Origin of the sequence: Paenibacillus sp. TCA20, assembly GCF_000732325.1 — a bacterium.
GTDB lineage: Bacteria > Bacillota > Bacilli > Paenibacillales > Paenibacillaceae > Paenibacillus > Paenibacillus urinalis.
This window is the reverse complement of the sequence record NZ_BBIW01000005.1, coordinates 115,344-230,686: the sequence shown is the minus strand read 5'-3', so window position 1 is coordinate 230,686 and position 115,343 is coordinate 115,344. Positions and strand designations below refer to the sequence as shown.

Below are 115,343 nucleotides of genomic sequence, written 5' to 3'. Positions count from 1 at the left end.
TAGCAAATGGTCTTATGGTCGGACCCACCTTAAACTCAGCTGTGATTGAAGGAGCCACAGGCAACCTTTATTTGGATGGAACGGTCATCTCTCCGGCAGCTGCCGATTATGCTGAAATGTTTGAAACATTTGACGGAAATACAATTGATGTTGGGTACTTTGTTACCTTAATGGATGATAAAGTTCGAACAGCTCATGCTGAAGATGACTATATTCTTGGTGTAGTGAGTGCGACACCAGCAATTATCGCCGATGCAAGTGATCTAAGATGGCATGATCTATACGTTAAAGATGAGTGGGGAAGAATCCAATATCATGATGTTGTTGTACCTGAAGTGAAAGATAAGGAAGGTCGAATAATTATAACTTCCTTTACCAAAAGAGAAGGTCAACTAAATCCTGAGCATGACTCATCGAAGGAATATATACCGCGATTGCAAAGAATAGAATGGATACCGGTTGGTGTTGTCGGTAAATTGCTTGTTCGTGATGACGGTACTAATCAGGCTGGGGGATATTGCTGGGCAAATAACGAGGGAATCGCAACGTCATCCACAACAGGCTACCGGGTTATGAAAAGGACTGGACCTAATCAAATTTTGATATTTGTGAAATAAGACTTATCTCATGATTGAGATTGTAAATGAATCATTAGCAGGAGCGCTTGAATAAGGTTCCTGCTTCTTATGTTTTGTGTAAACAGAAGATATACGTTAATGATCGATACATATGAGAGATATTCAGAATGAATTGGTTCATATATCGGACTGTAGACGGAGCCATGAATCAGACTCAGGGTTGTTTTGGGACATGCCATTCTCCAAGTAACATAAAGATACAATAAAATGAAAGGGAGTGGTTATTATGACTCGTATAAGGGAGAGCACCGTGAACAATCGTCTATTTTATATGGATCGTCTGCGGACATTTCTCACAATTTTGGTTGTGTTTCATCATGCAGCGACGACATATGCTGTGCCGGGTTCGTGGTATTTTTATGATACGCTGCAAAAGCCTGATGCAAGTTTTGTACTGATGCTGTTGTTTGTCTTTATCAACCAAGCGTTCTTTATGGGATTATTCTTCTTTATCGCGGGGTACTTTGTGCCCTCATCTTCTGATCGCAAAGGACCGAAGTCTTTTCTCAAAGATCGGCTTATTCGCTTGGGGATTTCTTTGATCGTTTATATCTTCCTCATCAGTCCAGTGATTTTATATACCACCACGCTCCATTATAGTGCAAGCGATAGCAATGAAGTGTCATTTTGGGAGTTTTATCGGACGCAGATCCTCAGCTTTGCAATCACAGAACCGGGTCCGCTCTGGTTTTTGCTTGCACTGCTTGTTTTTAATTCAGTTTATGCGCTGGTACGTATGGTTAGGAAAGATAGTGCTCCGAAGAAGAGTATCCCATTCCCATCGGTGAAATTGCTTCTGCTTACTGCCACGCTCATCGGACTTGTAACCTTCGGAATCCGTCAAATATTCCCGATCGGCAAGCTCATATTTGGATTGAATTTCGGCTATTTTCCTGCATATATCGTACTCTTTATTGCAGGGATCATCGCGTACCGTAATCAGTGGTTAACGAATATCCCACGTCGTACCGTGAAAATCATGGGCATCATCGCACTCATTTTCCTGCCGATACTTCCGATCGCCGCTCTCATCCTCAACCCGACATTGAGTACCGGAGGGGGGTTAAACTCAAATGCCTTCATTTATGCCATATGGGAGCCCTTTGTCGGATTTGGCATCTCTCTACTATTGTTGGCAGTGTACCGCAAATATCGCAATCAAACGAACAAATTTCAACGTAGTGTTGATTCTGCCTCGTATACGGTTTATATCATTCATTCACTCGTATTGATTGCTTATAGCATTTGGTTGCACAACGCACAAATGCCTCCGTTTATTGAGTTTCTGATATTAGGTGGGTTAGGGACAATCACGAGTTATTTGCTCGCTATACTGATTCGGAAAATTCCTTACGCCAAGAAAGTACTATAACCATTTTTATAATTGGGACCCTTCAGTGAAACGGCGGCTTCGCAGTGGATCGAAATCAAGTTTTTCAGCTTAGGTAAACACGTTGACAATAAATAAACGATCATTTATTATTGATCCATGAGATATAGAGATGATAACAAAGTCGAGGCAATATTTGACGCAACCATACAGCTAATTAATGAGATCGGGTTCTCTGATACGTCGATATCAAAAATCGCCAAGAGAGCGAGTGTATCTGCAGCGACGATTTATATTTACCATGAGAACAAAGACGATCTGCTTTACAAGACCTACTTGAAGATTAAAGGCAAGATGAGCGAGAGAATGTTTCAGGAAGTGGATCATACCCGAACAGTTTACGAACGATTTGAGGTTATCATCCGCAACTATGTTGATTTTATTCAATCTTTCAAAGAGTATTTTTTGTTCCTGGAGCAAATAATGAATTCTCCTCTGCCTCAGAAATGGTGCCTAGAAGATACGGCAAGTCAGTTTCAACCGATCTTCGATCTGTTTGAAGCTGGCATCCGGCAGGAGATCCTGAAGAAGGAAGATATTAACATGCTAGTTGTTTACTCCATCTTGCCGATTGCCGAATTGGTGAAAGCACATTTGAAGAACGGGACCCTATTGAATGGTGAACAATTAGATTCTGCCATCAAGATGAGTTGGGACGCTATTAAAGCATAGTAAAAAAGTTTAAGCGATGATTAGCATCGCTTTTCTTTTCACCAATAGTAAATGAACATTCACTTATTATAGAAAATCGAGAGGGAATGAACAATGAAGTTTACCATCTTTGGAGCTAGCGGGGGTACGGGGTTACAGCTAATAGACCAAGCGATCAACAAGGGACATACCGTAAAAGCCTTTGTTCGTAACGCAGATCGAATCTTGCTTACTCGGGAGGGATTAACCGTTATAGAAGGCAATGTATTTAGTGAAGAGGATGTGGGATCAGCTATTGAGGGGCAAGACGCGGTGTTTGTCGCTTTAGGAGTCACAGCAGGAAGTCCTTCAGATCTATGCTTTCGTGGGACGCGTTCAATTGTGAACGCGATGAGAAGGCATAAAGTACAAAGACTGGTCGTTCTTACGGGCTTTGGCACCAGCAGAGAAAGTAGGAATCAGCTTGGAATTGGGATGAGGATGATTGTTAAACTGGTTTATTTAATAACGTTCCGAGAGTTTTACGATAAGGAAAGGCAGGATGGTATTGTGCGGAAAAGTGGTTTGGACTGGACTATCGTTCAGCCTTCAAGGCTCACCAATGAGCCGGGCAAAGGGCGATATAAGCACGGTGCTTTTAAACCTTCCATACTAGCTAAAATTTCTCGTGACGACGTGGCTAGATTCATGATCGATTCAGTCGAACATGCTCGTTATATCAAACAATCCTCGTTTATTCACGACTGAATGAACAGCATTGCGGTTTGTAATAACCCAATTAGATGTAAAATATAAGCTAACGGAGGAATAAACCATGAGACCAAACTGGACGCCTGACGATCTCCCAAATCTAAAAGGAAAAACCGCTATCGTGACAGGAGGCAATGGCGGGGTAGGCTATTATACGACATTAGAGCTAGCGAAGCACGGTGCCACAGTGATTATTGGAAGCCGGGATCCTATGCGGGGAGAAGAAGCCATCATCAAGATGAAACAAACGGCACCGAATATAGCTGTAACAGTAGAGCCATTAAACTTGGCAGATCTGAAGTCAGTTCGAAGCTTTGCCGACAAAATCCATGGGAAAGTGAAAGGTATAGACGTCCATATAAATAACGCTGGAGTAATGGCAGTTCCGACTCGTGAACTGACGGCAGATGGTTTTGAAATGCACTTTGGAACCAATCATCTTGGACACTTCGCGTTGACAGGTCTGTTATTACCGTTAATTGAAAAGAACCGCGGTCGAATCGTTACAGTTAGCGCAAAGTCAGCTCAAATGGGTGATATAGATTTTTCTGATTTAAGAATGGACAACAAATACAGACCAATGGCAGCATACAATCGCTCGAAACTTTCAAACATACTGTTTGCCCGTGAATTGAATCGACGTGCGAAGAAGAAAGGTATCACTTCTATAGCAGTACATCCGGGTACAAGTCCTACAGGAATCGGGAGAAACACACCGCGGGGAACCAGAGCATTCGGACTGCTATTAATGAAAATATTCGGAACTCCTCCTGATCAATCCGCTTGGCCATCTCTTATTGCGGCGACGGATTCGACAATCACCGGAGACATTTACCTAGGGCTAGGAATGAATCCGCTAAAGGCGAAGAGACCGAAGCTTGTAGATTTCCCCAAAAAGGCTTTGGATGCGCAGCTTGCGGATAGACTTTGGTTACTATCCGAGAAGTTAACCGATGTACATTATAACTTGTAAAAACGATCAAAAGAATGGTTCCTTTTTTCACATATATACACGCTAAGACCGTATTACATAGACTAGAACATTACGCAAGAGGGAGACATTAATTCAAAACCGCATGGAGCAGTTCGCCGGTTGGCAGCTGCTTTTTTGTTTAATCTAATGGGCAGTTTTGTTTAAGATTAGTCACAGAGAGTCGTATCATTTGATTCGCTGCATCGGGAATATGCATAGAGCATCGCCAGCGTTCATCCTGCGGAGCCTCCGGATATGGCCATGGAATCTAAAATCAACCCGATCATCATGATGGCAGTGAGAATAATGATTCGTTTCATCGCAAAAAATGTTGTCATTTGTGTCTATAATCATAAGATATTACGCATTCGGATGATTCTATCGTAAAATTTAATAATAAGAAAGTGCAGGAGTGTGTACCCGTGGCAAATATTATTGATATCGCAAAGCTAGCAGGCGTATCCGTATCCACTGTATCAAGGGTAATAAATAATCATCCTTATGTCTCGGAGTCGAAGAGGGAAATGGTACAGCGAGTCATTGATGAGCTTGACTTCACTCCAAACCGGTTAGCTGTTGATTTAATCCGTAAGGAAACAAAATGCATCGGTGTGATCATACCATACAACAACAATCAAGCCTTTGATCAACTGCTCCATGGCGTACTCAATCGATCGATTGAGCATGATTATTCTGTAATGGTGCTTCCTACGAAATACGATCCTGCTAAAGAGCTTCGCTGCTTAAACATGTTGAAAAATAAACAATTGGACGGAGTCATTATCACTTCTCGTTCTAATGATTGGAATTCAATCCTTCCGTATAGTAAATATGGAACCATCGTTGCATGCGAGTTCACTGATCATCCCCAAATTGGGTGTGCCTATATTGATCGGTATGCATCTTTCGTGGACGCATTCCAGTTGTTGAAGGACAAAGGTCATTCACGCGTCGCGTTTACAACAGCAAGAGGCGAAGAGAGTAGCAGCACACAGTTGACGATAAAAGCATACAAGCAAGTATTCAGTGATTTGTCACCAGTGTATCATTTGAATGATTGTCAAACGATGGATGACGGGTTTATAGCAGCACAGCGACTGCTTAATATGGAAGACAGACCCACAGCTATATATGCTAACGGTGATGAGGTCGCGGCAGGAATGTATCAGTGTGCAAAAGACATGAATTTAAGTGTACCGGAGGATCTGGCGATTATTGGCCAAGAAAATCAACCGGTTGGGATTGGACTGAGCCTATCTACCGTTGATCATCAGTTAGTAAAAGTTGGTGAACAAGCCTTTGATCTTACAATGGATAGAACCAACAATAAAGTAAAGATTCCCTACCAAATCATTATACGTCAGTCTACTTAGCTATTGACCTGAAAAGGATTTCATACTTTAGCATACGAATAGGGTTCATTACTTATCATGCTAAGGAGGATGAAATGATGATGTACAAAACCGTTATTTTTGATATTGACGGAACATTAATCAACACAGAACAAGCGGTGTTAGGCTCATTACAGAAGCTGCTGGAGAAGAACTATAATCGGAAAATGAAACAGGAAGATCTCGCATTTGCGCTTGGGATACCGGGAGCCGTATCTTTGGGGCAACTCGGTATCGAAGATATTGAATATGCGAATAAATGCTGGAATGATCTGATGAATGATTTCCGGCATACCATTCACGTATTTGAGGGTTTTCAACAACTGCTTGCTAATCTGAAGATACAATCCGTTGCAACTGGAGTCGTGACGTCCAAGACTAAACGAGAGTATCAAGATGACTTCGTCCCTTTTGGTCTCGCATCTTACTTGCCGTATGTGGTATGTGCAGATGATACAGATCGGCACAAGCCTCATCCTGACCCACTAGTTAAATTTCTAGATATATCTGATGCAAAGGCGGAAACCTCCATTTACATCGGTGATACGATCTATGATTACGAATGTGCCAGAGACGCCGGAGTAGACTTTGGATTAGCATTATGGGGATGCAAACAACCTGAGGCGATTCCAGCAAAATTTAAGTTCGCGAATCCAGAAGATATTCTTGTTCTTTGGGATGACATGAAGTAAGTAATGATAAGTAAAAAAAGGGGAGATGAAATGATGAGTTTTAAAGTGACAGAGTACGTTAACGAGAGATTAGAAGAGATTGAAAAATTAAAAAGCGAAACATTCGATTGGTTAAAAAACGTAACTAAGACTGTTGATGAGCTTACAAAAGAAGAAGAAATAGAAATCTTAGAGAAAAAAATGATTTATTATTCTGCTTCTGGTGCATTAGAGGAGCTAGGCAGATTAAAAGAGAAATTAGATGAATAGTTTATTGTTGAAACGATGGCAAGGCGTAACCAGAAGACTGTGACATAGAATGGGTTACCGGGGGACAATAATATGTTCTGATTACCGATTAGATGTATATCTAATCGGTTTCCACAATTAAATTCAAGCTAGCAAGCAGGTTATCAATATTACAAGAAAGAATAGCAAAGCTTATTACTCTCCCCAAGATTTAATTCACATGAGCTTAAACTATGAACTTTCTTCAGTAGAAAACGAAGAGGTTTGTTTCCGATAAGCTGAAGGAGAATGACCTGTCATTTTCTTAAATAATTTTGAAAATAAAAGTGGATCCTCGTAGCCCACCGAGCGTGCAATATCACCAATCGACAAATGAACGTGATGTAAAAGTTCGCATGCTCTGTTCATTCGATACTTGATGAGAAAAGCTTGTATGCTATGACCCGTGTACTCTTTAAATACAGTGCCTAAGTAATTGCGCTGCAAACCGATGCTCCTTGCGATGCCTTCAACCGTAATTCTACTGTCATAATTTAATTTAATAAAATCGATGACTTGGTTTGTGTATTTTTCTTTTGGGCTATGAGAAACTACATTTTTAACTTCAGTGCTTCTTTGTGCCAGTTCACCAAAGTACATATACAAAAGTCCATTTAAATAGATGCTGCGTCCCTGAGCATTCGTATTTGTCCTCAACATCGTTTCAACATACTGAGTTAAGGAGCTGTTATTCATATGAAAAATAGGCACTTCGTTTGAAAGTCCTGCTTCAAGAAGCAAATTTTCAGCAGAAGTTCCATTAAATCCAATCCAGCAATAATGCCACGGACGTTCATGATCTGCTTTATAAAAAGCGACTTTTTCAGGACAGAGAAGGAATCCGTCACCTTTTTTTAGATTGTACCTTTTTCCTTCATATTGAAACACACCTTCACCATCTAGTATATAATGTATTTTGTAGTATTCACGTATGGACGGGCCGAAGGAGTGTCCAGGCTTACAGGCTTCCATACCGAATTGGATTAAATAGAGATCATGCAAATGAGGGTTCGGTGAAATAAATTCGGTCATGCAGATATCTCCTTTGCCGTAGCTTAAACGTTTTGATATATAAATTTAACAGTACCACATTACGTGCATGATCGAATAGATCTCGCATCTTATCCCTAAGAGATAACATACATAAAACCATAAGAGAAACACATTGTGACATTATAAACACTTTTCTTTTCTTGTAAGATCTAACTAGTAATACGAACCTAGTATTTGTTAGTTAATTTGTACACAGAGGAGAAATAGTCATGATATATCTGGCGAATGATCAGCGGTACAATATGATGGAATATGAGCGGTCCGGAAAAAGCGGCATAAAATTTCCTGTTATTTCACTTGGATTATGGCAGAACTTTGGAGGCAATAAACCCTTTGAAGAATCAAGGGCGATGATACGGCGTGCATTTGACCTGGGTATCACACATTTTGATCTAGCCAATAACTATGGTCCCCCTGCAGGATCAGCTGAGGAAACATTTGGGGGAGTACTCAAGAAAGACATGATGCCATATCGCGATGAAATGCTAATATCAACAAAAGCGGGGTATTATATGTGGCCAGGGCCATATGGAGAATGGGGCTCTCGTAAAAATTTGCTGGCGAGTTTGGATCAAAGCTTGAGACGAATGGGAATCGATTACGTTGATATTTTCTATCACCATAGACCTGATACAGATACTCCATTGGAAGAGTCGATGAGCGCTCTTGCACAAGCCGTGAAACAAGGGAAAGCACTATATGTCGGTTTGTCCAACTATGGTCCGGAAGAAACAAGACGAGCTGCTGAAATTCTTAAGGAGCTTGGAACACCGCTCCTTGTTCATCAGCCTAACTATTCTATGCTGAATCTGTGGATTGAGGAGGGTCTAACTGAAGTGCTGCAGCAACAAGGCATAGGATCCATCGCATTTTGTCCGCTTGGTCGTGGCCAATTAACAGGCAAATATGTAGACAAGTTGGAGCATGAATTGAATTCCGGCGAACTCACGTTGAAGCCTCAGGCGGTAACTGCAGAAAGACTCGCTAAATTTCGTGAACTAGAATCCATTGCAGTTCACCGCGGACAAAGCTTGGCACAAATGTCACTTACGTGGGCTTTGCGAAAAGGTGGAGTTACCTCCGTGTTAATCGGAGCAAGCAAGGTAAGCCAGATTGAGGAAAATGCAGCATCCGTATCTTTCCCAGCATTAACCGAAGACGAACTTAAAAAGATCGATAGCGTGCTAGAACAAATAGGGAATTTCCCTTGGTAATGAATGGAACATGTGCTTTAATAGACGTGTGTGAAACAAAATAAAACACTTTCAAGGGAATACCTCTTATCGTAAAGATATGGAGAACAACCTTGGAGGTGTTTTTCATTTGAATTACAGGGAGAGGTGCTACGGATGGTTAACCGATTAATAGAGCGTGATTTTTGTTGCAGAAGAGAAGGGCTGATGATTCGAGGAAAAGAATTCCTGCCACAAGGAGATCATTTACCAGCGATCATTATTAGTCATGGATTTGGTGGAAATTCAATGAATCTGGAATCATACTGCCGAACGTTCGCAGCATGGGGATATGCGACATACTGTTTTGACTTCTGTGGCGGTAGCCCTGATGAAGAGGGAAGAAGTACAGGAAAATCAACGGATATGACTGTACTGACCGAACGTGATGATTTGATAGCCGTTATGGACTATGTTAAAGAGTTAACTTATGTTGATGACAGCAAATTGAAATTAATGGGGTTTAGTCAGGGCGGATTTGTATCGGCGCTTGCCGCTGCCAAACGCGCAAATGAAGTGCACTCAATAATACTTATTTACCCGGCATTTTGTATTCCGGACGATGCCCGAAGAGGTGCATTAGCGAACTCATCCTATGATATCAATTGTGTTCCTGAAATTATAGATTGCGGGAGAATGACTATTGGCAAGATGTTTCATGAGACTGTCGCAGATATGGATCCTTATGAAGAGATCATTCCTTACAAAGGATCTGTACTTCTGATCCATGGCACCTCAGATGAGATTGTACATTACAGTTATTCTGTTCAAGCCCAAAATTCTTATGAAACAGGTCAATGTCAGCTGCAACTCATCAAGGAGGCTGGACATCATTTTACGGAGGAACAAACGGAAAGTATGATTGTTTCCATACATCAATTTTTAAAAGGAAAAAAGGAAGTATTAACGATTGATGTTCTAATTACTGGCAGCGAGGTGAGGAAAGATACGGGAACAGATAAGCAGATTGCTGTCTTTTTTACAGGAAGCAGTGAAAGCCCTTACTTCAAAGGTGATATTGTCCAAGGGGCTGAGGACGTGCAGGATTATCATGAAGGTAACCTGACAAACATTCGAGCAGATTATGCGCTGGAAGGCGTTGACTATGTGGGGGATCACTGCCGAATTCATATTGTGAACCAGCGTGTGAATGGAGAGCTGAAGCCTGTTATACATACAGATAGCAGAGCACTTGATTTTCTTAATCATGCAGATCTGACGGCCTGTATTGAAGGTTTTACAGGTGGACTTACAGTTCGTATTTTCTCATAAGCAGAGTGTGTTGAGGCTAGGGTGCCTAAAGGTGCTCTAGTTCTTCGTGATCATAACGAAACAAATTCGAAACTGGCGAGCAGTTAGGTGCTAAAATATCTTGGAATCAAAAAACAAAGACTGCTGTTATCCAGAAAGACGGGAATCAACTAGTCGCTAAAGTTGGTCCATATGTCAAAATACTAGACGGACGTGTTTATGTTCAGCTCCGTGAAGTGAATGATACGTTTTTTTGATCATGATCCCATTGGATGGTCTTCAAGTCATCTTATGGCAAGTAATAATCATTTTTATGTCTCAGTTGCTCCATTAGAAACGAGTACCGCATTAAAACTGGCTTCGGCATCCATTTCCAACAAAAAAGAACGCGCTGAGCTAGTTGAGAAAGCGAACGGTGCAGAACTTACTGGAGAGCTAACTTGGGAAGGGTTCAATAAATTTAAGGTTAATTATTCTGTTGAATGGAAGACCGGAGACTACTCTTACAGAACTGGAAATATTGAGATTAAATTGAAAAGGTCCGGAGAAAAATGGATTCCATATTCATATCAATACGATGAGTCTTGGGGAGTTGTAGTTCCCTGAATTCCGAAAGCCTGAGGTTCCAGGGCAGGTCGTCAAGATCAATTTACGTACTACAAGCATCCTATCTAAGTTTTCACTTGGAACGGCTGCAAAAGATGAAGAATCAGTGCACTAATGGGAGCAAGATCGATTTCATAAAAAACTAAACGGCCGCTCCCCGGTAAAGTACCGGGGAGCGGCCGCAGCTTAATTCTTGGCTTTTTTGTAATGTCTACTTGACAGGGTTAAGACCAAAGTACGACGCCACCGCCGTATAAAGATCAAGGTGATACTAAACTATTTTCCTTTGGGGAATCCTTTTACTAATTTCCTGTAGGCAAGAGGACTGAGTCTCGTCTTTTTTTTGAATGATTCAATAAAATAACTTTGGCTGCTGAATCCTATTGATTCAGAGATTTCAGAGATAGGAATATCTGTGGACTCCAGAAGTTCAACTGCTCTTGAAACTCGAAATTCCATAAAGTATGTTACGACAAATAATACTTGGATAAAGTACCAGTTTACTTTTTAAAGCTAATTTTGATGAATACAAAGTGATTAATGGGAAGTTTAACGCAACATTCCATTTTTTATAACGTATTAATTTATGGAATTATTGGGCGGTTTGAAAAACTATTTTATAAGGATGAAAGAATGAAAGGACGAAATCCATAATTATGCGTTTATTAACTTTACTTTTTTCATTTATCCTGATAACTGGCGTTATAGGATGTGCACAATCTGACAAAGATACTGTTCAAACTTATATGAATCAAATGAAACAATTAAATCAAGAAAATTCAGTCATCGATACAATCGTTTCAAAAACTGATATGGAAGGGAAGAGTGGAGATATTATAGGATCTCATCGAGATCCTGGTGATGATATCGGAAATATATATAGGATCGTTGATGAACTTGACTCTCTTAATGAAGTCGTTGATAAGCCCCAAATACCTGAATATTATTATGAAATGTTAATAAGTGCACAGGATAAGAACAGCCTAAAAACATTTGATATTAGAATTTTAGTAGACCCTGATATCACTTACATCAAATGGATTGATATTAATTCGAGTGATAAAAAATTGGAAGGTATTCAGATAAATAAAGATTATGAATTATCCGAAAATCTGAAAACTGACATTAAACAAATACTTAACTCGGTTAGTGATTAATGAAGTGTTTGTCTTAAAACAATATTGAGGTGTTGAATGAATTGGCAGTAACCTTTTTTGTCGCAGATTCTTTAGCTGAGTGTGTAAATAATTATGAGATAGTACAATTTGATGAAGATATTCATAGTATCATTTGGAATGACAAAGCAAACTTACCGGAGATTGCAAAAATATTGTATAGTCTAGACCCCTTCGATGTTAAATGTTTTATGGCTTCCGAAGTGGAAGATCTTAAGATCGTTTGTTCCGAGTTGCAGTTGGTGTATAGAGATAATGAGCAGATGATAAACTTTTTTATATCACTTATGAAATTATGCAATATTGCCTGTCAACAAAAGAAGCATATCATTGCAGTAGGGGATTAGTTATCCTAGAGGAATCACATAGGAGTCTAATTACTGTGAACTGCACCCCAATAGTTAGAAATCATCTAACTATTGGGGTGCAGTCTTTTTTACGGGGTTATAATCAAGAACAGTGATGCAGGAGAGTTTATTGACTTAGCGAATACTCTACACATGAAGTTATTTACGAAGCTCGTAGATAAGACGTTAGCCGGAAGAAGTTCTTAGTGTAGGAGGAGTCTATCTGATATTAGAAAAAGTTATAAATAGAATTGTAATACAAAGTGAATATAAGGATTTTGTTGATAAGTATATAGATCATATACTTGCCGAATTTAAAGGTAAGATTCATAGCATTTATATGTGTGGCTCGATTCCAAAAGGAACTGCTAAACCTTTTAAGTCAGATGCAGACTTTACTATTGTATGTGAAAATCCCAAAGATATTGATTACGAAAGATTGACAGCTATTAAAGACAGGCTTTTGGAAGGATATCCAGTTATAACTAAGATTGATACGATCATTTGCTCGATCGACGATGTATTAAGTAAACCAAATGAGTGGGGTTTTTGGGTTAAGATCATTTGTGTTTGCCTATATGGTGATGACGTTGGCGAGAAAGTACCACCGATCATTATTTCTCCAGAGTTCATTTTAGACTTAAATACAGAGACTAAGGAGGAAGTAGTTCGTATACATCGTTCACTTTCTAATGCTAGTGATAACACAATGAAATCTAGATATATTAAAGGTTACTCTAAGAGATTAATTCGTGCATTATATTCTTTGGTTTTAGAAAGATACAGGTGTATGGCAAGATGACATTATTAAGATGAAGAATGCCATATTAAACTATTGTGAGATTGACTCCGCTTTAGTTGAATATCTGTATGCATGTTACATGGATAGTAATGTACCTGTTGAAGAGTTTCTGGGAATTGCAGAAGAAGTATATAGCTATTTTGAGAACGCCTTAAATGCAATGGCTGATTCCAGAACTTCCTTCAGCTAACAGAATTTTTACAATTCTGGTCACTCTGAGCAGCCAGCGACCAGACTCAAAATGTCCAACGCCGCCCGAACAGGTTAGCTCAGATAAAAACTCATAAGTAAACTACCTACCAATGTTAAAATCGGTTGTGCCACTACATTAGCCAGTTAAATGAAATGCATCTCTGTCACCTATGATATTATGAAAATAAAGTAAGAAAAAATAGTTAAAGGATGTTGAGTTAGGATGACTAATCGTGCAATGAACATTGTCGTAAAAGAATATGATGCCAATTGGGTTCATCAATTTCAAAAGGAAGCAAGATTGATCCGGAAAGTTCTTGAAGGCGAAATCCTAGAAATTTATCATATTGGCAGCACAGCGGTGCCAGGTCTCAAGGCTAAACCAATCATTGATATCATGCCAGTGGTTAACAAGATTGAGAACGTGGATGGATTTAATTCAAAGATGATTGATATCGGTTATGAACCCCTTGGAGAGTTTGGGATGGCTGGAAGGAGATATTTTCGTAAAGGAGGAGAAAACAGGACTCATCAGGTGCACTTTTTTCAAGTTGATCATGTATATGAGATCGAACGCCATATCGCTGTTCGGGATTATTTAAAATCGCATCTAAAGGACGTGCAAGAATACGGAGAGTTGAAAGTACATTTAGCCAAGCGATTTCCCAAAGACATCGAAGGATATAGTGTTGGTAAAGATGCATTTGTAAAAGATTTGGAAAGGAGAGCATTATTGTGGTGGCAGGAAAGAATTCAGTAAGAGTAAAAAATATTAAAGACTGCTTATTCGGAAAGTTACATTCATCTTAGATGGTAAAGCAGTCATTACAATAGGTATCCACTTTCGTTTCTTCGAAGCAATTACTGCATGTGCAGCTCCTTTTTTCGGTTATACGTTCTTCCGAGGCTCAAATCCAACCCTTGTTTAGAGCAATTGCAACGGCATCGATCCGATTCTTCGCCTCGAGTTTCTGAAGGATCTCTGAGATGTAATTACGGATGGTAGCGGGAGACAAATATAATAGCTTGCTAATTTCGCTCACCGAATATCCGGCTCTCAAATAGGATAGAAGCTCTGACTCCCGATTCGTTAAAGGATTCAGTTCTTCGCTCATGGAGAAGGTGAGGAGTGGACTGAATACGCGACTACCCTTATAAATTTTGCGTAAAGATACGGCAAGTTCCGATACGGGGGCGTCCTTTAGGAAATACCCCATCACTCCAGCTTGAATTGCTCGCTGATAATATCCGCTTTTGGCAAAAGTCGTCACGATGGCGATCCGGCATTTACTGCCCTCTGCCATAAGCTGTTCAGCTACGTCCAGTCCGCTTAATAGCGGCATTTCAATATCTAGTACGGCAATATCCGGCGACAGCTTTCGGATCAGCTGCAAGGCTAGCTCGCCATTGTCGGATTCTCCGACGATTTCGATGTCCGGTTCCATACCGAGGAGCCGGCTTATGGCGCTTCTTAACATTCCTTGGTCCTCTGCAATGACAATCTTCACCCTGTTTCCTCCTTGGCCCGCGTTCGGTGATGAGGGATGGCAATCGTCACTTTCGTGCGATTCTCAGCATCAGAATCCAGTTCCAGTGTTCCTCCTATTAAAGATAACCGTTCCTTCATGCCCAGCAGACCGGCACCCCATTTCTCCGTTTGATTCTGACCCTTCGCGATGCCGATCCCATTGTCACAAGTGAGTAACAAATAGCGTTCCTTATCTTCCAGGAGCTGAATGGAACATTTTCCTGCCCCGCTATGTTTGACGACATTGGTTATACATTCCCGCAAGCACATGCCAAGAACATTCTGTACGATAGGCATCATTCTTTCCGCGTCCATCCGTACGTGCGTTTCGGCCTCAATGCCGGCAGTTTGAAGAATATGCACAGCACGATGAAGTTCATCTCGGATATCGATGGATTGCATATCATTAACCATTTCCCGGACCTGCAGCAAGGCCGCCCTAGATATCCGCTGAATATCACCGACTTCAATTAGAGCCTCATTGGGACTAGATCGAATGAGTCTCTCCACCAGCTCGCCCTTTACAGTAATCATGGAGAACGTCTGGCCCAGCGTATCGTGCAAATCTCTTGCAATGCGTGCTCTCTCCGCATATTTCACATTTTCTGCGCTGGCATGAGTAAGCTTCATCTGCATCTCGTAAGAGACTTGGTACAGTTTGGACACATAGGGAAGGACGATCAATGCGATAGAGATGGGCAGCCACTCGAACCGAAGAGGTTCGTCAGACAGGTAAGCGGACAGGCAGACCGCGATTGTAAAACAGCCTGCCATGAAACCGACCAGACAGGAAATTCTGCGATACGAGACAAGCATCGACATGGCTAAGGAAGGGTAAAAGCCGAAGCTCATATGCCATGGAGTATGAACAAGGATGAAGTAGGAAACGACAATAAGCTGAATGCAGATATTTATCTCACGGTGCTTCGTATATAGCAGGCTCCTCCAATAACAGAAGGCAAGCAGCAAAAATAGGAATTTATCCAGCCATGCTTCTTGAAGCGGTGTGAAACCATATAAATAGACTGCCGGTATAATCAGAGGTACGAAGGCAAGCCATTTTCTTGAAATCGTATTCATAACACGTTCCTATCGTTTTAATTTGGAGAGCGCGCTTAGTAAGCCAGGTTGGAATCCACGCAATCGACAGGGAGGCTGTTAGCGCATGAAGCGTGTTTGCAATCCCTGCAATATTGGGTTCAGATGGATAAGCCCAGTCATACAGCGATAGAAGTAGTGCCCCCAGAACGGTGACTAGCCCATAGTAGAACCTTGGTTTAGAAGTCCTATCCTGGATCTTGTTATAAATAAAGGCGCCTATTACATTGACGACGATTGACGCAATCATGATTGAGAAGGGATTCAGCTGTTCAAACCGAAGATCCAGCAGCGCACACAAGACATAATATAGAATAATACACATGATCCCGGAAAGGAATCCTACACTTATACCAACCTTAAAGATTCTGTTCATTTCGTCACCCACTTCATAAGGTTTTGATTACAACCTTAGTGTATCAGCGTCAAAAATCGGAATGTAGTTATAAATATCATTTTTTTGACTCAGCCCTAGACAGGCAGCGAATTATACCCGAATATAATAACGTATATAACTAGACACGAAGGAGAGATCGTTTTGGAAAAGAGATCTATCGACCGACTTGAAGGGTTCGTCCAAGCAATTCCCGCAAAAATCGAACAATTGGGCTGCGAGCATATGAGGGTTCCACGGTCCGAAGGGAAATGGTCCAGACTGCAAATCCTGGGTCATCTGTGCGATTCGGCCATTCATAATTTGATTCGGTTCATTGACGCCCAGCATACATCGGGAAGATATACGGTAACTTCATATAACCAAGATGCTTGGGTTGTGGCGCAACGCTATGAAACGGCTTCGGTGGAGGAGGTCCTGGCGCTCTGGGAGAGTGTAAATCTCTCTATTCTTAGAGTCATTTCCTCTATCCCTGAAGAATCGTTATCTTCAAGTCAGGTGCTGCTGCCGGATGGGGAGATCCGAACCTTGTTGTGGCTAGTGGATGATTATGTCGAGCATCTGAATCATCATCTCCGGCAAATTCTCGATGTCGACTGATTCTGAGTTGAAAAGGGCCCAATGAAATGTTACGTAAAATTAACGGCATTCCTTTCAAGACGTTAAGTATGATGCTAAAAGAGCTCGAAGCGGACGGCTTGATTCTCCGCAAAGATTATGCCCAAATTCCCCCGAAGGTTGAATATTCCTTATCGGAACTAGGGCAATCGATCATTCCAATTTTACATATGATGTGTGAGTGGGGAGAGAAAAACAGGAGGCTTGATTAAACCTCCTGAAGAGTGTATGCCTTACAGAGTGTCTATAAAGCGAAGATATTCATGTGCTCTCACTTCCAATAGGTTGGTCGTCGGTCTATTGTCTTCGACTGTTGACGCTTCGTCGCCCTCCTTACCATAAACAGCAAAGAACGAGCGGTAGTCTGAATTGCAGTAATGGAACGTTGTTTCAAATGGTGCTAGCAGTTGCTCTAACGAATATTTGTATTTCCCGTCAGAACTATATTCCTCTCGTCTTATCCCGGTTGACACGGCTAGAGCGACTTTTCGATGTTTCATTTGGTTACCGCTGCTTGAACCATAGCCCCAGCCGTAAGTCAATACATCATCAAGCCATTTTTTCAACAGTGGCGGGCAATTGAACCAGAAGATCGGGAACTGAAATACTAGATTTGCATGCGATTCTACCAATCTCTGTTCGCTCTTTACATCAATGTTCCCGTCGGGGTATGTCTTGTACAAATCATGGACGGTATACTTCTCCGGAAACTTATTTAATTCTTCTACCAGCCGTTTATTAATCGTTGACGTTTCTAAGTTTGGGTGCGTTACAATCACCAGGGTTTTCATGTGACCCCTCCTTTATTCATGAGTATAATGGCGATTGCCTCAAATTATAAGTACGCACATTTTTTTCAGGTACTTACCAAAAGGTAACCGGCGGCTTTACAAGAACTGATAAAAATAGGAGGACTCAGGCCAGAGTTCAGCTTATTATGCTCAACAGCGTTAAGGCGAAGAAGAACTTGGTGCAGCAAATAAGTCGCGGAAATGAAGTGACCCCCAAAAGTTAGACACGGTTATTTCTTCAGGCAGCTTTCTCAAAATGAGTTCGGTACTGTACCGGACTCATTTTGATTTTTGCCTTCAACCGTTTGGTATTGTAGTATTTAATGTATTTTTCCAGTTCCTTCTTGAAATGCTCTACACTTTCAAACTTTTTGTAGTATAAAAACTCCGACTTGAGAATGCCAAAGAAATTCTCAATGACGGCGTTGTCATAACAATTCCCTCTTCGTGACATGCTTTGAAGAATGCCTCTCGACTTCAGCACATGGCAATACGTCTTCATTTGGTAATGCCATCCTTGATCTGAATGAAGGAGAAGACGGTGCTTCTCCGGCAGACGCTTCAGTCCTGTATCAAGCATCTCAGATACCAGAGAATAGGTTGATCGTGAACCGATGGTATAGGTGATAATCTCTCCGTTGAATAAGTCCAAAATGGGGGAAAGATACAGCTTTTCTCCAAATAACTTAAACTCCGTGATGTCCGTCACCCACTTCTCATTTTTGGCGCCTCAGCCGTGAACTGGCGATCCAGATGATTCGGTGCAGTCTTGCCGACTGTCCCTTTATATGACTTATACTTTTTCATGCGCACCAGGCATTTAAGGCCCATCTTCTTCATAAGCTGCTGAATCTTTTTGTGGCTTACTTTCCTTCCGCGAATTTCCAGTTCATCACGAATACGGCGATATCCGTAACGACCCTCATGCTCCATGTAAATGGACTGGATTTCAGATTCTAAATCAGCATTCGAATCGGGTTGACTCATTCTTTTTATAAGGTTGTAATAGGTGCTGCGCGGAATACCAGCCAGCTGTATGAGTGCCACCACCGGATATTTATGCCTTAGCTCCCAGACAACTTGTGCTTTGTCCTGTTTGGTGACTTTTCCTTGTTTCGAACTAAGGCATTCAACTTTTTTAGATACTCATTTTCCATTTCAAGCTGCTTGATACGCTCTTCGAGTGCTTCCACAGACCTTTCAACTACGGATCGTTTGGTAGACGAATTAGGATTTTTTTCATGGATAGACGCCCCTTCTTTTTTGGCTCAAGGGCTTCTAGACCGCCTGTCTCCATCTTTCTCTGCCAGGAATACAACATGGAGAAGTCCGGGAGCTTAAACAGAGCAGCGGTATCCATGAGAGAGGCGTTGGATTGAGCCATATAATTGAGTACGTCCAGTTTAAAGCTTGTCGAATAATTTGTATAGCCGTTAGTAAAGACAGACACACCATGCATCTCATAGAGCTTCAACCAATATTGAAATTGAGACTTGGTAACTCCCATTTGATTTGAGTATTCTGTTTGCGATAAATGTTCAGCGTTATACCCTTGAACTATCGCCAATTTTTTATCGCCAGTAAACTTAGTCATAAAAAAATGCACCTCCAACTGTTAGAGTGTGTCTAACAATTGGGGTGCAGTTCATTTTAGCGGCTTTTTTATTTTATCGACACAAGTTCTTGTCCCAGCATCAAAGTTGACAGGAGTTGCATCATTAAATATACTTAATATAGTAACTAACAAAAATACATTAACAAAGATTTATTAATAGAACATAGATTTCACAAGAGCGGAGAAAAGAGGATGAACATATGGAACAATACCGGATTGATACAAACAACGGTTTAGAGTTTGGACTATATACATTGGGGGATCATTTAGCTAATCCTGAAACGGGTAAGCGGATATCTGCCAAACAGCGTATACAGGAAATCATTGAATTGGCGAAGCTTGCAGAACAAGCAGGCATTGAATTTTTTAGTGTTGGAGAGAGCCATCAGGAATATTTTGCAACTCAGGCCCACAGTGTTGTCCTGGCAGCCATAGCACAGGCTACAACTACAATGAAAATAGGCAGCTCATCTACAATAATAAGCACCTCTGATCCAGTCAGGGTGTACGAAGATTTTGCAACGATTGATCTTATATCGAATGGCCGATCTGAGATCATTGCAGGTCGTGCTTCTCGAGTAGGGTTATATCAGTTATTAGGATATGATCTCAACGATTATGAGGAGTTATTCGAAGAAAAGTTTGATTTGTTATTGAAGATAAACGAGAATGAAGTGCTGAATTGGAAAGGCGAATATCGTGCTCCTCTTAACCAAGCAAGAATTCTCCCGCGACCTGAAGAAGGCTATCTACCTATATGGAGAGCCGTAGGGGGAACCCCTGCCAGTGCAATTAAAGCAGGTGTTGCAGGAGTACCTATGTTTTTGGCTCATCTCGGAGGACCTGCAGTGTTATTTAAAAGATCAATCGATGCTTATCGAGAAGCTGCACGTCAAAATGGACATGATCCGTCGAAATTACCTGTAGCAACCGCCGGTTTCTTTTATGTAGATGAAACGACGCAAAAGGCCCAAAGAGCCTATTATCCTTATATTAATGAGGGAATGAAATTAACCAATGGACGTGGGTTTCCAAAACAGGCATTTGCACAAGGAGCTGACTCCCGTGATGTTATGAATATTGGCAGCCCACAAGAAATCATTGAGAAGATCCTATACCAGCACGAACTCTTTGGGCATCAGAGATATATTGCGCAAATGGATTTTGGTGGAGTTCCTTTTAAGAACTTAATGAAGAACATCGATATCATTGGCAATGAAATTTTACCAGCGATAAAGAAGCATACAGTTAAAAAATAAGACATTGGAGGTCAGTAGTATGAAAGTTGTCGTATTGTCCGGTTCGAAGATCGGCTCCAAAACCAGAATCGCTATGAATTACACCGTAAACTCGATTCACAATAAGTATCCGGATGCTGATGTTACATTATTAGATCTGGCTCTCTTTGATGTTCAATTCAGTGATGGACGGAATTATATGGAGTATGAAGGAGACACGAAATTCGTCATTCAAACCGTTATGGAGGCAGATGTGATTGTGATTGGAACTCCTATTTTCCAAGCCTCCATTCCAGCGACACTGAAAAATATATTTGATTTGGCACCTGAAAAAGCCTTCCAAGGGAAGGTAATAAGCATGATCATTACGGCAGGCTCTCAGCGACACTTTCTCGTTGCAGAACAACAATTAAAGCCCATTTTGACTTTCATGAAAGCTCAAATGGTATCAACCTATGTTTTTATTGAAGAAAAGGATTTCCTTCGCAAAGAGATTGTGAATGATGATGTCTTATTTCGTATAGACCGCTTAGTGGAAGATACCTTCGTATTAGCGGAGACTTACACTAAGATCCTAGAGGCTGAAGAAGCGAAATATGGATTTTAAAGGAGCCAATGATGATGACTAATAAGGAGATTACGGCTGAGTCCCTGACTCCTGACAACAGATTCGTTAGTGAGTTAGTAATACAGGGAGATATGGAGAGAATTACACAACTGTATGGACACCCATATACTATTAAGGGGACCGTGGTACATGGTCAAGCACTGGGAAGAACGCTAGGCTATCCAACCATAAATCTTGGAGGGGAAGCTGACCTCTATGTATCTCCAAAACCCGGAATCTATTTCGGGACTTCAGTAATATTAGAAGGAGATCGGGAGACTGAGCAATATAACGCCATAATAAGCGCTGGCAACCGTCCTACTGTGGGTGGAGAATCTTATTTTATTGAAGCCTTTTTATTAGACTATTCAGGCGATTTGTATGGGCGAAAGGTATTACTTGAATTCTTAAAATATGTGAGGAAAGAAATAACATTTGAAAATCTTGATCAGTTAATGAAGCAAATGAAGCTAGATGAAAATCACGCGAGACATTACTTTAGCCATAGAAACACTGAATAAATCAATGAAATTATGAAGAATCTGCTAATACGATTGCGAAGTGGAAGACGGGTTTTCATTCACGAAATCGACTGGATTATATCATACTCTTCAATCTCAGTAGTCAGGGCATTAGCAGAGTCGGAAAGTAATCTTAAAAAGTCCATTTCTCAAAGCAAAGAAACAGATAGAAAAATGTACTTTTTTCGTATTGAAGATAAATTTTTGAGCACTCACATTGGGGAAATAGGATATACAGTAAACGAAATTACTCCACTCGGAAAAATCTTAGAGGTGGGCTATTTTATCAAACCACTGTTTTGGGGAAAAGGGTACACTTCAGAGGCATTAGAAGAAGTTATACGTTTTGCATTCGAAGAAAATAATGTTTTAGAATCTCATGCGGATGCTTGAAAGAAAACATTGCCTCTGAAAAAGTGATGATTAAGGAGGCCGAATTCAAATCGCTTGTTTGGCACAATGGTCAAATAAAAGATAGAGTTGTTTACCGATTGCTGCGCAACGAGTAGAGTAATTAATCAATAGCATAATCAATAGATATTCCAATTCACTCCTTAAAAAATGGAATTTGGGTACTGGAAAAGGTATGGAGGGACAAAAACATGTTCCGATCAGCGATTAGGTATATAACTAATCGGTTTCTGTATGTTATATTCATTTTAATGAGGGACAGATTTGAGGAGGAATACGGATGAAAGAGGAAGAAGATATGGCCCCAGGATGGGATGCCATTGAAGATGCGATGACCAAGCTATACGGAAGTCAGATGCCTATGCACTACGGCTCGTCGCTGCCTGCTATGTTCGGAGGTGATCCGCTGGACGGCATCAGTGTATATAAAGCGGACCATCCTGCGCCGCATTGGCATATGGTGACTTTTGGATTCACGGAGCTGTACGGCAAGGAGAAGGAGGATAAGGAGCATAGCGGTTTCGGCTTTGAGCTGACCTTCAGGCTGAAGCGCAGCGAGACGGAGGAGCAGCCTCCGGCATGGGCTATTGACCTACTGCAAAACATGGGAAGGTATATATACAAAAGCGGAAACCGATTCCAGTCGGGCGATTACTTGGATACCAATGGTCCAATCTGCTTGGGTTCGGATACAAAGCTTACAGCGCTATGCTATACGGAGGATCCGGAGCTGCCTTCGATAGAAACGCCAAATGGGCGTATGGAGTTTATTCAAATGATTGGCATTACAGGGGATGAACGAGATGCGATGCAGACGTGGAATTCGCATGCCATGCTGAAAATCTGCGAGCCATATATGCCTTACTATATAACGGATCTAGAGCGCTCATCTTTGCTGATGCTGCCTGCGGTTGCCACAGCGGTGGAGGAAGGCTTGAAGCGTGACGGGTCGAATACGGGCTTCCTGTATGTCAGCCAATTAGGCTGGGAGCCGCCCGTGAAACGACTGTTAAGAAAATCGCCGGCGGTGCTTACGCTTGGCGCCAAGCAGGCAGAGATTATCGGCAAGATGCTTTCGGGCCGCATTTTGAAGCAAAACCCTCTGTATCTCTCAGGTCCGAACGTTCGGGTAGCATTAGAGCCGGGAGATAATCCGGTGATTGAAGAAGGTCCGGAGCACATTCGTATCGTACTGGATGCGACAACCGTTGCCGAGCTGTCAAGCAAGCTGCGGCCGAAGGAGGAGCTTATTAAGCTATCCGCCTTTAAGGGTCTAACCGTTCAGGTAGCCAAAACGTATATTAAAGACCAGCAAGACAATGTGGTAGAGACGATTGGTTAAAAGTTAACTTATATTAAGGCTAAGAATAGGGCTTCTTAAAGGTCAGCAGAATGACTGTTAAGAGGCTTTATTGCTTGTTAAGGGCTTGTCTGCATCGGTATTATGGACTTAAATGAGCCTCTGTTTAATCTTTCCCATTCACTGTCGGACGGCATTCTGCAGTAAAACTGAATAACTTAAAAACACTTAAACAAGCCTGTCTTTATACATAGACAGGCTTGTTTATACTTTTAATATATCAAGTTAAACGAAGAGTAACTTATCATCGTTCGACCGTTAGCCCACGTACACTTTTAAGTTCAATAGCCCTGTAAGTCCTGATATAATCGCTTCAAAGCTTTTGTCAACCTAGAATTTAAGCTGCCTCTTGATAACGAAGATTTTCTGAGTACTACTGATGGTTGTCGACTTTTTGAGCATCCTCAATTTGGCTCTGAAAATGATATATATGTCTTAGATGAAGTGTTAACACAGAAAGAAATTATTAACTCAAACTATGGGAAACCTGAACTTCTAAATGTCGCTTATATTTTACAAGATTACATTTTCATGAATCTACAAGAAGCAGAAGAGGGCAAACCAACCTACATGTATGTGAAATATTGTTATTCGCCTGTAGAATATATGAGAAGTTTGAATTGCGACTTTCAAACATGGTTAGATCGATTTATAGTATAAATATTGGGATTGGTTATAAGAATGTACTTTGGAGCAGCTTCATCGGCCGCTTTTTTAGTGTGAAGAAGAAACCTATAGCCCCTCATTTGCTCCCGAAACGGACGATCGGAGGATCAGGATAGAGCCTGCAGAGTTTTGTCCTACGGGGAATGCAGGAACTTCACGCGCTGATCCGATCCTTTCCCGAGCGGGGTATTATAGTCGTTCATTAGAACAATAATTTAGTTTATCCATATTGAATAGATTGAGATCAGAGAAGAAGATTCTGGAGAGGTGTATAATGTCAGGCTATCCTATTGAATACCGATTTGAAAAAGAATACTTTCTTATTCATTACTCAGCGACTAAATATAGAGAAGGGGATATCGCTGTAGTTAAACTGTTGGATCGGCCTTTTAAAGATAAGGTAGAAATGATGTTAAACACAAAGAATTATGCTTGCGCAACAAAAGTAGAGTTTCTAAATTTTGATCCAGTAACGAATGAAAAACCAGAGCTACTTTCAGTTGGTCGTTCTAGTCGCAAATTTGCGGATTTTTAGTTTTATATCCCCCTCTACAATCTCATATCGAGACACAAACACAGCAAAACAATTATGCGATACGATGCCACATTACCTCATACATGAGATCGTGTGGCATTTCTTAATCTTAATACGCCTTCTTTTAATTCAGGATCAGATAAATGTGCAAAAGATAAATAAATACCATGTTTCGTGCTTAGAGCTGTGGAAGTACTGACTTCCGAGTATATAACCCCTTCTGTTCTTGCTAAAGTCCGGAAGGTATAATAACTCGAGGAATCCCCTTTCCACCAACCAAAAACGTGAAGTCCCGCTTCGTTTTCCACCCAATCAAACCAAGTGGAGAGCTCCTGTTTTAATAGTTTAAGTAACAGATGAAATTTGCGACTATACAAGCGATTCATCCTACGCAGATGCCGCTCATATTGACCACTTGTCATAAATGCTGCTAAAGCTCGCTGCTCTAATAAATTTACTGGTCTAGGTTCATATAATGCTTGAGCTTTTCTAAACGTATCAGACAATGATGGAAGAAGAACGACATAACCAAGTCGCACTTCAAATGGTAATGTTTTGGTAAAGCTGCCAATGTAGATTACGTGTCCATCTTTATCCAGTGTTTTCAGAGGTTCTACATGCATTCCGCGATATCTGAATTCACTATCGTAATCATCCTCAACAATCAAAGCATCATGACGATGTGCCCAGTCAAGCAAGGTTCGTCTGCGTTCAAGGCTAAGCATTTCACCAGTAGGAAATTGCCTGGATGGCGTGACAAATAACATACGAGCATCCCAATCTTGAGGAACAATTCCTTGACCATCAAGATTGGCTTCAATCAACTTCGCACCCGTAGCCAATACAGCCTGAGAAATTCCGACGTAACAAGGGCTTTCTGTCACCACATGATCACCAGGATCTGCAATTAATTGCGTAAGAAGTGCTATAGCTTGCATGGAGCCTGCAGTCACAGCGATCTGATTCGAATCGACTTGGATTCCCCTCATCCTTCTTAGGTAGGCAGCAATCGCTTCTCTCAATTTTGGCTCTCCCAACGAGTCCACAGTTGCGTATGTTGTATTGGAGTAATGCTCTCGATGCCGTACCTCCGCATACAGTCGATTGTTCCATTCATCGTAAGGAAATTTGGTCAAATCGGGCTGATATTTGCTAAAGTCAATTAATGCTTCACTTGTTAAGCGGGTAACTGTTGATTGTGTATGTCTTTGAGGTGTTGTTTGCACAAGCTGCTCTATACGATTTCCCCAAGCGGATAAGTGCTGCGTGCTATATTGGGTTGTATTCTCCTCCTTGTTAAACTCACTTTGATAAGCAACAAAGGTACCTCTTCCATGCTGTGAATGAAGATAACCTTGAGAAGTTAACATATCATAGACTTGATTCACGGTTCCTCGAGAAATTTGATACGTTGCAGCTAATTCTCGTGTAGATGGCATCTTCTCACCGTGCAAGAGATTCCCCTCATGAATAGCTTCACGAATGGCATGATACAGAGCCTTCATCTTGGTATAATGGCGGTTTAAATATGAGCTATAAGCTGCATGAAATTGCATATGACCTCCGTAATTAAGAAAGTGGTACAATGAAATTATAAATTATTGGATCTTTTTAATTGTCAGTTTCCCCTTTATATTAATCCATAGATTCAAGTCAATCAAGAACTGAAAAAAGCTGCGATTAGATTGTTAAACATGGTATAGGGGGAATAGAAGTTATGAGAACAGGTACAGATCGTGTCAAAAGAGGGATGGCTGAAATGCAAAAAGGCGGCGTCATCATGGACGTTATGAATGCAGAGCAAGCAAAAATCGCAGAAGCGGCAGGGGCAACTGCTGTTATGGCTCTTGAGCGCGTTCCTTCCGATATTCGCGCAGCGGGCGGTGTCGCTCGCATGGCAGATCCAACGATCATTGAAGAGGTTATGAAGGTGGTCACTATCCCGGTGATGGCTAAGGCGCGTATCGGTCATTACATAGAAGCAAAAGTACTGGAATCCCTTGGTGTAGACTATCTAGATGAAAGTGAAGTCCTTACACCTGCGGATGAAGTATTCCATATTGATAAACAGGAGTTCACTGTACCGTTCGTATGTGGGGCCAAAGATTTGGGGGAGGCTCTTCGCCGTATTGGTGAAGGGGCATCCATGATTCGTACAAAAGGTGAACCAGGAACGGGTAACATTGTGGAAGCAGTCCGCCATATGCGTTTGATCAACGGTCAGATTCGTAAAGTGCAAAATATGTCCAAGGATGAGCTCTACGCTGAAGCTAAAGTTCTGGGTGTGCCTTACGAGCTTCTGTTTGAAGTTCACGAGAATGGTAAGCTTCCCGTCGTTAACTTTGCAGCCGGCGGTGTTGCTACTCCGGCAGATGCTGCACTAATGATGCATTTGGGAGCAGACGGAGTCTTTGTTGGATCTGGTATTTTCAAATCGGACAATCCTGAGAAGTTTGCTCGTGCCATCGTTGAAGCCACAACACATTATACGGATTATAAACTGATTGCCGAAGTATCTAAGAACTTGGGTACCCCTATGAAAGGGATTGAAATTTCTAAACTGACTGCAGCAGAACGCATGTCTGATCGCGGTTGGTAAGAGGAGAATTAGAGTCACGCATAACCAAAAATCAAACTAAACCCTTGGAACTCGTTTCCGAGGGTTTTTTCTACATGCACTAAAGAATCAATGTTTGGATCTAGATCATGATCGGCAGCGATTAAAAGAAGGAAAACCACAACAACAAAGACAAGACCGATATTCAACGCCTTTTATGAAGGAGGATGGTAATCGGATACTTACAGAAAAATGGAGAAATTCGAATTATATACTTGTAAAATGCAAATATATATTATATAAACTGAAGCAAGAGGTGAGCTTAGATGGAAGAAAGTCCGAGAGAACTACTACAAGTGACTGCACGCCGATTCGGCCTTCTGAATAAGGATTGTTGTAGTGTAGGGACTAATGAAATATCAATGATCCAAAGCCATATTCTTTATGAAATTGATCGACAGCATGAACCATCTATGCAGCAGATTGCAGATTCACTCGGTATGGATATAACTACATTTAGCCGTCAGGTGCAAACGTTGATTAAAAAGAATTTAGTCAAGAAAACAACACATCCCGAGGATCGTAGAGTATATATTCTACATCTTACGACCGAAGGGAAATTCGTGGCTACAACGATTGATGAGAATATGAACAGTTACTTAAATGAGGTTTTCTCTTTTATGGATGCTGACGATTCTTCAATTCTATAATTGATTTAAATCAACGAATCCAATCTGATACGTTATTTTCATCGAACATATAATAAATTAATCTTTTTTTGAACTCATTCTTTCTAACTTTTCTTTATTAATGATAAAATATTCCCTGCCTTGTTTTTCTAATATTCCTTCTTCACGAAATTGGTTAAGTGTGTATAATAGATGTCGATAGCTTCCCCCCACGTATTCTGCTGTTTCGGTATGCTTCTCTTGAAAGTATCCATTATTTTCTATTTCTAGAATATATTTTGCCAATCGATTTTTAAATTCATAATCCTGCATAGCTGTATAATGATCAGTTCTTTTAAGTAATTTATTACCTAAATATTTTGATAAATTATGGAGGAAAAGATTGTCATTTAACAGATGCTCTTTCGATGAAGCCAATGGAACCGCTAAGCATGTGCAGTTATTTATAGCCACAACATCCTTTAAATTCTTTTCAACCTCAATCAAAGATAATTCACCAATAAAATCATCTTTCTTTAGAAACTGAATCAGCGCACGTTTTCCATTTTCGTGTACTAAATATATTTTTGCCTTCCCATCCAATAATAAAAATAGGTACTGAATATCTTCATCAAAGCGCACTATATATTCATTAGCAGAAAACTTACAAACAAAAGCCTGATGTAAAGCTGTTTTCGGAAAAGTTTCTTGAATATCATTATATATATCCACAAAATATTCAGCGTAATCCTTTAAATTAATTTTCTCCATTTTATCACCTCTATATGAGATATCTCCTATTATTATATTTTTACTTTAGATATATTACTACCTAGAGGTGGTTAGGGATGAACAAATACAAACATATTATTTTTGACTTAGATGATACGATACTTGATTTTCATAATTCAGAAGAGAAGGCTTTAAAACAAATTATTACACTGTATGAGTTACCTTATAACAAACAAACCATTGCATGTTATAAGTACATTAATGATGGATTATGGCATCAATTAGAGGAAGGCTTGATTTCTCGTGATGAAGTGCTGACAACGCGGTTTTCGCTTTTTTTGAAGGAATTTCATATAGATGAAAACGGAGCAAAAGTTGAAGCTATGTACCGAGAGCATTTAAACCAAGGTCATTTGGCCGTTACCCATGCACATGAATTATTAAATGCTCTAAGTAAGCAAGATTATAAATTATACATTGGAACAAACGGTGTAGGAAAGACTCAAAGAAAAAGATTAGAAGATGCCAAGCTACGAGGATATTTTGAACAACTTTTTATCTCAGAAGAAATTGGTTATGAAAAACCGAATCCCCATTTCTTTTACTATATTTTTGATGCCGTGCATATAAGCCGCAAAGAACAAGTTCTAATGATAGGTGATCGTTTGACATCAGATATTCAAGGAGCGATCAATGTCGGAATAGATTGTGTGTGGTTTAACCCTAAGAAAAGCATGCCTAAATCATGTTCACCAAAGAGCACATATACAATAACAAATTTAATGCAAATAATGGACTTATTAGAGGAAGAATCATGAAAAAAGTAATTCCATCAATCCTACTCTATATAGTAAGTGCTATTGGCATTAGTCTTACATTAAAAGCTGATGTTGGAGTAAGCAGTTTTAATGCGATGAATTTATCTATATCTGAGTGGACTTCCATCAAAGTTGGTACAATTACATTCATTGCAAATCTCATTTTTCTAATCGGATATATCTTCCTTTGCGAAGAAAAGGATTATAAAAAATTCACTTTGATGTTCATTTCCATCTTGTTCTTTGGAATGATTATTAATTTCTTCCTCTATACTATTTTCGGTACGATTCACGTAGAAAATTATTTAGTAAGAATCGGACTTCTTATTTTCGGTTTGATACTAGCCGGTGGATCAACAGGTATTATTCTATCATTAGATATTATTCCTTTTCCTATTGAAAGTTTATGTTTACGAATAGCTGAATTAACAAAACGCTCTTTCTCTCAGTATAGATATTGTGTCGATCTATTCTATATTGTTATATCAATAACAATATCACTACTATACAGTTTACCAATCAATATCCGTGAAGGAACGATTATCAGCTTCTTCTTATTGTCCGGCATTATTTCTTATACACGATTGAAATTTGCCAACTATCAGCAGAAACCAAAAAAAGGGGAATATAGCGCTAATTAGCCCTATAACTGCGACTTACCATGGAAGTGGGAGAGATTGACTGGGATAATCATTACACATCCGTTGAGGAGGAGAGGAACATGAATGTGGAAGTGTATACGTTAAATGCGTTTGCGAAAGGGGACCGTGGCGGTAATCCAGCCGGCGTTGTCTTGGAGAATGGCCTTTCGCTGGATGATACCGAGAAGCAGCTCATAGCGAAGGATTTGGGCTTTTCGGAAACGGCCTTTATGGAAAAATCCTTGCTTGCGGATTACAAAATCCGCTTTTTCACCCCCACCAGCGAAGTTGATCTGTGCGGACACGCCACGATTGCTGCATTTGGACTAATGCGTTCGCTGGGTTTGGCAGAGGAAGGGGCCTTCTATAGGATAGAAACCAAGGCAGGGATATTGGATGTCGATATTAGCTCGGAGGGTCTTGTTTATTTGTCACAGGCTTTACCACAATTTCTTGAAAGGATATCCTGTGAGGAAATCGCCCCATCTTTGGGGATGGATGCCGAGGATCTTGAAACCGGGTTGCCCATCCAGATTGTTTCGACGGGGCTTCGGGACATTTTGATCCCGATTCGCAGTAGGAAGCTCTTGAATGAGGTTCAGCCCAATTTTGACGCTATAACCGCCATAAGCAAAAAATATGATGTGGTTGGATATCATCTGTTCACACTGGATACTCCAGACGATGCTGCTGCGGAATGCCGAAATTTTGCGCCGCTGCACGATATTCCCGAGGAGAGTGCGACAGGAACATCCAACGGTGCCCTGCTCTGCTATTTGTACCAACATGGCCAACGATCTTTGCGGGAAGTAGAGCACGTTATTTTCAGGCAAGGGTATTCGATGGATTGTCCTTCTGAAATTAAGGCTGGATTGCGCCTGAGCGAGAGCGGTGAAATCAACCAGGTTCGGGTTGGTGGTGCGGTCGCTGGCATTGAACGAAGACAAATTATGATATAAGCGGAATCAAAAAGCCTGTTTTTAGCCTGAACTGCACCCCTTAGAATGGACATTGGAAAAACCCCTGGGTTTAACCGATGAAATTCTAGGGGTGCATTTTTGTATGGCGATCAAAGGTCAAAAGTTTAGGGCATATTCTGAGGAACTCAAGTTGGAGGCCATTCGTATGCACGTAGAAGAGAAATGGACCTATCGACAAATCAACGACCATTTCGGAATTCAAGATGAGGGGCGGATGAAGCGATGGATGCGTCATACGTCTGATGCAACAGCTTGGCCTTCAGGCCAGCATTCGCCGGAAACGTCGATTTAACTTGACATATAAGGCTGCTCGAACGTGTAGCTGAGAATCTGCTTCAAAGGAAATTTACTGCCGAAAAACCAAACCAGAAGTGGGTGACCGATGTGACTCAATACCGGTTGGCGAGCGTTGGCTCTATCTTTCAGCTGTGAAAGATCTGTTTAACAACGAGATTGTGGCCTACGAACTTAGCCAACGGAATGACAATGATTTGGTGCTTCAAACCTTTGCCAAAGCGTTCTCTAAGCAAAAAGACGTGACTGAATTGATCGTTCACAGCGACCAAGGATTTCAGTACACGTCTCATGCCTACCACGACATGCTGCCAAAGGTTGGCGCCCAAATCAGCATGTCTCGCAGGGGCAATTGTCTAGACAACGCCTCTATGGAGAGTTTCTTCTCGCATCTCAAAACGGAAGGACTCTACCCTTATGATTATACGAAATATGCTAGAGGCACAAAGGAGAATTGAAAAATATATCCGATTTTACAACAAAAGACGGCCACAGCGTAAACTAAAAAAACTGACGCCGATAGAATTTCGACGTCAGTTTGGATAGGTGTTTTTTAATGTCCACTAAACGGGGTCTTGACCAGTTTTCCCTCGGATCTTTTACATTCGTAAAATTCTTTCATTCGAGTGTTGCGAGATCGGATCAGACCACACTGTACCGCCATAACAAGTGCATACCGAAGCTGCCTGGAACCACGTTTAGTGATTCGATTCCGAGTTGCTGTAAACTTACCTGAAGCAAAAACACTGGGGTCTATGCCTGCAAAGGCAACCAGTTTCTTTGGATGGTCAAATCGGTCGACTTCCCCAATTTCGGATAAAATTGTTGCTGCAATTTTAGGGCCAATACCGGGAATTGACTTGGATTAAATCATACTCTTCAATCTCAGTAGCCAGGGCATCTATGGTCTGTTCCAACATAGCAAGATGCTCCGGGTACTGAAGAATAAGGCTGATTAAGATCTTAAGATTGATGAGGTGGCTCTCATACATGGTTTTCCGAAAAATGAGGTAGGAAACTCATGTAAGAAGCGAAGAGATACGTTAGAATACATAGCACTAAAAACACCTCTATACGCTGGGAAAACCTGATCCAAAACAGCTTGGAATTGCAGCATTGTCTGCACGGCCATCTTAGAGAAGGACTCATGTTGGCGCGTCAGATAACGCATATTGAGCAATTGGACACCTCTTTTTTTGATGGGTTCGAATTCCTCCCTATAGTACAGATCGCCGAGAAGAAGAGCGTCGGCAGCATCTGTTTTTACTTTACGAAGGTTTGTTTTTCGAAACCGCTTAGAAATGAGCGGATTGATTACGATAAATACATAGTGATGTTCCTCTAGAAATTGACAGACAGGGCTTTGGTAGTGCCCAGTGGCTTCCAGAATGATTGTAGGCCGATGACCTGATTCACGTTCGATGTCCTGAAAAACTTGAAGCAATATCTCAAGCCCATCCCACGTATGTTGGAAATAGAAAATTCCTTGGTATGGTTTTCCTCGATCTAAGAAAGCTTGTCCGTGACTTTCTTCTTTAGATATGTCTAGCCCGATAACAGGGTTCATTTTATCTCTCCTCGAAATCAATTAACCGGTAGCCCCAACGAACTCCTTGTCGCGCCACAGCATCGCATGTGATACGGGATCGATGTCCCAACCAGCCTCAAACATGGTTATGACAAGTAGGGGTGAACTTTATAGCGCTCGGGATCTGGTCCCACGGGCAGGTGCGTTCGACACGGCTACATTTAATCCTTTTAGTTAATGCAAAAAGGATCAACCAGAAAGAATTGGTTAATCTCATAATACGATGGGCAGGATTGCTGAATCATTCCTCGAATATTTTATCACTTGGATAATTTTAAAAAATTGTTAGGATAAGTTGTCTGAATGAAACGCAAATCAATAGATAAGGGTGATTCATGTGAAGTGAGGACTCATTGTGTATTTGAACGGAACGTCAAGTTCTGGAAAGACCTCCTTATCAACTGAACTGATAAATCAAAAAGAGATTCCTTTTTACCATTTATCAATTGATGAGTTTTTTAGTAATTACAATGATTTTGTTAATAACAAATTTCCAGATGAACCTCCAAGAGGAATAGATCATCAAGTTGTCTCGCAAATAGTTGATCATTCCATATTCTCAGTGTACCTTTCTACAATTAAATTGTTATCCGAATTAGGTTTTAATGTAATCGTAGATACCGTAATCCCAAATGACAAGTCGTTTAATGATTTTTATGATGTACTTATTGATCATCCTATATTGTTTATAGGGGTACGATGCTCGAAAGAAGAACTTACTAGAAGAGAGCAGGGCAGGGGAGATCGCGCGATTGGACTTGCCCACTCCCAGTTCGACTACACATATTCATATAATGAATATGATCTTGAAGTGAACACGGAAGAGCTCAGCCCAGTTGAATGTACCGATAAAATATTAAGTTTTATCAAGTCCGATCAGGATTACTCTGTGTTTAAGAATTTAAGTAAAAGAGAGATTATTGTTTCATAGAAGGTGAATCATCAGATAACGACATATTCAAGCATTGGGGCTATTGCCCTTCGGTCTGCCCGCATTTCGAAATAAACTAACGGGAAACTTTAGCTCAATACAGCAAAGGGCAGTTTGCCGGTTAGCAGCCGCTTCTTTTTTTAATATGAGATGTTGAGTAACTACAGGAATGAACAAACTATGTTATGCTGGATACAACAAAGTGCGTTCATTTCAAGAAAGGGGTTTAAAATGCCATGTGCCGAAATATCAAGACCTTATTCAATTTCGACCCGCCTGCGACGGAAGAAGAAATTCAGGCTGCAGCGCTGCAATTCGTAAGGAAGCTCTCGGGCTTTAACCGTCCTTCCAAAGCGAACGAAGCGGCGTTTAACCAAGCGGTGCAAGAGTTCACCGTCGTTGCACGACAGCTGCTAGATTCTCTGGTGACTCAAGCCGAACCTCGCAATCGAGAGGTCGAGATCGCTCGGGCCCGGGCACGGAACGCCAAGCGATTCGGAGAATCCTGAGTGGGTATAGAGTGAATCGCATTAGAGTTATGTGATTATTTATGAATTATGTAAATTAGATGTTATATGCAATTACTACAGAACATCATGCAGACAAGCTAGTAAAGGAGTAGTCCGATTGCCGAAAAGGGCAAGAACATGAGCCGATTACCAATTAGATAAATATCTAACTGGAATTTAATGATCAAAAGGAAAAGGCCGCAGATGCGATTCGGCGGCCATCCTGCGGCGAGAGAATTCAATTTCTCGTTCGATATTTATCAATCTCACTTAGCAACCGATTAATGTTAGAACGGATATGTGAATTGTCTTCGTACAGTCTACTCAACATGACTCCGCCCTCAATTACTGAGGTTATATAGATGGAAAATTCTTCCACCTCTATCTCTTCTTTAAACTCCCCTTGTTCGATCCCCAACCGAAGAAGAGAACGGATTAATTCCAAAAAACTACCCATCGCTATTTGCGCCTTTTCCTTTAATGCAGGATGAGCGTCATCACTCTCGATGGCTGTGTTTAGAACGGGACAGCCCCCTGCAAGCGGGGGATTATCATAAGCATCCTGATAGACTGAAATAACGGCAGACAGCTTTTCAAAAGCCGTCTTTTTGTTCGCCATCGCATCCACGAAAGATGCTCTCAATACCGTTGCAGCATGTTCAAACGCTTCTAGGGCAAGCTGATCCTTATTCTCGAAATGATTATAGATTCCGCCCTTTTGCATACCTGTGACACGGGTCAAATCCGAGATAGAGGAGCCAAAGTACCCTTTCTGATTGAATAAAACGGCAGCTTGTCGGATGATAAAATCCTTGGTCTTTTCTCCTTTTTTCAACGCCATCCCCCTCAAAAAAAAACAATCGTTCGTTATTTTGATTATATATCAAATGATGCCTCTGTAAAGAGTCGTAAATGTATATAGACGGTTAATGAAATTTATGGTAATTTATATAACGAACGTTCGGTTTTTTTGTGGTGTGCAAACATTTCAAATCAAAGAGGAGTGATTGATTCTTATGAAAAAACAATGGTCGGTAGGTATGCTCGTATTTGATCAGGTTGACGCTTTTGACTTCGTTGGTCCGTCTGAGATTCTATCAGTTACGCGATACAGTGCTCAAGATGTTCAGAATATGATCTTTGGCTCAGCGGATGAGCAGCCTAAGCCATTTTTAGTTCATACGGTATCAGAAACAGGGGGAATCGTTACGGCCAGCAATGGCCTCCGCATTATGGCCGACTACAGCATTGAGAATGCCCCCCAATTTGATATCGTTTTGATTCCAGGCGGTTTCCAGCCGATAATCCGCAAACTGATCGCAAATACAAGGGTGATCCAGTGGATCACCGATCAAACTGTAGAATTGATGACATCTGTCTGTACGGGTGCATTCGCTTTAGCTCAAGCGGGGCTGTTAAATGGGAAAAAAGCAACTACCAACCGAAAAGGACTGGACTCCTTCCAGAAGTATTTTCCTGAAGTCACGGTAATTCAAGATCAAAAGTTCGTAGATGAGGGGAGCATTATTACTGCACAAGGACCAGATGCGGGGCTTCACTTAGCTTTTCATCTTGTCAAAAGACTATTGGGTGAAGAAGTGGCCCTCATGACAGCAGATACAGTAGAGTATGATGGATATGAAAAAGCTTTTTAGGTCGATTTCGATTCGATTGTGGCCAGCGAATTAGCCAAAAACCCGGTTTATGTTCTTGTCATCCGAGAACAAGAACTGACCGGGGACAAGAACAAAGACCCATTGAAAGTCGCTAATTAAGTGTATGTGTGAAATTAAATATAGTGATAGATGCTACGCGATTTAGGGAAGATTATTGCAAGTTCCGTATATTGACCCTCTTCTGATTGCACAGTTAGCGAGTGGCCAAGTTTGATTGCCATCTGATTGGCCAGGTATAATCCCATGCCAGTAGAGCTAGTATTTTTTCTACCATTAGAACCAGTAAATCCTTTGTCAAAAATTCTGACCAGCTCTTCCGGAAGAATACCAATACCGGAATCCTGGATCAATAGGCGCTTCTCTCTCGTATTTTCCTCAAGAGAACAGATAACGGAACCTCCACGCTCTGTATATTTCAAAGCGTTGGTGACGATCTGGTCTATAATGAATCCAAGCCATTTAGTGTCACTGTAAACCGTTGTTTCTTCTTCCCACATGGTGAATCGGATTCGCTTGGCGACGAACATCTTAGCATACTTCCGGACACTGGCCCGCATGATTTGATTCAATGAAACCTCTGCAATCAGATAATCTCTTGAGAATGAATCGATCCGGGAATAATAGAGTGTTTGTTCTACATAATGATCAATTTTGTTTACTTCATCCTCCAGCTTGTTCACGAGCTCTTCTAAAGAACTGATTGTATTATTTCTCAACAGTAGATGACATGCTGTTATAGGTAGCTTCACTTCATGTATCCAAGATATGATGAAGTCATGAAAGTCCGTTCGCTCCTCATGGAAAGTCTGGTCTGCTTCCAATTTGGCTTTATGGAGCTTTCTGGCCAGAGACATATACAGTCTCTGTTCATGACTTAAAGACTTAGGGATTGCAGCAAAGAAATCGTTTCCGCCATTTTTGATTATTTCACTCAGTACTTTATAATGTCCGTAGCGGCGAGTGAATCCGACGGCCAGATATACTCCTATCAAAGTAAAGCAACCTAACAAGTTGTAAAGAATATCCTCAGTGTCATACCTACCACCTGGACTGATAAACATCATTAAGCTGGTAAAAAGCATCATTGAAACAGCCAGTATAATAACAGAAAGCTTATCTTCTAAGTATTGTAAAAGACTCATTTAATTATATACCCCTCACCTTTGATCGTCGTTATGAATTGATTCTGTCCCAATTCCATTAGTTTTTTTCTGATACGCGTCATATTCACGGTTAATGTATTGTCATCTACAAAACTTTCATCTTCCCACAGACGTCGCATCATTTTCTCTCGACTGACAATTCTTCCTTTGTTTTGCATCAAAAGATTTAAAATTCGAAACTCATTTTTCGTAAGTTCGGCCGTTTGTGCCCCGCATAACAGCTTTCCTTCATTCAGGTTCAATATCACACCGTTATGCTCAATTACATTTAGGACAGAATCTGTATAAGAGTATGTTCTACGCAGCAACGCTTTGATTTTAGAGATGAGGATCTCGTCATAGAAGGGCTTCGTGATGTAGTCGTCTCCACCCATATTGATCGCCATTACCATATCCATGGGAGTGTTTCGGGAAGAGAGGAAGATAATTGGGACTTTGGAGACTTCTCTGATCCTACTGCACCAATAGAATCCATCATAAACTGGCAGATTAATATCTAGAAGCACCAGATGAGGTTGTTCTTTCACATATTGTTGCTGGACCTGATCAAAATCGTTACAAAGAACAGCTTCGAATCCCCATCTCTGAACGGTAACTCCAAGCATCTCTCTTATCGTCACATCGTCTTCTATTATCATAATCTTCACACTTGTTACCTCCAAATAGGTTAAGTCCATCTCATTATAACTTTGTTATATAAAGGAAACATCTCTATTATACAAGGTGACAAAAGTGTAAGTCTGCTTACGGAAAACGTAAGTCAGAATCAAGGTTCCTTGTAAGTGAAGGTGTTATGCTACAAAGTAATTAACAAAGGAGGTGCTATGCAAGAAATGAAAGAGATCGTTAGAATTAATCAATTACAAAAGTCATTCGCCGTCAAAGGGAATGTCATGCCAGTACTGCATGGGATTGATATGAACGTTTATGAGGGGGAATTTGTAGGTATTATGGGGCCTTCCGGTTCCGGGAAAACGACACTGCTCAATATCGTTTCCACAATTGACGAGCCGACCTCAGGAGACGTTGTAATAGATGGGGAAAGTGTGCTGCAAATGAATGAAGCTCAGTTATCCGAGTTTCGCCGATCGAAGCTAGGATTTATTTTTCAAGACTATCATCTATTAGATACGCTAACTGTCAAGGAAAATATAGTGCTTCCTCTTGCTCTGGCCAAGATGGACGTGAAAGAAATAGAGCACCGAGTTGAGGCAATCGGGAATCGGTTTGGCATAGAAAAATTGATGGATAAATACCCTTATCAAATCTCTGGCGGGCAAAAGCAGCGTACCGCAGCATCACGGGCAATCGTTACCGATCCGAGACTAATCCTGGCGGATGAACCGACAGGAGCCCTAGATTCACGTGCAGCAACAGATTTGCTGGAAACCATGAATGATCTGAACAGGCAGGAGTTTGCCACGATTCTTATGGTTACACATGATGCTTACGCAGCAAGCTATTGCACCCGAGTGCTCTTTATTAAAGATGGCGGTATTTTCGCAGAGCTAGTCAAAGGCAACATGACCAGAAAAGAGTTTTTTAAAAAGATACTTGATGTGCTGAACGTGCTCGGAGGGGATGCAAATGACGCTGTTTGATCTGGCAAGGAAAAATATTCAGGGTAATTTCCGAAGTTACTTCGTTTATTTTTTTCCATGTTTGTAAGTACGGTCATTTTTTATATTTTCGTTTCTCTTCAGAATAGTACAGAAATCATCAGATCAATTGAATCATCGGAAAGTATGAAATCTATTTTTTTCATCGCCTCCATAGTCCTGATATTGTTCGTTTCAGTGTTTATCTTGTATTCGAATCAATTCTTTACCCGGAAACGGAAACAGGAGGTGGGGCTTTACGCGCTACTGGGGTTACCTAATCAAACGATTGGGAAACTACTGTTTTATGAAAACCTATTGATTGGTACGATTGTGCTGGTCTTAGCAGTTATGGTTGGAACCCTATTATCAAAGCTGTTCTCCATGATGTTGGCGAGGTTGCTCGGCGTTAATGTCGACATTAGCATTTCAATTTCATTTCCAGCAGTAGCAAGTACAGTCATTGTGTTCATGATCATTATTCTGATTACGTCACTGCAAGCTTACAGACTGATTTACCGATTCCGGTTGATCGAGTTGTTTAGGGCAGAACAGGAAGGTGAGAGTGAATCGCGAGCTTCCATCATTTCTGCGTGTGCTGCGGTCCTTATCTTGTCAATCAGTTATGAGATTGGTTTAAGGGAGTTCACAAATACTGAACAGATACTAACCAACCTAGGAATGATGACGGTTGGAATCATTTTGGGCACTGGACTTATGTTTTCATCATTTGTCATTTTTATGCTGAGATTGATGAAAGGCCGTAAGCAGCATTACTTTAAAGGTATGAATTTGGTTATTACCTCAAATCTTGTATACCGGATGAGGGGCAATGCCCGTACGTTCACCATCATTTCCATCTTGTCGGCATTGGCTTTATGTGCATTTAGTTTTGGATTGAGCACCTACCACACCTACGAACATTCGGCGCGTTTGGCTGCTCCATTCAGCTACATGTTTGTCAGTCAGGACGAAGCTTTCAATAAGCAAGTGGACGATATCATCAAAAGAGATGCCGAACATCCTGTTACTGCGCAGGTGGAGATTTCAGTCGTTCAACTTAACGGTTATTCTTCTAATAACGAAATTATATCAAACAAACAGCTAGCCAATAACGAGCAGCCCATCAAAGTGATATCGATGAGCGGATATAACCAAGCTGCAGAAGCACTAGGCATTCCCCAAGTTAATGTAACGGAAAGCGATCAAGCGATCGCAATTCGCCCGATGTTTACCGAACATGAGTGGGCAGATTATGATTATGAAACCATCTCTCTGCAGCTGTCCTCTCAGCAGTTAACCTTGGCTTATACAGATATGACGATTGAGCGAATCGTGAACTGGAGCTATCCGGATAACATGATCGTAGTAGCTGACGAATTATACAAATTCGTAGAACGGCAAAGTACGCCTGTAAATTATATTGGATATGCGGTAGAAGAACAAAAAACGACGAAAAAAACCTCCGATACGCTTGCCGACATAGCAACACCGGAATCCAAGATGTCCTCGTACTATGCCGAGTATCGTGTAGGAATTGAAAATGCGGGGTTGAATGTATTTATTCTTGGTTTTCTTGGGCTTGTGTTCCTCCTTGCATTGGGTAGTGTCCTTTATTTTAAGCAATTGACTGAAGCTACAGGTGATATTTCCCGCTATGATATTCTCAAGAAGATTGGTGTGAGTAACAAGGAAATCAGAACGTCCATCATCAAGCAAAACGCTGTAGTTTTTATGCTCCCGCTGCTTGTTGGAATAGTCCACTATGTTGTCATTTTCACCTGGATGAGAAGGTTGTTCGGAGGATTGGGAGGCATCAGCCTTTTGGAGCCGATACTGATCTGTATAAGCATCTTTTTGGTGATTTACATGTTCTATTTTATATTGACCATAGGATCGGTCAGCAAACTCCTCATCGGGGAAGCATTACATTCCAGCCGTCTCGCTTTACTTGGTATAGTAGCAGGTATCCTAATACTCGTTGGATTCCTCGTCTGGTTGGCTCCGGAACCACTGAAAGAAGCTGAAGATCGAGGTACAAGCGATGTTCACTTTGATCTACCTAAACCGAAAGGGAATTACGTGATCGGCGTTACAGAGCTTCACTTGGTGGACACGGAAAGAATAGATCCATGGGTGAACCAACTCCAGAGGGAACTCATGATCAGTATTTGGTATCCGGCTGAAAAAGAAAGCGAACAGCGGGCAGCATATATGCATGAGGGTGCGGCTATGCATTACGATGAAGAAGAAATCCCATCGATTGGTCTGGATCCTGGGACGATTGATTTATCGGGCATTGATACGCATGCATGGCTGGATGCACCTGCAGTTGCTAAAAAAGGAGGATGGCCAGTGATTTTCTTCTCACCAGGAGGCACTGTACCACGAAGTTTTGGCACTATTCTAGTTCAGGAGCTGGCTAGCCAGGGGTATGTTGTTATCACAATAGATCACACACATGAATCTTCTGTAGTCGAATTTCCCGACGGGCGGATTGTAAAGGGAACATTACCGGAGATTAATGCTGAAACGGTGCTAAAGATGATAGAGGTACGAGTTGATGATGTGCGATTTGCATTGGATCAATTGGAGGAGATGAGGACCGGGAGTAATATCGATGCAGAGCAGAAGGGATTGCCTCAAGGGTTGCCTGAAACGCTTGATTTGTCAAAGGTAGGCATTTATGGGCACTCCGCAGGAGGTGCGACAGCGGCTCAAACGATGTATGAAGATGATCGGTTCGATGCGGGAATTGATATGGACGGAACTTTAGGGCATATGCCTAACCATCCACTTCCCGTGGCTCAACATGGTCTAGATCGTCCCTTTATGCTGCTTAACTCCGGTATCAATGATGAGGGGAAAGTGGACTCGCATTTGACTGCTGAGGACCGGGGTATGTTCTGGAGCCGAACAAGCGGATGGAAATTCGATTTAAGTATACCGAACGGAGCGCATTTTACCTTCACTGATTATCAGTACCTGTTACCTCAGATTGCGATGAAGCTGAGTCTCTCCAGGCAGGTGATCCATCAAAGCATAGGACCCGTTGATCCTCAGCGAGCGCTTGATGCTCAGAGGGAATATGTATCCGCGTTTTTTGATTATCACTTAAAGTCTATCTCGCAGCCCTTGCTAGAGTCATCTAATTCATCATACGCAGAGGTTAAAATAATTAAGTAGTCTTACGTGAAAGAGAGAAACAGTACAAACAGTATCTTAAGAAATGTAATACGAATTGTGTTTCTCATCGGTATACCCGTCGTAATACTCAAAATTCGGCTTTGAACCAGCGCGACAAGACGGCTGTGATTCTAAACAATTCAAAGTGTCGAACGAGCTTATTCATCTTTGCTATTCGGCAGGATTGCAGGCGGTATTGTTTAAGTTGGGATTTACAACGATCTCATGATAATTGTCGAGCTTGTAATCAATAATTCTTTGCGTCTCTATCAATCGTTCAATCTCTTTCTGAATTCTTTCCTTGTGTTCCATTAGTATGGAGACTCTCTGAGGGATAGAGGCAGCGCCTGCTTCGTAAAGATTGCGGAAATGCTTCATCTCCTCCAGAGTCATGCCTGTTGCCTTGAGCCTCGTTAAGAAAACCATGCCCGCCAATTGGCTTTTGCTATACGTTCGGTGTCCGTTTGCTTTGCGGTCGGCATGCGGAAGCAAGCCAATCTTCTCGTAATAGCGGATCGTATCCTCGGAGAGCCCCGTTAATTCGGATGCCTGTTTAATGGAGCTTACAGATTCAGGAATTTCGATCACTTTGCTGCACCTCCTTATCTTCCCATTCTAACTCAAGCAGAGGCCGGTTGATACAATTCTAAGCGTTCTCCGTCCGGCCCTTGGAAGAATATGAATCTGGTTCCGTCCGCCAACGTTACTATTTTTTCGTTAATAAAAGCTACGCCATGCTCTGCAATCCGAGCTGCTTCCTGTTCGACATCCTCTACCGTAAAGGCAATATGGTTCACGGTTCCTTCGTTTGGAAGCTCTGAATTTGTTCTTTCTACCAGCTCGATGATGAGATTCGCTTCCCCGGGAAAACCTAAAAATCCAAGACGTACGTTAGGATTAGGCTGACGGATTTCTTTAAGCTCCATGCCGAGCACTTTCTCGTAAAATGCAGAGCTTTCGTCGATGCTTCTCACGACTACGCCTACATGCTCCAGTTTTTGAACTCCCATATTTCGCGCCTCCAAGAAGTGGAATTTACTTGCATACTGATAATGATACAACTTGGAGTACACTCCAGATCAAGAGTAAAATTGATATAATGGCGATGACTTAATGATGCAGGAGAGTATTGGGACTCCTCGACCAATCTCCAATATCGGAGGGCTCGCTGGTATGATCCGAATATAGGGCGTTTTATTAATGAGGATACGTATGAAGGGCAACTCAATGATCCTATAACTCTGAATATGTATACTTACGTGCTCAATAATCCGTTAATTCATATAGACCTCAGTGGTATGTGTGTAGCTGGTAGGGATGCTGGTTGTTACGTAGATTCATATAGTGGCTATGACGGATTAATAAACAATCCGCAACTCGAAAACAACTCCAAAATGTGGGGAGAAATTCAAAGGTATATCCAGAAATATTGTAATAATAGTACATGTGTATCGAAACAAAAGGAAATGCAACTAAGATTGGAGAAGGCAAACGATCGAATCCGTAATAATGCATGTTCTTATGTGGATTGTTATATTGGTGATGCAAGCTTTATACTTCAAAGTGGAAAAGCAATTGGTGTGAGGATAAAGGTTCAAATAGTTGAGCCTGGATCGAACGCTTGGGATAAAATATGGGATTCATTTATGCCAACAGCTTATGCTGCTGAGCTGCCGCCAAGTTATATTGGAAAAAATAGTTTTGGATATATTGAACATTATTACCATAGCAATGACCATGCCTGCAGGTCATGTACATGTAATAGACAATAAAGGGAATGTGGTAAGGGTTGGACAAAATGTGTAAACCAATTGAAGGTGAACCGGAATTAAATAGGGCTCAATCATTGCTTGTAACCCAGTATCGAGCACAAATAAGAAGTTCAATCTCGCAAATTATGAAATGGTATAGGTACAATAATCCAAATAAGTACAGGTGATGTTAATAATAATAAAGGTGGTGTATTCTTTAAGTGAAAGCAACAGAAGAAATGATTGCCCTATTGAAAGGTAATCATATTCAAGGTGATGACTTGGTACTTCAAGTAAATCAGCTACTTGGATGTATGGATTTGAATGAACAGTTGGGTCTGCACAGAGTGTTATCACCACAAGCAATTAATCGTTTGCATCCAGTTTTAGACAAAATGACTATACATCCTCATTTAAAAGAACATCTAGTATGGTCGTATTTTTATCATCGTCTATCTGGATTGGATTCTCTTTCAAATGAACTTATGCAGGCAATGTTAAATGAATACTCTCAAAATAAATTCCTTGCTGTTGAAAGTTTGTTTATCAATGCATTGAAGAGCGACATTATTTCTTTAAAGCAACTTGAAATTATAGAAAAGATTTTTTCAAGTAAAGCATTTATCAAAGAGTCAGCCGCTTTCAAATGTCGGGAAATTGTTAGGGCAGGAAATAAATTAAAGCCAGTAGAAATAACAATGTTAATCGATATTAAGGCATTTAAAACTCTTGATTATGCTTTAGATAAAAATGCTGTAACAGATGAAGGGCTGAAAATGTTTACTGAACCACTTAATTCGGAACAAGACAAAAAATCGAAGCTTTCTTTATTCCGAAAAGCCCAGAATCATTTATCTCAATAGTATTGCCTTAGAGCCACTTGCGATTTGTCGGGGAAAAAACATATTCCCATTGAAAGTTGATATGCTCCCATCATAGTAGATAGTAGAAAAAAACTTCTACCGCTACAATGATGGGAGTTTTTCTAATGTCAAAAAGAAGTCCTATTTCCTTAGAAGTAAAATTACAAGCCGTTCAGCGTTGTCTTGAACGTAGGTCAAATCCAAACTATGAATCAAAACAGCTTAGAATTAGCAAGGGTACGGTTAAGGATTGGATAAGAAAATATGAAGCAGATGGTTTGGATGGGTTAAAAGAATCGAATACGTGGAAATCATATTCAAAGGAATTGAAGCTTGCTGCTATCAAGTATACTAATGAGATAGAATTGAAATCTACACGTAAGGGAAAAGCACTATCTCATATGAACAAAGGACGTAAAACAACTTTTGAAGAACGCATTGAAATTGCACAATATACAATCGCTAATAATTTGGATTATCAAAAAGCGATGGAAAAGTACGGTGTATCTTATCAGCAGGTGTACGCTTGGGTTCGTGAACAGGAACGTTTAATGTCGGGGGACAAGAACATATTCCCATTGAAAGTCGCTATTTTAGTGACTTTTTTTATGTTATCGGTATAAGTTCGTAAAAATCTATTTACTAGTTGAAAACGTTTTCTATTTATAATATATTTATATTATTGTAAAATTGTAGAAAAGGAGGGGGGTTCTACAATACTGGTTCCAAGAAATAAATTTTGCATAATACTTTAGAAAGGGTGTTTTTATGTTAAGTACAAACAAAAAAACAATAAGAAAACTCATACTGTGTCTTGTTTCTATTCCTTTAGCGTCCTCCCTTTTTTCTGTAGAGGCAACTGCACTTTCTTTTTCAGGTGGACGACCGAGTGCAAATTTCACAGCTTATTATACAGAGTCAGTTAGCTCATATGGATATGTATCAGCTTATGATGATGCTCGTTTTAGCTGGAACGACACGGCAGATTCTGTGAATATTACTAGAGTATTGAATGCAAATGGAACGCCGGATAAATATTATGTAGGTGTAACTTCTATAGCAACTCGGCTTGGTCAGCAAGAAGGATTTAAAAGAACAAGTACAGGGGGATACATTGCAGCAACTGCGAATGAGACCTGGGCCTATAGTAATGTATCAATATATCATAATAATATAGAGAAATTCGGACTTACTCGCCAACAAATTGTCTCAAATGCTACTCATGAAATTGGACATTCTTTAGCACAAGATCATGTTCCGGATAACTCAACCATAAATTCAGTTATGAGACAGGGAGTTCAAAATATTGGCCCGACATCTTACGATATTATTTCTATTAGAAATAAATGGGGTAATTAAGTAGAAAGGATGAGGAAAAAATGATACGAAATCGACGAAATATAATCTTCTTTTCAATTTTACTAGTTATTATCTTGTCTACATTTGTGTGGACTTTAAACATGAATTCAAATACAAATTCAGTAGATACAGGAGCGAGTTTAGTAGAAGAACCTACTTATTCAAATACTGTTTCTATTAGCACAAATTCAATTCGTTTTAATACTGTCGATAATCTTGATCAAGTAGCGGAATTAATTATTGTTGGAACACCGACTGAAACTTTTGAAAACAGAAAGCATGTAATAACCAATTATGATGATGGAGCAATACAAGATTTTTATACTTTGACTGAAATAAAAATCGATAAGATCTTAAAGAAACCTGAAGAATTCTCTGAAGAACAGGAAACAATTTCAATAATTGAGCCAGTTAGTTTAGACGGTGATACTAAATTAACAAGTGATGGTTATGTAGAACTTCAGAAGGGTGACCAAAGTATAATTTTCTTAATGAAAAATACCTTTGGAGATTACAGCATTATTAATGATAATCTGGGTAAATTTAGTCTCAATCATAAAGAGAATTCAGTGAGCAGAATTCAAAGTGAATCAGAACGTCAATCTATTGGAGATCAGTCACAACAGTACGAAGAATTCTATTCTCAAATCATGGAAAAGTACAATTTGAAGTAAATCTCAAAAAAATAACAAGGTCAGTTAAACTGACCTTGTTATTTTTATTGTATTCAGATGCCTTAATTTAATGAGAAAGGTAGAGCCGCTGCAGAGGTCGAAGGCTTTTTGTCCATGTGGGCGACCAAGTGATTGAATCGACCTATAACGGGTAGAAGGCAAGGGATGGACGTATGTCAAAGACCTCAAGGTCGGAGACTTGCTTGTTCAGAGTGATGGGAATACACTCAAGATTGACAGCATCGAACTGTTGCACAAACACAAACAGGTAACGGTTTACAACATGACGGTTGATGAGTTCCATACTTACTTTGTCAGTGACCTTGGGATTTGGGTTCACAATTCTAATTGCGAGTGGACCGCTCATGGTTACAAGCATTTTGCTTCAAAGAATATGACATGGAAAGACACCGTTATATCAACCAAAAGTGGTCCTGCTAAATATGTGTTAGGAACAGACGTCGAGGCACTTGAAAGAAACGTATGGGAAAATGGTACTCAAGTAACCAATGGGAAGACTTGGAAGGTAATGAAATTCGATAAAGTCATTGGGGCTAGTGAGGGTGTCGAAACTCAATATGTTCGAGTCGAGTATAGTGGTGGGACTATACACGGTCATCCTATTACTCAAGCCGAATACAATAAACTATTAAAATAGGAGCGATGATTTTGTTCAAAAATGTTAATTTTGAGCCAGGGAAAATTGTCTATAATGATATACAAATAGACGAGCATGATTCAATAGAAAATCAGCTCGATAATTTGAAAGAAGACTTATTTCAAGTTAATTATGATAATAGATTTATTATTGATATTGGATGGTTTCCCTCTTTCTCTAAGGATGGACATTTCAGAGTTGTGATAATTGAGGATTTTGAATGGGAAAAACCAATATACCAAAAAATTTGCCGCACAGTAGTTGAACTTAAGAAATATATTGAAGAATCAGTTACTGCTGTTAAATCAAAACTATAATATTAACTTGACCTTGGGGGCGGTAATCCTCAAGGTCTTTCTTTTACCTCCACCCAGTGCCGAATGAATCGGGCGGTACACCTTCAAAGAACTTAACCCTCATCACCATCGTATGATATTCCTCTAATATGCCTGTACGCACATGCAATGCTTGAATCTTATACCCTAAATAACTATATTCCGTTACGTTGAGGTGAAAAAAGAGCATACATCAGTCTATAATTTTAGAGTAAAAGATTTCCATACGTACTATGTCTCTAATCTGCATATTTGGACTCATAACCAAGACTCTTGTCGCGATTGGTCTTATGGTCCAAAAAATAGTTATGTATACTATGGAATTAAAGATGGAGAGAGGGTGTACGTGGGTATAACCAATGATACAGTGAGAAGAGCAAAAGAGCATGGTGGAAGATTTGATACACTAGAAGTAATAACTGAAACTCCAGTACAAAGAAGACAAGCGAGAGCAATTGAGACTTATGCGAGAAATCTAAACCCTCAATTCCAAAACGCAATGAGAAGTATTGGGACATATCGAACATGGTATGGATCAGCTATGAATTGGGCAGAACAGTGGTTTAAGAAACAATGAGGTGGGTGATACTATGGAGGAGTTTACTGAACTATTATTACAAAAGAAAAGCAGAAAAAAACCACGGGTAGGCGATGTGTTCTCTTTAAGGACGAAAGAAAACTTGTTCTATTATGGAAAAAATTAAAGTAGAACTAGAAAGTACTAACGTATTTCTTCGAGGATGGAATCTAATTCATGTATACGATCATCCTACGGAAACACTTATTGAAACATCGGAGATTGTCGAGGGACAAGAACATATTCCCATTGAAGTCGCTATTTTAGCGGCTTTTTTGTTTTATCGGTACAAGTTCGTGTCCCGAGTCAAGGACAAGAACTTGTACCGATTGCCGAAATTGACAAGAACATGTTCCGATTACCGATTAGATAAATATCTAACTGAATTCTACAGCTATTTCATTAAGCTAACGGGCAGGTTAGTTTAATAAATACATACCGGGACAAATGAAAAGATCGATTCTTATTGAATCGATCTTTTCATGTTAGATTTAGTTTACTAGCAAATAGTGTTAGATGGACTCTCTGTTAGGTGAAAATTGAGCTTGACTCCTTTATAAAATCAATGATGGTTACTTAATTTCTTTGCAAATTTGGAAAAATCCATTTTGAGTAACAATATTAACTTTTTCGCCATCTTTACTAAAAACTCTCATTCCTCCCATTTGCTCTTCTTTTATCTCTTTCCAACCCTGTTTAACTATTTCATTAACATACTCTTCGGGTATACTATTCTCAAATTTTAATCCTTCAAGTTCATATCTTTCTACTAATAAATCGGCATTATAAGAACCAGATTCAGTTTTTAATGCATTGGATGGAACAGGAAATCCCTTTTGGATATTGGATTCTATATATAGTGTATTTTTATTCTCAGTAATTATTGTGTTTACAGGAGTATTATCAGCTGCATAAACTTGTGGTAATGAGACCAGTAAGATTGCAGCTAGAGAAGTCGAAGCGATTAAAATGGCGTAGTTTTTTTGTTTTTCATTAATTTCCCACCCTTATTAGTGTTGGGTTTAAATATAACCTAATTAAACACAATTTTCTAGATGTTAATATGTTTTTCTGAATAATTAATTTTTCTTTATCCTAACTCCACAAGTTGATTTTGTGGGTCTGATTCTTTGTAGTATTTTTACTGATGATTTTTATTTCGTATAGCTTGCCATTAATGCCTCTGTACTTAAAACAGGTTCGAAATGCTATATAATTTCACTTTAAAATTGACTATATTAATAATAACTAATAAAATTATAAGGACTATAATAATACTGGAATTAGAGGAAAAAATACTTAAAGGGGAACTTAATTATGAAGAAAAAAATTGTAGGTGCTGTTCTTGTGGCAGGATTGTTAGTTGGAGGAAGCACTTATACTTATCAAACTTTCGCAGCAGAGGGTAAATATAATACGAGTATAGCTGAGAAGTCTAATTTGGAAGATTCGCATGAACAAGAAAAAAACACGAATGTTACGATTAAACCTATTAATACAGTGCCAAGTGATGAAATTCATATACCGTTAGACTTAGCTAATTCAAAAATTATTCTAGGGCAACAACAAATAATCCAATTGTTAAACTATTAGGAAGTTATGTTACTGAGCTTGGAGAAGATCAACTTGAAGCTAGAGCAAACTATATTTTAAACAGTGGATCAGCTGTTGATATTATGCAAGTACCATTAAATATATCTCCGGATTCAGCAGTTGCATTCTATACTTCTGGAATTTACCCTGATGCAAAAGTAACAACTGGAGAAATTAATGGTTTTAAAGCTGTCTATATTAATGGGGAATATAGAAGAGCTATTCATTTAATTTCTGAAAAATATGCATATACGATAAATACAGTCTTTGAAGATGTAAATATTGATTATCTAAAAAATGTAGCAAAAGAAATTAAAGAATAGATTTATACTGCTGTTTTTAAGGATAATGCAAAATTGGAATGCTTGATGTTAAAACAAATAATCAGCCTAGTCAATTGGATTGGAACAAAGCTACAATCAGCTCTTAGTTGAATTTATGGATGTTATTAAAAAGGTTGCATCGCAGGTTAGAGCTTGCAGGGTGTCGACTAATTTGGGGAAGTACCAAGACTCAAAACGTCTTCTTTTTCACAATCCTCGGCGAACCATTACGCTAACCGGATTAGTCTTGCTTGCTAAACTAACGGGAAACTTTAGTTTAATCACTAGGAGAAGATAATTTTGAATCATAAAGAATTCGAAGCAGTTATAAAACTTCCCGCGAATATTCGATACGAGTATTTTATTAAGAAGGTTGTTGATTTTGAAGAAGTTTGGGGATTGTATGATGACGGATGGGCAATGACTTCAGACGACGATGGAAGCATGATGATTCCATTCTGGCCAAAGAGAGAATTTGCGGAATATTGTGCTTTTGAAGAGTGGTCTAATTATAAAGCACAGAGTATCTCTTTAGATGAGTTTATCAATGAGTGGTTACCAGGTATTGAGGAAGACCAGTATAAGCCATCAATTTTTTGGAATAGAAATGATTCAGCTGTTCTTACGGTTAACGTACTGCTAAACGATTTGGATCAAGAACTTGAAAAGTACTGAACAACGTTACGCTAACGGGAAACGATAGTTGAATGCTTAATGGCTACCGTGTGGAAGCTCTTCGCTCCACTAACGGGCAGCAGAATAAATGGTAGCCTAATTCATCACATTCCAAACTTATGCGTCTATCAATGGATGTGAAAGGAGGTGTTATTTGTGTCTGAAACATGCACAAAGTGCGGCGCCGTTCATACTGGGGAGAAGACCTGCGAATCGATTTTCAGCGAATTTTTGGCACTCGAGTTCACGGATCCCGATTACGGACGGGTTCATTTTCTCACCGTCGCATGCCACATGGTTCAACATGAGGGCTACAGCGATGAATTGTATGTCTGGGTGCAAACCGAACTGCGAAAATACCTGGAAAAAGGCCACACCACGGAGATGATTCGCCAGGATGCGGCCCAAGGACCAGGACGCAACAAGGGGATTCGAAGGCTGGCGGATGCGCAGCCTCTTCCCAAGGTGGCCTGGTCGATGACAATCGCCGATATGGCCGCGCAGATGCATGATGCGGAAAGTTATTGCAAGCTTATTGAGCAATGGGGACGTACCACTATGCAAGAGATGGGACCGCTTGTTTTGAAAAGATGATAGGATGGATTATAGTACAGCAAACAGCGGCAGTCAGGGGACTATTTCGCTCGCCAAATAAACCGGCTGGAACGCGGCACGTTTCCTTGGCCGAACGGTACTCGGCATGTTCCAAAACAGAATTCTAACAGGCTCCACAGCCGTATTTACGCCCTTTCCGAAAAGGACGTGTCGGGGGACAAGAACATATTCCCATTGAAAGTCGCTAAATAGCGGCTTTTTTATTTTATCGGTACAAGTTCGTGTCCCAAGCCAAGGACAAGAACTTGTACCGATTACCGAAAAGGACAAGAACATGGGCCGATTACCGATTAGATGTATATCTAAATAAGAAGCACATGTAGTTCAAGTCACAAAAGTACCTTCGCACTCGTAACATCTACTACAAGGAGAACAAAACAGAATAGGTTAAATGTTGATTCAGGAAAAGTTATTGTATGGAGAATTAAATAAAGTAGCTGGTTTGTTCAGTACCCAAGAGAATTAGAACTGGAATGAAGAAAGAACGAGAACCTGTACGGTTGACCAATTAGGCAGATATCAATTGATCCTTTCAATATTTTTTCGCAATAAATATTCAGTTAATAAGGGATTAACACATATTCATTTATAGTTGTTTTAATGTAATAATTTACCGTCTTCATTAATACTTACAACTTATGGTACTATGCTAAAGCACATATCTGGAGGGAGTTGAGATTAGAGTATATGTGTACCAATAAAATAGATAGGAGTGGAAGTTTTGAAGCATGGAAAGAAGAAAATTGTAATGAGTTGTCTTATCCTTTCCTTATTATCAGTGGTCTTTGTTAATTTCAGCAATAATAATGATCCAAAGACAACTAGTTCAACTGCTTTTGCAACGGAGAATACTCAGAACGAAGTACAAACCTACCAGTACGATTCTATGAATCGCCTTAAGCAGCTCACTTTTTACAAAGATGGTGTGAAGTACACTCGTAATTATATTTACGATGATAACGGGAATACGAAATCAGTTACGACCACCCCAGCTCCGTAGTAGAGTTCCACATCAGGAGGAAAGAGATGAAAATTAAAAAGCTCACCAGTATATTAATACTAATGTCTATATTTTTTGGTTTCAGTTTCATTCAAGTTGATGCCACTTCTCAAGAATCTAAAAAATCATCCTCAACTAAAGAATACATCGTATCTTTCAAGAAAAATGAAAATTCTCAACAAGTGCTGAAGGACAACAAGATTTCTAATAAAGAGAAAGATAAACTCAAAAATCATAATACTTCTGAGATCAGTTTGAGTAATGAAGAAGTAGAGCTTTTAAAAAAAGATGATAGTGTTGAGTTTGTTGAACCCAATGCTAAGGTGTCCATAGATGCCATTACCTCCTCCACTGGGGAGATAACAGAAGAAGTAATCAATGCAGAGGAAGTTCCCTGGGGCAATGTAGCTATTGGAGCTCACATGCTGGAAGAACAGCATAATAAGGGCAACGACATTAAAGTTGCCGTATTAGATACAGGCGTATCAAACCATCCTGATCTAAAAATTGCGGGTGGAATCAATATTCTCAATGGAACACCAAATTATGCCGATAATCATGGCCACGGTACGCACATAGCAGGTACAATTGCAGCGCAAGAGAATAATCAGGGTATAGTCGGTATCGCACCAAATGTGGAATTATATTCGGTTAAGGTTCTTGGTTCGGATGGTACTGGAACATATAACCAAGTTATTGAAGGTATTGAATGGGCAATCGACAATAAAATGAACATTGTATCCATGAGTTTTACAGGTACGGAAGAAAGTGAAGCGCTTCATCGAGCAATTAAAGAAGCTGAAGCTGCCGGAATCATGATGGTTGCTGCTGCCGGGAACAAAGGACTTGGCGAAGAAACGGAAATGTATCCTGCGTTATATCCTGAAGTCATTTCAGTTGGCGCAACTACCAAATCCAACGTACGAGCGAACTTATCAAGCACAGGAGAGAACTTGGATATTGTGGCTCCTGGCGTAGATATTCGAAGCACAACCAAGAATGGAAGTTATGGAAATTTGTCAGGAACTTCAATGGCCGTTCCTCATGTGGTTGGTGCAGCTGCAGTATTATGGTCCCAAAACAAAACTGCAGATTCCATGAAGATCGAGGAATTGATCATAGAAAATGCTACCGAACTGGGAAATGAACAAGAGTATGGACAAGGTCTCATTAACTTAGCGAAGTCATTAGACATTGTCGATTCTGCTCTTCCTCCATTTCAATCGGATTATGAGGATGACACTCAGCCTGAAGAAGATGGAAATGGTGAAATAAGTATCGCTGCAGTTGAACGTGGTGCAGTCGCTTATCTAGATAGAGGTGTACCTACTCCACCTACTGGATATAGCAGTTGGACTAAATTAGACATTGGGGTCGACAGTGATACTGCACGGGTCTGCTCTGGAACATATACAGGTAACTTTAAAGCTGGACAAACTGCACCGAATCCTCCATTAGCATGTGATACTTCCAACTGGAGTCTAGGCACTTATTCTGTCAAATATACGTACTATTATCCAGAAGGTATGTACAAGATGACACCAGAAATCTTTACAGTAACACCGGAATCACCTACAGGCGTCTCCGTTTCCAAAGTGACACAAAACAGCTTGTTACTGACTTGGAATCCTGTAAAAGATGTCACTACCTATAAGATCTTAGTAAATGGAGTGCTTCACAGCAGTGTGACTACGACAAACAAAAAGTTAACTAATCTGACTCCAAATACGGCTATTCTATTCGAGTTAAATCTGTTGACCCTACGGATCCTAACGCAGGCGCGACATCTCCCGTAGTGAACCTAACCACAGATGGGCCAGGAGCGCTACCTCAGTCCATTCCACTTATTATTGAAGGTCAAACATATAATGCATATCCATATTTACAGTAATGAGCGAACAACTAGAACAGTCACTTGGGGGAACATATGAAAAACAACTGGGCGAGATACTTATCTATATTCATGATTCTTGTTTTGCTTATCACATCCGTTCCTTTTTCTTTAGCAGAAGCAAAGAAAGATGACACGGATAAAAAAAGTCAGCGTGCAGAAATCGCAAAATCTTTTAATGAAGATGAGAGTGAAATCCAGTCTCTACTAGATAAGGGCCATACCGCTAGTGAAATATCAGTAGCTTATATGAACCAGGCAACGGAAGAAATTACTTTAGAACAAGCGCTAGGGAAAGCTACAAAAGTCACGCTGAATCGATCCAAAGATGAAAGTGTTGTAGACAAATTAGCGACTAAGCCTAAAGTAGAGAAAGAGAAATCGACTGTAGCAAACAAGGACTCAAATGTGACAGCAGCAGCTGCAGTTGAAAATCCGGTGGATAAGGAAACATTAAACAATCTGGATTTAGAAACGAATAATGCTCCTTATTCCATTGGCTCCACAGGTGAATCTATTTCAACCTTAGATGGGAGTTTATCGCTTTCTTCAGCCGATATAACACTGCCGGGTCGAAATGGACTTTCTTTTAATCTTACCCGATCTTATAACTCCTCAGATTCTCAGTATTATGATATCAAGAGCACCATTTATGACGATGATGACCTCATCTATTCTGTATTCTTTAAAGGCCGGGAAAGAACATACCGCTTATTGTTTGCTCCTAAATTCCAGATGCTGCATAAGCGAGAATATGCTAAGACAGACGGTACAGATAGTGAAATCCAAGTCATCGGTACCGACGAGTGGACACTCGACAGTTCCATCAAGAAAAGTGATGCAGATAAGTTGGCGAGTAAACTGCAAAATGCAAAACCATCTTACACGAGTCCATGGTCTGAAAGTGTGAATGGATACAAGAAAAGAGATATTTATACGTACGTTGATAATTCAGTTCAGAGTGTTGATGTTAGTATGGAATATACCGGTGAATCGACGACAGGTGAATTCTTACGCCATCAATATATTCAGGAAAGTGAAGCTAAAGCAGAGCTGAATCTGTTAAATAGTCTCGCTGGTTCAACGGAATATCTGTTTGATGATGCTGAGATTACGGGTACAGATGAAACAGAGTATCTCATTAAGCTATATGATATAGACTCCAAGAGTGGAGAAGTGCAACCCGCAAGAATAGATGTAGAGCCGAACACAGAAGGAAAATGGGTATCCAGCCAGACAACGATTAAAACGTATGAAGATACCTGGTTCCCTTTAGGGAAAGGTTGGTCTTGGAACATTCCTTACATTAAGGACGGTACCTATGTACATCTAGCCAGCGGAGGAACGTATGAGCGAGATGGCAGTTCTTTGAAAGGTTATCCATGGGATGATATTTCGATTGCAGATCAATCAGGTACCATTTCAGTGAATCAGCAGCAGCAAACCTATAAATATATTCTTAGCTCCATAGATGGCAGTAAGCAATACTTTAATGCAGATGGTCATTTAATTAAGATGACAGACTCCTATGGCAACTATATTGATTTTGCGTATGCTCCATCGGCCGACTATGGCAGAGCCTTGCTTAGTAAAATATCAGACCCATTAGGTAACGAAATCAATATCACCTATTCAAAATCTAAAGTTGTCGTTACGAGTGGAACGAAAACAATTACCTATTCTAAAATTTCGATTCAAAATAACGGTAATGAAATTGAGATACTAGATCGGGTGACGGATCCAGAAAACCGGGTGACTCGTTACGAGTACACACAAGCAACAGACACAAGATACAATATGCTTGATGATAATGTTTCTACCGGAATTTCGAATGGCTACGCCTTGATCAACACGGTTTACCATCCAACGGGTGCAGAAACAAAATATGAGTATAAATCTCTTCCAACGACCCGGTATGTTGGCCCTGATGCTGTGAACCAGGCGTACCAAATTTACTCACGGGAAGACCGTATTGTAACTCTTAATCCGGATACACAAAAGCCAACCTATACGGCAAGTAACCGCGTTAACTTTGATTATCCAAAAGACATCGGCAGCTCATACGGTTCCGATCTTACGTTCTCTACCGTCACAGATGATGGATTGGCCAAGACGACCTATCAATATGATAAAGATTATATTGATGCCTCCACACCAACGACGTATTATTTAGCGAACATTAAACAAGAGCAAAGCGGGCTCGAAACTTCGGTAAATTACACTTATGATCGTGCGAAGCAGCTGACGACCCCAAGCGAAACGAGTACTTCATATAAGGATATTCAAACCGGAAAAACAAGAACCGAGTCAACTAAAACAGAGTATGATGCCTATGGGAATATAACTTCTCAAACCGATGAACAAGGTGTCACGATTGTGTATACGTACCATCCTAGAACGAATTTGGTTCATACCATACTGCAGCCTGTGGATGAAGGCCGGAAGATCTATACCGAAGTTACGAAAACAAGCCATAGCGATCCAGACGTGGTAACTCAAAAAGAAAACAGTCAGAACGGCAAGCTGCTCGGTATGAGCGATTACGATTATGATTCATATGGAAATGTGACGAAAGTCAAAACGAAACTCGATGCCGAAGATTTAACGAAAGAATCCGTTCAGGCCTTTGAGTATGATCCTAAATATAAAAATGCGTTTATTACATCACAGCAAACGAGTGGTATCGATAGTGCGGGTAAACCGTTTACTCTAAAAATTGGAGCAGAGTATGACCTGGCTACTGGTAACATGCTGAAATATATCGACGGTAAGAATTTGGTAACTTCTTATGAGTTTGATAAATTGGACCGGCTTCTTAAGATAACGAATCCAGATCAGACGATCGTAAGCACCGATTATGATGATGATAAGAATACGATCACGCAAACAAGTGAAACAGGAGCTGTTACTGAGATTCAATTCGATCCGCTTGGACGTGAGACTCAACAAGGGATTTATAAGAACGGCAGTTATGTAGCTAAACAAAAGATCGAATATGATAATTATAGCCGGATTGATTATCAAGAAGATGCAGTAGGAAATGTAACAAACTATGATTATCAGTCATTATCAAACGGTCTAAAAACAATAATCACCTATCCTGACAACAGCAAATATACAACAATTGAAAATGTAATTGATCTAAAGAGCACTGAAGTGGATGGATTGGGTAACAAAATAGAAACCACAATGGATCAAATGGGACAACCGGTTTCGACCGTCGAAACCGCAATGAATTCCAATGACCCAGCTCAATCCAAAGTGACTCAGATTGAAAAATTAAGCTATGACTATATCGGAAATGTAAAAACGATTGAAGATGCAAAGAAACAAGTCACGAAATATGACTATGATTTCTTAGGTAATGTAAAGAGTGTTACCGATGCTAAATTAAACAAAACTTCATACGAATATGATCTGACGGGAAATCTAACTAAAATCATTTACCCGGATGGCTCTTTCACAGAGAAACTATATGATGAAGCGGGTCGTCTGAAAGTGAGTCAGCAGCAAGGCGGGAAACAAGAAACCTATTTGTATGATGGAAACAGTAATCTTAAAGAGCATCACACACGGACAGGTGTAGTACTGAAATACGATTACGATACTCTAAATCGCTTGGAATTCCGGCAGGATGGATCAGAAACGATACAATTCACCTATACCCTTGATGGTCTTCGCAATAGTATGAGTGATAGTTCTGGAATAACGAGTTATGCGTATGATGAAGATACACGTGAACTACAGTCTATTACCTATCCAGACCAGAAAAAATTAGTGTACCAATATGACGAGCGGGGTAATGTAAAAAATCAAACAGGACCGTTTAATGATTCTGTGACATTTGACTATGATACAATGAGTCGAATTGAGAAAGTAAATGGTGGCCAAGACGGAGCCTATACGTATAACGCGAACGGTTCAGTGAAGACAAAAACGAGAGGAAATGGAATTACAGCTGCGTATAGCTTTGAAGGTCTTAAGCTATCATCACTTGAATATGAGCATCCAAGTCTATCAGCTGCAAATTACCGTTATCAATATGATGATAACAGTAATATTACCACCCAAACTAAAGATAGTATCACGCATTCCTTCACGTATGATGAGTTAGATCGAATTAAGACGTCATCCTTATTCCAGGAAGTATATGATTATGATACTCGTGGGAATCGGCAGACGTTGCAAAGTGAACAGGTTCCTGAAGACACCAATTCAAATTACGTATATGATAATTGGGATCGACTAACCGAGGTCACAACAACAGATCAGACAAAGGTCACTTATCAATATAATGGCGATGACTTAATGATTGAGCGTACTGAAAATGGTATCACAAGTCGCTATTATTACGATCAATACGGTAATATCATAGCAGAAGGCAGCGTCCAAACGGATGGGTCTGTTAAGAAAGTAGCCAGTTATGTTCGTAACGGTAATCAGCTTAATTACCGTGTGGATGAACAAGGCGAAAAACAGTATTATGTATTAAACGGCCACGGTGATGTGGAGTATATAGTTGACTCAGATGGAGAAATTTTAAATTCTTACACATATGATTTATGGGGTAAACCAATCTCGAAAAATGAGAAAGTCTCAAATATATTTCTCTATGCAGGAGAGTATTGGGATCCGTCAACTAATTTACAATATCTTAGAGCCCGTTGGTATAATCCAAACATTGGACGGTTTATAAATGAGGATACGTATGAAGGGCAGATCAACAGTCCGCAGACTTTGAATTTGTATGCTTATGTGCAAAATAATCCGTTGATTTATACGGATCCAACTGGACATGCAAGTCAAGGTCATGTTGTGGGCACTCTTTTAGATGTTGCAAAACAAGATGGCACAAACTCAGAAAGATATTGGAGAATAAGATCCAATCTGGGAACTCAAGCTTTGAATTTCTTTCCTGATGCTAAAGAAGATGGGAACAATAAGTTTAAATATTTATTTAATATGGCAACATTGTCAGGTTATTCTTCAGGTCAAGCTTCGTGGGCTAAGGAGCAACTAATGTTTGCATTCGAGACGAAATATCAATATGATCAAGCGGCATTTGAACAGTATCTGAACGGGCTTTTAATATCCTTGCATGTAAGTATACCAAAAGTGCCAAAAGTTGCTTCTGCAGCAGCAAGTGTGACCAGAGTTGCCAGAAACTCTCAAGTAGGAGTGCTTGGTGAACTTAAACTTGCAGAACTTGTTGGAGGAAAGCCCAATCAATACTTTAAAACAACTTTAGGAGGAAGATATGTAGATCAGTTATCAAATGGTATTGCTTATGAATCAAAAATGGGTTTTGTCAACTATTCTTCAAAAGTAATGACACAAATAAGTAAAGATGCAGAGTTATTGAGCAATGGGTCAATAGATGGGGCTACGTGGGTATTTTTTAGAAGTCCCAGTACAGGTAAGATTGGGGCTGATCAAAGAGTATTAGATGCTCTTGCGAGCTACGGTATCAAATATATATTTAAATAATGGAGGACTATCGATGTATCCTAAATTTATAATCCCATTCGAGTTTATTCCATTTGAAATTATGAATAAAAGAGAAGCAGATATTTTTTTTCAATGGTTCTTGGAGAGTCAACAAAGTAGAATACAAACACTAATTGAATATTTTAGAGGTAGTGAAGGGTTTATAGTTGAAAAATTAGACTTTACTCCAGAGTCTTTAAATTACTTGTGGAATTGGTTCGTACCAAGGATTGAATTGGTAAAAAAGTCAAGGGAGGAGTTACAGGAAGAACACAATGAAATACCGGAATGGCTTAAATCAGAAGTAATAGTAAATGAGGATAAATTTGGTGGAGAAACAGAAACAATAATCATTGATATTGGAATTTACTTTGGTAATGTGTTTCTCCAACAGTTTAGTCAACTCAAATGGGGAGTAATTTATAAACCGCGAAACTTTGCTGATGTAAATAGGCCAATAATCATTGGATTTAATAAAGATGTGGCCCTAAACCCCATAAGAATTGTTAATACTTGTGCTACTAAAGTAGTAAAAGGAACAGGGAATAATAACCTTATAGATTTATATAACGTTTGGGCTAAATATTTAGAGTAGAGCCATTAACCACATGCGAGTGTAACACTCCATGTGGTTTCTTTTTTGATAGCAGCCCCACCAAGTGCAGATTTAATCGGGTGGCAGAGTCCATAAACAAAGTGAAGACCGCCTCATGGGCGGCGTTTTCATCAAAGTTGTCGAGGGACAAGAACATATTCCCATTGAAAGTCGTTATTTAGCGGCTTTTTTTGTTTTATCGGTACAAGTTCGTGTCCCGAGCCAAGGACAAGAACATGGTCGAATTACCGATTAGATAAATAATCTAACTAAAGTTTACATCTATTTCATTAAGCTTACGGGCAGCATTCCTATTATGAAGAAATACGAGGTTTGAGAAACAGAAAGACTCCTTGGTATGATGTCTATGGGTCCTAGATGCTGGCCAGCGACAGGATCCAAATACAAACCAAGGAGACTACAAGATGAATTCTACTCAAAATGAACGGATTAATCAAATCACTTCTTCTACTTTAATTGTCGGTGTCGACATCGCAAAATTCAAACATGTGGCCCGAGCGCAGGACTACCGCGGAATCGAGCTCGGGAGGTCAATTACGTTTGAAAATAATCGAGAAGGCTTTGAATTATTCGTTAGATGGTTCCAGAAGATTGCAACGGAGCAAGAGTTCAAAGACGTCATAGTTGGCATGGAACCCACCGGCCATTATTGGCTGAACCTCGCGTATTACCTGGAAGAACAACAAGTTTTATGCGGTGTAGTTAATCCGCTGCACGTGAAGAAAAGCAAAGAATTGGACAACAATTCGCCGACCAAGAACGATATGAAGCTAGTCAAAGATGGAAGTAAGGAAATCGGCAGACGTTGCAAAGTGAACAGGTTCCTGAAGACACCAATTCAAATTACGTATATGATAATTGGGATCGACTAACCGAGGTCACAACAACAGATCAGACAAAGGTCACTTATCAATATAATGGCGATGACTTAATGATTGAGCGTACTGAACATGGGAATACCAGCCGCTACTATTATGATCAGTACGGTAATATCATTGCAGAAGGCAGTGTACAAACGGACGGATCAATTAAGAAAGTAGCCAGTTATGTTCGTAACGGTAATCAGCTTAATTACCGTGTAGATGGACAAGGTGAAAAACAGTATTATGTGTTAAACGGCCACGGTGATGTGGAGTATATAGTTGATTCGACTGGAGAAATATTAAACTCATACACCTATGATTTATGGGGGAAACCTATCTCAAAAACAGAAAAAGTTACTAATCCATTCCTTTATGCAGGGGAGTATTGGGATCCGTCAACTAATTTGCAATACCTAAGAGCTCGTTGGTATGATCCTAACATCGGCCGGTTTATAAATGAGGATACGTATGAAGGGGATATCAATAGCCCGCAGACGTTGAATTTGTATGCGTATGTGCAGAATAATCCGTTGAAGTATACGGATCCTAGTGGTCACATGGCTAAAAATCTCCTAAATGGATTCTTAAAGGATTTCTTAGGTGGTAGGAATGATGGGACGCAATATACGAATCTTGAGTTATCTGATGCTGTTTTAAATGCAAACGGAGACGATAGAATCTATTTAGCCCTTCATGAAATAGCACAAATTCATGCAGCAAAAGCAATTCATTTAGAAACGGGTTTAAACACTACATTAGAATTTCATGTAGAAAAGGAAATTAAATGGTGGCCAAATAAGCACTATTGGGTGGATATAGTTACGGGGGATGGACAAATGTGGGAGGTGAAAGCTAGGAGAGATGTTCTACATGGTGATACCGACGGATACTATGAGGATGCGGAGGAGCAACTCACAAAATACCAAGATGCAAATAATGATCTCACTAGAGGTGTTCAACATAAAGCAATTATAGGCATAATAGTCGAAGGTGATTTATACATGGATATTGAATTCATAAATAAAGGTAAAATATTTTATGAATTTTATTTAGATGATGGAAAAGGAATTAGATCGATGACAACAATACAAGCAAAAAACTATGTTGAAGCTAATCATTTATACCCCCCTGATTTTGACTTCAAACCTAAGAAAAAGGGGGAAAGTAGTTTGCGTTCTATAGTAATAGTAGTTGCATTGTTACTAATATTCATGATTGAGGGGTGTTGTTCAATGGGGAGCAGTAATGAATTTAAGGAAGATGCAGAATATGTGGTGGATGTTCTTGAAGCATCAATCGAGAAAAAGGGGTTACCGAAATCTGAAATAGAAAGGCTTGATAAATTCTTTGAAAACGATTATCAAGATAAGGAAAAAGATATTCAAATGAAATTAATAAGTATCTATATGGCATTTTTAGGGAAAACAGATTTTAAAAATATAGAAACTGAGAGCAATCAACAATTGTTTAAAAAACTGAGAGCAGAATTAGATGAGATTAGGATGGAAATAACATCATTATAAACTATCTTATTGCCACATGCGAGTGTAATAACTCCATGTGGTTTCTTTTCGTCAAAAATCATAAATTTCTTTCACCAAACAAGGTTTGTTGGGGCTTATGCTGCAAAAATGAGGAATAGAAACATATGTACAAAATACGGGTTTTGTGAACATATAGTAAAGATTACAGAAATAAATAGCATTATTTTTATCGCAGTCCTTTTATGTACTAATGTGACCAACTTAAATTACTTGCCTCGGTTTTATCGCAGTCCTTTTATGTACTAATGTGACCAACTTAAATTACTTGCCTCGAGTTTTCTTTCATTTTGTATAGATAAATATGATTTTTTCTTTTCTTATTGAATATATTCATTATATTCTTTATTCTTAATGTTTAACTAAACATGGTTATTTCAAACGTTGCAGCTCATCAATGATCTGATCAAGTCGTTCCAGCATCAATTTATCGTTTTCCATTTTTCTTTTCATATTTACTTCAATGGCAACTACTTCGATGGTCAGTACTATAGCCATGAGGATTAATCTTCTAAGTTAACACTATAAATGAAGCAAAAGTTTCAACTCTTCAATGATTTTATCATCCGTAGCTCTGCTTCATATTTCTGTACAAAAAAACCGCATTTGTTATGCGGCTTCGTTGTGAAAGCGTTAACTTACGCTCTAAATCATTACAGGTATTATTAGAAAGTATATTGCCTCTCAATGTTTTTATTCTTGAGATTGATCCAGATCGTTATCCATAGATGAATCCAGATCCGTATCTGTAGATCCTGATCCTGCAGCTTCATCTTCAAGATGCGTATTATTCTGTTGAGTTCTTAAGATATCACTCAGTTGTGTCTGAAATTGATCCATAAGTTCTTTGATCTGTACAGCCTGCGCTGATTCCGGATTAAGCTTGATTTCTTTTACAACATCCGCCATAAGAAACAAAAGTTCTGGCTTCTCCTTCATCAAGCCACGTAGATGGTGTCTTCCCGCTTCTTTTTCCGGACGCAGATGACGTCTACGTTCTTCCCAATGCTCCCGAGGTTGATCTTGAGCCTTCTTTCTATCTGCCAATACAGCTAAGCCTTCCTCGGTAATATGATACAGCTTCTTTCCATCCGTATCTGTATTTCTGATCAGCTTCATGTCTTCTAATAGCTGCAGATTGGGATATACGGATCCTGCACTGGGAACATACAATCCGCCTGTCTTTTCTTCCATGGCCTTAATTAACTGATAACCATGCATTGGCTCAATGACTAATAACTCCAGCAAAGCAAACTTAAATTCACCTCTTCCGAAGAAACGATGTCTGCCTTCTCCTCGTCCGCCTCGATGATCTCCGCGTGAGCCTCCATGCCGGTACTTTACATATTCATGTCCTTCAACAGAATAATCCCGGTGCCCTGCAAAATGTCTCTGTTTCCTGTGTCCGTCTTGAAACTTCATATGACTTCCACTCCTCATTAACGATATATCGTAATAATATAGCGATATATCGTTAATGTCAAACTAAAATTTGGTTTTTTACGCTGTATTTTTGAGACCACATGCCTATTTTTCAATGTCAGCCTAACTCATTCGCAAGTCCCCTACTCCTTACGGAAATGTGTAAGCAGGATGTTACGAGAACTATTTTAGGATATATGTAAATTATTACCTGTAAATATCATCATAGTTTATGTTAGATTATCCAAGTGTTTAAAAACAACATAGAATGGGAGTTATGAATGATGAAAAAGAACAAAACTTGGTTACTCGCTCTAGCATTAAGTGCAGTATTTACCGCGAGCACGCTTCTTCCTTCTGTTTCTCTTGCAGCAACAGTAGTCGAAGGTACAACAGAGACCAGCGAATCGAGCACGCCAAACCAAACCGATGATTCTGTAATTATCGAGGGCGAAGAGGTTGAATTAACTGCTGATGAGCTGGATTTTGAGAACTATCTCGATCAATTGCTTGCGATTGCACAGTATGAGGAAAAAGCTTTCTCAGCACTACCGAGTACGTTGTACATATCCTCTTCAAACCGTAAATCTTTGTTCCTGAAATTCAACAATACAGTAGTGCCTAACTATACGAAATATGTGTCACAGCTGAAGCAGATCAAGCCGGAAAATGCGGAGCTGCAAAAAATCCATAACAAATTAACTCGAGGAAGCTACAACCAGCTCGAAGGATACCTTCTGTATAAGCGTGCACTATCGAAGTACACCATTAACCGTACACTGCTTACTCAAGGTAATGCCAAGGTGAAGACGGGCCAAGAATTGATTGAGCAGTCCAAGGAAGAATTCGATGAATATGCTGAACAGCTGGGCTATGAATAAGGATGCTCTAAGTTAATTAAATGATCTGGATATACAAAAAGAACGGTGATCTGATGAAGATCCCGTTCTTTTTGTGTAGATATCTATCGTGTTGCAGATATATTTCATCTTATGGTGTAGGTGTTCCACCGTTGGCATTAATCGTCTCACCCGTAATGTAGCTCGATTCCTGACTCGCCAGGAAGACATATGACGAAGCCATTTCAGCAGGCTGGCCCGCACGACCAAGCGGCGTGGTTGAACCAAATTCAGCGAGCTTCTCTGTCGGTTGACCGCCTACAATCTGAAGTGGAGTCCATACCGGTCCAGGCGCTACTACATTTACACGTATCCCTTTGCTCCCAACCTGCTGAGCCAAAGCTTTGCTGAATGTATTAATCGCGGTCTTCGTTGTTGCGTAATCCAACAGTATTGGCGACGGTTTGTAAGCTTGAATGGAGGAAGTGTTAATGATGGAGCTTCCCGGCTTCATATGCTTCACCGCCGCTTTGCACAGCCAGAACATGGAGTATACATTTGTCTTAAATGTCGCGTCAAATTGCTCTGTTGTGAGATCCTCGATCTGCTCCACATATTGCTGCTTACCGGCCACATTCGCCAGGATATCGATACCACCCAGCTCTTTGACGGCACTCTCAATCAGCTTCACGCAGTAGGCTTCATCCTTCAGATCACCAGGGATGGCGACGGCCTTCTGTCCCGCCTCTTCAATGAGCTTCACAACTTCTTTGGCATCGGATTCCTCTTCAGGAAGATAAGACAGCACCACATCTGCCCCTTCGCGTGCATAAGCAATGGCTGCAGCACGTCCAATTCCGCTGTCTGCTCCTGTAACGACGGCTTTACGTCCTTTGAGACGTCCTGTCCCGCGATAGCTGGTCTCTCCGCAATCCGGAACAGGCTCCATCTTCGATTGAATTCCCGGCTCAGGCTGCTTCTGCTTCCACTCTGGTGTAGCCTTCGGATACTGTGTCGTTGGATCCTGCATCATATATTGGTCTTGATTTGTCATGAATAGTACCTCCTTGAGTTACAACACTTAAGATTTAGTAAAGGTCCAGCTCTCTTCTTTGTAACCGAAAATTTTCGTTTTAAAACCAAGTACAGAACGATCCGTGGAAAAAGAGGCATGCCATAAAAAAACCATCCCACCAGAGCTAGCTCCAGTGAAGGATGGTTTCGTAACGATATTCAAGTTCAGGTAGTTATAATTGATGTACTAATAATGACCACTGAGTTATTTGCGAGTTACCGTGTAACCGCGATCCTGCAGAAGCTTCACGATGCCGTCTTCACCTGCATAATGAGCTGCCCCTACGACGATAAAGTAATCTGCTTCATCTTCTGCAGTTAAATATCCTTCAATTTTGTCCGCCATTTTCAAATTACGGTCCACGAGCATGCCCTTATAGTATTCTTCATTCGTCTTCATGCTATCGGTAATTTCGAGCAGTGCCTCTTCGTCACCCAGCTTCCACATTTCCGCCATTTGATCGACAGAATCATCGACCAGATGGAAGTTATCTAGAACAGATTTCAAATTAGTCTCTTGCAGCTCACCTGAGAATCCGCTTAACAGCTCCAGCTGGGACTGATAGGTTTCAAGCTCGATGATAGGCATTTTGCGTTCAATGGCTTTTTGCAGGAAATGCAGATCAATGCCGATCTCCCCTTGATACCCGGCTTCCATGGATTTAAGCTGTGACATCGTTATTTCCACGACCCATGGCTTATAGCCGTCTAACGCATCTTTCTCCAGTCCGTTCTCAACAAGGATTTCGCCAAGCTGCTCATAGGTTTCACTCGAAATATGATCCTTAAGTGTCGTTCCGTCCTGATACATTCCAAGATCCAGCATCATTTTCTGCATAGTTTCATCCTGTGCCTGTGTCAGGTCAATCTCTACTCCCAGATACTCTGAATCCTCAAATGCAATTTCATACGATGGGTCTAACGGATAGAAGCTGTCATCAGCAATATGCATCGAACCTACGAGGTAAACCGTATTGTCACGATTGCTTACCTCCCACAAGAAGCCCTTGCCTCCTGTCGTTAGAATGATCGTACGGGTTGCAGGATCCCATTCTACCTTGTAGCCGATCTGCTCACTAACCACTCGTACAGGAACATATGTTGTACCATTCACAATCTTGGTCTTCGCATTTACCGTGATCTGTTCATTGTCCACAAGTACGGTGATTGTACCTGACTTATCGGATTGAACGAATGTTGCATTAAGTGCTTTGAGCAGATCTCCCTGAGGTGCATATGTAATTCCTTTTTCAATCAATGGCAGTTTGCTCGTAAAATCAATCTCATGTCCATTCACTTCAATATCCGTGTCAGGTGCAGCTGCAGCTGCAGGAACGACGGGAAGCACCAGCATGCTTGCGGATAAGAATAAGGCAATAGTGGATGATCTTCTCTTTCTCTTCATTGTTAGTCTCTCCTCCGAATTCATTTCAAAATGTATGTATTGCTTCAACCTACTTGATAAAGCACTTGTTAAAAGAATTGACTGTGCATGTCAATATACACACTATATACTCTGATATTGGAATTCGTCAACCATATTCTGGATTTTTGATCTTAATAGATTCAGATTAATAAAAAAAGAAGCACAGATCTGCTTCTGTGCTCCCTTTATTTTAAGTGACTTATACATCTTCTCTTGTATTCACAATGTTCTGACGCAGAAGTGGTATTAATTCGAATAACGCTTCCTGCTGCGCTGGATGGATTCCCTCCATAATACGGTGCTCTAAGGCTGTTATTTGCTGTCTGCACTCCAGATAGATGGCTTCACCAGATTCAGTGAGCTCAATTATTTTCTCCCGTTTGTCTTTACCCGGGATCTGACGGACAATGTCGAGCTCCTGCAGTCGATTCACTCTTCTAGTGATCGTCGGTTTCTCCACCTGATAGTATGCTGAAATAGCGATGAGTGTGTCAGGTCCATTGTTTTTCAAATAATAGATTACCTGCCATAAAGAATACGACAGCTCATAAGTGCTCATCAGATCATTGAGCTTCGTAATAATAGGCCGATATAGACCAAGGTAACGCTGAAAAAATCCTTCCATAATTCTCACTCCTGCATCGTTTTTATATCCTAATCTAAAGCTTGGCTCTGTTAAATTCCTGGTCGAACTTCATCATACACAGCTGGTGCAAGAGCGTCATATGATTCTTCTCTGATCGAATCCAGCCTACCTGCATAGAAGGAGTTTCAATAGGCTTGATTTCAATTAAAACGTACTGATCTGATAACCATTTCCGCTGTCCAAAGAAAGAAAAATCATGACCAATCGTGACCGCCATATTTTCCTCAAGCGCCGTTCTAATCGCCTCCCCATTATTGGTTTGGAATAGAATAGGCAGTTCACCATAATTGGCCTGATGATCTGCGAGAAAATCGTCAACAAAAACGTCGTTGAACAGGGCAAATGGATATTTAACCAAATCTTTGGGGTGAATCGATTTATGCTTTGCGATCTCTGAATTTTTGTTTGCACAAATGACAAATTTACCTTGAACGATCGGTTCAAATACAAGTCCTGCAAGGTGTTCGATGTCCTTCTTATACATCGCGATTAGACCCAGCCCGATACGATTCAGCTTGATATCGTCCATTATGAGGTTTGAGGTATTCTCTTCAATATTAATTTGAACCAAGGGATAATCTTGTTTAATCGCCGCAAGACAGCGGACCAGTACAGGCATCACACCGGGGAAGGCAGCGACATTCAGCTCACCACGGATGCGATTACTCTCGAAGCGGGACAGCTCTTTGATTTCGTCAATGGTCTGAATCGCCTCCATCGCTTTGTTCAGTATCCTTCTGCCTTCCACTGTAATTTCAGCTCCCGCATATGAACGCTTAAATAGAGTCAGTCCAAGCTCCTCCTCTAATTTGGAGACGGACTGAGACAGTGCAGATTGAGTGATATGCAGCTGATGGGCAGCAGCCGAGAAAGAACCCGATTTGGCGATTTCAACGATATATTCTAGCTGCTCAATATTCATCTAATGCTCCTTTACTATTAGCTATACTAATAGGGTTATTACAAACATTAATTATATCTTATTATGTAACTCCAGGTATAATCAAATTGTAATCGTTATCAATACTTATGATGGTTAAGGGGATGACACATATGAAAGCAGCTGTATTCTATGATATTAAAGATGTTCGCCTAGAAGAGAGAGAAATTCCTGCAACACCTGCAGGTAAGGTTAAAGTCAAAGTGAAGTTTGCAGGTATATGCGGCAGTGATCTTCATGCTTATCACCATGGGATTGGAGTTCAGACAGGTACTCCTCACCCGATATCCGGTGCAATGGCTCCGCTTACGCTGGGTCATGAATTCTCTGGAGTGATTGAGGAAATCGGTGCAGAAGTCACAGGTTATAACGTCGGGGATCGAGTAGCGATCGAGCCGCTGATTTATTGTGGCGAATGTGAGAATTGCAGAAAAGGAAACTACAATCAGTGTAATCAATTCGGATTTATCGGTCTAAATGCCGATGGAGGGTTCGCTGAATATGTAATCGTCGAGCCTTACATGCTTCATAAACTGAACGATCAGGTATCGTTCGAGGAAGGTGCGCTCGTTGAACCTACGGCAGTCGCTCTACATGCAGTACGTCAAAGCAAGCTGAAGGTAGGTAATAATGTCGCTGTATTCGGAGCTGGACCCATTGGACTCCTTACGATCTTGTCTGCCAAATCCGCAGGAGCTGCGCGAATCTATGCTATCGACGTATCCGATGAACGTTTGGAGCTCGCTGCCTCTATAGGCGCAGTACCGATTAACAGCTTAAAGGACAATCCGGTAGATATCATCAATGATGCAGGAGGGGTTGAAGTTGCTTATGAAGCAGCCGGTGTTCAACCGACCTTCAACAGTGCCCTATCCGTTGTCAAAAAGGGCGGCGAGGTCATGGTCATCGCTGCATTTGCGCAGAATCCGACTGTAGATATGATGCAGCTCATGACTAAGGAAGCAAATATCACGTCTATCCTTGCCTATCGTCATATCTTCCCTGAAGTGATCTCCCTCATTGCTGAAGGAAAACTGGATGTGAAGCCAGTCATCACGAAGAAGATTACACTGGATCAGATCATTGAGGATGGACTTGAGCTATTGGTGAGAGACAAGAGCCAGGCCAAAATATTGGTCGAAATTGTGTAATCCAGTTGTCAATTGTTATTCTAGATTCGAAGACCCTCCGTACAAATGTGCGAAGGGTCTTCTTTGTTTTTGGTTTATCTCCATGCGCTGATCCGTTCTGACTTGTGTACAAACTTGGAGGATAAGGCTTTACTCCGTGCCGTGAGGAGCTGCTTCCGTCCATCGATCGTTCGGGTGTATACGAGCTCGGCCGGACCTATATGCTTCTGCCATAATTCAGCGAATCGTTCCGCATGCTCTTTGCGACGTCCAATTTCATCCGGGACCGGATAATAATCACGCCTTGTCACAAACCATTTGCGGGATTGAGAATAAATGAAGTATTTGGGGCTATCAATCGGTTCTAACAGCTGCTGGAGTGTATTCAGAAATACAGTCTTGTCTTCTGTACTTCCTCCAGTCAGCCAGCACACGATCATCCCTTCCTTCTCCTCTGCTTGAATTCGCTCGATATGCGGCGGCAGCTTCATCTGCTTCATTTCGAATAACACGGTATGGACGATAAGTGCGGTTTCCCGGAAGCTTCGCTCCAGAGAATGGTGTCTCAGCTTCATTTTTATTGCTTTATATAACCACGGACTGGCTATAAGTCCTGAAACGACAATGAGGAGAGATATTCTAAACCAGCCAGGAGCATCCGATGTATACCATGCAGGTGTAAGAACAGCCTCATTGCAGGCCGAGATCGCCATAAATAATGCGAATAGTAGGACTGCTTTTACCGTGTGTTTATACACGACGGGCTTCGGTATCCCCTCAGAAGGAATTTGAAGCTCCTCTGTCATTTGACTATTCAGATCAATCGCTGTATTCCAGCGTTTCTTAAGCTGGTCCCTCTGTCTAGCACGTTTAAGCGTATCTTCATTGTACATTCGAATCTGTTCCGGCTTGAAACTGTCATTCGAATCTAGACCCATCCGCGCTATTCCGGATTCGATGGTGTTGTCTATTACGGATAGGCCCACTAGGGAGCGGAATCTTCTGGAGAGTGAAGCTAAATCCTCTCCGCCTGCCCATGCCTCTGTATCGATGCAAGCCAAATGCCATATGGCGCCTGTCTTCTCCGGATGGCTTCGGTCCGTACGAATGGCACGGCCTCTCATTTGATTGGACAGCATAAAAGTCCCAACATAGGAAGCCATAATAAGCGAATTAATGCTTGGCGCGTCCCATCCTTCTCCTAGCAAGGCGGCTGTACCGATCAGGACCTGAATGTGTCCTTGAGAGAACACCTCTGTAACAATGGCTACAATACCTGATCGATTCGAATCACGTATATCTATGATCACATACTTCGGATCATAGTCGAGAGGCTTATGTGACAAAGTAATGCCTCGTGTTGCTGCCAGCTCCAGCGCATGGTCCGCTGCCTTCAGCGGAAGCACAACCAGAGAGCCGCTAAGAATGCCAATGGGTAAATCGGCCGCAGACGATTCCTGATCTCCAAGTTTCCTTCGAATCATTTCGAAGACGGGAACAACACCGAGCCGATGGAGCGGCTTCTCGTCGCCGCCTTGCTTCGGCATATCCTCCTTGCGAATATAGTCGGTCAGGATGACCATACGCAGCTGTTCACCTAAGACGGAACGTTCAAACTGAAGAATCTCACCAATATTCGTCAGCTTAGATGAGCTCTGGATGAGCATCTTATCCATGGAGGGCGTTGAGCGAAGATACACTTTTCTGCGTTCGAGCATACCCATTCGGCTGAGCCTCCGTTTAAGATCCTTCAGCTGGGGCATTTCCGAATCAATATGCTTGTCCTTGAACAGCACGCCATTCAGCAGCTCTTCCAGCCATTCAAAGGTCAGCTCGGGTGCTTCAGATTCTTTCAGACCCAGTACTTTGACTGCTTCTTTCCATACCGGCTGGTTTGTCGCTCTTAAGAAGATAACCATACTTGAATAATAGCCTGGTGACGTCAAAATGTCCTCGATATGGCTGCTGGAATCCAGGATATAAGGATGATTCACTATGGTCTTTATCATATATTCCGCATGGAGGAGCTCCTGTTTGATAGTGCCTGCTTGGGAGCGAAACTCCTTGATTTTCGCTGATTCCTGCTTCGTTGGCGCAGTAAGGCTGATGTAATCCTGATGCGGACATAGCTCCCCATGCTTCACAAGCTCGGGAACACTGATCTCTTCGTCGATGGGGCCACATAAAGCCATGTAACGCTGCCACTCTCGTGGATTCACATCATAAGGCGGTGTTGCCGTCAGCGATATCTTGGTCGGCTCACTCAGCATGCTGCATAGTTCCATAGCACTTTGCCACCAGGACACTCTTAAATGATGGGCCTCATCAAAAATGATCGTATGTATGGACAAGCTCTTTAACTGTGCGAGTGTAGCTTCTGCTGCAGAACAATCGTCACCATCCACTGTTTCATCTTCAGACTCGAAGCCCTCTTCCCCATTGATTTCAATGATTTCGTTAGTTGAATCCTGCTCCTTATCCTCATTCTTCTCGCTTACCGCACTAAAAAGAGCATGCAGTGCCTGATAAGTTGTAATTGTCACGAATGCCGGTTGTTTAATCGAAGTAGATATCCAGTCAGGAAGTGTTGTTGTACCCAGAAACATCTCCGCAAAACGGCTGGCCCATTGCTGTTTGATGGTTAGTGTTGGAGCTAGGATGATGGTCGGACGGTTAATTCTGAGCATGACTTCCAGACCAAGCACCGTTTTGCCCGATCCAGGGGGTGCCACAAGATGCAGATGCCGGTTCGCCAAATGCTCCTCTAAGCTGCCCAGCACACGCTTCTGATAGCTGCGCCAAGGATAACAGAACGTTATGTCCTGCGGAAAAGATTCCATTTCCTTCTTCATTACTTCTCACCTCGTTTGCGTAGAAAATGGGATATTAGACCATACTAATTATACAGAAAAATGATAGAGTGCAGGAAACTTCTCTAATAAAGGGGGATTATACAATGCCTGTGTGGCTTCTATATTCCATACTGTCTGCCATAACCGCTGCCCTTGTTGCGATCTTTGGCAAGATCGGCCTGGAGAACATCGATTCCAATTCTGCCACCGCTATTCGTTCGGTCATCATGGCGTTATTTTTAGTCGGTGTTATTGCTGTACAAGGGAAGTTCGCTGAAGTTGGCGAAATACTGACACAGAAAAAAGCACTAAGCTTCATCGTCCTTAGTGGAGTGGCTGGAGCCTTATCCTGGTTGTTTTATTTTCTGGCTCTCAAGTACGGCAAGGTGTCCCAGGTGAGTCCAATTGATAAATTTAGCGTTGTGATTGCAGTCATTCTTGCGGTTGTCTTTTTGGGTGAAAAAATATCTTGGCTGAATGGTATAGGGGTCGCACTCATCGCTCTTGGGGCTATTCTTGTTGCAATCAAGTAAATACAGGGCAGGACACATCCACCAATTCTGCGCTTTAGGCTCACAGAATAGGCAGGCGCATCACACTTAAATGATGGCTTGACTATATGCTGTAGTATAATCGCAATTCGGTGTATGGATTAAATCCTAACTTGGAGGTGTAGAGCATGGCTGCATTGGCGGAGCTGAAAGCGAGGTCTGCAGCTTACCTCGTCGGGTTACTGCCTGCTGTGAAGCTTGCAGCGGAGAAGCTGATTGAGCGATGCTATTCAGAAGGTGTGGAAATACGACTTACGGCAGGCTATAGAAGTGCGGCTGAGCAGCAGCGTCTGTATGAGCAAGGCAGAACGAAGCCGGGCCCGATCGTCACGAATGCTAAGCCCGGCCAATCCAATCATAACTACGGGCTTGCCATTGATTTTGTTCTCGTACAGAGCGGCTATAGTATGAGCGTGGATGATGATCATGATGGTATAGCTGACTGGGCGGAGGTCGTTGCTCAAGCGAAGCTGCTCGGGTTCAGCTGGGGCGGTGACTGGATTTCATTTAAAGACTATCCTCACTTCGAGATGATGTTTGGGCTCAGCCTTTCTCAGCTGCAGGCAGGAATAAGGCCGACATGGCAGCAGCAGCAAGCTGTGATAAACCGAATTCAGGGAATGGAGGAATCAGAAGAGATGTCAAAAGTGGAGGAGCTTCTTCAGAAGGACAAAGAAAAGTCAGCAATTATATCTGCGCTTGAACAGCGAATTATTGCACTTGAGCGGAGAGTAAATATATCCTTAAACCAAACGCCCCCGGATGCTTATCACGCAGCACTGCAGGCAGCCAAGGCTGCAGGTGCGATGAGCACATCCAATGACAAAGATCTCTCAGGTCTCAAGACAATTCAAATCCTATACAACATGGGGCTGTTTGAGCCGGAGTTTACCCGATTCATTCAGAGCTTAAAGCAAGCAGGAGAGTAACAATGGCCATCATACCAAGGCACTTCATCATCTTAATCATGCATAATATGAGCTCTTATTCAAAAAAAAGTAAGCAGTGGAGAACGATTTCTCCACTGCTTTTATGCTTCATTACAGTATCTTGGACACATGCTGTGCTTTAAGGTCTAATTGCTCGGAGGATTGAGATAGGGTGCTAAATTCATCCATCGTCACTTGAAGCTGCTGCCGGCTCTGATCTATGTATTCCTGTACTGCTCTGGTTCCATTGGATATATTCATAATTTCATTGGACATTCCTCTAATACTGTCGCGTATTTCGTAGATCGAATCCTGCACCATTAACGATAGATTCTTCACTTCCTTGGCCACGACATCAAATCCTCTGCCGTATTCCCCTGCATGTGCTGCCTCGATCGCTGCGTTAAGGGCAAGAAGCTGTGTCTGTGAGGCGATATCCCGAATCGTTTGAACGATCCCTTGCACCGCATGCGATTGCTGCTTCAGCTGATCCAGTATTTTTAAATTGTCATTTGAGACTTCATCTACCGCAGAAATGCTATTCAGTAGCTCCGAGCTTCTATTTATACCGTGTGCAGCTCTAGCATTCAAGCTGGAGGACATGTCTTGCAGCTCCTCAACGAGTTGAACTATCTCATTTTGACGGTTCGTAATGTTGGTCGCTATTTTGTACACCCCAATGATATTATCTCCTTCATCATAGATAGGCATATAGGTAGCCTCGAGCCACACCGTGTTATTCTGTGCGTCCTTCCGCTCAATCTTGTCTTGGAAGCGATGTCCGTTCAGAATACTAGCCCAGAACGATTCATACTCCGGAGTTGATGCGAAGGAAGAGAAGCAGAACTCATGATGATACATCCCATAGATTTGATCTATAGCATAACCCATCGTTTCGGCAAAACGTTCGTTAACGTAGATGACCCGTCTCTCTAGGTTGAACCCGATGATAGCTAGATTCTGGTTAAAAGCCCGGAGCACCGCCGATGGATCAACAGCACGAATGGGTTCCGATTGTATGTTCATTAATGATAAAGCCTCCGTATATTAATAATATGGCCTCAAAAATAGGATGGAAACCATAAATAGGTATGGAGTTAACCCAATTTAAGAGAATAGTCCTATTACTAATATACTACCGCGCGAAATGTTTGAATCACATTTTGTCGAAATATTTGTTAATTTTATTAAATAGAAGATCGATTCTCTCGATAATCACTTGGAGTTAAGCCATAATGCTTCTTGAACAGTCTGCTGAAATACTTCACATCCTCATAGCCGATTAACAGGGCAATTTCACTAAGTTTGGCAGGTGATACGGATAACAGCTCTTCTGCTTTTTTCATTCTTAGTTCCGTGACAAATTCAACAAAGGATCTTCCCGTCACCTTCTTAAACAGCTCACTAAGATGACCAGGATGCAGATGCAGATGATTCGCTACATGCTGAAGATTCACCTCTCTCAGTGAGACTGATTCCATGAAAGCTTTCGCTCGATCCACATGTGATTCTGGGCCTTGACTGACTTGAGAATGGTAGCTGGACATAATCGCATGAAGATAGCGGAACAACGCTCCTTCCGGAATGAATCCATTCCCATCTGCATTTAAGCTGGACTCGATATGGATCTCCCCGTCGGAGCCGAGCATTCGAAAGGTCCTGTCCATCCATCGATGTGCCGCAGCAGCGGCAGAACGTAAACAAGCTATTGTCGTTTCGAAAGTCCCTTCCGGTTCCATGATCAAATTCTCATATAACTGTGAGGTCCATGCTTTTAGAGCGACAGGATCGTTGTCTAGTAGAATGACACCCAGCTGGTTCTCTTCTACTGGACTGATAATGTTTTTTCCGCCTCTCCGTTGTTCTATGTCGGTGTAATTGATTATCTTATCCGGCAGGAGAGGAAAATACCGCAAAGCACAAACAGCTTTTTCATAGCTTACATGTGCATTTTCTAAGTCAGCTACAGAGCTTCCCGCTGCCAATCGTATCGAGCATTTGAGCAAGCTCTCTGCTCGTTCAAGCAGTCTTGACCATGTTCCGTACCGAGGCAAATTTTGGCCATCATAAGCAGGGGCAAGGCAGACCAAGACTTGTTGATGAATCACGTAAATACAGCCAGGTAGAAGATCTTGAAGTAAATTTCGAAGGGCAAATAATAGAAGTCTTGATGAGTAGTTTGGTCCGTTCCATCCGCTGGCTTCCCATATAAGCACCTTACAGCCTGAACTGAAATGATTAATTGTCTTGTCCCCAGACAAACCGCTTGCTAAGAACTCGATCGTTCCTTCTGTCACTTCCCCATGAATAATCCACTTTACACATTCTCGTTCGAATTCCTCACGGGCCTGCAGTACATCCCTTCCCTTCTCAGCCCAGCGTTCCGTAATCCGGCGTTTAGCCTCAAGAACGGTGCGGATGATATCTTCAGGAGGACTTGTTTTGAGCAAATAATCCGTTACTCCCTGTCGGATGGCGGTTTGAGCATATGAAAAATCATCATACCCGGACAAGATAATCACTTCCAGGTCAGGCTGGATCGTTTTCGCTCGTTCACATAGCTGAAGTCCAGAGATTCCATTCATTCGTATATCGGTCATTAGAATACTCGGACACTCTTGTTCGATTCGCTGAAGAGCTTCTTCTCCAGAAGCAGCAGGCTGAAGCAGCTCGAGACCAAGCTCACACCAGGATATAACTCGGGTTAATCCCTCTCTGATAATTTCTTCATCGTCAACAATGAGTACTCTCATATCGTCTCCTCCATAATCGGCAGGGTAAAAGCAATTCGGGTTCCTCCGCCTTCCCTGCTGTCTATTTCGAGATGAGCTTCTGGACCGTAATGCAGCAGAAGACGCTCGTTCACATTTCTGAGTCCGTAGCTGCCTTCCTTCATATGATCATGTAACGATTCGTCCCTATTTGCAGTTGCTTCTATCATTGTGCGGACGTCTTCTAAACGATGCATTGACATACCAGCCCCGTCATCTAAGATTAGAAAGCTCATCCGATGCTGCTCTTTTCGAACCATGATCAGGATTGAGCCCGGTCCCTCCTTCTTGTTCAGGCCGTGAATCATTGCATTTTCGATCAATGGCTGCAGGAGCAGCTTAAGCATCCATTTATTCTCAAGCTCTGGATCAACCATATATTCGATCTTAAATTTGTCAGGATAACGAATATTCTGCACTCGGACATATTGACGGATGTGGTCTATTTCTTGGGAGACAGGGCAATACTCCTTCCCATGATTCAAGCTTAAACGCAAAAATTGACTCAGCCCCTCTACCATATCAGCAATTCTCTTCTCTTTGGCCATCAGTGAAATCCAGTGAATGGATGCTAACGTATTATATAAAAAATGAGGATTGATCTGCGCTTGAAGCGCATGCATATCGGCTTCTTTTTTACGCGCTTCCTCACGGATCAGATCCTGCTTCAGCTGTTCGATATGTGCTCCGAGCAGGTTATAGCTCTGTCCGAGCTTACCGATCTCATCTTGGGTTGTAACTGTGAAATGGGGGAGCGGCTCGTGAGGATTAATCCGATATAAATGACGTGTAAGAAGCAGCAATGGTCGAGTGATTCTGCGCACAGTCGCCCAGACTAAGCACACGCTGATCAGAACCGATATAGCAACCGCAACAGCGGTAATAGTTAAGATGTAACGGTTCTCCTCACGATATTGGTCATAAGGAATAGAGCCGATCAATGTCCATCCCGTAGAAGGCTCGCGCACGTACATGAACGTCTTCTTCTCTTGCTTCTCTCCGTACACCGCTGACCCATTTGCTCCTTGATCCAGCATCGCTAGAAGTCCTGGATATTGATCTTCGATTCGCATTCCTAATCGGGTCTTGTCAGGAGAAGATAGGATCCCCCCGTTGGGATCAATAAGTTCAATTCTACCGTTACCACTCGCGAACTCTTTTTCAGCAAGCCGATGAGAAATTTCTTTCTCACTCAAGCTGATGGACAGCCATCCAAGATGCTTATAATCATGAATACTTCGAATGGGCCTGGTCAGCGTCATCACATACTGCTCTCCGGCATAGTTCATAATTCGATATACAGGAGACCAATGCTTTTCCCGAATTTCGGTCAATACTCCCTCAGGTATGTCCGCTTCATACCAGTTGGCTGTCGTCAAATCGGCAGAGAAGTGTTCGGGCTGAATCACAATACTTGCGATATAGGATTTGGAGGCGGCAAGATTGGTCATTCTGCCAATAATCTCCTGCCTCTCTTCTTCTTGCTCCTTATCCTGCACCAGATAATCTTGGATATCTCGCTCACCAATTAAATAGATGGACAAGTTGTCTACGTCCTGGAGCATAAAATGTAAGTTTGCTTCCAGTTGTTTTAAATAATCTATCCCCGACAGCGTCGCCTTTTCTTCCGATATGCGAGCCGCTGTATCAAAGGCAAATAAACCAAGCACCACGAGGGGTACAATGATCGAACCAGCAATGAGCACGGACAGCTTGCGCTGCAATGATGATCGTAGCCAGCTCCTCAAGAGATCCCCCTCCTTCATGATGTGGTTATGGTATTAGTATCCGTTAACCCTTGACTGCTCCGGCTGTCATTCCTTTCATCATCTGCTCCTGAAACAGCAGGTAGAGAAGAACCGTTGGAATAATAGACAACGTCATCGCAGCCAGCGTAAGTCCATAATCGGTCTGATAACCGTCGGCAAAATTAGCGATGGCTAATGGCAGTGTTTTGAGCTCAGTTTTATTAATGAACACCAAGGCAAATGAGAAATCATTCCATGCATGTAAAAAGCTAAGGATCGTTACGGTAGACAGAGCGGGCAGTGACATCGGAAGCATGATGCGGAAAAATAACCCCCACAGCCCTGTACCATCCATAAACGCGGCCTCTTCGATATCACGAGGGATACTGGTCAAATATGCAGTAAGTATAAAGATGGCTGTTGGCAGGGCAAAAGCAGTGTAGGGCAGGATCAGAGCCCAGTACGTATTTAATAGAAGCATCTGCTTCATCAGAATAAACAAAGGAACCAATGTGCTGTGTATAGGAATCAGCATGCCGATAACAAAAAATGCAAGCATGATCCCTTTCCATCGAAAGGCAAACCGAGCAAGCACAAAGGAGGCAAGAGCGGATATAAATAAGGTGAGTGCCAAGGAGCCTATCGATACAATCATCGAATTGTTAAAGGCATTTCCAAGATTTGCGCTCTCCCAGGCCACAGTGAAATTTTCCCATTTCCAGACTTCCGGTAATCCAAAGGGTCTGTTATAGAAATCCTCATTGGTCTTGAAGGCACTCGTAACAAGCCATACAAAAGGATACAATGTCACAATTCCATAGAGTAAAAGCACGAACCAAAACAACGCTCTTCCTATCCGACGAAACAAAGTGGAAGCTTGGGAAACGGCAGGTCTTGCACCTGCAATGTTTGGCTGCATGTGTATGCCTCCCTTCAATTCTATTGGCATGAATTTAATTTGCAAATGTATTTTGGCCTATAATCAACTCTGAAAAATGCAAATTACACCGATGACTCTTTTTTTCTCGAAGCGATCCACTGACTTGTTCCAATCAATAAGAGACTGATCAGTACGATCGTAGTCGAAATGGCACTTCCGAACCCGTATCGATAGGTCGTAAAAGTGGAGTTATACATATAGGTTGCCAGTAATTCTGTGGTATGTGCAGGTCCGCCTTTTGTCATGATGTAGACAAGATCAAATGACTTCAAGCTGCCGGATATACACAAGATGACAGCCACCTGCACGGTGTTTTTAATCATGGGCAGGGTAATACTCCATATTTTTCGAATCCCTGTTACTCCGTCAATCTTAGCCGCATCATGAATTTCACCTGGAATGTTCTGAAGCGCCGAGACGAAGATGATTAAATACAATCCGACAAAACTCCAGAGTAATGGCGGAACGAGCGAATAGATCGCAATGGCCGGATCTGACAGCCACTCCATCTTCCAATCCTCCAGCTTTAACGCATCCAGCAGAAAGTTCAAGATACCGATCTGTGGGTGATAGATATACTGCCAGATCATACCAATAACAACTGTAGACAAGACCATAGGTAAGAATACAGCTGAACGTAGAAACTTTTGCAGAAAGCTGCTCTTATGCAGGAGAACGGCCAAGGCCAGCGCCAGTGGAATCTGTCCAAAAACAGAGGCAAGGACAAAGATAATGTTATTTTTCAGTGCCCGCCAAAAAATGGGGTCTTTAAAAATCTCTGCGTAATTCTGAACTCCGATATAGACCGCGTCCCCAATTCCTGACCAGTCAAAAAAACCATAGTACGCTGACCAAATGACCGGTACGAACACAAACAGAGCATAAAGAATTACAGCAGGAGCGAGTCCTATAACAATAAAGCGGCGATTTCGCAATGCATTCATGGCTTTGACACTCCCTTTAAATGAGAATACCCCTCCCCTATCGGGAAGGGGATTATTCTATTTTCCAACGGCTGCAGCCTGGGCATCCTGAATCTTACGGGCAACCTCTTCCGGATTGCCGTTCATCAACAGCTCCTGCAGGCTATTGTCGACCACTTCGGTTGCGGCTGAGCCAAACTTGGAATCATATACAGGCGTAATCTTGACATCCTGCATCAGTTCATACAGTTCTACAAAGAGTGGATGAGCCTTGCTTCGATCCAGTTCAACGTCATAGCTGACGAGCGTGCTGCTCTCAAGCGTTGCTTTTTGACCGTCTGGACCGGCTAATTCATAAAATAGCTCCATAGCTGCTTCTTTGCGTTCGCCTGTCAGCTTTTTGCTAACACCAAGGCCCGTGCCGACGACTCCAGCGGTTACCTGCTCCTGGCCCTTCCCTCCTTCGATTGGGGGCAGTATCGTGATATGCGTATGGTTCAGCACTTCTTCCGGTGCATTATTCACCAGATTAGCCAGGGCCCATCCGCCATTAATGACCATCGCTGCTTTTCCTTGAAAATAGAGCTGCATCATTTGCGTTTCATCGATGCTGTTAAAGCCGTCTTGAAAAGCACCTGAGTCTCCAAGCTTCTTGAGCACATTCAATGCTTCTACAAACTCTGGATCTGTAAATTTTGCACCGCTCTGCTCGATCGCCGATAAGAACCATTCTGTTCCTGTAATCCGGTCGGCAAGTGTGCTGAATAGTGTAGATTGAACAACCCAGTTAGCTTTGTTTCCAAGTGCAATTGGAATGACATCCTTTTCATTAAATGTCTGAATCGCGGACTCCAGTTCCGCCCAAGTGGTGGGGACCTTAACCCCGTGCTCTTTGAACAAGGCTTCGTTGTAATAGATAAAAGAGCTTGGCGCAAGGTTCATCGGTACAGAGTAGATATTCCCATCCACGGTATAGCCTTCAAGTGCATTGGGAATGAACTTATCCTTCCACTCCGGATTTTGGTCAAGTTCTTCGTTAATAGGTTGAAGCAGATCCCCTTTAACAAATTCCTTGGTCATGGCATCCGGCCACATGACGAAAAGATCAGGCATTTCATCAGCGGCAGCTACCGTACGGAGTCTTGTACGCAGCCCATCGGATGGCAGTCCTTCATCAATCACTTCAATGTTGGGATGATCAGATCTAAATTGCTCAATAATACCTCGCATCGCTACAGCTTTGGCATCCTGACCTGTCCAGTTGTGCCATATGGTGATGGACACCTTCTCTGAATCTTCGTTATTGCCACTCGTGCCACTTCCTCCGCCGCATCCTGCAGCAATGACCGAGATAAGCAAGCACAAGCTAAGGACAATACTCCATTTCTTCATGTATGTCTAACCCCCTTAAATATGTTAAGTCTCATTCTAATAGAAGCGCTTACACCTGATAAGGAGAATAACATCGGTAAGAAGGTAGAAAAATAACGGATAAAAATAAACCGCGATGATCGCGGTTATAGTCAATTCTTTCTTAGAGGAGTTTGAACCGCACTTCGGGATTGATCCTTCTTGTGAGCTCATCCAGCTCCGGTGAAGCATACCAATCCTGCTCAAATAAACTCTGACCGTATTTAACGGTATGGATTACCGTCCTGCAATATGAGCTTCCGTCCATAGAACAGTTTAAACGGAATTTGCTCTCGCCATTGTCCATCTGATCAAATTTCGTATAGACTCCATATGCTTGAGCTTCAATTTCGGTAATTTCTTTCAAATATATTCATCTCATTTCACTTATGTAATTTCTTTTATTTTTCTTAGTCGAAAGTATTTCTGCCTATATACATATGTGACTGGATTATGGAGCAAGGTTTGTAATTCATGTACAATAAGGGTTGGCTAATTCACACGGAAGAAGGTTTACATATGATTGAGATTGTCGTACTGCTCCTTGTCGGAGTATTGTCTTCATTATGCGGAGCGGTCGTTGGACTGGGCGGAGGGTTTATCATTGTTCCTTTTCTTGCCTTCGCTTATGATATGCCTGTCTCGGAGATTGTCGGTACATCGCTAGCTGTATTAGTGTTCGGATCACTATCCAGCACAATTGCTTATGTGAAGCAGAGAAGAATTGATATGAAGAGTGGCACATTATTCGCGGTCGCCATGATCCCTGGTTCTGTTCTCGGTGCCTTTACGGCCAATATTGTGAGTAATCGGGGATTTTTCGTGGCACTGGGTGTTTTTCTACTATGCATGGCGCTATTTCTACTGAAAAAGCCGCAAAAATCACAAAATTCATTACTGAAGCCTACGGTTACTCGAGCATTCAGTGATGCGAGTGGAACAACACATACCTATTCATTCAATCTAAAGGCAGGCGTCTCCATTGCACTGGTTGTCGGATTCATATCCAGCTTCTTCGGCATCGGGGGAGGCTCTGTCATGGTACCGACGATGGTCATGCTGCTCTCGTTCCCAGCACATATCGCTGCCGCCACTTCCAGCTTATCGATCCTGATCTCTGCAACGTCAGGAAGTATTGCGCACCTAGCCTTAGGACATATCGATTTCATGAAACTATTGTGGCTGGCCGCAGGTTCTCTCATCGGCAGTCAGCTTGGAGCAAGAATTGCATCGAAGCTGCCAGGAGGAGTCATTCTGCGCTTCCTGTCCATTGCACTGATCTTCGTAGCGATACGGTTAATGTTCAAGAGCTAACTACTGGGTAGCTAAGTTAAACACAAAAATATAGGTTGGAATGCTCCAACCTATATATTTAAAACATCATGTTTTGAAGGAAAATCACTCATTTTAGTACCTGCTGTATTCGATCTCACAAGCATCATTTCTTAATTGCTCTATAATTGTTAAATATGTAAGAGTTGATCTCGTCTGACTTGTTATCATGATCTACCATCTCAAGCTCCGATTCAATTTGTGCATTTCTATGTATCGCTAATTGACCGATCATTAAGGACTTGAGTGTCTGTTTCGCAGATTTCGTAACTTCTTGCAGTTCAGCTAGATAGAGTGGCTGCTCTCCGCTATGCTTGATATGCTGAACAACGGCTTGAAGCTGCAGATCCTCTCCAAGATGAAGGGTAACCCGATCATTTCTTTGAAGTCCAAGAACGGATCCTGCGGCAAACAAGATCTCGCTCATGCTCAAATTTTTCACTTCACCTATAGAGTCAGTTTCATTGCTCAGCGATCCAGCATCTGCTGACTTAAGTTCTCTTTCAATAATACAAGTTAGCTGATGTACCGGCAGCAGTACTTCTTTGCGACGCTGGAAGAATCTTTTCTGAACCGGCGGAGGAAGAATACATAATATATGTTTTCGATAAAGGCCGATAGGATAGGTATCAAAGGTAATCAATCCTTCTGCATAAATGGTGATGCCTATGGATTCCCCGAGAGAGATCCTCTTGTTCTCATTTAGTGCAATTTCAAACACATCTCCATCAATATATGTAATACGTCCTCCGAATGTATGATCCCGCGTCCGAATCATCACCATACTCTCCAATAGAACAAACTCACTGATCTTGTCTATTAACATTGTTTACCCATCCTCTCGCGATCAGGACATAAAAAAGCACACATTTACCAATTAGGTGAAATGCATGCTCCTCATTGATTCTATATATATCGGCATTTTGAATCCATTCGTGAAATAATTCTAAATTTAAGTCCCGCAAAAGGTTTGATAAGCACAATCCTTCGGAGGCAGTATGGCATATTCCTCTTGTTCCTTGGAATAGGCATACGGATCAGCTAGAACCTCCAATAACTGCTCCATCACGGACAGATCTTCATCCTCTACGGCGGCTTCCAGCGCTTCCTCTACTCTATGGTTCCGAGGGATTACGGCAGGATTATTTCTCTTCATTAATGCTTGAGTCTCATTCTTGCTCTCTTCTTGCCGCTCTAGACGCTTCTGCCATTTGGAATGCCATTCCTTATACTCTTGCGTATCAAACATGACTTGACCAGCCAGTTGATTCAAAGTCAATGCACGGAAGGTATTCGTATAATCCGCCTGATGCTCTTGCATCATTTCCAGCAGTTCAGCTATTAAAGCCTCATCTTCTGGTTCTTCATTAAATATACCGAGCTTAGATCGTAGACCCGACAACCAGTTCTGATGAAATAAGCTGAAATATTCCGATAATGTCTCTTCGGCCATCTTCACGGCTGCAGCTTCATCCTCGTGCAGGAGGGGGAGCAGCGTTTCAGCAAAACGTGCCAAGTTCCAAGCTCCGATCTGAGGCTGATTGCCATATGCATAGCGGCCCTCTCGATCGATGGAGCTGAATACGGTTGCCGTGTCATATGTATCCATAAAGGCACACGGACCGTAATCGATCGTAATTCCGCTCAGGGCCATATTGTCCGTATTCATAACCCCGTGAATAAAGCCGACCAACTGCCATTTGGCGATGAGTGATGCTTGTTGTTCCACCACTTTCTTCAGGAGATTCAAATATCGTCCTTCATCCTGCTCTACATCAGCATAATGCCTAATTAAAGTATAATCAGCCAGTGCTCGCAGATCCTCTATACTCCCCCAATTTCTCACAAATTGGAAGGTTCCGACACGAAGATGACTATCTGCAACACGGGTGAGTACTGCGCCAGGCAGCACGCTCTCACGATACACAGGTTCACCGGTTGCGACAACGCCAAGACTGCGTGTTGTGGCTATTCCAAGCCCGTGCATAGCTTCACTAATAATGTATTCTCGCAGCATCGGTCCGAGCGCCGCTCTGCCATCACCGCCTCTGGAGAAGGGCGTTCTTCCCGCTCCTTTTAGCTGAATGTCTAAACGCTCACCGTCTGGTGTCAATTGTTCTCCTAACAGAATGGCTCGGCCGTCCCCAAGCATGTTGAAGTGCCCGAATTGATGTCCAGCATACGCCTGAGCGATGGGTAAAGCTCCCTCGGGGAGGATATTGCCTGCGAGAATGGCTGCGCCTTCCTCACTGTTTAACAAATCTGGATTTAACCCCAGTGACTTCGCCAGCGGTTTGTTTAATATAACAATGCTTGGAGCTTTAACTTTAGAAGGTTCTGTAGGTTTATATAGCAGATTCGGCAGTCGGGAATAGCTCTGATCAAAGTTCCAGCCTGCATCCTTGCTTGCATTCATATTTGTCATCTTGTCACCTATATTCTCATCAAAATGAAAACACCACTTCTGTATTGTTTACGGCAAAGTCAAACTTATCCGCAAGTGCATCTCGCATTGAACTGTATCAAAGCTCAAATGCTTACTCCTAAGTTTACCAAAAAACATGCAGAAAGTCCTTTAGATCCAAAAGTGTTATTTTACATTTTAAATTCAGAAAGAAACCCGTTAGATATTGAAACCATATTGTTCATCCGGGATTTTGGTAAGGACGACATACAAGCTAGAGTAGGACTCTGCACCGTTTTGAAATGACAGCATCTCTTCTCCATCGATGTGGATCACATCACCCGATTTTACCAACACGTCAGCTCCATCACTTGTGATGACACCTTCTCCATTCAGCACCAAAATGTAGACGTTCGCATTCGGATGCCGATGAGCTGGCAGCTCTGCACCAGGACTGAAGTTCAGTAAGAAGATAACATTTTCTTTCTCCTTGTTAATGATCCGTTTTGTAAATTTATGCTCCTGATATTCTTGATATTGCTTCAGGTTTGTTCTAATCAACTTCGCCACACTCCTCATAATTAAGATAAGATCCGCTTTGATCCTGTAAGCTCTTGAATTGGTTTAATATTTTGCGTGAATTCGAGCGTTCCCAGATAGGTACCTTCTTCATCCCTTACTGCGAAATATCGAATATATACAAATTTGTCTTTGACCGGTATCCAGAAATCTTCAACATCCTTATTCCCTGCTTTGAAATCATCCAATAGTTGGTTCACTACATGCACACTTTGCGGGGGATGGCAATTTTGAACCGTTCGGCCGATCACTGCTTTGGTGCGCGCAAAAATCCGTTCTTTACCGTGTGAGAAATATCGGACGATATCATTCTCATCAATAAAAGTCAGATCCACAGGCAGATGATTCATCAGTGCTTCCATCTGTTTTACGGATAACACACCTGTACTCATTCGAACATAACCTTCTTGTAACGTCTCATGCTCGCCTTCCATGCTTGCTGCTCCGGGTTCAGTCGCCCTTTCAGGAATCCACTTACGATCTGGTACAATCAGGCAATAACCGATTTCATCACTTTGTGCTGCGATCTGAAGCCATTCATCCTCTGTTAATTTGTCTAAGGCCATCGGCAGTAATATATGTTCTTCCTTATAGATCATCTCGGTAACTTCTTTCATGACTCGTTCGGCGAGACCTAAGAACATCTCCGTATTGCCATCGAAATCTGTTAATTTGGCTTTGAGTTCTTTAATCCCAATTCGAATGCCATCATCAACAGCCCACATCACCTTAGTGGGTCCGTATATCGCATATTTCTCTAAAAAAGGAAAGAGCAAATTCTCTTTCCGGCTGTAATGCTTGTCGACATCATACAGGAGACTAAGATCCTCTAGCAATTTGAGACGATTGCTTTCATACTGATCTTTGAGAAAATGATCCAGATGCAGCGCAATATTAAAATTAACCAGCTGATCGATTTCTCGATTTTCCATTTTGAAGGTATGCACGGGATGCCCTGGCTGCTCCTCTGGAGAGCTAGGTCTGTGAATATCTTGGATTGAACCTTTAAATACGGCGGCATGTACACTGCATAAACGTTGTACTTCGCTGACCGGAATGCCTTCCTCCTCCATGAGCACCCGCTCAAGCTCTGATATTTCACTAACTGAAATTTCTCCAACAGCCGAATTAAATCTTGCCTTTACCTCCTCGGCACTCTTCCCATGATGCAGATCCAAAATGATTTCTCTCAGCATACTTATCCGCTTAGAATGGCCGACAGCTTCTTTGATCTCACGATTGTTAATCAATTCACTCATATCTCTCACTCCTATACAAGTTTCCTAATGAATCTAATCTCAAATTATCATTAGCCAAGATGATTCCTTGTGATTACAATCACAAGGAATGAGGCATCATTTTGAATAATAAAAAAAGAGCCGGCGTTTATTCGCCGACCCTGCTGTTAAGTTCTATACAGCTTCGTTCTTGTATTTCTAATTTAATTGTTCCGATTAATAATGTAGTCGAGCAAATGCTTCAGAAAATCTGTCTTCTTCGGCATCTCATTAAGAGCTTCAATAGCGTTGCAATAATGGTCCCACATCATCTTGCTGGCACCTTCCTTACCTAGCACAGTGACAAAGGTGGAGTTATTATTCTCAACATCCTGTTGGATCGGCTTTCCTAGTGCCTCTACATCCCCTTCGACGTCAAGCAGATCATCCTTAATCTGAAAGGCAATACCTGCATGGTAAGCGTATTTTTTGAGCAGATTCACTTCAGCTTCATTCGCCTTAGCAAGAATTGCCGGCATCACCAAGGAGGCTTCAAATCCAATCCCTGTTTTGTAGAAACAGATCATATCAAGCTCCGCAAGTGTCAGCGGCTTCCCCTTGGAATTCAAGTCCATCGCTTGCCCCATACAGATTTCCCCTGCCTTTTGGGAGGAGTACTGAATCAGGGAGAGCACCGAAGCTGGATCGAATTGATGCAGGGAGGTTTGCTCCTCTGTGGCTTTTTGAATTAGGAACAGACCGGTTAACTCTGCTGTAGCGCTGCTGTGCACCTCATGCAGTGTAGCCCGCCCTCTGCGGGTAGCCGCATTATCCTGTGATGGAAGATCGTCGAAGATCAAGGAAGCCGTATGCATATACTCCAGCGATCGAAGGAGCGGGACAAGGGAAGGATACTCCAGACCATATTCATTAACACCCATAACCCAGGCTAGCAGCGGGCGCAGACGCTTGCCTCCTCCTTCAAGACTGTAGTTGGCAGCATCGATGAGCGGCTCCTTCATCGGAGAGATGTGTTCAGGCTTCGTGATCTCAAGCACACGATTAATTTCGTTCTGAGCTGAGTTTAGCGTCTCTAGAAACTTTTCTTTCTCGGATTGATCATGCTTCATCACGCTCAGCATCTCATCTCGCAGCAATTTGTCGAAGAAGTCAACGTCTTCTGCTTTGTCCACCATGTACTGAATGAGCTGGTTAAACTCCGGATGCCCGGAAGAAAAAATCTGCATGATTTCATTGTATTTTTGTTGACCGACACGCTTCTTGCAGCGCTTCAAACCATTAATGGCCCGATCTAATATCACTTCTCTCGTCTTCGGATCAGACTTGTATACATTGTGAATCAGGTTCGAGATCACCGCCCAGTATAACTCAAAAGGGTTAACCAAATCTGTTCTATGATCCCGGTGTGTTAGATAGTACGTATATGGCGTAACCGCTCCATCCTCTAAGTCTTCGAACATATCCGCGAAATCATCCGCCAGCTGATTGTAGATCCCATAGTAAAAGGTTCGATAATCAAATCCTTCATCCTCAGGAGCACTGATGACGGAACGAACAATGAGCCGGGACGAGGAAGATTTGAGAATGACAGGTAGGTACAGCTCTTCATTGGTGTAGCTTGTGTACTCAAGGCTTTTTACACGGTCAATGTCCTGAGACTCAAAGAACACATAGGATTGCTCAAAAAAAGTATTTATCGACTCAGGCCGTTGATAATTTTTAATATAATCAAATGCTTCCTTAAGCTCAGAATGAATAAATTCAATGAGTTTTGCATTAGCTCCTGACCATTCTTGTATATGTAGTGCAGGGACTTTTCCTGTAAGCAGTGCCGTTCGAATAAAATGAGCGTACCTCTCCTTCTCCTGTATGCTTAACGTCTCGGAATCGAGCAGATCGTCAATGTAAGGATAAGTCAGGCCATAGGAATATCCGAGTCTTAATGCTTCATCAATTCTCCTTGCCCGTTCTGCAGGCAGTGTATCGCCCTCCATATCATCCAGAACGTGCATCACAACGCCAAATATAATCTTAATCAGCTTGCGCTGAGCTTGCTCTGCATTCATCTGCTCAGGGATGTGGGAGGAGACGCTGCTGAGCTTATTCATCACCCAAATAGCTGCCGGCTCAACCCCTTCCTTCTGAGCCCACCGATAAAAAGATGCCAAGCTCACGAAATCCGGTTGTGAATTTCCCTTCTCCTGACTATTCTTCGGTTCAATCAAATGACGTTTAATCGTGGTCACCATCTGCTGCACCTTATGCTCGGTATCCGGAGAATCCAGATATTTGCCCATATCTCTTAAGTAAAAATAAGATACACTGCGATTTAAATAATCGTCTAATTTACCCGTTATATTCAAGTAAGATAGGTATTTATGATAATTGCTGGCATCCATCTTCTGATTGCTCTGCGAAAAAAAACGACCATATCGAACGTCGATGAATATGCTTCTTCTTCCACACTTTGAAATCATCCGTCAGCGCAGATACATAACTCTTATCGGATACTTGCTGCTGTAGAAGTTCAAAATACGCTGCCGCCTTCTGTTCGGACTGCAGGTACCATGTCTCTGCTTGATCTGTATATTGCTTAATCATTTCGTTGTCTAACCTCAGTTTCTGTATTGTATATAAATAATTATAGATATCATCATTTCTCTTTGTTCCTATACGTATTACGAGCTGATGGGTTACAAATGAATGTTTTTCTCCGAGGTAAGTAACTTCAGAATATATACTTACTATTATAAATTATCATCCTTCAAGCAATAATACAAAAAAGAACCTGGCTGGATGCCAGGTTCTTAATGCTGCGTACGAAATATAACCTTTATTCTTTTACTTAATGGAAACCTCGTATTTTTCACGAGCTGCTTTGGTTGCTTCCACCATATGCTTCAGTGATTGTACCGTTTCTTCGGTTCCTCTTGTTTTCAAACCACAATCGGGATTGATCCAGAATAATTTAGGGTCCAGCACGCGCAGAGCACGGTCAATCATAGAGGTCATTTCTTCTACCTTCGGAACACGCGGGCTGTGAATATCGTAGACACCAAGTCCAATGCCCAGCTTGTAAGTATTATCCTCGAAGCTATGAATAAGCTCACCGTGACTGCGTGATGTCTCGATCGAAATGACATCTGCGTCCATATCTTCAATCGAATCAATCATATCATGGAATTCGCAGTAGCACATATGGGTATGAATTTGGGTGGAGTCCTTCACCGTACTTGTAGTCAAACGGAATGCCTTCACTGACCAAGCCAAGTATTCTGCCTGCTCTTCTTCTTTTAGAGGAAGTCCTTCACGTACTGCAGGCTCATCGACTTGAATCATTCCAATGCCCGCTAGTTCAAGCGCTTCAACCTCTTGTCTAAGTGCGTAAGCAAGCTGATAGGCGATCTGTTCTCTTGAAATGTCATCTCTCACAAAGGACCAGTTCATGATGGTAATCGGACCCGTCAGCATCCCTTTAACAGGACGTGATGTTTTGGATTGGGCATACTTGGTTTCTTTTACCGTCATCGGTTCTTCAAATCGAATGTCTCCGAAGATGACAGGCGGCTTCACGCAGCGAGAGCCGTAGGACTGTACCCAGCCGTTCTGAGTGAAGGCGAATCCACCCAGCTTCTCACCGAAAAATTCAACCATGTCTGTCCGTTCAAACTCACCGTGAACAAGCACGTCCAGTCCAATCTCTTCTTGCAGATGGATCCATGTATCGATCTGCTCCTCGATGAAGCCTTCATATTTGCTGTCGCTCCACTCGCCCTTACGCCAGAGTCTGCGCGCTTTTCGTACATCAGCCGATTGCGGGAAGCTGCCAATCGTCGTTGTCGGAAGCAGCGGTAAATTCCATTTATCCTGTTGAAGCAGGTGACGTTTCGAGAATGGCTGACTTCTCTCTGGATTGACGGAGCTAATGGCAGCGACCTGCTCACGAATATCGTTACGCTTGCGATCTGGTGACTGTTCCAGCGCACTGAGAGCCACATCACAATCGTCAAGCTCTGCTTGGATTGCCTCGCTCCCTTGATTGATCCCCTTGGTTAGAAGAACCAGCTCAATCAGCTTCTCATCAGCGAAGGCTAATGCGCCTTTCAGTTCGGGAGCGAGAGCTATTTCACTTGCTAGTGATACTGGTACATGAAGCAGGCTGCAGGAAGATTGGATAATGAGACGATCCTCAGATACCCATTTGCTGATTTCTTGCAGCTGTGCGAGCTTGTCACGCAAAGCGGCTTTCCAAATCCCGCGGCCGTCGATAATGCCAGCTCCAAGTACTTTGTCCTGAGGGAATCCGTATTTCTCAAGCGACTTTACATTGCCTGAATATCCATGAACAAGATCAAGTCCAATCCCTTGAACCGGCAGCTGAATGATATCCCCATAGTTCTCAACGGATTCAAAATAGGTTTGAAGCATAATTCTCAGCTTAGGCGCTGCAGCTGCAAAAGTGCTGTAGATCTTCTGCAGCCGCTGAATATCCTGTGAATCCAGCTTCGTTACTAGGATAGGTTCATCAACCTGCACCCATTCCACACCCTCATTCGACAATTCCTGAAGGATTTGACTATATAGCGGGAGCAGCTGCTCGATCCATTGATCCAGCTCTCCTTCCTTGTATCCTTTGGACAGCTTCAGGAAGGTAAGCGGTCCAATAATGACCGGTTTGCCTTCAATGCCGAGAGCTTCCTTCGCTTCTTTGTAAGCAATGAGAGGTTTATTTTCTGTAAGTGCTGGAGCTGCTCCGTCCAATTCCGGAACGATATAGTGATAATTCGTATTGAACCATTTTGTCATTTCACTTGCAGTTGCCTCTTTCGTTCCGCGAGCAATCCCGTAATACACAGAGAGGGGAACCGTGCCGCCATCATATGTAAAGCGCTGTGGAACGATACCGAACATTGCAGCCGTATCCAGCACTTGATCGTAATAGCTGAAGTCACCGACAGGAATCAGGTCGATTCCTTGTTCTTTTTGTTTGATTAAATGACTTAAGCGAATCTCTCGCAATTGTTCATGAAACGCGGCTTCTTCAAGCTTGCCTGCCCAATAAGCCTCTAGTGCTTTTTTCCATTCTCTCTGTGCCCCAATTCGTGGATAACCTAATATGCTGCTCTTTACCATCTCTTAACACTCCTATCTGAAAAATTGTTAAACAAAAGATATCACGGATCAAAGGTTATAGTGTAACTGTAATAAACTATACCTGGTTATAGCCTGTGGCTATAGCTAACAGCAGAGAGAAGGATAAAATGTCGAAAACATGATTACGTATGACTCCACACGAGTGAATACATTCATTCGTCAAATAAGTTGATTTAAAGTTGTCGAATATTCATAAGTTCAAACGACAGAAAAATGGATATCACTGTGTCGAATCTTGAAATATATTGGGCTTGGCGTGGATATATTAAGCAAGGTAAACGGATGAGGATCTGAACAAAACAAAGAGGAGGCAATAAATCATGGATAGCACGCATGACTATGTGAAGAAATTAAACGAAAATGCCGAGAAACAACGCCATAACAAAAATAATGGCAAAGGCACGCCTGGCGATAAGCTCCCGTCCAAGCAGCACAGTACCAATAAGTAACGACATTGATTTATCTATATTTTTGTGGTTAGATTTTCAGGAATATGTCTTTTGGTCAAGCCTTTGGTTTCGACAGAGATGTGACCTATAGAAAAAAGCCTGACGCGTCAGGCTTTTTCAAGACTATCATTCAATCGTAATGGTTTCATGATTACTCCATATTGAAGATCGAATCAATTCTTTTTTTGGCACCTTCCCATGATTCCATCACAGGTACTTTGTACTGCTCCAGTGCCTTTAGATTCCATGGATGAGGGATACAGAGAACCTTCTTCCCTCGCTCTATGGCGGGCAATAGATTATGCATACCATCATCGATGAGAAGATCATATTCGATCAGAGATTTCCTTTTACACACAAACAACTGCTGTAAGGAAATAAACGGCATATGCTTCTGCAGCCATTTCCACTTCTCCGCTGCCGATGAAGGGTCCCCCGCCGTCACGATAATCAGATCATATGCTTCATGAATCTTCTCCATCTCGGCTACCACATGCTCATCAAATAACTCCAGCTCTTCGTAAATTCGCGGCCGGTTAAAGAATACATCATGAGTACTGTCTGGATGTCGCAGGTGATCCGTGTTCCAGTCGATCATGTCTTCATAACGTAATGGATGTGTCGGAAAATCATTGTTGTTATGAAATATTGCTCTTCTGATGAAATGACATATCGTATCGTCCATGTCTACTGCTATTACGGGCTTCGTCATAGATCCTCCTGCTATGGGCTGAAATCTTAATCATTTCTTATTTTCATTTTATTGATACATTACACGAAAGCATTTGTCAAACAACCGACATGTATTATTTATTTTCTGATCTGTCTCTTTAATGCTATAATCGCACCCAGATGTAGTCCTTCATGAAAAATAGTTCGGATGAGCACTTGCTCAATGGTGTGCATTCCCATCTCTGTAGGAGCAAACTCTTCTTCCATTCGATCCTTGTATGTCTCCCTGATCACACCAGGTTGTTCCTTCAATAGAGCGACCAGCTCAGGCAAGGATGGGGTATCTGCAGTGAACTGGGCCGGGCTTGTTCCATAACCGAACCACTGATTAAATGCATTTGATACCAACAGCTCTTCCTTAGTAAGTACACGTATCCATAAATACTGATCAAGAATGATATGACCCAGATTCCATCTCATATTGTTATTGAAGCCCGTCGGAATCATCTCTGCTTCTTCTTCGGTAAGGTCCTGCACAAGATGTAGCAGCTCCATCCGATATGTATTCAACTGTTCAAATAATACCTCATGTCTGCTGTTCATTGCATCTCCTCCTTTTCTATTTGTACCAATAATATACATTATATTGGTAAATTCTCTATTCAAGGTAATATTACATTCAGTAAATATTCAATCTCCCGTCTAATGTTTTATTCCCCCTGAACTCCAAATAAGGTAAACTGAACTATTAAGAAATTTAGATATTACTTTAGATAGACGGATTGTAATAGAAAGTGTCGCACTTCATATTACAATCCGTTGACAGAAAAAGTTATGGATCGCCGTGTAAAGGAGAGAAATTGAATGTCCAATACAAAAGAACTTGATACCCTGAAGCAGTCATTGCCGAGCTGGGTAGAGACCAGCATCCCCCACGCTTCAAGCGGAAAGGTTGCCTCATATATTCCCGAGCTCTCCAAAGCTCCACACGATGCACTTGGCATCACCATCCTTGCACCTGACGGCCAATTCGTATCCGCTGGAGATTGTTCCCAGGTGTTTACGATGCAGAGCATCTCAAAAGTATTTACACTCATTCTCGCACTCATGGATAATGGCGAAGATGAAGTGTTTAAGCGAGTTGGTATGGAACCTACAGGTGATAATTTTAATTCCATGCTGAAGCTCGAGCTTGTACGCCCAGGGATTCCCTTCAATCCGTTTATTAATGCAGGTGCGATTACAGTTACTTCTCTGATTCATGGCAAAAACATGGAGGAGAAATCGCAGCGAATTCTGAATTTATTCCATAGCCTAACTGGAAAAGACAATCTTGCTTATGATATCGATGTTTTCAATTCAGAGCTGGAGAGCGGCGATCTGAATCGGTCAATTGCCTACTTCCTTAAGGGGAATCAAGTGCTGATCGGAGATGTGGACGAGGTGCTGGACATCTATTTCAGACACTGCTCCATTCTCGTTCAGTGTGCGGACTTGGCAAGAATGGGATTAATTCTGGCCTTAGATGGCGAGGATCCACTGACGGGGACCCGACTGCTGCCCAAGAGATATGTACAGATAGCGAAGACATTCATGACAACATGCGGCATGTACAATGCGTCTGGCGAATTCGCGATAGATGTCGGCTTACCTGCCAAAAGCGGTGTATCCGGTGGGATCCTGTCACTTGTTCCCGGTCGATACGGAATCGGCGTCATCGGTCCTTCACTGAACGATAAAGGGAACAGCCAGGCGGGTGTCCATTTGCTTGAGATGGTATCCAAGCAGATGAACTGGAGTATGTTTTAAGCTAAACAACGTAATAAGGCTTCATCGTTCTGAATGATAGGTTGGTGTATAAAAAGAGAAGCTCCACTTCAGACAGTGATGTCTGATGTGAAGCTTCTTCTTCTATCGATTGAATGTTATTTAGCCGATTCTTGAAGTCTGTGAGCTGCGTGCAGTGTAGGTCCTACAAAACGGTTCAGCGGGAAACCGCCTGCAATCGCTTTGGTGATGAAGGACTTCCCTTCACGAACCGCATCTTTTACAGACAAGCCCTTCGCAATACCGGCCGTAACCGCTGCAGAAGTTGTACATCCCGCACCATGTGTATAGTTAGTTTGTACGACAGCGGCTTCCTGCCAATCAAAGCTCTTGCCATCGTATAACAGATCAACTGCTCGTCCAGGTTCAATGACACCCCGGTCTTTGATCAGGACATTCTTCGCTCCATGCTCATGAATAATAGCAGCTGCCTGCTGCATCTGCTCACGAGAACGAATCGGCCCCGTCTTCGCCAGCTGGGAAGCTTCAAATAAGTTGGGAGTAACCAGGTCAGCTCCCGGGATAAGATATTTCAGCATCGCTTCGGTATTTTCCGGTTGAAGCACTTCGTCCGTACCTTTGCACACCATTACGGGATCGATTACGATTCCTTTGTGATGGGTACGCTTCAGTTCGGAAGCAACAAGCTCAATAATCTCGACTGAGCCCAGCATGCCTGTCTTCATTGCGTCGAATCCAATCCCGTCGAGCACCGTGCGAAGCTGCGCCTCAACAATGCCAAGATCTACAGGATAGACGAGATGATCCCACGTATCAGGCTTCATTGCCACAACAGTCGTGAGAACCGTCATACCGTATACGCCAAGCTCCTGGAAAGTTTTGAGATCGGCTTGAATGCCAGCTCCTCCGCTTGTATCTGAACCCGCTATTGTTAATGTTTTTGGAATTGTCATGATGATGTTCTCCTTTACAATGTACAGTTGGAATCATCCTACTTCGAATTTGGTAGCTTGTCAAACGATTTTAGAGAGTCATCGCTTCAATTAAAAAAAGAAGAGGAGTAAATCTTTCCTCTTCCTTCCAAATGAAATACCGTATATATTATTTCACCCTTTACCATTAAAAATGTAAATTTACAGTGCTTCACTATTACGTTCCGCTTGAACCAGTGCTTTTTGCTGCCAAGCCTTGCTCTTCCAGCGAATGAACAGCAGAATGCCTCTCAGCCATTCATCTGCGATAAATGCCGCCCAAACTCCATACAGTCCGTAACCTAAGTGGATTCCTAATATATAGGTGAGCGGGACACTGAAGCACCAGGTGACCAGAATAGATACCAGCATGGCTGCCTTGGCATCTCCTGTGGCTTGCAGGGCACGCTCTAATATAACATTGAAATTACGGCCAGGCTCCAGCAGAAAACTGAGCAGCAACAGGGAGGCTCCCATGGCAATTATATCTGGATCTGTTGTGAACAGCCGGATCAGCGGTTCCCGAAATAAGACAAGGATAGATACGGCACCTAAGGTGATGAATTGACTTCGAATCAAATTACGCAGTACGGTGCTGTAAGTGGCTTCGTGTTTCCCAGCTCCAACGAGCTGACCCACAATGATCTGACCCCCTCTGCCCAATGAAACGGCCAGAATCATCACAAAAAACATAATGTTTTGAGTGTAAATCTTCGTTGTCAGCGCACTTGCACCCAGCATTGAAATAAACGCTGTTGTCACAAACTGATTGGTGGAATATGACAAGGATACCGCAGAAGAGGGAACTCCAACACGCAGCACCTTCTCAATATGATCTCTGCGCCAATGCAGCAAATCCGTCCATTGTATACGAACTTCCGCCGTTCTCCGAAGCAGAATTAGATTAATGATAAGGCCGGCACATTGCGCAATAATTGTGCTAATTGCCACTCCGACAATGCCCAGCTTAGGAAAGCCAAAAGGTCCAAAGATGACTAGGTAATTACCGCATATATTTAGAATATTCATGAAGATCGATACGACCATCGTTTGTCGGGTTAAGCCATGGGACTGGATCATCGCTGTTGCTGCACTCAGAAGAGCCTGTATAACCAGACCTCCTCCAGCAATCATTAAGTAACTCTGTGCCTGCTCAAACAAGACCGGATCCAGATTAAACAAGCGGAGTAACGGACCACTAAACACAATTACAGCGATGCTGACGACGATGCCAAATAGAAAATTGAGCGCAAGCGAAGATCCTGCGAGTCTGCCGATCTCTGACTTTTTGCCGGCACCCAAATATTGCGAAATCACAACTGCAGAGCCGAGTGCTACAAAATTAAACATGAGCACAGCAAACATGATAATCTGATTCGCCACGCCAACGGCTGCTACTGCATCATCAGAAACTCTGCTCAGCATGAAGGTATCCGATGTACGGAGCAGCATCTGCAGGGCTGACTCGATAAATATGGGCCAGGTGATCGCAAATAGAGTGAGCCTGGCAGCCGGCAGGACGTTATTGTTGTTAGACTTCATATGCTCTCTTTATTTTTTCAATCCCCAGCTTAGTTGTCTCAAGAGGGGTTAATGCTCCATAATCTGCCTTAAACAGCTCTAGAGACAAGTAGCCCTTATATCCGGATTTGCTTAACAGAGCAGCCAGTTCTCGAGAAGGAGCAATTCCGTCACCTGGGAATACACGATCCGCATCCTGGATATGCTCCTTCGAAGGGATTCCAGGATAATCATTGACATGAACAATGCCAATCTGATCACCCGTCCACCCTGCAAGATCCTCTAAATTACTGCCTCCCGTATACATATGGAATGGGTCCAATAAAACTTTAGCTCCGGCAACACCGCTCGCTTGTAAAACATACTGTGCATCATTAACACAATGAAGCCGCTTAGCCTTACCCCAGAATTCCAGATAAGGCTCGACTCCGATTCCCCTCGCCAGCTCTGCCAGTTTTGCAAATGAAGAGGCAAATTCATCGAGTTCTACATCACCCACGTTGCCATAAGGCGGTGCTGCCGCAGCAGTACAGCCAAGCTCTGCAAGGGTATGCAGCTCTCTCTCAGCAAGCTCAAATCCTCGTTTTCGCTCAGCTGGATTTGTGTCCGCCCAGCTCCAGAATGCAATGGCGTTTGCGAATTCAAGACTGTGCGCCTCCATATCACTTCGCAGTTCGGATAATTGTCCACCTGCTTCAAGATAGGTATCAATATCTTTAACCCACAGCTCAATTCCTTGATATCCGGCTTCAGCTGCGATCCGGATCTGTTCCCTTACACCGAGCCGATACGGCAAGAGTGTGGATGTATTCAAGCATAATTTAAAAGGCTGCAACATCATTTCCTTCTTTCCGTATGTAGTTATGGTTAAGGTTATGGAGTAAACGGTACCCTTCTCTGCTCAGCATGACTTTGCATGCCAAGCTCGATGACACGAATAGCCATTCTTGCCTGCTCCGCCTTAACCGCTAGTTCACTCACTCCCGTGATGGCTTCATACACGTTCCGATAATACGAATCATAGCTGCCGGGAATGGTCTTGATGCGTCCAGTGAAATGAAGCCCATCTAACGTCGTGTTTAAAGTTCCCCACCTCTCGGCCGGTTCTTCTCCCCAATGCGATGTCCCTGGTACTCCGCCAGCTTTGAGTGCATCCTCTTGTGGATCTTCACCGAATTTGATATAAGATCCGTTCTTGCCATACAAGCGATATCTCGGTGCTGGATCCACCGAGAGCAAGGTTGACTTCAATCTTACGGACAGTCCGCTGTCATAGTGAAGCGTAACATCAAAATAGTCGGATGCCTGTGCCCCTTCTCGCTGTACCTTCAAGTCGGCTTGAATACTGTTTGGCAATCCAAACAAGGTTAAGGCCTGATCAATCAGATGGACTCCGAGATCATAGAATGTCCCGGAGCCTTCTCCTCCTGCATCCCTCCATCTTCCAGGTTGTGCGATGGGGCTGTAGCGATCCCATATCAACTCTGCTTCGGTTATAGGACCGACCAAATTGCGCTGGACCACTTCTTGCAGCGTCAGATAATCCCCATCCCATCTGCGATTATGGAATACACTAAGCACAAGCCCTTTTTCCTTAGCAATGGAGATCAGTTCATCCGCTTCTTCTCTCGTCGTTGTGAAGGGCTTCTCCACGACAACATGCTTGCCGGCCATAAGCGCATCCTTGGCAAATGAATAATGATTCGTGCTCGGAGTCGTAATAACAACCAGATCAATGTCAGGATCACGATAGAGCTCATCGACCTTCTGCAGAGCTCTGATCGAAGGGTAATCGTTCAAGCAGGAATTGCCGCTTCGCTGAACAATCGCTGCAAGCTCAAGACCTTCGACGGAAGTTATAACTGGCGCATGAAAGGTTTTGGCTGCAAAACCATACCCGATAATACCAACTCGGACATTTTTATTCATATTTACATTCACCTACTTGCTTATATTCGTATATATTCTATCTCTGTGAACCAATGTTATATAAAATTCGATTAATCGGATACTGCGATTCGGACACTTTGACAGGAACCAGATCGCGATAGACCGGATTGAAGTACTTCTTGCGGTATTGACTGGCTGTGAGACCTTTCACCGACTTAAACAGGCGGCTGAAATAATTCTCATCCGTAAACCCTACGGCAAAAGCAACCTCTTTGATGCTGCCGGCTTCATACAGAAGGAGCTGACAGGCTCGATCAATGCGTCTGTGAATAATGGTCTCTCTCGGTGAGCGGCCAATAAACTGTACGAAGGATCTAGTAAAATGTTCGTGTGACCACCCAACCTGATGTGACAGCTGTTCAATCGAAATCGGCTCATCCAAATGCTGATCTATATAATCCAGCGCCTTGACGATCTGACGCGGTACCCGATTGGCAAGCTTCATCATCGGCTCGTCATAGAGGTGTCCATCAATCTCCATCAGTAAAGACCATAGCAAGGAGCTTCCGCGAGTCTGAAGCTTGCCAGGATAGGCATATGCGATATGCATAATTTGCTTCATTAATCCAATGTGCAGCTCTTCACTCAGCGGCACACAGCTTGGTCCTCCAGGAGCAAAAAGTGGCAGAATCTGTTCAATTTCAGACGGATCAGCGAATCCAAAATGAATAAATAAGTGCCTCGCCGGCTGATTCGGATCATATTCATAGGAATGCAGCTCGCCTGGTCTGGTCAGAACAAAGCTCGGCTCCTTCAGCACATAAGCGCGGTCATCTACCCGATAGACGCTATGAGTACTGTCCGGGAAGAACAGCAGCTCATAGTCATTTATCCGTCTTGGACCGAGAGCGGTACCGGGCTTCTTGACGATATCGCCGACAATATGGATACGCGGCAATTGGACCTGATGTGTGTGTTGTTCCCGGTTTGACATAATGCTCATCCTTTTCTATTACGCTTTAATCCCCAGCTTCTGTAGATTCCGGAAGCTGATCTTAAGGCTTTCCATCGGATCTCTACGGCTCTGATCCTGTTCAACAACGAGCCACTGTGTTCCAACCTGCTTGGCAGTATCTGCAATGGCATGGAAATCGAGAATGCCTTCTCCGATCTCGGCAAAAAACTGCTCCTCCCCAGCTTCCATATCTTTAATGTGCAGCAGCGGGCAGCGATTCTTCAGTTTGCTTAAATATTGAACTGGATCTACGCCGCCACGCTTCGCCCAGTAGGTATCCAGCTCAAGCTTCACAAGCTCAGGATCCGTTTCCCTCAAGACAATATCGAGAGCGAGTTCTCCGTCAAACTTGTTAAATTCCCAATCATGATTATGATACAACAGCTGAACTCCTCTTCGCTTGAACTTCTCCCCAGCTTCATTCAGCTTGGCGGACTTCAGAAGCACTTCTTCCTTAGAAGAGAAGCGGAGTGACAAGCCTACGAATTTCTCACCATTAACCTCTTCCAAATAATCAGCAATCGCATCCGGATCAAAATCAAATGTATCAAAACCAGCGTGACTTCCAATGACCTTAAGACCGAGATGATCCAGCAGTGATTTCTGTTCTGCAATCGTCATTCCTTCAGGAGGACGACCTAATTCGATCCCTTGATAGCCAATTTCAGCAATCTTGGTAAGAGTTCCCACATAATCTTGGCTGAGTTGTTCGCGAACGGTATAGGGCTGCACTGCAATTGGAAACGTATTCATACTTGTATACATCCTCTCTGAGCTTCTTTTGTATTCATGTATTTATGTCAACATTAATCCTTACCATCAAGGCTACATATCCAAAGTGTTATACTTCAGACCCATCGGTATAGGTGCCGGTTTTTCTGCGGTAGATTCCAGCTTAATATGCTGTCCTTGCTCCGAAGCTTCGAAGATTCCCAGCGAGATATCGAGCACATGGCGAGCGAGCTGTCCGCTGGCGCGGTTTTTCCGTCCAGACTGAATCGCGTAGGCCATATCAGCAACACCCATACCGCGTCCTTCCTCTGCATACGGATGGGAATGTGGAATTTCCTTCGTCTGCCCGTTCGCAAACTGAATGGAAATGGTGCCGCCAAAGAAGTTCGGATCTGGAACGTACAGGATACCTTCTGTTCCATAGATCTCCATACGAGGGGAATAGCCAAAGGCTTCCTTAGCCGCAGTGAAGCTTGCCACCGCTCCGCTGTCAAAATCAAGCACCGCTGATACATTGGTCGGGGCTTCGATGGGAACCGACTGGCCAAAGGCTGGAGATTTAGGATTCTGAATAACAACTTCCTTATGTAATTGTCGCGCAGAGCCGGTTACACGGTTCACAGGGCCAAGCAGTGCGATCAGAGCGGTCAAATAGTATGGCCCCATATCCATAATTGGATCTCCACCCAGCTTCAAGAAGTTGCGGAAATTGGGATGGGTACCGCTTGTTGAGTTCCCCATGATAATGGTTGCGCTTGCAGAATAAGGGGTTCCAATCCAGCCGTCATTGATTAATTTGATACAAGTCTGGATACCTGCACCAAGGAACGTATCAGGCGCACAGCCCACGAGCAAGTTTTTTTCCTTCGCCAGATTCAGTACTTGATCGGCATCCTCCCGGTTTAGTGCAAATGGCTTCTCGGTGTACACATGCTTGCCTGCATGCAATGCCTGTAAATTAAGTGCTGCATGCGCACTGGGTGCTGTCAAATTGAGAACGATTTCAATTTCGGGGTCAGCGAGGAGCTCCTCCACAGTATATACATGAGGAATACCGTATTCCTCGGCTCTTTTCTGGGCAAGCTCCGGTACCAAGTCCGACACCGCTTTGACCTCCACTATGCTATCAAACATGCCGGTTAAATTCTTCAAATATATAGCACTGATCACACCTGTACCTATAACGCCAACTTTGATTTTGCGCACGATCACATCATCCTTTTCACATGAAATTGATTCTCTTGTGTAATTATTATTACGCATTACAGCCAGGAGCTCAATGGACTGTAACGCAAATAAACTGGATTTATTTGATGTGATCTCAGGATGAATTACAGAGATTCCAGGAACAACAGGTTGCGATAAATGTATGGACTGCAGCTAGGCTTGAAATTTAGAGCAATGCCTCCATCTTCAATTCCGGCTTCAACACGGATCAAGGCTTTCGATTTAACGAGAGCTCGAACCATTTTGTTAACGGCTTTCACATCTCCCACGCCTGCGGCTCTTGATAAGGCTGCTGCGAATGGACGGTTGTATGCGAGCTGAGTGTACAATGGAGTGACAGCCCTTGCGATCATGCGATGCACTCTTGTATTAAAATAAAATTGAACGGAACCTGGTATAATGGTCGTGCCGTTGGTCAGCTCGGATATGGAATGTTTTGTGGGAAAAGAAATAAAATATCCGATACCGTTGGAACCGAGGGGCAGTCCCATGGCCTTCCTCGAAGCCAGTCCTAGCAGCACCCCCATCTTATCGAGGTCCGCAGCAATCACTGCCTTGCTCCATGCTGAGGCATATTTCGGATGTTCTGCAATCGCACGATAGAACGGCAGCATTACTGTTGCACTGTATTGAATCCGAGATACCGGAATATGTGCTGATTTTTTAGGTGCCTTTCGCTTCATCGTCATGTTTAGAAGCCTCCTATAGGTATACATCGTTTATAGGATCAGTGTATGACGCTGCTTAGTACATGATTGGGCAGCTTATGGCATTTATCGTATTTTAGGAGCTGGCAAGGCGTCCATGTATATCCACGGAAGGGAATTACGCATGGCACTATACAGAGGATGATCCTCTCTATGTCTCGAATTCATAATTGATTTCACTGCCATTGTGAATCCGGTGTGGATTTGATATGGACCACTTTCATTGATGTGAAGATCACCTATGTAAAGTAATAGTTATAAGTTTGATAATCCTGGAGCAGCAGCTCTATGTTATCCAAGAGCAGCTTATGCTCTTCACTCCCCTTCTCGATGATGACTGAATTCGACTCAGACAAGCAGCACCTCTTCAATGTAATGACTGTATAGCTGATTCATCACAATAAATTCGTTAGTCGACACTTTTTCCCCACCTCTGCCATTGAAATAGGGCTCTATTAATGCGAACTGCTCGACCGCACGTAAGATATGATCGGAGATTTGACTCGTCCGAAGCGCCAGGTCTTCTCTCTTGACACTGTCCTGACTAAGCAGCACCTGCATGGCTGTCAGCTCGGTCACGGGAGCATCAATCCAGTTGCTCTTCAATTCCTTCCACAGCTTTTTATTCACCGACCACAGCTCTGATTTTGCAGCCTTATATGTGCTCAGTTCATCCTCGCTGCGCCCATACTGATTGAATGAAGCAATACTTGCCCATATCAGCAGTACAGAGCATATTGCGACGACCCCGATCCTCGCCTTTGAAGTTTGATTTGTCATTATAACTACCTCAATTATTTTAATTTTCCCAGCGTAATTCCTCATAGAAAAAATGTTCGCTGCGATCCTGTTGATTCGCTATCTCTTTGATAACTCGCTTGTAAGTGGTCACGATATCCGCAGGGGCATCTGTATTGATGTGATAGGGGGCTAGTGCCTCCGTCAGCATCGTGTAATCCGATATAAGAAAGCCAACTTCTGTCCGCAATTGATCCATTAATTCCTGATCACCATCACGAAGGGCTATATCGAATTTCAGAAGCCACTTTTTCTTCAGAAATTCCATGTATTCTCTCGTCACCGAATCCATAGTTGTGATCGTTACCCGGCCGTTTCTATCAAAATGGTCCTCCATCAGGGTAAACAGGAATAACGCTTGCTCCCAATGGAAATAGACGTTATTCATCCTGTCCCTGATTTCAGCGGAATTCGATTCTTCTTCATTCAGAAGCTCAGCCACTTGCTGCAATTCTTCCAGCGGATACTGGATCCAGTGCTGCGTTGTCTTCTCCCAGGCCAGTGCTCTCATTTCCAGAACCGTCTCCTTGGTATAAGCCAGTCGATTGATTTCCTGCTCTGTCTTATGCTCCTCATAAGCATTAATGGGTATGGAGATCAGCGGTATAAATAGAATAAGTCCCAAACAAGCGGTTAGAATTAATTTGTTCTCTTTGGATATCTTCATGTTCAACTCCATCATTCATCATTCTGTCGATAAGATAACTAATATTAGCAAAATATACTATATATTAATACTCTTTAAAAGTAATATTTTGGATAGCAAAAAAGAGACAACTTGGTTAACAACCAAGTTGTCTCTTCTGGATACTGCAGGCCAAAATTCAATTGTTTAGTTAGGAACCGACACATCGTTCAATTCACGCTGCAGCACTTCGCCAATTCGCTTCATGCCTTCCACAATTCGTTCATTCGGCATATTAGAGTAGTTAAGACGCAGTGTATTCTTAACCCCGCCGTTCGGGAAGAACGGTGCTCCAGGTACGAATGCGACATTATTATTCAGGCATTCAACAAACAGCACGCTTGAATCAACGGTATCCGGAAGCTCCACCCATATGAATAGACCGCCCTCAGGCACACTGTGCTTGATGCTTGCAGGGAAATATTCCTTGATACAGGACAGCATTGTCTCGCATCTTTCTTTGTAAACGTCTTTGATCTTCTCTACATGAGCATTGATGTCATTCTGATCCATATATTTTGCAGTAAGCATCTGAGCGAAGCTGTCTGTATGCAGATCAGCCGACTGCTTCAATGCGACATACTTATCAATGATCTCCTCACTTGCGCATACCCAGCCAAGACGAAGTCCTGGTGCAAAAATTTTGGAGAAGGTGCTGAGATAGATGACTCTGCCTTCGGTGTCAAAATGCTTGACCGGTGGAAGAGATTCACCTGCAAATCGAACAGCTCCATACGGGTTATCTTCGACAATCAGCACATTATATTTATTCGCCAGTTCGACCATTCGCTGCCTTCTATCCAGCTTCAAGGTACGACCTGTCGGGTTCTGGAAATCAGGAATCGTATAGATGAATTTGGCCTCCGGATGGGCTTGAAGAGTCTTCTCCAGCTCCTCCATGATCATGCCATCATCATCCATAGCGACTTCTACGAACCTAGCGTCATATACTTTGAATGCGTTAATGGCAGCCAGATATGTAGGACTTTCACAAATAATCGTATCGCCTTCGTTAATAAACAGCTTGCCTGTAAGATCAATCGCCTGCTGCGAGCCAGAGGTAACAAGAACCTGCTCAACCTTCGATTGAATACCAATTGCGCTCATTCGTTCACAAATGGCACTACGCAGAGGGGTATATCCTTCAGTTGTACTGTATTGAAGTGAAGCTTGTCCCATCTCCGTCAATACGGTATCAGCAGCTGCTCTGATCGCATCCACCGGGAACAGCTCAGGCGCAGGAAGGCCTCCTGCAAAGGAAATGACCTCGGGTCTTTCCGTTACTTTTAAAATTTCTCTTGTCTCCGACGGTTTAACATAGCCGGCTCTAGTTGAATATTTATCGTCCATTTCATTTACACTCCTTTGAATTATATAATAACACGCCATGGCGAATTGTAAAAAATAATAATCTTTATTAAATCCATAAAGGGAATCACACCTTATGTATTGTATCAATAATTGCAGGATCAATTCGTTGTTATCTTCATTAAGCAGCGGAGTGAATAAACAAAAAGAACTGCAGATTTCCCGCAGTTCTTTACATTGATTATATGTTGACTACCTGCTCCTGTTCCAATTCGTCTCTGGATGGGGGCTCTCCCTGAAGCTGCTTCAGTAGCTTCTTCATCATCACAGAAGCCTTGACTCTCAGCTCTAGCGAATCCGATATTTCAACTTGATAGGCTCCCTGCTGAATAGCCATTCTCAGCTCATCGACGGTGTTAATGGGCTCATTCATCCGATTCATTACGCTCCCATATTGAAGACATTGATGACTGTCGCTTCCAGCGACAATTGGGAGCCCGAGAAGTTCTGCAAAAGGATAGATTTTCGCTTGATACGCCGCTGCGCCTTGTTTGTACAAATCCTTTGCATTGAGATCCAGGGCATCAAGCCGCTTCAGCAGGTTTACATTGATGTGGTGAAGCGGAGTCGATGAGCGATATGGATGCGCCCCAATCTTAAGTACATTCCGTTCCTCTACAAGGTCAAGCAGCTGGGCAAACGGGATGAAGTTATCTTTAGACAGATAGGGCTCAAGCTGTTCCCGAATTGACAAGATCTCCTCTCTTGTGCTGATGAGAAGGATATGCCCTGTTTCTCTAATATCGACCTCCATCCCCGGAAATACACGCACCCCCTCGGCCTCGTAGTAGTGCCCATTATAAGAGTACGCCTCATCAAGCGCTGCATAGATTTGTTCAAAATTCTTCGTGTTAAAGTGCTCGGTGAGTGCAATGCCTAAAATATGATTCGACCTTGCTTCTGTCAGCATCTCCTTGAAATAGTCCAGGGAAAAATCAGATTTCTTGGATAGCTTCCCATGAGTATGCAAGTCTATGAACATTCGATTCATCTCTCCTTAGATATAACTTAAGTTAGGCACTTTTCTGTCAATTGATTAGTACAGCAAGTTCGGCAGCCTCTCTCCAAACCAGAACAGCCAGGTGATGTAAGCGAATGAAAAAATGATATAATAAACATCGATGGCTCGAACCTTAAGATAGGACAGCCTCAGCTTCTTCACTTCAGGATGATTCATTCCGTACGTAAAACCTCTTGTCTCAAGTGCCTCAACGGTCGTTCTCGAACGTTTGGCCGTATTCAGCATAAGTGGGTAGAAGCTGAGCACTAGAATACGTAAATAGTAAATGATGTTCCTGAAATAGAGCATGCCAGGGCGCTCAGGCGAACGTCCTCTTAGCCGGTAAGACAACAGAATTTGATGGAACTCTGATAACAGTGTAGGCAATATCCGATAACCGTACGATAAGCTGAACGAGAATGCTTCGGGAACGCCAAGCGCAGATAGACCGTCACTTAATTTCTCTGGATCCATACTGGAAAATACAGCAATGCTCGCCAGCGAAATAACGGATAATTTCAGTGTAAGAGTGAGGAGCGGCAATATTGATTCAAGGCTGCCTCCAAACAGCATGGAGAACAGAAACATCCACCCTACCTGACCAACGAGACCCAGCGTTAAAATAATGAGAATAACGTAGCTGACCCTCGCAAGGGCCGTCATACTAACGATAAACACAAACATACCGAACAGTACGGTCGTGTTATGTATGAACCAAGGGACGATGGCAAAGAACAGATACCACAGCAGCAAGGTCCGTGGGTCTAATCTTCCAATAAAAGTTGTTGATCTGCCGTAGGCTGTCCCTAACAGCTCCAGCTTAATCCGTTCTACGGAGATGCGGTCAAGCGTTTTTCGGACGATATCCATGTGCTCACCTCCCCTTCCCCCGTTAGCTCAGACCCGCTTGCAGGTGAATAAAATGAGAGAAACTCCTCAAGTGTATAGCAGATCCTTGGCAATCCTAAAGCAAGGCTAAGCTCCATGAGCTGAGTCGATACTAGACCTGCACGCTCCAGCAGTCTCCCGTCAGCGAAGATTTCTTCCTTCGTTCCATCTGCGAGCACAACCCCCTGATGCATAACGATGATTCGAGTAGCCCACTCGGAGACCAGCTGCATATCATGCGTGGCAATAATGACAGTCTCCACCTTGTCTTTCAATGAAGCTAATACGTGCTGCATCTCCTGCTTGGTTGCGATATCCAGATTAGCTGTCGGCTCATCCAGGAGCATTATAGCTGGCTCCATGGCTGCACCAATCGCCAGGGCCGTACGACGCTGCTGTCCACCGCTTAGCAGCCGGGCATCCTTGTCCCTAAGCTCCTCTAATCGGAAATGCTGCAACATGCCTTCAAGCCGCTGATCTTTACCATGTACACGATGCGCATTCAGATAGTACGCAATTTCTTTTTCAACGGAATCTTCAATGAACATTTCCTCTGGATTTTGGTATACAAAAGCCGTATGCTTAGCTATTTTCTCGGGTGTCATTGCTCTTACGTCCTGCCCATTTACCTGCAGGTATCCCGAAGTTGGTTTTACGATGCCAGCAATCAGCTTCAGAAGAGAGGATTTGCCTGCGCCGTTATTGCCCACGATGGCGATGGACTCACCCGAATGAATGTGCAGATCAACTCCGTCTAATACCGCCTGCATTTTTTTAAGGATTGTTCGGTAGGACAGATGGACATCTTCAGCCAGGATCATGGTATTTGCTGTATCTTCGATTTCAGTTGGGTGAGTCATTGGCTTATCCTGAGATTTTGCCTCGATTCTCTCCTCCGCTGCAAACCAATGAATGGCTTCCTCCAGTGTGATGGGAAGAAGTTGTTCCTTATGCAAACGCTCATTCTGTGGATCTATGCTCTGTTGACGGGCAACCCGCCAAGCAGCCTGTGTCACCTGAGGGGGGAAGATACCGAGATTCAGCAAAGTTTCCACTGAAGATAACGCTTCGCGGACAGGCAGCTTCCACTTCACTCGGCCACCATCCATCAATACAACCTCATTGCAGTAATCAGCAATAAACTCTGTATGATGCTCTATAACAATAATGGTTTTTCCCAAATCCTCATTCAGATGCTGCAGAATATCGTATATTTGCCGGGCATGACGCGGATCCAGCTGGGATACAGGCTCGTCGATAACCAGAATTTCGGGGTCCATGGCAAGTGCACCGGCGAGAGCAAGCAAATGCTTCTGTCCACCGCTAAGTGACCAGATGAAGGCATCTTTTACACCATACAGTCCCATCATTCGCAGTGCTCTCTCCCCACGGGCAGCGTAATCCTTATATCCGTAATTCAATGGTGTGAACATAACATCGTCCATGACGGTAGGCCTGACCAGCTGATTCTCAAAATCCTGGTATACATAGCCCACATATCTGGATAACTCCGCAACCCCTGCAGCTTCTGCAGTCAACCCACAAACCGTCGCATCCCCTGTATATTCACCTGCATAATAGTGCGGAATCAAACCGTTAAAACATTTGCACAGAGTAGATTTGCCTGACCCGTTGCTTCCGACAATGGCGATAAAATCTCCTTTGTTCACGGTAAGCGATACTTGATCTAACGCAGGGGCATCATCACCGGGATATGTAAACGAAATGTTCGTTAATTGGATAACGGGCTCAGACATTTTTGGTCTCCGTCCCTTTATCCGACTTCTCAGCCTTGCTGCGCATGGCAATGAGTGTAATGACTGATATTAGTGCAGCTGCTCCAATACTGATCCATATGAGCTGCTGTTCGGACACGCCTGTAAAGATGTCCTCCCATTCAGCAATGTTCCATTCCGTCTCAGAGAGAATCTCTGCTCCCACGGCGACGACCGCAAGGATTACACTGAGGATCACATATTTCGGTGATATCCATGCAGCTGTATCATATTTCATTCCTTTATGACGGGGACGTATGCCTAGAAGGGGTTCGATCTTTCCATACAGTCGGGGAACAAGATATAGGGTCGGAAGCAGAGCAAACAATATGCCTGAGAATAACACATCGTTTAGAAAACCAACCCCTTCGATGACGACGATACTTTCAGCAAGTCCCTCTACCGCTTCAAGCTCTTCTACACCTACCCAGACCTTAACAATGTCCACTATAGAACTAAGTAATTGATGAATGGCCACCCCTGTAATTGCTGCGATTCCTACCTGACGCTTGTTCGTTGGATCCTTAACTAATCGACCAGCTGTGTACATTGCCAAGGAAAAAGTGATGAATTTCTCAACTTCGCCAAGTCCGCCGAATTGACCGAGCATCAGCTCACCGAAGATGATCTCCCCTACCGATGCGCCGACAGCAGCATACAGCGGATGAAACAGCATGCACAGCGTGAGCGGAATGAAGGCAAAGTACTCCACCGATAATTCGATAGGCCCAAGCTGTACGCTTGGGATCAGTTCTGTGAACATGTTAGACAAACCATACAAAGACATGGACAGCACAAATATCATCATTTTCTGTGATGAGGTCAGTGTGTACCGTGCAGACAATGTATTCATCGTGTTAAGTTCCTCCTCTAATCGTGAAATATAACACCATTATAGGAAGGTCTGATTATCGCAAAATTCCAGTTATATTAACGCAAAATCAACATTTTTTCATCATTTTTGACGGTGTAAAAATATTTACATAACATTCGATCCTTATATTAATGATGTCTAAGCAAGTTTAATTGCAATGTATGTAGGATGGGGGTAAACAATAGGATGTATGAAGAATGGGGTAAAAAACACTTCTCTACCAATCAGCGGCTGCTGGCTGATTTTATTCAGCGGAATGAGCAGCGCATTCTGTATATGACAGAACAGGAGATTGCTGAGGAGGTTGGAATAAGCATCGCCTCTGTGTCAAGGTTCTGGAAATCAGTGGGCTACGTCAATGCCAAGCAGTTCAAGGCAAAGCTTCGTTTCCGCTTGGAATCGGCTCCCGCGGTCAAATTGGAAGAAACAATGAGTAAGATCGACGGACTGCCTCTGCCACAGACGCTGCTCAGTACGATTCATCAGCACTTGGATGAAACCTGCAAACGACTGGATTCTGAAGTACTGAATGAAGCCTCTGAGGCGATACGTCAAGCGAGACAAATCTTTGTTTTTGCCCCGGGTCCGTGTATTTCACTCGCAGAGCTGTTTGCATTTCGATTACGTCGATTTGGTCTCCAGATTCAGATTATGGCTGCAAGCGGTCATGAATTACTCGAAACGCTGATGCACGCCGGTCCCGATGACGTACTGCTTGTCTTTGGTTTCGTTCAGTTACAGCCGGAGATTGAAGTGATACTCGATTATGCAGAGGAAGCAGGTTATCGGGTCATTCTCATCACGGACCGCCTTGTGTATCCCCGGGCAAGTCAGGCAGATCTGGTGCTGTATGCGGGAAGAGGTGAAGTATGGGAATTCCATTCCATGATTGGACCTGTGTTCGTCATTGAGAACTTGATCCTCAACGTAGGTCTCGCTATGAATGAGGAAAGTCTCGGGAAGCTGAGACATCTTCAGCAATTAAGGGCTAGATATCATTCCAAGCTTCCTCGTTAGTCGATTAATATCGAAAGAATGTATGTGATAGCTAATAAGAGGCTGCTTCCTCCACATAAAAACGATCGAATCCGCTAATAGATTCGATCGTACTTAGCTGCTCTTATTCAGAGACCATCTGGTTTGTCAGAGATCCCAGCTTCTCAATCTCGATGGTCACGGTGTCTCCCGGTTTAAGATATACCCGGTCTTCCTTAGGTAACCCAAGCACGACACCTTCCGGAGTTCCTGTCAAAATGATATCTCCGGGCAGAAGCGTCATATGCTGTGAGATATAGCTGACAATCTCGTCACAGTGAAAGATCATGTCCGAGGTATTGGAGCTTTGCTTGGTTTCACCGTTTACAATACACCTTATATCCAGTGAGTTAGGGTCACCTACCTCATCAGCTGTCACCAAGTAAGGCCCAAGCGGAGAGAATTTGTCACACGATTTACCAAGCAGCCATTGTGGCGTCCTCATCTGCAGATCACGTGCAGACAAATCATTCACATTACAATATCCATAGACGTAATCCAGCGCATCTGCTTGGGCTACGTATTTAGCTTCCTTTCCGATGACAATCACGAGTTCAGCTTCATAATCAACTTCACTGCTTACGCTTGGCAGCGGAATGTCTTCCCCATGAGCAGCCAGGGTGTTATTGAATTTATTGAAGAGAATTGGATATTCAGGTATTGCTGCGTTTGTCTCTTCAGCATGTCTTCGATAGTTTAGTCCGACACAGATGATTTTGCTCGGATGGGTCACACATGGAGCATAGGAGATCTCATCTTCCGGGACAATGGATTGTGCTTGTACTTCCTTATTCTCTCCGACTGCCCGCTTAAGTCGTTCCAATTCTTGTACTCCTGACTGGCCTGTCTCAATTGCAGCGTGAATATCCAATGGAACCCGGTTCATATCTGGCAGCAGCGAAGCAGCTGTGTTTACATCGATAATGCCGCGATCAATCTTAATCCCTAATCGGTTGTCCCCATTCACTCGAAATGTAACAAGTTTCATTTCATATCCACTCCTTTTATGTATTTATGCATTCTTGCCGAATACAACGCCGCCATCAATATACAGAGGAGAGCCCATCATGAACCTGGATTCGTCGGAAGCAAGGAAGAGCGCAGCACTGGCTACGTCATCGGGTCTTCCCAGATCGCCGCTTAATTGTCTTGTCTTCAGAGATTCGAAGGCTTCAGCCGGATCATCATAGGATGAGCGCAAGTAGCTCTCAACGAAAGGCGTAAGAATGGTGCCGGGTAAGATAGCATTCACCCGAATATTGTATGGAGCATAATCGACCTGCATTGATTTGGTAAGGGCAAGCACCGCTCCCTTGGTCGCAGAATAAGATGCCCGCTTCGCGAGTCCAATCTCGGCAATGCAGGAAGACATATTGATAATGGAGCCGTTCTTCTCCTTCATCATATAGGGAAGAACATATTTGGAAGGCAGAAACACACCGCGAATATTTACCGTCATGACACGATCCCAATCATCTGGCTCTATCTCATGAAGCTGTCCAATTCCGCTGATTCCTGCATTGTTAAACAGGATATCGATTCTGCCAAATTGATCTATAATGCGGCTCACCATCTCTTCCACATGCTTGGCATGGGTTACATCGGCTTGCATGAATAGAGCTGTCCCCCCAGAAGCAGAGATCTCCTGGACGGTCTCCTGACCTTTAACTTCATCCAAATCATTGACGATGACAACGGCACCTTCTTTGGCAAAAAGCATTGCACTGCTCTTGCCGATTCCAGATCCAGATCCGGTAATTAAGGCGATTTTGTTAGCCAGACGCAATCGTATTCCTCCCTTATTCGTCATCACAACAAGTCTCTATCGTTCCATATGGTCCTCTGGCTGAGCAGCCTTCACGGTCAATCCGCCATCCACCATCAGCAAATGTCCGTTCACCTGCATCGCCTCTTCTGATGCTAGAAATACAACTGCATCTCCGATTTGACGTGCTGTACCCAGCCTTTTCATCGGATTGGCTTCAATCTCTTTGGCCCGGATTGCCGGGTCAGCCAGAAAATCAGTACACATATCCGTGTCTACTGTACTCGGTCCAACGGCATTAACGTTAATACCGTATTTACCTAGTTCAATCGCCATGCCCTTCGTCAGCATATGACCTGCTGCTTTGGATGATTGGTAATGTGGAATCACAGGACTTGTAACGACCAGGCTCGCCGTAGACAGGACATTTACTATTTTTCCGTATCTCTTGGGAATCATTTGACTAGCAGCGAGCTGTGAACAGAGGAAGATCGATTTGACGTTCGTATCAAATGTACGATCCCAAGTCTCTTCCGTAGCCTTCATGAAAGGCTCGAATGGCGCGATTCCTGCATTGTTGACCAAAATTTCCACCTCTCCAAGCTGCTCCTCGATGGCTGAGAACATGGCATCAACTTGAGCTTTACTACCTACATCGGCCTGCACGATCATCGTCTTAACACCGTGGGCTTCAGCATTTCTGGCCACTTGTTCAGCCAGCGCTCTTGATCTCTCCGAGGAATAATTAATTGCCACATGTGCTCCTTCCTCAGCAAGCCTGTAGACAATGGCCTCTCCAATTCCCCGGCTTCCTCCGGTCACCAGAGCAATGCGGTTCTCGAGTCTCCCCATCTTCCTTCCCCCTTATAAACTAGGTCCAATTCGGTTAATGCTGAATTCCTGGTGGCCGAGTATTTCTGC

The 115,343-nt window shown here is 42.4% G+C and carries 111 protein-coding genes and 8 pseudogenes (2 of these 119 cut by a window edge); 63 read left to right on the top strand and 56 right to left on the bottom strand.

Annotated elements, in window-relative coordinates:
* From TCA2_RS12010 to TCA2_RS11975, 8 genes are all read left to right on the top strand, one after another.
* Window positions 1-617 carry the 3' portion of a peptidase G2 autoproteolytic cleavage domain-containing protein gene (locus TCA2_RS12010; protein WP_052511947.1) on the top strand. It extends 79 nt beyond the left edge of the window, so only the last 617 of its 696 coding nucleotides appear in the window; its start codon lies off the left edge, out of view; its stop codon occupies window positions 615-617.
* Window positions 618-864: 247 nt separating this feature from the next.
* Window positions 865-2,010, top strand: a complete 1,146-nt coding sequence (locus TCA2_RS26165) for an acyltransferase family protein (protein ID WP_052511945.1) — start codon at window positions 865-867, stop codon at window positions 2,008-2,010.
* A gap of 117 nt (window positions 2,011-2,127) precedes the next feature.
* Window positions 2,128-2,700 carry a TetR/AcrR family transcriptional regulator gene (locus tag TCA2_RS12000; RefSeq protein WP_047911835.1) on the top strand — a complete coding sequence of 191 codons (573 nt, stop codon included), beginning with the start codon at window positions 2,128-2,130 and terminating at the stop codon, window positions 2,698-2,700.
* 93 nt (window positions 2,701-2,793) lie between these two features.
* Entirely contained in the window at window positions 2,794-3,426 is a 633-nt protein-coding gene (locus TCA2_RS11995; RefSeq protein WP_047911834.1) for an NAD(P)-dependent oxidoreductase, read from the top strand.
* Between the two features lie 67 nt (window positions 3,427-3,493).
* Entirely contained in the window at window positions 3,494-4,402 is a 909-nt protein-coding gene (locus tag TCA2_RS11990) for an oxidoreductase (RefSeq protein ID WP_047911833.1), read from the top strand.
* A 422-nt stretch (window positions 4,403-4,824) separates the two neighbouring features.
* On the top strand, window positions 4,825-5,775 hold the full coding sequence (locus TCA2_RS11985) for a LacI family DNA-binding transcriptional regulator (RefSeq protein ID WP_047911832.1): 951 nt from the start codon (window positions 4,825-4,827) through the stop codon (window positions 5,773-5,775).
* Between the two features lie 74 nt (window positions 5,776-5,849).
* Window positions 5,850-6,485: an HAD family hydrolase gene (locus TCA2_RS11980; RefSeq protein ID WP_238546364.1), complete on the top strand. Its 636-nt coding sequence runs from the start codon at window positions 5,850-5,852 to the stop codon at window positions 6,483-6,485.
* Between the two features lie 30 nt (window positions 6,486-6,515).
* Complete coding sequence (locus TCA2_RS11975) at window positions 6,516-6,734, top strand: hypothetical protein (RefSeq protein ID WP_143042171.1); 219 nt, start codon at window positions 6,516-6,518, stop codon at window positions 6,732-6,734.
* Between the two features lie 210 nt (window positions 6,735-6,944).
* On the opposite strand, the gene TCA2_RS11970 is transcribed toward TCA2_RS11975, so the two are convergent.
* Window positions 6,945-7,784, bottom strand: a complete 840-nt coding sequence (locus TCA2_RS11970; RefSeq protein ID WP_047911829.1) for an AraC family transcriptional regulator — start codon at window positions 7,782-7,784, stop codon at window positions 6,945-6,947.
* A 230-nt stretch (window positions 7,785-8,014) separates the two neighbouring features.
* Between TCA2_RS11970 and TCA2_RS11965 the strand changes: the two genes are divergently transcribed.
* The 4 genes and pseudogenes from TCA2_RS11965 (at window position 8,015) to TCA2_RS11955 (ending at window position 10,894) form a co-directional block, all read left to right on the top strand.
* The gene (locus TCA2_RS11965) at window positions 8,015-9,019 is read left to right on the top strand and encodes an aldo/keto reductase (protein WP_047911828.1); all 1,005 of its coding nucleotides are present in this window, start codon (window positions 8,015-8,017) and stop codon (window positions 9,017-9,019) included.
* Window positions 9,020-9,154: 135 nt separating this feature from the next.
* Window positions 9,155-10,309 (top strand): S9 family peptidase, encoded by a 1,155-nt coding sequence (locus TCA2_RS11960; protein ID WP_047911827.1) that lies wholly within the window; start codon window positions 9,155-9,157, stop codon window positions 10,307-10,309.
* A gap of 86 nt (window positions 10,310-10,395) precedes the next feature.
* Window positions 10,396-10,545 (top strand): annotated as a pseudogene (locus TCA2_RS28015) (stalk domain-containing protein); the annotation flags it as partial.
* 34 nt (window positions 10,546-10,579) lie between these two features.
* Window positions 10,580-10,894 carry a hypothetical protein gene (locus tag TCA2_RS11955; protein WP_047911826.1) on the top strand — a complete coding sequence of 105 codons (315 nt, stop codon included), beginning with the start codon at window positions 10,580-10,582 and terminating at the stop codon, window positions 10,892-10,894.
* Between the two features lie 276 nt (window positions 10,895-11,170).
* On the opposite strand, the gene TCA2_RS28010 is transcribed toward TCA2_RS11955, so the two are convergent.
* On the bottom strand, window positions 11,171-11,353 hold the full coding sequence (locus TCA2_RS28010) for an AraC family transcriptional regulator (RefSeq protein ID WP_081872460.1): 183 nt from the start codon (window positions 11,351-11,353) through the stop codon (window positions 11,171-11,173).
* Between the two features lie 197 nt (window positions 11,354-11,550).
* Between TCA2_RS28010 and TCA2_RS11950 the strand changes: the two genes are divergently transcribed.
* The 4 genes and pseudogenes from TCA2_RS11950 to TCA2_RS11935 all read left to right on the top strand — a co-directional run bounded on the left by TCA2_RS11950 (window position 11,551) and on the right by TCA2_RS11935 (window position 14,170).
* Window positions 11,551-12,051: a hypothetical protein gene (locus TCA2_RS11950; protein WP_047911825.1), complete on the top strand. Its 501-nt coding sequence runs from the start codon at window positions 11,551-11,553 to the stop codon at window positions 12,049-12,051.
* Window positions 12,052-12,092: 41 nt separating this feature from the next.
* Window positions 12,093-12,416, top strand: coding sequence for a hypothetical protein (locus TCA2_RS11945; protein WP_047911824.1), 324 nt, complete (start codon window positions 12,093-12,095; stop codon window positions 12,414-12,416).
* Between the two features lie 223 nt (window positions 12,417-12,639).
* Window positions 12,640-13,408: pseudogene (locus TCA2_RS11940) on the top strand (nucleotidyltransferase domain-containing protein).
* 225 nt (window positions 13,409-13,633) lie between these two features.
* Entirely contained in the window at window positions 13,634-14,170 is a 537-nt protein-coding gene (locus TCA2_RS11935; protein WP_238546363.1) for a GrpB family protein, read from the top strand.
* Window positions 14,171-14,318: 148 nt separating this feature from the next.
* Here TCA2_RS11935 and TCA2_RS11930 read toward each other — a convergent pair whose 3' ends face one another.
* Genes TCA2_RS11930 through TCA2_RS26925 form a run of 3 tightly spaced genes read right to left on the bottom strand, consistent with a single transcriptional unit; the run spans window position 14,319 to window position 16,412 of the window.
* Window positions 14,319-14,918 (bottom strand): response regulator transcription factor, encoded by a 600-nt coding sequence (locus TCA2_RS11930; protein WP_081872458.1) that lies wholly within the window; start codon window positions 14,916-14,918, stop codon window positions 14,319-14,321.
* On the bottom strand, window positions 14,915-16,018 hold the full coding sequence (locus tag TCA2_RS11925) for a sensor histidine kinase (RefSeq protein WP_081872456.1): 1,104 nt from the start codon (window positions 16,016-16,018) through the stop codon (window positions 14,915-14,917). The genes TCA2_RS11930 and TCA2_RS11925 overlap by 4 nt, the downstream gene beginning before the upstream one ends.
* Window positions 15,918-16,412: a hypothetical protein gene (locus TCA2_RS26925; RefSeq protein ID WP_047911823.1), complete on the bottom strand. Its 495-nt coding sequence runs from the start codon at window positions 16,410-16,412 to the stop codon at window positions 15,918-15,920. The genes TCA2_RS11925 and TCA2_RS26925 overlap by 101 nt, the downstream gene beginning before the upstream one ends.
* Before the next feature lie 162 nt (window positions 16,413-16,574).
* Between TCA2_RS26925 and TCA2_RS11915 the strand changes: the two genes are divergently transcribed.
* A complete protein-coding gene (locus tag TCA2_RS11915) occupies window positions 16,575-17,030 on the top strand; it encodes a DinB family protein (protein ID WP_047911822.1) in 456 nt (151 codons plus the stop codon).
* Between the two features lie 20 nt (window positions 17,031-17,050).
* Window positions 17,051-17,260: pseudogene (locus tag TCA2_RS11910) on the top strand (winged helix-turn-helix transcriptional regulator); the annotation flags it as partial.
* Window positions 17,261-17,281: 21 nt separating this feature from the next.
* Here TCA2_RS11910 and TCA2_RS11905 read toward each other — a convergent pair.
* The gene (locus TCA2_RS11905; RefSeq protein ID WP_047911821.1) at window positions 17,282-17,839 is read right to left on the bottom strand and encodes an NAD(P)H-dependent oxidoreductase; all 558 of its coding nucleotides are present in this window, start codon (window positions 17,837-17,839) and stop codon (window positions 17,282-17,284) included.
* A gap of 238 nt (window positions 17,840-18,077) precedes the next feature.
* A pseudogene (locus tag TCA2_RS26645) lies at window positions 18,078-19,433 on the bottom strand (IS3 family transposase).
* 221 nt (window positions 19,434-19,654) lie between these two features.
* Between TCA2_RS26645 and TCA2_RS11890 the strand changes: the two are divergent.
* From TCA2_RS11890 to TCA2_RS11865, 6 genes are all read left to right on the top strand, one after another.
* Complete coding sequence (locus TCA2_RS11890; protein ID WP_047911820.1) at window positions 19,655-20,713, top strand: LLM class flavin-dependent oxidoreductase; 1,059 nt, start codon at window positions 19,655-19,657, stop codon at window positions 20,711-20,713.
* A gap of 19 nt (window positions 20,714-20,732) precedes the next feature.
* Window positions 20,733-21,299: an NADPH-dependent FMN reductase gene (locus TCA2_RS11885; protein WP_047911819.1), complete on the top strand. Its 567-nt coding sequence runs from the start codon at window positions 20,733-20,735 to the stop codon at window positions 21,297-21,299.
* Window positions 21,300-21,313: 14 nt separating this feature from the next.
* Window positions 21,314-21,820 (top strand): riboflavin kinase, encoded by a 507-nt coding sequence (locus TCA2_RS11880; RefSeq protein WP_052511941.1) that lies wholly within the window; start codon window positions 21,314-21,316, stop codon window positions 21,818-21,820.
* 33 nt (window positions 21,821-21,853) lie between these two features.
* Window positions 21,854-22,213 (top strand): GNAT family N-acetyltransferase, encoded by a 360-nt coding sequence (locus TCA2_RS26640; protein WP_238546362.1) that lies wholly within the window; start codon window positions 21,854-21,856, stop codon window positions 22,211-22,213.
* 298 nt (window positions 22,214-22,511) lie between these two features.
* The gene (locus TCA2_RS11870) at window positions 22,512-23,573 is read left to right on the top strand and encodes a suppressor of fused domain protein (RefSeq protein WP_047911818.1); all 1,062 of its coding nucleotides are present in this window, start codon (window positions 22,512-22,514) and stop codon (window positions 23,571-23,573) included.
* Between the two features lie 958 nt (window positions 23,574-24,531).
* Window positions 24,532-24,792 (top strand): hypothetical protein, encoded by a 261-nt coding sequence (locus tag TCA2_RS11865; protein ID WP_047911817.1) that lies wholly within the window; start codon window positions 24,532-24,534, stop codon window positions 24,790-24,792.
* Between the two features lie 77 nt (window positions 24,793-24,869).
* Here the strand turns inward: TCA2_RS11865 and TCA2_RS11860 are convergent, their stop codons facing one another.
* The gene (locus TCA2_RS11860) at window positions 24,870-26,348 is read right to left on the bottom strand and encodes a PLP-dependent aminotransferase family protein (RefSeq protein WP_047911816.1); all 1,479 of its coding nucleotides are present in this window, start codon (window positions 26,346-26,348) and stop codon (window positions 24,870-24,872) included.
* Between the two features lie 161 nt (window positions 26,349-26,509).
* On the opposite strand from TCA2_RS11860, the gene pdxS reads away from it, so the two are divergent.
* Together pdxS and TCA2_RS11850 are read left to right on the top strand one after the other, a co-directional pair.
* Window positions 26,510-27,391 carry a pyridoxal 5'-phosphate synthase lyase subunit PdxS gene (gene pdxS, locus TCA2_RS11855; RefSeq protein ID WP_047911815.1) on the top strand — a complete coding sequence of 294 codons (882 nt, stop codon included), beginning with the start codon at window positions 26,510-26,512 and terminating at the stop codon, window positions 27,389-27,391.
* 284 nt (window positions 27,392-27,675) lie between these two features.
* A complete protein-coding gene (locus TCA2_RS11850) occupies window positions 27,676-28,059 on the top strand; it encodes a MarR family winged helix-turn-helix transcriptional regulator (RefSeq protein WP_047911814.1) in 384 nt (127 codons plus the stop codon).
* Between the two features lie 57 nt (window positions 28,060-28,116).
* Here the strand turns inward: TCA2_RS11850 and yeiL are convergent, their stop codons facing one another.
* Entirely contained in the window at window positions 28,117-28,788 is a 672-nt protein-coding gene (gene yeiL, locus TCA2_RS11845; RefSeq protein ID WP_052511937.1) for a transcriptional regulator YeiL, read from the bottom strand.
* Between the two features lie 77 nt (window positions 28,789-28,865).
* On the opposite strand from yeiL, the gene TCA2_RS11840 reads away from it, so the two are divergent.
* The 6 genes from TCA2_RS11840 (at window position 28,866) to TCA2_RS28000 (ending at window position 32,028) form a co-directional block, all read left to right on the top strand.
* Window positions 28,866-29,567, top strand: a complete 702-nt coding sequence (locus TCA2_RS11840) for a YjjG family noncanonical pyrimidine nucleotidase (protein WP_047911813.1) — start codon at window positions 28,866-28,868, stop codon at window positions 29,565-29,567.
* Entirely contained in the window at window positions 29,564-30,208 is a 645-nt protein-coding gene (locus TCA2_RS11835) for a YitT family protein (protein WP_047911812.1), read from the top strand. The genes TCA2_RS11840 and TCA2_RS11835 overlap by 4 nt, the downstream gene beginning before the upstream one ends.
* Window positions 30,209-30,288: 80 nt before the next feature.
* Complete coding sequence (locus tag TCA2_RS11830; protein WP_047911811.1) at window positions 30,289-31,167, top strand: PhzF family phenazine biosynthesis protein; 879 nt, start codon at window positions 30,289-30,291, stop codon at window positions 31,165-31,167.
* Between the two features lie 103 nt (window positions 31,168-31,270).
* A complete protein-coding gene (locus TCA2_RS26920) occupies window positions 31,271-31,480 on the top strand; it encodes a transposase (RefSeq protein ID WP_238546361.1) in 210 nt (69 codons plus the stop codon).
* A gap of 79 nt (window positions 31,481-31,559) precedes the next feature.
* Complete coding sequence (locus TCA2_RS28005; protein ID WP_370510345.1) at window positions 31,560-31,940, top strand: transposase; 381 nt, start codon at window positions 31,560-31,562, stop codon at window positions 31,938-31,940.
* Complete coding sequence (locus TCA2_RS28000; RefSeq protein WP_152557715.1) at window positions 31,900-32,028, top strand: IS3 family transposase; 129 nt, start codon at window positions 31,900-31,902, stop codon at window positions 32,026-32,028. Before TCA2_RS28005 ends, TCA2_RS28000 begins: the two co-directional genes overlap by 41 nt.
* A gap of 28 nt (window positions 32,029-32,056) precedes the next feature.
* On the opposite strand, the pseudogene TCA2_RS11815 reads toward TCA2_RS28000, so the two are convergent.
* Window positions 32,057-33,049 (bottom strand): annotated as a pseudogene (locus TCA2_RS11815) (IS110 family transposase); the annotation flags it as partial.
* Window positions 33,050-33,425: 376 nt separating this feature from the next.
* On the opposite strand from TCA2_RS11815, the gene TCA2_RS11810 reads away from it, so the two are divergent.
* Both TCA2_RS11810 and TCA2_RS11805 read left to right on the top strand, forming a co-directional pair.
* Window positions 33,426-34,001 carry a chloramphenicol phosphotransferase CPT family protein gene (locus tag TCA2_RS11810; RefSeq protein ID WP_370510343.1) on the top strand — a complete coding sequence of 192 codons (576 nt, stop codon included), beginning with the start codon at window positions 33,426-33,428 and terminating at the stop codon, window positions 33,999-34,001.
* A gap of 236 nt (window positions 34,002-34,237) precedes the next feature.
* A complete protein-coding gene (locus tag TCA2_RS11805; RefSeq protein WP_047911810.1) occupies window positions 34,238-34,510 on the top strand; it encodes a DUF2277 domain-containing protein in 273 nt (90 codons plus the stop codon).
* Between the two features lie 238 nt (window positions 34,511-34,748).
* Here TCA2_RS11805 and TCA2_RS11800 read toward each other — a convergent pair whose 3' ends face one another.
* A complete protein-coding gene (locus TCA2_RS11800) occupies window positions 34,749-35,345 on the bottom strand; it encodes a TetR/AcrR family transcriptional regulator (RefSeq protein WP_047911809.1) in 597 nt (198 codons plus the stop codon).
* Between the two features lie 181 nt (window positions 35,346-35,526).
* Between TCA2_RS11800 and TCA2_RS11795 the strand changes: the two genes are divergently transcribed.
* The gene (locus tag TCA2_RS11795; protein WP_047911808.1) at window positions 35,527-36,165 is read left to right on the top strand and encodes a DJ-1/PfpI family protein; all 639 of its coding nucleotides are present in this window, start codon (window positions 35,527-35,529) and stop codon (window positions 36,163-36,165) included.
* 134 nt (window positions 36,166-36,299) lie between these two features.
* Here the strand turns inward: TCA2_RS11795 and TCA2_RS11790 are convergent, their stop codons facing one another.
* Together TCA2_RS11790 and TCA2_RS11785 are read right to left on the bottom strand one after the other, a co-directional pair.
* Window positions 36,300-37,328, bottom strand: coding sequence for a sensor histidine kinase (locus TCA2_RS11790; protein ID WP_047911807.1), 1,029 nt, complete (start codon window positions 37,326-37,328; stop codon window positions 36,300-36,302).
* Window positions 37,325-37,996 carry a response regulator transcription factor gene (locus TCA2_RS11785; RefSeq protein WP_047911806.1) on the bottom strand — a complete coding sequence of 224 codons (672 nt, stop codon included), beginning with the start codon at window positions 37,994-37,996 and terminating at the stop codon, window positions 37,325-37,327. Before TCA2_RS11785 ends, TCA2_RS11790 begins: the two co-directional genes overlap by 4 nt.
* 186 nt (window positions 37,997-38,182) lie before the next feature.
* Here TCA2_RS11785 and TCA2_RS11780 point away from each other — a divergent pair, with 186 nt between their 5' ends.
* Window positions 38,183-38,950, top strand: a complete 768-nt coding sequence (locus tag TCA2_RS11780; RefSeq protein ID WP_047911987.1) for an ABC transporter ATP-binding protein — start codon at window positions 38,183-38,185, stop codon at window positions 38,948-38,950.
* A 144-nt stretch (window positions 38,951-39,094) separates the two neighbouring features.
* Complete coding sequence (locus TCA2_RS11775; RefSeq protein WP_238546359.1) at window positions 39,095-42,133, top strand: FtsX-like permease family protein; 3,039 nt, start codon at window positions 39,095-39,097, stop codon at window positions 42,131-42,133.
* Window positions 42,134-42,304: 171 nt separating this feature from the next.
* Here the strand turns inward: TCA2_RS11775 and TCA2_RS11770 are convergent, their stop codons facing one another.
* Both TCA2_RS11770 and TCA2_RS11765 read right to left on the bottom strand, forming a co-directional pair.
* Window positions 42,305-42,721: a MerR family transcriptional regulator gene (locus TCA2_RS11770; protein ID WP_047911805.1), complete on the bottom strand. Its 417-nt coding sequence runs from the start codon at window positions 42,719-42,721 to the stop codon at window positions 42,305-42,307.
* Window positions 42,722-42,753: 32 nt separating this feature from the next.
* Window positions 42,754-43,143: a VOC family protein gene (locus TCA2_RS11765; RefSeq protein ID WP_047911804.1), complete on the bottom strand. Its 390-nt coding sequence runs from the start codon at window positions 43,141-43,143 to the stop codon at window positions 42,754-42,756.
* A 108-nt stretch (window positions 43,144-43,251) separates the two neighbouring features.
* On the opposite strand from TCA2_RS11765, the pseudogene TCA2_RS27995 reads away from it, so the two are divergent.
* From TCA2_RS27995 to TCA2_RS11670, 18 genes and pseudogenes are all read left to right on the top strand, one after another.
* Window positions 43,252-43,431: pseudogene (locus TCA2_RS27995) on the top strand (RHS repeat-associated core domain-containing protein); the annotation flags it as partial.
* A 180-nt stretch (window positions 43,432-43,611) separates the two neighbouring features.
* On the top strand, window positions 43,612-43,905 hold the full coding sequence (locus tag TCA2_RS27555) for a hypothetical protein (protein WP_238546358.1): 294 nt from the start codon (window positions 43,612-43,614) through the stop codon (window positions 43,903-43,905).
* A gap of 200 nt (window positions 43,906-44,105) precedes the next feature.
* Window positions 44,106-44,747 (top strand): hypothetical protein, encoded by a 642-nt coding sequence (locus tag TCA2_RS11755; protein ID WP_047911802.1) that lies wholly within the window; start codon window positions 44,106-44,108, stop codon window positions 44,745-44,747.
* A gap of 125 nt (window positions 44,748-44,872) precedes the next feature.
* The gene (locus tag TCA2_RS11750) at window positions 44,873-45,370 is read left to right on the top strand and encodes a helix-turn-helix domain-containing protein (protein ID WP_052511935.1); all 498 of its coding nucleotides are present in this window, start codon (window positions 44,873-44,875) and stop codon (window positions 45,368-45,370) included.
* A 145-nt stretch (window positions 45,371-45,515) separates the two neighbouring features.
* Window positions 45,516-46,106, top strand: a complete 591-nt coding sequence (locus TCA2_RS11745; protein WP_047911801.1) for a hypothetical protein — start codon at window positions 45,516-45,518, stop codon at window positions 46,104-46,106.
* Window positions 46,107-46,207: 101 nt separating this feature from the next.
* Window positions 46,208-46,780: a hypothetical protein gene (locus tag TCA2_RS26155; RefSeq protein ID WP_152557714.1), complete on the top strand. Its 573-nt coding sequence runs from the start codon at window positions 46,208-46,210 to the stop codon at window positions 46,778-46,780.
* A 199-nt stretch (window positions 46,781-46,979) separates the two neighbouring features.
* The gene (locus tag TCA2_RS11735) at window positions 46,980-47,438 is read left to right on the top strand and encodes a polymorphic toxin-type HINT domain-containing protein (protein WP_052511931.1); all 459 of its coding nucleotides are present in this window, start codon (window positions 46,980-46,982) and stop codon (window positions 47,436-47,438) included.
* A gap of 11 nt (window positions 47,439-47,449) precedes the next feature.
* Entirely contained in the window at window positions 47,450-47,755 is a 306-nt protein-coding gene (locus tag TCA2_RS11730) for a hypothetical protein (RefSeq protein WP_052511929.1), read from the top strand.
* A 1,912-nt stretch (window positions 47,756-49,667) separates the two neighbouring features.
* Complete coding sequence (locus TCA2_RS11715) at window positions 49,668-49,943, top strand: hypothetical protein (protein ID WP_047911797.1); 276 nt, start codon at window positions 49,668-49,670, stop codon at window positions 49,941-49,943.
* Window positions 49,944-50,026: 83 nt separating this feature from the next.
* The gene (locus TCA2_RS11710) at window positions 50,027-50,266 is read left to right on the top strand and encodes a hypothetical protein (RefSeq protein WP_047911796.1); all 240 of its coding nucleotides are present in this window, start codon (window positions 50,027-50,029) and stop codon (window positions 50,264-50,266) included.
* A gap of 300 nt (window positions 50,267-50,566) precedes the next feature.
* A complete protein-coding gene (locus TCA2_RS11705) occupies window positions 50,567-50,941 on the top strand; it encodes a DUF2750 domain-containing protein (RefSeq protein WP_052511927.1) in 375 nt (124 codons plus the stop codon).
* Between the two features lie 156 nt (window positions 50,942-51,097).
* Window positions 51,098-51,535, top strand: coding sequence for a DUF5946 family protein (locus TCA2_RS11700; RefSeq protein WP_047911794.1), 438 nt, complete (start codon window positions 51,098-51,100; stop codon window positions 51,533-51,535).
* Window positions 51,536-52,277: 742 nt separating this feature from the next.
* Window positions 52,278-52,556, top strand: coding sequence for a hypothetical protein (locus tag TCA2_RS11695; RefSeq protein ID WP_047911793.1), 279 nt, complete (start codon window positions 52,278-52,280; stop codon window positions 52,554-52,556).
* A gap of 26 nt (window positions 52,557-52,582) precedes the next feature.
* Window positions 52,583-54,352, top strand: coding sequence for a S8 family serine peptidase (locus tag TCA2_RS11690; RefSeq protein ID WP_052511925.1), 1,770 nt, complete (start codon window positions 52,583-52,585; stop codon window positions 54,350-54,352).
* A 131-nt stretch (window positions 54,353-54,483) separates the two neighbouring features.
* Window positions 54,484-59,934 (top strand): RHS repeat domain-containing protein, encoded by a 5,451-nt coding sequence (locus TCA2_RS11685; RefSeq protein WP_047911792.1) that lies wholly within the window; start codon window positions 54,484-54,486, stop codon window positions 59,932-59,934.
* 13 nt (window positions 59,935-59,947) lie between these two features.
* On the top strand, window positions 59,948-60,529 hold the full coding sequence (locus TCA2_RS11680; protein WP_047911791.1) for a hypothetical protein: 582 nt from the start codon (window positions 59,948-59,950) through the stop codon (window positions 60,527-60,529).
* Window positions 60,530-60,954: 425 nt separating this feature from the next.
* Window positions 60,955-61,335: pseudogene (locus TCA2_RS11675) on the top strand (transposase); the annotation flags it as partial.
* A 20-nt stretch (window positions 61,336-61,355) separates the two neighbouring features.
* Window positions 61,356-62,936, top strand: coding sequence for an RHS repeat domain-containing protein (locus TCA2_RS11670; protein ID WP_081872443.1), 1,581 nt, complete (start codon window positions 61,356-61,358; stop codon window positions 62,934-62,936).
* 390 nt (window positions 62,937-63,326) lie between these two features.
* On the opposite strand, the gene TCA2_RS27860 is transcribed toward TCA2_RS11670, so the two are convergent.
* Together TCA2_RS27860 and TCA2_RS11665 are read right to left on the bottom strand one after the other, a co-directional pair.
* Entirely contained in the window at window positions 63,327-63,452 is a 126-nt protein-coding gene (locus tag TCA2_RS27860; RefSeq protein ID WP_274337119.1) for a hypothetical protein, read from the bottom strand.
* Between the two features lie 195 nt (window positions 63,453-63,647).
* Complete coding sequence (locus TCA2_RS11665; protein WP_052511923.1) at window positions 63,648-64,376, bottom strand: PadR family transcriptional regulator; 729 nt, start codon at window positions 64,374-64,376, stop codon at window positions 63,648-63,650.
* Between the two features lie 281 nt (window positions 64,377-64,657).
* Between TCA2_RS11665 and TCA2_RS11660 the strand changes: the two genes are divergently transcribed.
* Window positions 64,658-65,257, top strand: coding sequence for a hypothetical protein (locus tag TCA2_RS11660; protein ID WP_238546357.1), 600 nt, complete (start codon window positions 64,658-64,660; stop codon window positions 65,255-65,257).
* Between the two features lie 109 nt (window positions 65,258-65,366).
* Here the strand turns inward: TCA2_RS11660 and TCA2_RS11655 are convergent, their stop codons facing one another.
* The 4 genes from TCA2_RS11655 to TCA2_RS11640 form a co-directional block, all read right to left on the bottom strand.
* Window positions 65,367-66,269, bottom strand: a complete 903-nt coding sequence (locus TCA2_RS11655) for an SDR family oxidoreductase (protein WP_047911788.1) — start codon at window positions 66,267-66,269, stop codon at window positions 65,367-65,369.
* A 225-nt stretch (window positions 66,270-66,494) separates the two neighbouring features.
* The gene (locus tag TCA2_RS11650) at window positions 66,495-67,694 is read right to left on the bottom strand and encodes a TraB/GumN family protein (protein WP_047911787.1); all 1,200 of its coding nucleotides are present in this window, start codon (window positions 67,692-67,694) and stop codon (window positions 66,495-66,497) included.
* 220 nt (window positions 67,695-67,914) lie between these two features.
* The gene (locus tag TCA2_RS11645) at window positions 67,915-68,340 is read right to left on the bottom strand and encodes a MarR family winged helix-turn-helix transcriptional regulator (protein WP_047911786.1); all 426 of its coding nucleotides are present in this window, start codon (window positions 68,338-68,340) and stop codon (window positions 67,915-67,917) included.
* 34 nt (window positions 68,341-68,374) lie between these two features.
* The gene (locus TCA2_RS11640) at window positions 68,375-69,283 is read right to left on the bottom strand and encodes a LysR family transcriptional regulator (RefSeq protein WP_047911785.1); all 909 of its coding nucleotides are present in this window, start codon (window positions 69,281-69,283) and stop codon (window positions 68,375-68,377) included.
* Between the two features lie 131 nt (window positions 69,284-69,414).
* Here TCA2_RS11640 and TCA2_RS11635 point away from each other — a divergent pair, with 131 nt between their 5' ends.
* Window positions 69,415-70,452 carry a 2,3-butanediol dehydrogenase gene (locus TCA2_RS11635; RefSeq protein ID WP_047911784.1) on the top strand — a complete coding sequence of 346 codons (1,038 nt, stop codon included), beginning with the start codon at window positions 69,415-69,417 and terminating at the stop codon, window positions 70,450-70,452.
* 74 nt (window positions 70,453-70,526) lie between these two features.
* On the opposite strand, the gene TCA2_RS11630 is transcribed toward TCA2_RS11635, so the two are convergent.
* Window positions 70,527-73,283, bottom strand: a complete 2,757-nt coding sequence (locus tag TCA2_RS11630; protein ID WP_238546356.1) for a DEAD/DEAH box helicase family protein — start codon at window positions 73,281-73,283, stop codon at window positions 70,527-70,529.
* Window positions 73,284-73,387: 104 nt separating this feature from the next.
* Here TCA2_RS11630 and TCA2_RS11625 point away from each other — a divergent pair, with 104 nt between their 5' ends.
* The gene (locus TCA2_RS11625) at window positions 73,388-73,816 is read left to right on the top strand and encodes an EamA family transporter (protein WP_047911783.1); all 429 of its coding nucleotides are present in this window, start codon (window positions 73,388-73,390) and stop codon (window positions 73,814-73,816) included.
* Between the two features lie 146 nt (window positions 73,817-73,962).
* Window positions 73,963-74,763 carry a M15 family metallopeptidase gene (locus tag TCA2_RS11620; protein ID WP_047911782.1) on the top strand — a complete coding sequence of 267 codons (801 nt, stop codon included), beginning with the start codon at window positions 73,963-73,965 and terminating at the stop codon, window positions 74,761-74,763.
* A 111-nt stretch (window positions 74,764-74,874) separates the two neighbouring features.
* Here the strand turns inward: TCA2_RS11620 and TCA2_RS11615 are convergent, their stop codons facing one another.
* The 7 genes from TCA2_RS11615 to TCA2_RS11585 form a co-directional block, all read right to left on the bottom strand.
* Entirely contained in the window at window positions 74,875-75,789 is a 915-nt protein-coding gene (locus TCA2_RS11615; protein ID WP_047911781.1) for a methyl-accepting chemotaxis protein, read from the bottom strand.
* Window positions 75,790-75,950: 161 nt separating this feature from the next.
* Window positions 75,951-77,516, bottom strand: a complete 1,566-nt coding sequence (locus tag TCA2_RS11610) for a helix-turn-helix domain-containing protein (RefSeq protein WP_047911780.1) — start codon at window positions 77,514-77,516, stop codon at window positions 75,951-75,953.
* Entirely contained in the window at window positions 77,513-79,282 is a 1,770-nt protein-coding gene (locus TCA2_RS11605; RefSeq protein ID WP_047911779.1) for a sensor histidine kinase, read from the bottom strand. The genes TCA2_RS11610 and TCA2_RS11605 overlap by 4 nt, the downstream gene beginning before the upstream one ends.
* A 43-nt stretch (window positions 79,283-79,325) precedes the next feature.
* On the bottom strand, window positions 79,326-80,201 hold the full coding sequence (locus TCA2_RS11600) for a carbohydrate ABC transporter permease (RefSeq protein ID WP_152557712.1): 876 nt from the start codon (window positions 80,199-80,201) through the stop codon (window positions 79,326-79,328).
* 83 nt (window positions 80,202-80,284) lie between these two features.
* Window positions 80,285-81,166 (bottom strand): carbohydrate ABC transporter permease, encoded by an 882-nt coding sequence (locus tag TCA2_RS11595; RefSeq protein WP_047911777.1) that lies wholly within the window; start codon window positions 81,164-81,166, stop codon window positions 80,285-80,287.
* Between the two features lie 57 nt (window positions 81,167-81,223).
* Complete coding sequence (locus tag TCA2_RS11590) at window positions 81,224-82,537, bottom strand: extracellular solute-binding protein (RefSeq protein WP_047911776.1); 1,314 nt, start codon at window positions 82,535-82,537, stop codon at window positions 81,224-81,226.
* Window positions 82,538-82,679: 142 nt separating this feature from the next.
* On the bottom strand, window positions 82,680-82,922 hold the full coding sequence (locus TCA2_RS11585; RefSeq protein WP_047911775.1) for a hypothetical protein: 243 nt from the start codon (window positions 82,920-82,922) through the stop codon (window positions 82,680-82,682).
* Window positions 82,923-83,074: 152 nt separating this feature from the next.
* Here TCA2_RS11585 and TCA2_RS11580 point away from each other — a divergent pair, with 152 nt between their 5' ends.
* On the top strand, window positions 83,075-83,869 hold the full coding sequence (locus tag TCA2_RS11580; RefSeq protein WP_047911774.1) for a sulfite exporter TauE/SafE family protein: 795 nt from the start codon (window positions 83,075-83,077) through the stop codon (window positions 83,867-83,869).
* 124 nt (window positions 83,870-83,993) lie between these two features.
* On the opposite strand, the gene TCA2_RS11575 is transcribed toward TCA2_RS11580, so the two are convergent.
* The 6 genes and pseudogenes from TCA2_RS11575 to metE all read right to left on the bottom strand — a co-directional run bounded on the left by TCA2_RS11575 (window position 83,994) and on the right by metE (window position 93,241).
* The gene (locus tag TCA2_RS11575) at window positions 83,994-84,713 is read right to left on the bottom strand and encodes a hypothetical protein (protein ID WP_047911773.1); all 720 of its coding nucleotides are present in this window, start codon (window positions 84,711-84,713) and stop codon (window positions 83,994-83,996) included.
* A 126-nt stretch (window positions 84,714-84,839) separates the two neighbouring features.
* Entirely contained in the window at window positions 84,840-86,312 is a 1,473-nt protein-coding gene (locus TCA2_RS11570; RefSeq protein WP_047911772.1) for a YdiU family protein, read from the bottom strand.
* 198 nt (window positions 86,313-86,510) lie between these two features.
* Window positions 86,511-86,861: a cupin domain-containing protein gene (locus TCA2_RS11565; RefSeq protein ID WP_370510336.1), complete on the bottom strand. Its 351-nt coding sequence runs from the start codon at window positions 86,859-86,861 to the stop codon at window positions 86,511-86,513.
* 11 nt (window positions 86,862-86,872) lie between these two features.
* Window positions 86,873-88,129, bottom strand: coding sequence for a DUF438 domain-containing protein (locus TCA2_RS11560; RefSeq protein WP_047911770.1), 1,257 nt, complete (start codon window positions 88,127-88,129; stop codon window positions 86,873-86,875).
* Window positions 88,130-88,311: 182 nt separating this feature from the next.
* Window positions 88,312-90,709 (bottom strand): annotated as a pseudogene (locus TCA2_RS11555) (polyprenyl synthetase family protein).
* 240 nt (window positions 90,710-90,949) lie between these two features.
* Window positions 90,950-93,241: a 5-methyltetrahydropteroyltriglutamate--homocysteine S-methyltransferase gene (gene metE, locus TCA2_RS11550; RefSeq protein ID WP_047911769.1), complete on the bottom strand. Its 2,292-nt coding sequence runs from the start codon at window positions 93,239-93,241 to the stop codon at window positions 90,950-90,952.
* 341 nt (window positions 93,242-93,582) lie between these two features.
* Between metE and TCA2_RS26635 the strand changes: the two genes are divergently transcribed.
* Window positions 93,583-93,711: a DUF4023 family protein gene (locus TCA2_RS26635; RefSeq protein WP_047911768.1), complete on the top strand. Its 129-nt coding sequence runs from the start codon at window positions 93,583-93,585 to the stop codon at window positions 93,709-93,711.
* A gap of 151 nt (window positions 93,712-93,862) precedes the next feature.
* Here TCA2_RS26635 and TCA2_RS11540 read toward each other — a convergent pair whose 3' ends face one another.
* Both TCA2_RS11540 and TCA2_RS11535 read right to left on the bottom strand, forming a co-directional pair.
* Complete coding sequence (locus TCA2_RS11540; protein ID WP_047911767.1) at window positions 93,863-94,423, bottom strand: 5'-nucleotidase; 561 nt, start codon at window positions 94,421-94,423, stop codon at window positions 93,863-93,865.
* A gap of 98 nt (window positions 94,424-94,521) precedes the next feature.
* Window positions 94,522-94,986 (bottom strand): DinB family protein, encoded by a 465-nt coding sequence (locus tag TCA2_RS11535; protein ID WP_047911766.1) that lies wholly within the window; start codon window positions 94,984-94,986, stop codon window positions 94,522-94,524.
* 261 nt (window positions 94,987-95,247) lie between these two features.
* On the opposite strand from TCA2_RS11535, the gene glsA reads away from it, so the two are divergent.
* Window positions 95,248-96,192 (top strand): glutaminase A, encoded by a 945-nt coding sequence (gene glsA / locus TCA2_RS11530; protein ID WP_047911765.1) that lies wholly within the window; start codon window positions 95,248-95,250, stop codon window positions 96,190-96,192.
* A gap of 116 nt (window positions 96,193-96,308) precedes the next feature.
* Here the strand turns inward: glsA and thiD are convergent, their stop codons facing one another.
* The 15 genes from thiD to TCA2_RS11455 all read right to left on the bottom strand — a co-directional run bounded on the left by thiD (window position 96,309) and on the right by TCA2_RS11455 (window position 111,601).
* Complete coding sequence (gene thiD, locus TCA2_RS11525) at window positions 96,309-97,124, bottom strand: bifunctional hydroxymethylpyrimidine kinase/phosphomethylpyrimidine kinase (protein ID WP_047911764.1); 816 nt, start codon at window positions 97,122-97,124, stop codon at window positions 96,309-96,311.
* A 180-nt stretch (window positions 97,125-97,304) separates the two neighbouring features.
* Entirely contained in the window at window positions 97,305-98,684 is a 1,380-nt protein-coding gene (locus tag TCA2_RS11520; RefSeq protein WP_047911763.1) for an MATE family efflux transporter, read from the bottom strand.
* A complete protein-coding gene (locus TCA2_RS11515; protein ID WP_081872437.1) occupies window positions 98,674-99,504 on the bottom strand; it encodes a sugar phosphate isomerase/epimerase in 831 nt (276 codons plus the stop codon). The genes TCA2_RS11520 and TCA2_RS11515 overlap by 11 nt, the downstream gene beginning before the upstream one ends.
* Window positions 99,505-99,536: 32 nt before the next feature.
* Window positions 99,537-100,592: an oxidoreductase gene (locus tag TCA2_RS11510; RefSeq protein WP_047911762.1), complete on the bottom strand. Its 1,056-nt coding sequence runs from the start codon at window positions 100,590-100,592 to the stop codon at window positions 99,537-99,539.
* Window positions 100,593-100,629: 37 nt separating this feature from the next.
* Window positions 100,630-101,547: an AraC family transcriptional regulator gene (locus tag TCA2_RS11505; protein ID WP_047911761.1), complete on the bottom strand. Its 918-nt coding sequence runs from the start codon at window positions 101,545-101,547 to the stop codon at window positions 100,630-100,632.
* An 18-nt stretch (window positions 101,548-101,565) separates the two neighbouring features.
* Window positions 101,566-102,321: a sugar phosphate isomerase/epimerase gene (locus tag TCA2_RS11500; protein WP_047911760.1), complete on the bottom strand. Its 756-nt coding sequence runs from the start codon at window positions 102,319-102,321 to the stop codon at window positions 101,566-101,568.
* Window positions 102,322-102,393: 72 nt separating this feature from the next.
* The gene (locus tag TCA2_RS11495) at window positions 102,394-103,506 is read right to left on the bottom strand and encodes a Gfo/Idh/MocA family protein (protein WP_202964133.1); all 1,113 of its coding nucleotides are present in this window, start codon (window positions 103,504-103,506) and stop codon (window positions 102,394-102,396) included.
* Between the two features lie 125 nt (window positions 103,507-103,631).
* Entirely contained in the window at window positions 103,632-104,216 is a 585-nt protein-coding gene (locus TCA2_RS11490) for a hypothetical protein (protein ID WP_047911759.1), read from the bottom strand.
* Between the two features lie 366 nt (window positions 104,217-104,582).
* A complete protein-coding gene (locus tag TCA2_RS11485; RefSeq protein ID WP_047911758.1) occupies window positions 104,583-105,014 on the bottom strand; it encodes a hypothetical protein in 432 nt (143 codons plus the stop codon).
* Between the two features lie 19 nt (window positions 105,015-105,033).
* Complete coding sequence (locus TCA2_RS11480) at window positions 105,034-105,699, bottom strand: hypothetical protein (RefSeq protein WP_047911757.1); 666 nt, start codon at window positions 105,697-105,699, stop codon at window positions 105,034-105,036.
* Between the two features lie 165 nt (window positions 105,700-105,864).
* Window positions 105,865-107,067, bottom strand: coding sequence for a PLP-dependent aminotransferase family protein (locus TCA2_RS11475; protein WP_047911756.1), 1,203 nt, complete (start codon window positions 107,065-107,067; stop codon window positions 105,865-105,867).
* Window positions 107,068-107,266: 199 nt separating this feature from the next.
* Window positions 107,267-108,067 (bottom strand): PHP domain-containing protein, encoded by an 801-nt coding sequence (locus TCA2_RS11470; protein WP_047911755.1) that lies wholly within the window; start codon window positions 108,065-108,067, stop codon window positions 107,267-107,269.
* Window positions 108,068-108,121: 54 nt separating this feature from the next.
* A complete protein-coding gene (locus TCA2_RS11465; protein WP_047911754.1) occupies window positions 108,122-108,955 on the bottom strand; it encodes an energy-coupling factor transporter transmembrane protein EcfT in 834 nt (277 codons plus the stop codon).
* Entirely contained in the window at window positions 108,916-110,730 is a 1,815-nt protein-coding gene (locus TCA2_RS11460; RefSeq protein WP_081872434.1) for an ABC transporter ATP-binding protein, read from the bottom strand. Before TCA2_RS11460 ends, TCA2_RS11465 begins: the two co-directional genes overlap by 40 nt.
* On the bottom strand, window positions 110,723-111,601 hold the full coding sequence (locus TCA2_RS11455; RefSeq protein ID WP_047911753.1) for a hypothetical protein: 879 nt from the start codon (window positions 111,599-111,601) through the stop codon (window positions 110,723-110,725). Before TCA2_RS11455 ends, TCA2_RS11460 begins: the two co-directional genes overlap by 8 nt.
* Before the next feature lie 207 nt (window positions 111,602-111,808).
* Between TCA2_RS11455 and TCA2_RS11450 the strand changes: the two genes are divergently transcribed.
* A complete protein-coding gene (locus tag TCA2_RS11450) occupies window positions 111,809-112,639 on the top strand; it encodes a MurR/RpiR family transcriptional regulator (RefSeq protein WP_047911752.1) in 831 nt (276 codons plus the stop codon).
* Window positions 112,640-112,742: 103 nt separating this feature from the next.
* On the opposite strand, the gene TCA2_RS11445 is transcribed toward TCA2_RS11450, so the two are convergent.
* The 4 genes in view from TCA2_RS11445 to TCA2_RS11430 are tightly spaced (at most 36 nt apart) and all read right to left on the bottom strand, a layout consistent with a single transcriptional unit that may run on beyond the window.
* Entirely contained in the window at window positions 112,743-113,645 is a 903-nt protein-coding gene (locus TCA2_RS11445; RefSeq protein WP_047911751.1) for a fumarylacetoacetate hydrolase family protein, read from the bottom strand.
* 24 nt (window positions 113,646-113,669) lie between these two features.
* On the bottom strand, window positions 113,670-114,443 hold the full coding sequence (locus tag TCA2_RS11440; RefSeq protein WP_047911750.1) for an SDR family NAD(P)-dependent oxidoreductase: 774 nt from the start codon (window positions 114,441-114,443) through the stop codon (window positions 113,670-113,672).
* A gap of 36 nt (window positions 114,444-114,479) precedes the next feature.
* Window positions 114,480-115,274: an SDR family NAD(P)-dependent oxidoreductase gene (locus TCA2_RS11435; protein WP_047911749.1), complete on the bottom strand. Its 795-nt coding sequence runs from the start codon at window positions 115,272-115,274 to the stop codon at window positions 114,480-114,482.
* Window positions 115,275-115,286: 12 nt separating this feature from the next.
* Window positions 115,287-115,343, bottom strand: the end of a protein-coding gene (locus TCA2_RS11430; RefSeq protein WP_047911748.1) for a UxaA family hydrolase. It continues 1,104 nt past the right edge of the window; only the last 57 of its 1,161 coding nucleotides appear in the window; its start codon lies beyond the right edge, outside the window; it ends in the stop codon at window positions 115,287-115,289.

Excerpts from the sequence above, each read along its gene's own strand:
- TCA2_RS11980 (WP_238546364.1), top strand. The coding sequence starts at position 5,850 with ATGATGATGTACAAAACCGTTATTTTTGATATTGACGGAACATTAATC.
- TCA2_RS11540 (WP_047911767.1), bottom strand. The coding sequence starts at position 94,423 with ATGACGAAGCCCGTAATAGCAGTAGACATGGACGATACGATATGTCAT.
- TCA2_RS11860 (WP_047911816.1), bottom strand. The coding sequence starts at position 26,348 with ATGCAATTTCATGCAGCTTATAGCTCATATTTAAACCGCCATTATACC.
- TCA2_RS11460 (WP_081872434.1), bottom strand. The coding sequence starts at position 110,730 with ATGTCTGAGCCCGTTATCCAATTAACGAACATTTCGTTTACATATCCC.
- TCA2_RS11640 (WP_047911785.1), bottom strand. The coding sequence starts at position 69,283 with ATGAATATTGAGCAGCTAGAATATATCGTTGAAATCGCCAAATCGGGT.
- TCA2_RS11435 (WP_047911749.1), bottom strand. The coding sequence starts at position 115,274 with ATGGGGAGACTCGAGAACCGCATTGCTCTGGTGACCGGAGGAAGCCGG.
- TCA2_RS11635 (WP_047911784.1), top strand. The coding sequence starts at position 69,415 with ATGAAAGCAGCTGTATTCTATGATATTAAAGATGTTCGCCTAGAAGAG.
- TCA2_RS11645 (WP_047911786.1), bottom strand. The coding sequence starts at position 68,340 with ATGGAAGGATTTTTTCAGCGTTACCTTGGTCTATATCGGCCTATTATT.
- TCA2_RS11590 (WP_047911776.1), bottom strand. The coding sequence starts at position 82,537 with ATGAAGAAATGGAGTATTGTCCTTAGCTTGTGCTTGCTTATCTCGGTC.
- TCA2_RS11955 (WP_047911826.1), top strand. The coding sequence starts at position 10,580 with ATGGCAAGTAATAATCATTTTTATGTCTCAGTTGCTCCATTAGAAACG.
- yeiL (WP_052511937.1), bottom strand. The coding sequence starts at position 28,788 with ATGGAGAAAATTAATTTAAAGGATTACGCTGAATATTTTGTGGATATA.
- TCA2_RS11830 (WP_047911811.1), top strand. The coding sequence starts at position 30,289 with ATGAATGTGGAAGTGTATACGTTAAATGCGTTTGCGAAAGGGGACCGT.
- TCA2_RS11745 (WP_047911801.1), top strand. The coding sequence starts at position 45,516 with ATGTTAAGTACAAACAAAAAAACAATAAGAAAACTCATACTGTGTCTT.
- TCA2_RS11445 (WP_047911751.1), bottom strand. The coding sequence starts at position 113,645 with ATGAAACTTGTTACATTTCGAGTGAATGGGGACAACCGATTAGGGATT.
- TCA2_RS11580 (WP_047911774.1), top strand. The coding sequence starts at position 83,075 with ATGATTGAGATTGTCGTACTGCTCCTTGTCGGAGTATTGTCTTCATTA.
- TCA2_RS11535 (WP_047911766.1), bottom strand. The coding sequence starts at position 94,986 with ATGAACAGCAGACATGAGGTATTATTTGAACAGTTGAATACATATCGG.
- TCA2_RS11515 (WP_081872437.1), bottom strand. The coding sequence starts at position 99,504 with ATGATGTTGCAGCCTTTTAAATTATGCTTGAATACATCCACACTCTTG.
- TCA2_RS11475 (WP_047911756.1), bottom strand. The coding sequence starts at position 107,067 with ATGGACGATAAATATTCAACTAGAGCCGGCTATGTTAAACCGTCGGAG.
- TCA2_RS11690 (WP_052511925.1), top strand. The coding sequence starts at position 52,583 with ATGAAAATTAAAAAGCTCACCAGTATATTAATACTAATGTCTATATTT.
- TCA2_RS11850 (WP_047911814.1), top strand. The coding sequence starts at position 27,676 with ATGGAAGAAAGTCCGAGAGAACTACTACAAGTGACTGCACGCCGATTC.
- TCA2_RS26155 (WP_152557714.1), top strand. The coding sequence starts at position 46,208 with ATGAATTCAAATACAAATTCAGTAGATACAGGAGCGAGTTTAGTAGAA.
- TCA2_RS27860 (WP_274337119.1), bottom strand. The coding sequence starts at position 63,452 with ATGGCTATAGTACTGACCATCGAAGTAGTTGCCATTGAAGTAAATATG.
- TCA2_RS11625 (WP_047911783.1), top strand. The coding sequence starts at position 73,388 with ATGCCTGTGTGGCTTCTATATTCCATACTGTCTGCCATAACCGCTGCC.
- TCA2_RS11965 (WP_047911828.1), top strand. The coding sequence starts at position 8,015 with ATGATATATCTGGCGAATGATCAGCGGTACAATATGATGGAATATGAG.
- TCA2_RS11500 (WP_047911760.1), bottom strand. The coding sequence starts at position 102,321 with ATGAATACGTTTCCAATTGCAGTGCAGCCCTATACCGTTCGCGAACAA.
- glsA (WP_047911765.1), top strand. The coding sequence starts at position 95,248 with ATGTCCAATACAAAAGAACTTGATACCCTGAAGCAGTCATTGCCGAGC.
- TCA2_RS11765 (WP_047911804.1), bottom strand. The coding sequence starts at position 43,143 with ATGGGAGTTCAAAAACTGGAGCATGTAGGCGTAGTCGTGAGAAGCATC.
- TCA2_RS11880 (WP_052511941.1), top strand. The coding sequence starts at position 21,314 with ATGACTAATAAGGAGATTACGGCTGAGTCCCTGACTCCTGACAACAGA.
- TCA2_RS11685 (WP_047911792.1), top strand. The coding sequence starts at position 54,484 with ATGAAAAACAACTGGGCGAGATACTTATCTATATTCATGATTCTTGTT.
- TCA2_RS11970 (WP_047911829.1), bottom strand. The coding sequence starts at position 7,784 with ATGACCGAATTTATTTCACCGAACCCTCATTTGCATGATCTCTATTTA.
- TCA2_RS26920 (WP_238546361.1), top strand. The coding sequence starts at position 31,271 with ATGGCGATCAAAGGTCAAAAGTTTAGGGCATATTCTGAGGAACTCAAG.
- TCA2_RS11510 (WP_047911762.1), bottom strand. The coding sequence starts at position 100,592 with ATGAATAAAAATGTCCGAGTTGGTATTATCGGGTATGGTTTTGCAGCC.
- TCA2_RS11560 (WP_047911770.1), bottom strand. The coding sequence starts at position 88,129 with ATGAGTGAATTGATTAACAATCGTGAGATCAAAGAAGCTGTCGGCCAT.
- TCA2_RS11455 (WP_047911753.1), bottom strand. The coding sequence starts at position 111,601 with ATGAATACATTGTCTGCACGGTACACACTGACCTCATCACAGAAAATG.
- TCA2_RS11610 (WP_047911780.1), bottom strand. The coding sequence starts at position 77,516 with ATGAGAGTACTCATTGTTGACGATGAAGAAATTATCAGAGAGGGATTA.
- TCA2_RS11680 (WP_047911791.1), top strand. The coding sequence starts at position 59,948 with ATGTATCCTAAATTTATAATCCCATTCGAGTTTATTCCATTTGAAATT.
- TCA2_RS11835 (WP_047911812.1), top strand. The coding sequence starts at position 29,564 with ATGAAAAAAGTAATTCCATCAATCCTACTCTATATAGTAAGTGCTATT.
- TCA2_RS11905 (WP_047911821.1), bottom strand. The coding sequence starts at position 17,839 with ATGAAAACCCTGGTGATTGTAACGCACCCAAACTTAGAAACGTCAACG.
- TCA2_RS11885 (WP_047911819.1), top strand. The coding sequence starts at position 20,733 with ATGAAAGTTGTCGTATTGTCCGGTTCGAAGATCGGCTCCAAAACCAGA.
- TCA2_RS11780 (WP_047911987.1), top strand. The coding sequence starts at position 38,183 with ATGAAAGAGATCGTTAGAATTAATCAATTACAAAAGTCATTCGCCGTC.
- TCA2_RS11925 (WP_081872456.1), bottom strand. The coding sequence starts at position 16,018 with ATGAATACGATTTCAAGAAAATGGCTTGCCTTCGTACCTCTGATTATA.
- metE (WP_047911769.1), bottom strand. The coding sequence starts at position 93,241 with ATGGTAAAGAGCAGCATATTAGGTTATCCACGAATTGGGGCACAGAGA.
- TCA2_RS11620 (WP_047911782.1), top strand. The coding sequence starts at position 73,963 with ATGGCTGCATTGGCGGAGCTGAAAGCGAGGTCTGCAGCTTACCTCGTC.
- TCA2_RS11465 (WP_047911754.1), bottom strand. The coding sequence starts at position 108,955 with ATGGATATCGTCCGAAAAACGCTTGACCGCATCTCCGTAGAACGGATT.
- TCA2_RS11480 (WP_047911757.1), bottom strand. The coding sequence starts at position 105,699 with ATGAAGATATCCAAAGAGAACAAATTAATTCTAACCGCTTGTTTGGGA.
- TCA2_RS28000 (WP_152557715.1), top strand. The coding sequence starts at position 31,900 with ATGATTATACGAAATATGCTAGAGGCACAAAGGAGAATTGAAAAATAT.
- TCA2_RS11995 (WP_047911834.1), top strand. The coding sequence starts at position 2,794 with ATGAAGTTTACCATCTTTGGAGCTAGCGGGGGTACGGGGTTACAGCTA.
- TCA2_RS11485 (WP_047911758.1), bottom strand. The coding sequence starts at position 105,014 with ATGACAAATCAAACTTCAAAGGCGAGGATCGGGGTCGTCGCAATATGC.
- TCA2_RS11750 (WP_052511935.1), top strand. The coding sequence starts at position 44,873 with ATGTCAAAAAGAAGTCCTATTTCCTTAGAAGTAAAATTACAAGCCGTT.
- TCA2_RS11660 (WP_238546357.1), top strand. The coding sequence starts at position 64,658 with ATGATGAAAAAGAACAAAACTTGGTTACTCGCTCTAGCATTAAGTGCA.
- TCA2_RS11570 (WP_047911772.1), bottom strand. The coding sequence starts at position 86,312 with ATGACAAATATGAATGCAAGCAAGGATGCAGGCTGGAACTTTGATCAG.
- TCA2_RS28010 (WP_081872460.1), bottom strand. The coding sequence starts at position 11,353 with ATGGAATTTCGAGTTTCAAGAGCAGTTGAACTTCTGGAGTCCACAGAT.
- TCA2_RS11710 (WP_047911796.1), top strand. The coding sequence starts at position 50,027 with ATGCAAGTACCATTAAATATATCTCCGGATTCAGCAGTTGCATTCTAT.
- TCA2_RS11975 (WP_143042171.1), top strand. The coding sequence starts at position 6,516 with ATGATGAGTTTTAAAGTGACAGAGTACGTTAACGAGAGATTAGAAGAG.
- TCA2_RS12000 (WP_047911835.1), top strand. The coding sequence starts at position 2,128 with ATGAGATATAGAGATGATAACAAAGTCGAGGCAATATTTGACGCAACC.
- TCA2_RS11600 (WP_152557712.1), bottom strand. The coding sequence starts at position 80,201 with ATGCAGCCAAACATTGCAGGTGCAAGACCTGCCGTTTCCCAAGCTTCC.
- TCA2_RS11775 (WP_238546359.1), top strand. The coding sequence starts at position 39,095 with ATGAAATCTATTTTTTTCATCGCCTCCATAGTCCTGATATTGTTCGTT.
- TCA2_RS11520 (WP_047911763.1), bottom strand. The coding sequence starts at position 98,684 with ATGAAGTCTAACAACAATAACGTCCTGCCGGCTGCCAGGCTCACTCTA.
- TCA2_RS11960 (WP_047911827.1), top strand. The coding sequence starts at position 9,155 with ATGGTTAACCGATTAATAGAGCGTGATTTTTGTTGCAGAAGAGAAGGG.
- TCA2_RS11890 (WP_047911820.1), top strand. The coding sequence starts at position 19,655 with ATGGAACAATACCGGATTGATACAAACAACGGTTTAGAGTTTGGACTA.
- TCA2_RS11665 (WP_052511923.1), bottom strand. The coding sequence starts at position 64,376 with ATGAAGTTTCAAGACGGACACAGGAAACAGAGACATTTTGCAGGGCAC.
- TCA2_RS11865 (WP_047911817.1), top strand. The coding sequence starts at position 24,532 with ATGTCAGGCTATCCTATTGAATACCGATTTGAAAAAGAATACTTTCTT.
- TCA2_RS26635 (WP_047911768.1), top strand. The coding sequence starts at position 93,583 with ATGGATAGCACGCATGACTATGTGAAGAAATTAAACGAAAATGCCGAG.
- TCA2_RS11630 (WP_238546356.1), bottom strand. The coding sequence starts at position 73,283 with ATGAAGAAGGAAATGGAATCTTTTCCGCAGGACATAACGTTCTGTTAT.
- TCA2_RS11950 (WP_047911825.1), top strand. The coding sequence starts at position 11,551 with ATGCGTTTATTAACTTTACTTTTTTCATTTATCCTGATAACTGGCGTT.
- TCA2_RS11490 (WP_047911759.1), bottom strand. The coding sequence starts at position 104,216 with ATGACGATGAAGCGAAAGGCACCTAAAAAATCAGCACATATTCCGGTA.
- TCA2_RS11595 (WP_047911777.1), bottom strand. The coding sequence starts at position 81,166 with ATGAATGCATTGCGAAATCGCCGCTTTATTGTTATAGGACTCGCTCCT.
- TCA2_RS11990 (WP_047911833.1), top strand. The coding sequence starts at position 3,494 with ATGAGACCAAACTGGACGCCTGACGATCTCCCAAATCTAAAAGGAAAA.
- TCA2_RS11840 (WP_047911813.1), top strand. The coding sequence starts at position 28,866 with ATGAACAAATACAAACATATTATTTTTGACTTAGATGATACGATACTT.
- pdxS (WP_047911815.1), top strand. The coding sequence starts at position 26,510 with ATGAGAACAGGTACAGATCGTGTCAAAAGAGGGATGGCTGAAATGCAA.
- TCA2_RS11575 (WP_047911773.1), bottom strand. The coding sequence starts at position 84,713 with ATGTTAATAGACAAGATCAGTGAGTTTGTTCTATTGGAGAGTATGGTG.
- TCA2_RS11870 (WP_047911818.1), top strand. The coding sequence starts at position 22,512 with ATGAAAGAGGAAGAAGATATGGCCCCAGGATGGGATGCCATTGAAGAT.
- TCA2_RS11935 (WP_238546363.1), top strand. The coding sequence starts at position 13,634 with ATGACTAATCGTGCAATGAACATTGTCGTAAAAGAATATGATGCCAAT.
- TCA2_RS11805 (WP_047911810.1), top strand. The coding sequence starts at position 34,238 with ATGTGCCGAAATATCAAGACCTTATTCAATTTCGACCCGCCTGCGACG.
- TCA2_RS11505 (WP_047911761.1), bottom strand. The coding sequence starts at position 101,547 with ATGTCAAACCGGGAACAACACACACATCAGGTCCAATTGCCGCGTATC.
- TCA2_RS11795 (WP_047911808.1), top strand. The coding sequence starts at position 35,527 with ATGAAAAAACAATGGTCGGTAGGTATGCTCGTATTTGATCAGGTTGAC.
- TCA2_RS11790 (WP_047911807.1), bottom strand. The coding sequence starts at position 37,328 with ATGAGTCTTTTACAATACTTAGAAGATAAGCTTTCTGTTATTATACTG.
- TCA2_RS11615 (WP_047911781.1), bottom strand. The coding sequence starts at position 75,789 with ATGAACATACAATCGGAACCCATTCGTGCTGTTGATCCATCGGCGGTG.
- TCA2_RS11715 (WP_047911797.1), top strand. The coding sequence starts at position 49,668 with ATGAAGAAAAAAATTGTAGGTGCTGTTCTTGTGGCAGGATTGTTAGTT.
- thiD (WP_047911764.1), bottom strand. The coding sequence starts at position 97,124 with ATGACAATTCCAAAAACATTAACAATAGCGGGTTCAGATACAAGCGGA.
- TCA2_RS11450 (WP_047911752.1), top strand. The coding sequence starts at position 111,809 with ATGTATGAAGAATGGGGTAAAAAACACTTCTCTACCAATCAGCGGCTG.
- TCA2_RS11650 (WP_047911787.1), bottom strand. The coding sequence starts at position 67,694 with ATGAAGAGAAAGAGAAGATCATCCACTATTGCCTTATTCTTATCCGCA.
- TCA2_RS11655 (WP_047911788.1), bottom strand. The coding sequence starts at position 66,269 with ATGACAAATCAAGACCAATATATGATGCAGGATCCAACGACACAGTAT.
- TCA2_RS11470 (WP_047911755.1), bottom strand. The coding sequence starts at position 108,067 with ATGTTCATAGACTTGCATACTCATGGGAAGCTATCCAAGAAATCTGAT.
- TCA2_RS26925 (WP_047911823.1), bottom strand. The coding sequence starts at position 16,412 with ATGAACAGAATCTTTAAGGTTGGTATAAGTGTAGGATTCCTTTCCGGG.
- TCA2_RS26165 (WP_052511945.1), top strand. The coding sequence starts at position 865 with ATGACTCGTATAAGGGAGAGCACCGTGAACAATCGTCTATTTTATATG.